The organism is Lacticaseibacillus absianus (assembly GCF_013407595.1).
Lineage (GTDB): Bacteria > Bacillota > Bacilli > Lactobacillales > Lactobacillaceae > Lacticaseibacillus > Lacticaseibacillus absianus.
On sequence record NZ_JABEKX010000001.1, the window covers coordinates 57190 to 172532 of the forward strand.

Genomic DNA, 115343 nt, shown 5'->3' on the forward strand with positions numbered 1-115343 from the left:
CACCCCGCCTTCGCCGATGCGATTGGGGATCAGAAAATAATTGATCGCGACCGCGTAGAGCGCCGCCCCCAGCATGATCTGCACGCCATTTTTCACTGTCTGTCTGATCAGTCTCTCCTCCTCTTGTCCTCCTGCTATTGTAGGCCAGGCGTGGCGGAAAAACGAGGCGTATTCTTGGCGAGCGCCCCCCTTCTTCTGCTATGCTGGGCATGTATCACCATCACTCAAAGGAGGACAATTGCGATGCATCTGACCCAAACTAAAGAAACCTTGAACCAACTGGTCGCAGACCTGAGCCAACTCTCGGTGGTCGTCCACCAGACGCACTGGTACATGCGGGGCCCTGAGTTCCTGCACCTTCACCCACTGATGGATAAGTTCATGGACGAACTCAACGACCAGCTCGATGTGGTCTCCGAGCGCCTGATCACCCTCGACGGTGCCCCGTACTCCACGCTCCGCGAGTTCGCCGACCACACCGGCATCGAAGACGCCCCAGGCAGCTGGGACCAATCGACCCCGGAACGCCTTGAGACCCTGGTCCGAGACTACCGCTACCTCGCCGGCGTCTACCAGCACGGGATCGAAGTCTCCGGTGCGGAAGGTGATGATTCCACCCAAGACATCTTCATCGGGTTTAAGACCGCGATCGAAAAGAAAATCTGGATGATGCAGGCCCACCTGGGCAAGGCCCCAGAGATCGATCCCGAATAGGTTCAGGGCAGCACAAAGGGCCCCGCATACATGCACACACCGATCTGACCGGTCGCCGTTCTGCATGTAGCAGACCGCGCCACCCTGACATCAGAACCCAAGAGCGTCTACGCTTCCTCGTGTTGTCCTAGGACAACACGGCGCGCGTAGGCCTTTTTTGATTGCAAGTGCGCGTCTAGCACGTGGTCTAGGTCAATGTCCGCATCCAATACTGCACTTGCCCGAACGCAAAACACTCAGTTGAGTTAGGGGCGGATTAGTTTAAATTTAGCTTAACTCGCCACCTAATACCGTTGTTCTTAATATATCTTGCTAATAACCCGTATAGTGTCGCGACCCTAAAAAAAATAAGTGTTTACAGCGTTCCTTGAATTGGTATACCTTACTATCTGCTCCGGCGACCGACCTTGAAGCAGGTCTATATCGCCTATTACCGAATGCTCCGGCCCTATTTTTTTCCGTTTCTGATCACCAAACTGCTTGCCTTGGTAATTTGGCCACACGTCATGGCTTGGCTCTGGATCGGGCTCTCTGCGTTGATCTGGCTGACGTTGGTCCTCGCTCGCACGCACCCGCGACACCCCATGCCCAGCGGGCTCACACTGTTGGTCCTGATCGCCATGCGGGTGCTCGCCCACCTTTATTTTTAGGCGTCGCCTGAGCGCCTAGGAGGCGTCCTTAGCGTCCGCTACCTTGCGTGGCCCGAGCAACTTTCGGTGACATCCCGATCCGTTGCGCTAGTGATACACCCAAAACGAGCGGACACGACCGCGCTGGCCCTCGCCAGCGTCACCCGTGTCCGCTCATTTTAAATTTTGCGTGTCAGTCGTCTTATGCGTGTGTCAACGGCGTGTCCGCACGGTGCTGCTGCTTATAGCGGCGCAGGACCTTGATCGCCCACGCGTAGTGCTGCGCGGTGACCATGCCAGCGTACTCGCCGAGCACCATCGGGCCAGTCCACGAGTAGAAGCGCTGCCGAAACAACTGCTCGTTAGTCAACCCTTCGAACTGCGTCATCGCTGCTTCGTACCCGCCGTCAAACGCGCGCTGCGCGTCGGCCAGGCTGGTCGTCTGGTTTTGTCGCCAGACCTTACGGCTCAGGTGGCCGGCCGTTGCCCAAGTGTACGGTTCAGGCATAAAGCGCGCCGGCGTCCCCGCCAGATTCGCGGTGCTCCAGTCGAGGTACATCTTCTGCCACGCGGCCAGCTGCACGAGCACATCGCGCACGTTGTGGTCACGCCCCTTGAACGCGAACCGGCCCGTCTGTGCGGTGGGACCGAGACTGGCGATCAAGGCCATCAGTCGGTCGTGGTGTTGGTAACTGCTGAGGATCAGTTCTTGTCGTGATTGCGGTTTTGCCATGAGATCATCTCCTCTCAGGGATTTGACTTTAAGCTCACCTTAATAACGTCTCCACCGCTATCATGGTCCATCTGCTCGGTTGTTGCAAGCCCCTCACGGTCCGAATACCACAATCGTTAGGTCGACTTGACTCCGCCGTGCTCGCTAAGCCCGACGCGCGCCTTGGAGACACTTTGCTTTACAGGGGCGCGCGTCGCGTATACAATGCTGGCAACGAGGGGAGGGGATCCACATGAAGCGTGATCGAGCCGACTTATATCGCAAGGTCGTCACCGGCGTTGTGGCTTTCGTAGTTGGTGGTCTATGGTATCTGATTTGGACACGGTTCCAGTTCATGAGTTCTGACCTTTTCTGGGTCAGTTGGCTAGTGCTGATGATGACGATCAATTACTTTCCACACGTCGCTCGATTGGCCCAAAAAGTGTCCCGACAACTGATGGCGTGGCGCCAGAACCGTTGATCGGCTTCACGCCAGGGCCGATCCACTCGGTGCGCATGCGCACAAAAAAAGCGCCGCCCCACATGACTGTGAGACGGCGCTGATCGCGATTAGTCTTCCGCAACGAACGGAAGCAGGCCCATGATGCGGGACCGCTTGATCGCAACGGTCAGCTTACGCTGGTTCTTGGCGCTGGTGCCGGTCACCCGACGAGGCAAGATCTTGCCACGCTCGGAAACGAAACGCTCCAGCAGGTTGGTGTCTTTGTAGTCGATATATTCGATATGGTTAGCGGCGATGAAGTCTACCTTACGGCGACGACGGCCACCACGACGTTGTTGTGCCATTGATGTCACTCCTTTTCACTGATTTCTAGAACGGCAGATCATCATCGGAGATGTCGATCGACTTGCCACTATCGGCAAATGGATCCTGACTCGCAAAGTTGTCGTTGCCGGCTGGCGTGGACGGCTTGCTGGTCGGTGTCGATGATGGGGCGGGGTTACTGCCGAAACTTGGCGCCGGCTGTGTCGGCTGGCCGCCAAAGTTCTGATTGTAGCCGTTGGATTGATCCCCTGGCTGCGCTGGCTCGGACGGACGCGCTTGCGTCGTTGCCCGGGATTCCAGCAGCGCAAAGTTCTCAACGACGACTTCGGTGACATAGACACGCTGGCCTTGATTGTTCTCGTAGTTACGAGTCTGAATGTGGCCTTCGACCCCGATCAGTGATCCCTTACGCGTGAAGTTGCTGAGATTCTCAGCACTCTTACGCCAGATCACGCAGTTGATGAAGTCGGTCTCACGCTGACCCTGTTGGTTCGTGAACTGGCGGTCGACCGCCAGCGTGAACGACCCAACCGCGGTCCCGCCCTGCGTATAGCGCAGTTCGATATCGCGAGTCAGACGACCCGTCAAAGAAACGTTGTTGATCATTCCTTCAGCTCCCCTTCGTTATAGTTTGGACTATGAATTAGTCTTCGCGCTTAACGATCATCTGACGAAGAATGTCGCCAGAGATCTTAGCCAAACGATCGAATTCATCGATCGCAGCAGAGTCTTCCGCAGTCGCGTTCACGATGTGGTAGATCCCTTCGCTGTACTTCTTGATCTCATAGGCAAACTTACGCTTTTGCCAATCCTTGGAATCAATGATGGTTGCACCATTTTCCTTCAGAATATTGTCAAAACGTTCAACCAGTTGTGCCTTCGCTTCTTCATCCATATCAGGACGGATGATGTAAGTGATCTCATACTTAGTTTCAGCCATTTGACGTTTCACCTCCTTGTGGACTTTGGCCCCTAATTCCTAGGAGCAAGGAGTAAGCCGGCCAGAAAGGCACATGCTCACAAGCTAATAGTCTACCATAATGCCACCTAAAAAACAAAGCCTTCTCACCGTGACACCTTAACATTACGCCAACGCAAGGCTTTCCCCGTGGCGGGGCCCAAACTTTTTTGGCAGCGCAAGCAATGGGCGCAGCTAGCCAGTCTGCTAAGTGCGGCCTGGCGTCGCTCTGGTTCGTCGAGCACCGCCACGCCAACGCAGGTACGTCTAGCGACGATAAGCGCATCACACCCAAGTGCAGGGTGCAATGCGCTTATCTCAGCTAGCCGGCCTGCTAAGTACGGCCTGGCGTCGCTCTGGTTACAAGCTCACCGTCTGGATCCGCATGATGTTCTTGTTCAGCGAGATGTCCTCGATCACGTCGGCGTAGTTCATCGTCTTGGGGATCTCGATCTCGTAGATGTTGACGTAGATCTGCGCGTCATCGGTCTGGGTCACCCGGAAGTTGACATCATTGACCGTGATGTTGTGCGCCTCGAAGTAGTTCTGGATGAACTCCTTGGTCTCCAGCTTGTGCCGGTACTGGATCTCGATCTTCTTCATCGGGTTGATGTGGATCAGCCGCTTGAGAAAAACCAGGACAAGGATCACGATGATCGCACTGGCGACGGCGATCTCGTAGTTGCCCATCCCGATCGCCAGGCCGATACCGGCGACGGCCCAGAGGCTTGCCGCGGTGGTCAGACCACGTACGGCGCGGTGCTGGACCATGATGGTGCCGGCGCCGAGGAAGCCGATGCCGGAGACCACTTGCGCGATCAGCCGCGCATCATCGGCGCGCAGCACCCCGGCCAGCTTCGGGTACTGGGTCGCGGTGTTCAGCGCGTTGAAGCCGATCTCTTTTTGCACCAGCGCGATGATGCAGGCCCCGACGCAGACCAGCACGTGGGTCTTGATCCCGGCGGGGCGGTTCTTCTGCTCGCGGTCGTAGCCGATCGCACCGGAGACGAGCACCGCCAGCAGCAGGCGCCCGATGATCTCCGCAAAACTCAATTCAAACGTCATGGTAACCTCTCTTTTCTTCTCAATCTAACCTGACACAGACCTGACAAAACACTAAACCAATCTGCACCATCAGGCGACCGGGCGCCGCCGGTCAGATAAGCACAACCCCCCGCAAAACCTAGGCTCGGGTTTCACAGGGGGCGCTTATCGCTAGGTACGATCGTGCCGCGACGCGACACGGCCGGATCAATTATTCTGCGTCGTCCGGATCATCCTGATCGGCTTCCGCGCGATCCAGCAGCTCGCTGATCTGCGCGGTCGCATCCCCGGCCGGGGTGCCGAGATCGACTGGCGTCTCGGTGGTCGGCTGGTCGTCCACCGCGTCGGTGCCGGTCGCAACGGGCGCGGTCGGGTCGCCAGCCGGCGTGGTGCCTTCTGGCTCATCCGGCTCCGGTTCGACCTTCGCCATGGTCGCGACCTTGGCGCCGTCGTCCACGCGGATCAGGCGCACGCCGAGCGTGGCGCGGCCGGTCTGGCTGACGGTATCAATGTTGAAGCGGATCATGACGCCGGAATCGGTCATCACCATGATGTCCTCATCGCCCTTGACGGTGGCGACGCCGGCCAGCGGTCCGTTCTTCTCGGTCACATTGGCCGTCTTGATCCCCTTACCCCCGCGGCCCTTGATCGGGTATTCCGCGGCTGGGGTGCGCTTCCCGTACCCTTTTTCAGAGATGACGAAGACTTCTGCGTCCGGGGCCAAGATGTCAGACCCGACCACGTAGTCGCCGTCGCGCAGGCGTACGCCGCGCACACCGGTCGCGCTGCGGCCCATGCTGCGGATATCCGCCTCCTTGAAGGTGACCGAGTAACCGAGGTGGGTCCCGATGAACAGGGTGTCGTCACCGCTGGTCGGGATCACATTCGACAGCTCGTCGTCTTCCTTCATGTTCAAGGCGATCAGTCCGTTCTTCCGGATGTTGAAGAAATCGCTGATCGGCGTGCGCTTGACCACGCCGTTCTTGGTGACGAAGAACAGGAACTGCTCGCCGTCGCCACCTGGGGTGACATTGATGACCGTCTGGATCTTCTCGTTATTGCTGATCCCCAGCAGGTTGATGATCGGGATCCCCTTGGCCGTGCGGCTGTATTCTGGGATCTCGTAACCCTTGCTCCGGTAGACCTTCCCGGTGTTGGTGAAGAACAGCAGGATGTCATGGGTCGAGGTGGAGACGATGTGCTCGACAAAATCATCGTCGTGCACGCCCATCCCCTGCAGGCCACGCCCGCCTCGGTTCTGGGTCTTGAACTCGCTGGACGGCAACCGCTTGACGTACCCGTTATGCGTCAGCGTGATCACCACGTTCTCCTCTTCGATCAGGTCCTCGTCTTCGATGTTCAGGTCCTCGCCGACCAACAGCTCAGTGCGCCGCTTGTCGCCGAACTTGCGCTGGATCTCCAGCAGCTCGTCGTAGATGATCTGGTGGACCCGCTCAGGCTTGGCCAAGATGTCCTTGTAATCGGCAATGGCGGCCTGCACGTCGGTGAACTCGTTTTCGACCTTCTCGCGTTCCAGTCCGGTCAGGCGGACCAGACGCATGTCGAGGATCGCCTGGCTCTGCTTGTCGGACAGCGCGTACTTGTCCATCAAGATGACCTTGGCCTTATCACCGGTCTCACTGGAGCGGATGATGCTGATGATCGCGTCGATGTGATCGAGCGCGATCTTCAACCCTTCCAAGATGTGGGCGCGCGCTTCGGCCTTTTTGAGGTCGAACTGGGTCCGCCGGCGAATGACGCTCTCTTGGTGTTGCAGGTAGTACGTCAGGATCTCCTTGAGGCTCAGGGTCTTCGGCGCCCCGTTGACGATAGCGACCATGTTGAAGGAGAACCCAGTCTGTAGCGGCGTCAGCTTGAACAGGTTGTTCAACACGACGGTCGCCGACATGTCGCGGCGGATGTCGATCGTGATGCGCATCCCGTCGCGGTCGGATTCATCGTTCAGGTCGGTGATCCCTTCGATCTTCTTCTCGCGCGCCAGCTCGGCGATGCGCTCGACCAGCTTGGCCTTGTTGACCATGTACGGGATCTCGGTGACGATGATGCGCTCGCGCCCGCTCTTTTGGGTCTCGATCTCGGCCTTGGCGCGCACCGTGATGACCCCTTTACCGGTCTCGTAAGCGCGGCGAATACCGGACTTGCCCAGCACCAACCCACCGGTCGGAAAATCCGGGCCAGGCAGCGCGGTCATCAGCTCAAGCGTCGTCGCCTCCGGGTTGTCCATCAGAATGTGCAACGCGGAGATAACCTCGGCCATGTTGTGCGGCGGGATATTCGTGGTCATCCCGACTGCGATCCCAGTCGCCCCGTTGACCAGCAGGTTCGGGAAGCGCGCCGGCAGCACGACCGGTTCTTTTTCCGTGCCGTCATAGTTGTCCTGGTAGTCGATGGTGTCCTTGTTGATGTCGCGCAACATCTCCATCGTGATCCGGCTCATGCGGGCTTCGGTGTACCGCATCGCGGCGGCGCCGTCGCCGTCGACCGAGCCGAAGTTCCCGTGGCCGTCGACCAGCATGTAGCGGTAGGAGAAGTCCTGCGCCATGCGGACCATCCCTTCGTAGATCGAAGAGTCCCCGTGCGGGTGGTACTTCCCCATGACATCCCCGACGATACGCGCGGACTTCTTGTACGGCTTGTCCGGCGTCACGCCGAGCTCGTTCATCCCGTACAAGATCCGGCGCTGCACGGGCTTGAGCCCGTCACGCACGTCAGGCAGCGCCCGGGCCACGATGACACTCATCGCGTACTCCAGGAACGATGTCTTCATCGTTTTAGCCAGATTAACTGTGGTGATCCGGCTTTCTTGGCGATCATCCAAAAGTATCGTTGCTCCTTTCAGCGCGCGACTCGCCGCGCTGCGGTGAGTCGCTTGGTTCAGAAGTGGCAAGCAGGGCTTGCCGGTGTTGGCGGAGGTGGGTGTGGCGACTACCCAGGGCAAGGCCTGGGATTGGCGACCGAGCAGCCGTGGCACCGGGGCTTTCTGCGTCGCTGACTGCTCCCGCGCGTCGTCGAGCTGCGCAAAGCAACGCGGATGCGACTAGCGACGCCAGACACGTCAAGCTCAAACCCGGGGCTTAACGTGTCTGGCTAGGCGACTCGATCCGCTAACCCCGCTTTGCGCCGCTCTGGTTTACGCGTCGATGTTCTTCGCGTCCACGTACACCGCGTTTTCTTCGATGAACTGACGGCGTGGGCCGACGGTATCGCCCATCAGCATGTCGAAGATGCCATCGGCGTCTTCGGCGTCTTCCGGGGAGACCCGCAGCAGACGGCGCTTCTCCGGATCCATGGTCGTTTCCCACAGCTGGGAGGCGTCCATCTCCCCAAGCCCCTTGTACCGCTGGATCTCCGGCTTCGGGCTCGGCGGTAGTTGGCCGAGCACTTCGGCCAGCTCCTCGTCGGAGTCGATGTAGCGCATCATCTTGCCTTGACGGATCCGGTACAACGGCGGCTGCGCGATGTAGACGTAGCCGGCGTCAAGCAGCGGCCGCATGTAGCGGTAGATCAAGGTCAAGAGCAGCGTTCGGATGTGGGCGCCATCGACGTCGGCATCGGTCATGATGATCAGCTTGTGGTAGCGGGCCTTGGCGACGTCGAACTCTTCGCCGAAGCCGGTTCCCATCGCCGTGAACAGGGTGCGGATTTCTTCGTTCGCCAGGATGCGTTCCATGCTGGCTTTTTCCACGTTCAGGATCTTCCCCCGGATCGGCAGGATCGCCTGCGTCAGGCGACTGCGGCCGGACTTCGCGGACCCGCCGGCGGAATCCCCTTCGACGATGAACAGCTCGGAGATCTCCGGGTCCTTGCTGGAGTTGTCCGCCAGCTTCCCGGGCAGGTTAGAGATCTCCAGCCCAGACTTCTTGCGGGTCGCTTCCCGCGCGCGCTTAGCCGCAGCGCGGGCCTTGCTGGCCATCAGCGCCTTGTCAACGATCTGACGGGCCTCATCCGGGTGCTCCATCAGGTACTTGTTGAAGTGTTCGGAAAAAGCCCGGTCGGTGACGGCACGCGCATCGGCATTGCCGAGCTTGGTCTTGGTCTGCCCTTCGAACTGTGGATCCGGGTGCTTGACGGAGACGACCGCGGTCATCCCTTCCCGCACGTCTTCACCGGACAGGCTGTCATCGTTCTCCTTCAACGCCCCAGTCTTGCGGGCGTAGTCGTTGACGATCCGCGTCAACGCGGCCTTGAAGCCGGTCTCGTGCGTCCCGCCTTCGTAAGTATGGATGTTGTTCGCGAAGGTCATCAAGGTGCTGTTGTAGCCGGTCGAGTACTGCAACGCGACTTCAACGATGATCCCGTTGGCCTGGCCCTCGACGTAGATCGGCTCGGCCAGCAAGTTCTCCTTGCTCTTATCGAGGAAGGCGACATATTCCTTGATCCCGCCTTCGTAATGGAAGACCTTCTTCTCCGCGGTGTCTTCACGCTTATCGGTGAAGGTCAGGCGCAGCCCCTTGTTCAGGAAGGCCAGCTCGCGGATCCGCTGGGTCAGGATCTTATCGTCGTAGATCGTGGTCTCGGTAAAAATATCCGGATCCGGCACGAAGTGGACCTTTGTCCCGTGCGCGTGCTCCGGCGCGTCCCCGATCACTTTCATCGCCGAGTGCACTTTGCCGCGGTGGAAGTCCATGTAGTAGTACTTGCCGCCGTGACTGACGGTTACGTCTAGGCTAGTGGACAGCGCGTTGACGACGCTGGCGCCGACCCCGTGCAGGCCCCCGGAGACCTTGTACCCGCCACCGCCGAACTTCCCCCCGGCGTGCAGGATCGTGAAGACGGTCTCCAGCGCTGGTCGGCCGGTCTGCTTCTGGATGTCGACTGGGATCCCTCGCCCGTTATCCGTCACGGTGATGGAATTATCGGGCTCGACGATCACATTGATCTCATCGGCGAACCCAGCGAGCGCCTCATCGATCCCGTTGTCGATGATCTCCCAGACCAAGTGGTGCAGGCCCTGAACAGAGGTGGAGCCGATGTACATCCCCGGCCGCTTGCGAACGGCTTCGAGACCCTCGAGCACTTGGATCTGGCTCGCATCGTACTCAGCCGCCAGCTCCTCTTTTTTCTCCTCGAGCGTTTCTTTATCTTCAACTTCAGACACGCTGTGATCCTCCTTTAGCACCGCGTCACTTCACGCGGTCATTCAACAGTATCTGGCGCGACGGTATCGCGCGTCAGGACGCCAGCATCGACGTGGAATACCGCCGGGGCGTCGATTATTTCCCGGGCAATGCCGTCCAGGCTGGTGGTGGTCAAAAACGTCTGCACTTTGTTCTGGATCGCCTTGAGCAGGTGCGTCTGCCGGGTGTCGTCCAGCTCGGACAACACATCATCCAGCAGCAGCACCGGATACTCGCCGGTCTGGGCCTTCATCAGGTCGATCTCGGCCAGCTTGACCGCCAGGGCCGTGGTGCGCTGCTGGCCCTGACTGCCGAACGTCGCGACGTTCTTGTCGTTGACGATGAACGCCACGTCATCGCGGTGTGGGCCGACCAGCGTCGTCCCCTGGTCGATCTCCCGGTCCTTGTGGCTCGCGAACAGCGCCTGCAACGCTTGGTACGCCGCTTCGACACTGTCACGCGCCGCTTCCGGCACCTGCGTCTGGTACTCGAAGGTCAGCGTCTCGCGCGCCTTCGTGATATCCTGATGGATCACCGCGGCGAATCCCGCCATCTGTGCCAGCAGGTGCGTGCGGGCGACCACGATCTCCGCACCGAACGCGGCGAGCTGGTCGGACAGCACATCCAAGAACACACGGTCCTTCGCCTGGTGGAACTTCAGCTGCTTCAGGTAGGCATTGCGCTGGCGCAGCATCGTCCGGTACTGACTCAGGTTATACAGGTACTTCGGACTCATCTGCCCGAACTCCATATCGATGAACCGCCGCCGGTTCGCCGGGCTCCCCTTGACGATCGCGAGGTCCTCCGGCGCGAACAACACGACATTGAACTTCCCGAGGTACTGCGAGAGCTTCGCCTGCTCGATCCGGTTGATCCGCGCCCGCTTACCGGCCTTGGCGATCACCAGCTCCAGCGTGGCCGGCCCAGTCTCCCGACTGATGGTCCCGGTCACCTTCGCGAACTCGGCCCCGAAGCGGATCAGATCCTTGTCGTTGCTCGTTCGGTGGGAGCGCGCTAACGCCAGCACGTACACCGCCTCGAGCAGATTCGTTTTGCCTTGCGCGTTCTCCCCGATCAAGACGTTGATCTGCGGGGAAAAATCGATGTCGACCGCCGCATAGTTGCGGTAGTTGCGCAGCGTCAGGTGCGTGAGCTTCACGCGCCAGCGACAACGGTGATGGTCGTCCCGTCTGGCAGGGTCGCCGTATCACCGACATGGAGCTTACGCCCACGCCGATCATCCGGCTCACCGTTGACCGTGACCTGATTCTCTTTCAGAAACCACTTGGCCGCTCCGCCGCTATCGATCACGCCGGCGTCTTTCAGCAGTTGCCCCAGCGTGATGTAGTCGGTGGTGATCGCTACCTTGTTCATCGTTGCCACTCCTTTGGCGCTAAGATTTGTCAGTTCGTAAACTACCTATATATTATATCGTTTTTGCACGCCGGTGACAACGGGATCAGGGCATATCGTGCGTTCTCAGCGCAGTTACCTTTTGGCTAGTCCCGGGGTCCGTCTGGCCATCAAATAGGCAAAAACCGCCTCAAAATGCGAAACAGCAAAAACCGCCTCAAAAAATGCCCTAAAAATGGCCACCAACCGAAGACTCGGTCAGTGGCCATTTTGATTTTCCGGAAATTCCGAACGGTGACCGGCAGCGGGGCCCTGAAATTCCGGGCGTTGGCGGCTGGGAACCCAGCCGCGCCGGGTCAGTACGTCCGCACGGGGGTGATCAGCTGGATGAAGTGGTCGCGGTCTTCGCTCGGCACGAGCGTGAATGGCCGCAATGGTGCGGTGAAGTCGACGCTGACGGTCGTCTGGCCGACCCCCTGCAGGGCATCCTTCATGTAGTCTGGGTTGAACGAGATCTCCAGGTTCTCGCCGGTCAGCGAATTGAAGGTCAGCTCTTCTTCGACGTTCCCGACGTCCGGTGAGTTCCCGTAGATCGTCGCCGTCTGGGCCGCGGTGTCCAGGTTCAGGCGAACGACGTTATTGCTGCTTTCGTGGCTCAGCAGGCTAGCCCGCTGGATCGCGGCCAGCAGTGCCGGGGCCTCGAATTCAACGGTCGTCGTTGAGCTGGTCGGGATCAGTCGCGTGGTGTCCGGATAGTTCCCTTCCAGTAGACGGGAGTAAAACGCGGTCTGGCCGGCCAAGAACAGCACCTGATTGTCCGCGAAGCGGATCTCGACTTGCTCGATCTCATCGGTCAGCGTCCGCCCGAGTTCGACCAGGCTCTTCCCCGGGATGATCACGTCGTAGTTGGCGTCTTGCGCGTTCGGGAGTTCCAGCGTGCGCTGGGACAGGCGGTGCGAGTCCGTCGCCACGGCGATCAGCCGACCGTTGTCGATCTGCAAGTGGACACCGGTCAGGATCGGCCGCGTCTCCTGGTTGGACACGGCAATGACCGTCTGGTTGATCAGTTGCTTGAGGATGTCGGCTGGCACGATCAGTGGGTCATCGGAGACGATCTCTGGCAGCCGGGGGTACTGGTTGGCGTCCAGACCATTGATCGTGAATTCAGACGCACCACTGGAGATGACCGTCTGGAAGTTGTCTTGGACGTCCAGCGTCATGGTCTGTTCCGGCAGCCGCTTGACGATGTCGGTGAAGAAGCGGGCGGGAAGCACGATGCTCCCGGTCGACTCGATCTGCAGGTCGTTGGTCTCACTGTTGGCATCGATCCGTGACTCGATGGAGATGTCAGCGTCGCTCCCGGTCAGGACCAGGCCGTCGTCGCTCAAGACCAGCTTCAGGCCAGTCAGGATCGGGATCGTGGTTTTGGTCGAGATCGCACGCGCGACGTCGTTGAGCGTCTTGATGAAGGTCGCTCGGGTAATCGTGAATTTCATAGCTATGCCTCCTGGGTGGTGTCGTTATCTATATAATACTGTTTTTTAAGTCGTAGTAGTAGAGCACGTGGATTCTGTGGAAAAGGCTGAGAAACGCAAGTTGGTGCATTTTTCCACCTGTGGATAAGTGACGGGCACAAGTCGGGCCGTTCTTGCGAGTTATCCACACGCCGGATCAGCCGAGGTTCTTGAGCCGATTCTTCAACTCGATGATCTGCGACTTCAAGTCCGGGTCGACCCCGAGCTCGGTGGCGATCTTCTCGTGCGCGTGGATCACGGTCGTGTGGTCCTTACCGCCGAACTCAGCCCCGATCTTCGGCAGCGAGTTCTCGGTCATCTCGCGGGCGAGGTACATCGCGATCTGGCGCGGCATCACGATTTGCTTCACCCGCTTCTTACCCTTGAGCTCGCTGACGGTGACCTGGTAGTACTTGGCGACCACGTCTTGGATACGGCTGATCGACAGCGCCGCGTCTTTATCGCTGAGCTTCAGGCTCTTCAAGGCGTCTGCCGCCAGCGACGTGGTGATGTCCGAGTGGTTCATCGTCGCGTAAGCCTGCACGCGGACCAGTGCCCCTTCCAGCTCACGAACGTTGCTGTCGATCTGACCGGCGATGTAAGACAGGGTGTCATCGGGGATCACGAGGTGCTCGGCGTTGGCCTTGTTGCGCAGGATCGCGATCCGCGTCTCAAGGTCCGGTGGCGTCACGTCGACAGACAGTCCCCACTTGAACCGCGATACCAGGCGTTCCTGGAGCTTCGGGATCTCGTTAGGCAGGCGGTCGGAGGTCAGGACGATCTGCTTTTTGTTCTCGTACAGCGCGTTGAAGGTATGGAAGAACTCCTCTTGCGTCGCCTCCTTATCGCCGAAGAACTGGATGTCATCGACCAGCAGCAGGTCGACGTTGCGGTACTCCTGGCGGAACTGCTCCTGCTTCTTCGTCTGGATCGAGTTGATGAAGTCGTTGGCAAAAGCCTCTGACGTCACGTACTTGACGTTGGCCCCGGGTTCGTAGGCGAGGAGCTGGTGGCCGATCGCCTGCATCAAGTGGGTCTTGCCCAGCCCGACACCGCCGTACAAAAATAGCGGGTTGTAGAGCTTACCGGGTTCTTCGGAGACGACAAGCGCCGCCGCGTGCGCCATCTGGTTGCCCTTACCAGTGACGAAGGTGTCGAAGGTGTATTTACTATTAAGGTGTGTGGTTTCCTTGAACGTCGGGACCGGGGCCGCGGTGGGCCGCTCGGGTGTCGGTTCAGCGGTCGGTGCCGGCGTCTCCCCGAGGATCTGAACGGCGGGCTGGATCTCCAAGTTGTTGAACTCGTAGCTCCATGCGACGACCTTGGTCACGAGGTTCTGCTCCCAGTAGTCCTTATGTAACGGTGACGGGACACCGATCATCAAGGTGTTGCCGATCAGGCTCAGCGGCTTGACTGAGCCGACCCAGGTGTTGAAGCTGACCGTGGTCAGATCATCCCGGAACTTGTTTTCAAGGTACGCCCATAATTCGTCTATCGTTGGCACCCTAAAGCCCCCCCTAATTTAGCGGTTCGCCCCTCGAATGTATAAAAATTCATGTGTCTTGATGGTGAGGGTTCGCAAGGTTAAGTTTAGCATTTCGTTAGAAAGTTTTCCACAAGGAATACGTTATCCACAGTGTTCACGGGCAGGATAAAAAGTTATGCGCGATCCCGTCAATAACTTTTCCACAAGCATGGGGATGCGCACGCAGTTGCGCGCCAAACCCAGACTTATCCACACCGGGTTTGTGGAACCAACCCCGCGGTGTCATGCGTGTTTCACACGATATCCACACAGAAAAATCGACTTGTTGATAACCAGGGCACACCGTGTGATTTTCGGGATAAGCCCCGCGCAAGCTGTGAATTACCGCGGATCAGCCGCCCGGGCACGCACAAGTTGTCCACAAATTTTCCGCACTTTGGACCGATTTGTGGATAAATTTTTCTCAGGCATTTTGCACGGCGATGCTTGACGGGCCCTGCCTGCGTCCGTATAATGGGAAGATGTTTGAACGACAATGACGGTTACTGAAAATAGTAAACGATAAATAGGAGGTGTCCTCATGACCACGAAACGCACTTTTCAACCTAAGAAGCGTCATCGCGAACGCGTGCACGGCTTCATGAAGCGGATGAGCACCAAGAACGGCCGTAAAGTTTTGGCTCGTCGCCGCGCTAAGGGACGTAAAGTTTTATCTGCCTAACAACCCACTGACCGCGTGTCAGTGGTTTTTTTTTACCAGCACGGCGACTTCGGGCCCGCTTGGCAAGGGCGCGCAGCGCCTGATCTGGCTGGTCGGCGCGTGCGCGCGGCAGCCTGGGGCTACGGCAGACAGCAACCTGGCGGGGCCTAAGTCCGCCTTCGCTCTGGTTTCCTTTGCGCGAGTCTTGTATACTATTAAACAGATTGTGAGGGAGCGTTCTTGCGTAAGTCTTACCGCATCAAACGAGAAAACGAATTTCAGCATGTCTTTGAAGACGGCGAGTCAGTGGCGAACCGCAACTTTGTGGTCTACCACTTGCACCGCGACCAGCCTCACTTTCGGGTGGGGATCTCGGTCGGCAAGAAGGTCCATTTGCGGGCCGTCGTGCGCAACCGCGTCAAGCGCTACATCCGCCAGTCACTGCTGGAGCTGCGCCCGGAGCTGGACCCGCAGGCCGATTTTATCGTGATCGCCCGCAAGTCAGCGAAGGACCTGGATATGGCCGGGACGAAGAAGAACCTGGTGCATGTGCTGACGCTGGCGGGGCTTTTGCGCGATCACATCGAGATCGTCTGAACCACCCGACGCGATTACTGGGCGTGGCGGCATGCCACCAACGAAAGAGGGATTAACGTGACCAAACGCAACACCAAACGTTTGCTGGCAGTCTTTGCGCTGCTAACGCTGACGGTCGTCTTGACTGCCTGTGGCACCAGCACCGTGACTGAAAGCAGCACCGGCTTCTGGGACCGTTACATTGTTTATAACGCGGCACAGTTCATTCAGTGGCTGGCGAAGATCTCCGGCGGGAACAAAGGGGTCGGGATCATCCTCTTCACGTTGCTGGTCCGCATCCTGATCTTCCCGCTGAGCTACATCTCCATTAAGAGCATGACCAAGCAGCAGGAGATCGCGCCTGAGATGAAGGCCTTGCAGCAGAAATACAGCAGCAAGGACAGCGAGACGCAGGCGAAGCTGCGCGATGAGATCCAGAAGCTCAACGCGGAGAACGGCGTGAACCCGATGATGGGCTGTCTGCCGATGGTGATCCAGATGCCGTTCCTGTTCGCCCTGTATCAGGCGATCTACCGCACCCCGGCGCTGAAGGTCGGCACGTTCCTCTGGATGAACCTCGGTCAGCCGGACCCGTACTGGATCATGCCGATCCTGGCGGCACTGTTCACCGCCGCGACCACGCTGATGTCGACGCTGGCGCAGCCGACGCGCACCTCGATGAACTGGATCATGGTGGCGATCTCGCCGATCATGATCTTGTTCATGGCGTTCACCTTCCCGAGTGCGCTGGCGATCTACTGGGTCGTGACCAATGCGTTCTCCCTGGCGCAGACCTTCATGCTTCAGAACCCCTTCAAGTTGCGCCGGCAGCGTGAAGCTAAGAAGCAGGCCGAACGAGACCGCCAGCGTGCGGTCCGTAAGGCCTACAAGCGGGCCCTGAAGAAGTAGTCGACGAACAAGCACGCAGGCGGCGCGACTAGTCGCGCCGTTTTTTTGCCAGAGTGGCGGACTAGACGCGCCCGCGTTGCGGGTCCGGCGCTCGACGCGGTGAGGAGGAACCACGAATGCCTACTTTTCAAGGCGCAACGATCCAAAAAGCTATCGACGCCGGCCTGCAGGCACTGGGTGTCGCGCGCGAGCAAGTTGCCGTTGAGGTGATCCAGGAGGGTAAGCGCGGGCTGCTGGGCTTTGGCAAGCAGCTGGCGATCGTCAACCTGAACGTGATCACCCCGGCGGAACCCGAGGCGCTGCCGGTCGAACCGGCGACCCTAGGGCCCAGTGCAGCTAGTGTGCCGGAGACGGGTGGCCTCAAGGCGCACCTGCCACACCACCAGGGGCCGAAGCGCGACGATCAGACTGCGATCGCGCTGGTGCAGAGCTACTTAGAAGACGTCACCCGCGAGCTGGGCTTGGCGGCCACGATCGATAACGAGCGGCGCGGCGACTACGTCTGGTTCCAGATCTCGACGGACAAAGAGGCGCTTTTGATCGGAAAGCATGGCAAGATCATCAACGCGATCCAGTACCTCGCGCAGACCGAGTTCAACCACTACGGCAAGTCTAAGTGGACGATCATGCTGAACGTCGGCGACTACCGCGAGCGGCGGGACGCTGCGGTGCGCCGGTTAGCTGAAAAAAGCGCGCGTGAAGTGCTGGCGCGCGGCGCCAGCGTCTACTTGGATCCAATGCCGGCGTTTGAACGCAAGGCGATCCACGCCACACTGGCCGATAGTGCGTACGTCGAGACCCACTCGGAAGGTAGCGATCCGCGCCGCTATGTGGTGATCACCCCGCGCTCACGGCGATCGCGCTAAGGCCAGATGAATGATGAAGCGTCGCCTCGGGCGGCGTTTTTTTGTTGGCCGCAGCACTGGCGCACGATCAAGTGAATCAGACGCGGCCGATCTGCGCGGCACGAGGCGCGTTGGCGTGCGCGACTGACGGCCGGGGTGGGGGTTTACTGATCGACCGGTGGCCGTTGCTGATCGGGGAGGCGCGTTCTTCTAACAATATGTTGACGTCATTTAAATATTATAACAGTAAGATAAATAGTTATAATAGTTAAACCTAAGTGGTTTGTTTTACTAAATAAATGCTTTTTGCTTGAGTTTTTCCCGATTTTAAGTAGACTGTTTAGTGTAATGTAACCGCTTTTCAGTTAAGGAGGGGACGACATGGCCAAGCAACACTACAAAATGTTCAAAGCCGGCAAGCGCTGGCTGGTAATGGGGATCGTCACAGGGGCGATCGGGATCGGTGCCGGTGCGGTTCGATCGGCAACCGTTCATGCGGCGGTGGCACCAACGGTGGTCCAGTCAGACGCGGCGGACGCCGCACCGACCAGCGCTGGCGAAACACCGACTGAGCCCGCGCAACCGGCGACTGACGGCGTGACGCCGCAAGTTGAGGTGGCAGAGTCGGCCACTGACGCGGCAGGAGCGGTCACTGAGGGACAACCACAAGCGGTGCCGGTAGCCACGTCAACCGCAGCCACGGCCCAGACAGCCGCCGCCTCGAGCACGGCGACGGCACCCACTGCCGGCGCGGCGCAAGTCGTGCCAGCCGGGGCTGCGTATCAAACGCTGGCGACCGAGGAAATGAGCGCTTTTCTGGCGACCACTTTTCCAACGGCCTACGGGTACGCGTTCACGGGTGGTCAGACCCTGAAGGCCACGCCAACGACGTTGACGCAGATCACGCTGGATGGCGTCGCCTATACGCCGGCGGTGACGTTCACGCGCCTCAGTGCGACGCAGGCGCAGTACACGTTAACGGTCGCCGACAAGCTGGTCTTCACCGTGACCGCGACGGCTGCTAGCCGCACGGTGACCTTTGCGGTGAGTGACATTCAGGAGCTGAACGGAACGGTCGTGCATCAGCTCGCGTTTCCGAATGCCCAATTGGCCAGTGTTGACGTGACGGACACCAACGCGAGCTTGGCGGGTGTGCGCATGCAAACGGCCACCAGCGCCTCCACCAACGGCGCCACGGGGGATACGTTCAAGGCGTTGGCGGACCAAGCCGTCGGGACCGAGACGTACCGGTATGCGTTCATCAATAACGCGACGATCGCGGCCGGGGTGTGGTCGAATGCGGCCCAGGACGGGGCGGACAAGTCTGAGGACAATCGCCTGCTGCTGACGACGCAGCAGGTGGCTGGGCAGACCGTTGCGGGGTTGAGCAGTAACTACTTCGCGCTGCGTGCGCTGGAGGACAACACCTCACTGTTGCGTGATCGGCTGCTGCCGCTCCCTCAGTGGTCCGCGGCCTTCGCGTTCGACGAAAACGGTGACGGGGTCGTGGACTGGCAGGACGCCGCGATCGCGACCCGCGCGATCATCAATGATCCGTTGGGGTGGCAGGATACGCGACGCGTGGTCGCCCAGCGTATCCCGATGAACTTTGCGTCGCAGGCGACGAATCCGTTTTTGACCACCCTGGATGAGACCAAGCGCGTCTATGCCATTACCGACGGCTTGGGCCAGACCGTGTTGCTCAAAGGCTACCAGAGTGAGGGGCACGACTCGGCCCACCCAGACTACGATGCGATCGGCGCCCGGCAAGGCGGCGTTGACGATTTTAACACGTTGATCCAGGCGGGGCATGACTATAACGCCAGCTTCGGGGTGCACATCAACGACACCGAATCGTACCCGGAAGCCCGCGCCTTCGACACCCAGTTGATCGATCCGACCAAGCGGGGATGGGACTGGCTCGATCCGTCCTACATGATCGATCAGCGTTACGATGCGTTGAGCGGTAACCGACTCGTGCGGCTTCAGGCGTTGAAGGCCTTGAGCCCGGACCTTGACTTCATCTACGTGGACGTCTGGGGCAACCAAGGCGAAGCGGGCTGGGAATCGCGTGCGCTGGGCGCCGAGATCGCTAGCCTCGGCTGGGCGCTACACAATGAGTTCCCTGACGCGCTGGAATACGACACGCTGTGGAACCACTGGTCGGCCGAAAAAGCTTACGGTGGCAGTGCCATCAAGGGCGTGAACAGCAATATCGAGCGATTCATGCGCAACGACCAAAAAGACACCTGGACGATCGGCGATAACTCGTTGCTCGGCGGGGCGGAGTTTGAGGCCTTTGAGGGCTGGGTCGCCAAGGTCGACTTTGACAGTTTTGTTGCGGTGACCTACCGGACGGACCTGCCGACCAAGTTCCTGCAACACTTCAAGATCACCAATTGGAACGCGACGTGGGACGACACCAAGAAGGACTACGTCGGGGCGATCGCGTTCGATCACGGGGTGAAGAGCGACAACTCAACGGGCGTCAAGGTGATCACCATGGACGGCGTTGAGGTGTTGCGCGATCAGCTCACCTATGGCGGGTCAGAAACCGGGCACTCGGTGGCCATGCTGTTGCCGTGGGATTCGACGGATGTGGTCGGGAATGGCATCAAGGCAGGCACGCCTGACACCACGGGCTTGGCCTTCGATAAGCTCTACTACTGGAACGACACCGCCGGGGCCTCGACGTGGCAGCTGACCGAACGCTTTAAGGGCGCCACCCAGCTTTTCTTAGCCAAGCTGACGGATCAGGGGCGGGTGGCCATGGGCGCTGTGCAGGTCGTGAACGGGGCGATCACCCTCGACCTCGATGCGGCCACGCCGTATGTCCTGACGCTGACAGACACGGCGCCACAGGACCTGAATTTTGGCGAAGGGACCGCGATCAAGGACCCGGGGTTCAACGCGGCCGACACTTTGACGCAAAATTGGCAGGTCAGTGGCGACCCGCAAGTGATCCGCAACGTGAACGGCGACTACCTGCTCCAGGCGGGGCCCCAGGCGATGCGCGTCACGCAGCAGCTAGGCACGTTGGCCGCCGGCGATTACAGCCTGTACGTGAATACGGAGACGCATGGCCGCCAGGTCACCATCACCGTGATGGTCAACGGCGTGCCTCAGACACTGACGTTCAGTGAGTCGATCGACCAGAACTACATTCAAGCCGACACGAACCACACGTTCAGCGACGCGCCGTCTTATATGCAAAAAGCCCGGCTGGACTTCACCGTTCCGGCTACGGCGGTGGTGACGCTGACCTTAGCGGCGGCCGCCGGTGAGACGCTGACCCAGTTCGATGACCTGCGGATCGTGCCACGCACGACAGACTTGCAGGCGGGCACTACGGATGAGGCCGGGAACCGGGTCGTCTTGTTCCAGGACTTCGAAGATCCGCACGCCGTCGGGTTGTACCCCTTCTTCAACAGTGGGGCGGATGGCGTCTCGGACCCGCGCGACCATCTGGCCGAGCGCCATGGGGTGTACACCCAGTACGGCTGGAACGGGAACTTGATCGATGACGTGTTGGCTGGTGATTGGTCACTGAAGTCGCACAAGCAGGGCGCAGGGCTGCTGTATACCACGATCCCGCAGGCCGTTCAGTTTGAGCCCGGGAAGGTCTATCAGGTCGAGTTTGACTACCAGACGGATGGCAACGGCGTCTTTCAGCCGGTCACGGTTGACGGTGAGTACTATGCAAGCTACTTCGACACGCTGGCGGCCACGGCAGGCGATCTGGCGGCGGCGGATCTGGCGGCCGACCACACCCGGCACGTGAGCTATGTTGTCGAAGGGGCCGCAGATGGCGCGTTAGGGTTTGGGATCCGGAGCTTAGCCGGCGGCCAGTTTGATTTTATCTTGGATAATTTCCGGGTGCTTGAGCTGGTGGGGGCCAATATCGACCAAGCGCGGCTGGCGCAGGCACGCAGTGAGCTCGCAGGGCTCATTACGGCTGCGCAGACGGCTGACCCGAGCGACTACACCCCGGATTCGTATGACGTGCTGGCTGGGGTGATCACAAGCAGTCAGGCGATCCTTGACCGCCCGGACGCGACCCTGGCGCAGGTGACCGATGCGGCCGCGGCACTGCGCGACGCCGCCACGGCACTCGTCACGATCGCGGCGACGAAGCAGTTGGATCCAGTGCACATCACCCCGTCCGTGGCGTCTTTCCAACCGGGCGAAGAGATCGAGAATGCGTTTGATCGCGATTCCGGGACGGACTGGCACACCAGCTGGAACGAGGTGACCACCGTCGCACAGCGGACCGTCACCATGCAGCTGGACAAGGCGTACCCGATCAACGGGTTGATTTACGAACCGCGGCATAGCGGGCAAAACGGGATCATCACCGACTACCAGCTGTGGGGGTATCGCGACGCAGACGACACGGAAGGCCAACTGCTGGCCGCCGGCAGTTGGGCCGGGGACAATACGATCAAGACGGTCAGTTTTGCCCCCGTCAATGTGGAGAAGCTCGTGTTGATCCCCGTGCACACGATCGGCGATACGCCGGACACCTTTGCGTCGGCCGTTGAGATCACTTTGCTGGTCGACCGCACCACGCCATCGCTCGTGGTGGCACCGGTCACGATGCCGTTCGGCCAGTCGCTGCCGACATTCGACTGGTTACCGAGCCTGGCATACTCGGACACGGTCGATGGCAATGTGATCCAGCGGCTGACCATCGACGACCACCAGATCGATACGCAGACCCCGGGGTCGTACACCGTGACGGTCACTGCGATGAATACTGCGGGCCAAAAAGTGACGGCGACCGGTACCGTGACCGTCACGCCGGATCCGCAGCAGTTGGCGGCAGCCAAAGCGGCCTTGGTCGCGGCCCTGGCCACTGCGGCCGACCGCTCGGCGACCCACTTCACCCCTACGACTTGGGCCCCGCTACAGGCGGCCGTCGCTGCGGGTCAAGCGGCGCTTGCGGATGACACGGCGACTGCGGCGGCGCTGACCCAGGCCACCACAGCGCTTCAAGCCGCGCTTAGCGCACTGGTGCCGGTGACCCCGGCGCTGGCGTGGGACCGCGCCTTGGCAGTGGGCAACTTGACGCCGACCGGGTTCACGGTCGCGGCTTGGCCGCGGCTGACCGCGGGGATGACGGTCGCCGGGTATCGGGTGCAACTCGTGGCGGGGGCGACCACGCCACTGCCAACGGTGCCAGGCGCCACGGCCCAGGCGCAGGCCGCGGCAACGGCCACGACCCAGTACACCGGCTATCAGGCGGGTGAGACCTACACGCTCCTGCTGTGGGCAGTGGCTGCCGACGGGGCCGCTTCAGCCCCGCTGACCACCACCTTCACGTTACCGCAAGCGCCAACCGGCCAGCCGGATGGCGATCAGGGGCACCCTGCTGATCACCAGCCAGGGACCAAGCCTGCGCAAGGCGGCAAGCCGGCTCAAGGGACCGGGGAGACGCCGGCGAACGCTTTGCCGCTGGCCGTGCACAAGCCGCGGCCGCAGGGGGCGCAGGCTGACGCGGCGACCGCCGACAAGGGCCTGCCGCAGACCGGCAATGCGACTGACCGGGCACTGGCGCTGATCGGGGGCTCATTCCTGAGTCTCCTCGGGCTGGTAGGCTGGTTCCGCCGGCGGAAGGTCGGCTGATCACGCCCAAAGCCACCAAAACAGACTAACCATAGTGGTGAAGATTGATTCGACGGAATCGGTCTTCACCACTTTTTACTTTTCTTCTAAAGTCGCGGTGAAGTTGGCGTGCCGTGGGGCTTTTTGACGCTTTGCGGCGCAACTAAAATGGCAACTTCACCGCCACATCCGTTAACGGGTTGCCAGGTTCTGGTCTCTTAGCATACGCAATCAATTCGCGGTTAAAAAAATAAGCGTGAGGTTTGACAATGGGCACTACGCAATTTGGAGTTTTTGTTTTTTATTTGACGCTAGTCCAGTGTCCGCTAAGGCACTGCTTACCTTTGGCTTCCGTCACAAGAAGCTCTGTTCGGCGCGGCAAACGTGCTGATTCAGACGCTAAAAATATGAAAAAGTGATTGTCAATTTGAAGGGATTTGCCCGCCATTTTGAGCGCTCAAGGGTATAATCCGTTATTAATTAAGCAGTGTCTCGCAACGCAAATGAGGAGGATATTATGCCGGAGAATAACAATGAAGCAACGCTGTTGCCGCTTGGCACAGTGGTGATTTTACAGGGTTCACTGAAGCAGCTCATGATTGTGAGCCGGGGCAACATCTTGGCACAGCGCTACTTCGACTACGGCGCCGTGCTGTTCCCCGAGGGGCTGGTCGATGCGAACCTGGCGTACTTCAACGCGGGTGACATCGTCAAGGTGGTCGCCGAAGGCCATCATGCCGCGGACGAAGACTTACTGCTGGATCAGCTGGCGGCGGCCAAGGCCGAATTCCTGGCGCAGCCGGCTGAGCAACCGGCGCCGATTACCCCAAGTATCGCTGATGACCCATTCGCCGCAGTGCGTGAAGGTGACGCCAATGGCGAGTGACGAGGAGAAGCTGCGCCGGGTGCGACGACTGCGGAAGATCTTCGATCGCCTAGCGACGCAGCAAGCGGCGGTCGACGCATTGTCCTTCACTCGCTTTAAGTCGGCCGGCAGTGGCCAGTGGCGGGGGCAGGTGAAGGCCAAGCAGTTCGACCCGGAATACGCGGAGGCCGTGCACCAGTTGGTGCTGGCCAACCAAGCGGTGGCAGACGCGATGCAAGCCGTGTCGCGCCAAATGTATGCCACGGTCTGGTCGATCGGGGATTTGGCCATTAAGGCCCAGGCGCTCGCTGCGTCAACATTCTAGGAGGCCATTCATGGGCAAGATCGGGACGAACCACACGGATTACCTGACTAAGAATCGCCAAGTCGGCCAGATGGCCGCGGCAGTCGCCGGCGTGAAAAACGGGCTGAATAAGACAGCCACGAATCTGCGCGTGAATCAGATGACAACCTTGTTCGACCTGTACGACCAGCTCACGCAGTTAGTGGTGAGCTATGGCGAGATGGCGGTGCACGACCTGGCCGAGTTCAAAAAAGTCAGCGTCCATATCCAAGAAGACGATAAGGCGGCGGGCCAATGAGCAATATACGCGTCTATGACGACGACCTCACCGACCTGGCTGAACGTGTCGCACAAGGGATCAGCCACCGCACCGAGCCGCTTGATCAGTTGAATCGAGCGCTCAAGGAACTGGCCGCAAGCGATACCGTTCAAGGGACCGCGGCCAACGGGATGAAGGCGTACATCAAAGAGGTCCATCTGACCCTGATCTCGGTGCTGTCCTTGGCACTGACCAACTACCAAGCAGCGGTGGGGCGATACGTCAACGGTTACCACCAAGTCGATGGCAGCCAGAATTTTCGCTTGGTGCGAGAGGACTTGATCGAGCATCAACAGGCGCTGACCAACCACCGCGAGGACTTCACCCAGATCGCCCAAAAGCTGAAGGCGATCGCCAATGACGCCGATGACCTCATCGACCTGGGCAGCGCCGGAGGCAGGCACCTGACCGCTGTGGCCGAGCACATGGACGCGATGAGTGACATCGTCACCCGACAGCGCCGCGACTGGGACCGCTATGAAGCCACGGATCCGGGCTTCGCCCTTGTGGGCGACCTGATCATTCAAGCCAAAAAGCTGGTGAAACAAACGCTGGCGCTGCCGGCTGGCAAGGCCTATCAAGGGGGCAGCTTCGGTCGGTTGATGACGCAAGCCTTCATCGATGCCTATCACGCGAGTGATGTGTTCGCGAAAAACAACCGCGCCACGATGCAGGCGGATTGGCAGAACATCGGGCAGGCGGTCACCGCCGATCAAATTCGGATGGCCGCCGCGGCCAAGCGCCAGGCGCAACAAGACGGCGTGATTGGCCTGCTTTGGGATAGCCTGCAGATCGTTGTCGGTATCGTCGTCACCGCGGTCAGCGTCGTCGCAACACCATTTAGTGGTGGGGTGTCCTTAGCCGGTGCCGCTTTGGGGGTATCGCTGATTGTTGGCGGTATTAACAGTGCCATCGACGACGGCAGTCAGGTGGCCACTGGCAAGGGCTACAACCTGATCGGGCACCTCAGCCGCGGCGTCGCGCAATGGTATAATGCCAATGTTGGTGAGCACTTGGGCAACCGAGGGGTCGGCGGCTTGATCAATGGCCTGGCGCAAGGCACCGGCAGCGTCGTTCAAGGGATGGCCGAGTTTGACGTGCGTGACACCGTCAGTGCCGTGGCCACCATCGCCACCAGCAGTGAGGCACGCAGTGCGCTGTGGAACGGCATCGAAAAGAACTTCGCCGCCATCGGCAACGGCGACACCAGCGCCTTAGGCCGCGACCTGGCCATGGCGGCGAGCGTTGTGGCACCCATGGCCGGCAAACGGATCCCGGCGGTGGCAAGCATCAGTGACCGTGCCACCAGTGCCTTGAGCCGCGTCGGGACCAAGCTGGGCAGCGTTAAACACCTAGCCAGCGTCGCCGACTTTGGGGCGCTGGCCGGCGAATCGTTCAGTCGCTTGATGACCACGGGCGGGATCGCCATGGTTGACTGGGCCGACAATGCGACGGCCGGGTTGAACCGGCTGGAAACCGGCGTCGCCGCGAAGTTCTCCGCGCTGAAGTTCACCGCGCAAAGCGCGATGCGTGACCTGAAGAACGTTGCCACGATTCGGGCGCTGGAGGCTAAAGCCAGCGTGTTCAATCACCTCGCCAAGGCAATGGATCGTATGCCGGTCGTGATACCTGAACATGTCGTGGCAGGCGTGGACCGTGCCAGCAGTGTTTTCCGGGTTGGGGTCCTATCTGATACCCGAGTCGGGGCGGCGTTGAAAGAATCGTTCCAAGTAGCCGGCAGCGGGGCAGGCTCACGGGCGCGAGCGCTGGAAGAATTTGAGTCAGCCCTGAAGAAGGCCCCAATAATCGAACTCAATGGCTTGCAGTACCGTGCCATTGATTTCGATCACCGAATCTTCCAAACCATGACCGGGAAGAAAACGCTAGCGTCGAGTGTGACCTACACCACGCCTGAAGGTTATACTTACTTCACCGATAGTAAGGGGCGGATCACCCACGTGGAAACCGATAATCTGCACCTAGCCGAGGGTACCCGCAATGAGTCTGCACAGCGCATGGTTGGTGGTAAGGACCGGTTGCCAGATGATGATGGCGGGCACTTAATCGCGCGCCAGTTCGGCGGTGAAGGTGACATTGATAATTTGGTGCCGCAAAATAGCCAGATAAATCGTGAGGGCGGCACGTGGTATGATATGGAGAAGCGATGGCGAAAGGCTTTGACTGCCGACCCGCCGAAAAAAGTGTCCGTGTCGATTGATATAGAGTATGAGAGCGGGTCAATGAGACCGGTACAGTTCTGGGTGGAACAAAAAATTGACGGGAAGCTCACATCCTTCCCAATCTCAAATAAGGTGGGTGGTTGACATGTTAGAACAAGAAATTCAAGCAGTATATCAAGAAATTGCGGAAAAAGTAGTCTCGATGATGCCTATCTCTGAATGGTCTGACTTTTATTTTTGGGGTCAGGTTAGTGACGGTGTTTCGTCTGCGGAGTTTTATTATCGTGGAAGTGTAAATGCGCCTTACCAGGATTCGGGAAGAATCGCAACAGATTACCACACCTCAGAGCGTGGCTATCTGGATGATTTACGTGTGTTGATCAAATTAGCAGAAAAAAATGCCAAAATTTTTCAGTCTTATAATCAGGAGCCATGGACCTGGATGGCCATGCACGTTGATTCCAGCGGTCATTTGAGCGTGGACTATACGTATACGGACTGGGAAAATAGTTTCCTTGATAACGGTATTCAGGAGATGTATTTCAAGCATCTCTATCTCGGGGAAGCGCCGACTGATCCTGAAGAACAAGCGGAATTAGCAGAGGCAGAGGCGTGGGTCAAGCAGACACCAGAAGCCATCGCGCGGCGGGATAAGACGAAGCGCGATTGGTCCGATCAGGTAAATGGACGTTAGGCGTGAGTGCCTGGCTTTTCTTTTGGAGCTGACCTTCATCGAATCAGGGCCAGCAGTATTGTGTACACTCGCGAAAAATAACCGGGGCTGAGGTCCATTTGACGTCCCCTCAATGCGCTGGTGCAGTCAACGCAACATTTTTTGCTCAACATCTAAGCCGGATCAGACAGGCTACCCAGAGAATCAGCCCAAAAAAATGTTGTCATACCGGGATTTGTGCTTGACCAACGGTAGAAAAAAGCTTCGGACGTCAATGGTCCGAAGCCTTCTTGGGCGTTTTCGTCGCATAAAAACCCCTTGCGCTCGCGGCAAGGGGCAGTGCCGCTTCGATCAGCGGCGTGGGTTCTAAAGCGGGTGGCGACGCAGGGCGCGCGCCAGTGCGAGTAGGCCAAGGCTCATGAGGGTGAGAAGGCCCGCGAGCGGCATGCGGGTGCGCACCGCCCCAGTCTGCGGCAGGTTACCGCGGGGCGCTTTGGCAGATGTCGCGGCCTTGGCGGGAGCTGCGGCCTTGGCCGGGGTTGATGGACTAGGGTGCGAGCCCGGCTTGGGGTCGCCTGGGCGTTGGGGCGTTGGCGCGGGTATCGGTGCCAACGCGGCCAGTGCTTGTTTCAGCGCTTGATGGGTTGCGTCGACCATGGCTTGGCTCGCCTCCGCATCGGCGAGTTGCGCAGTTGCCCGGGCAAGCACAGCTTGCAGGGCTTGCCAGGTCGCGGGGGTGTAGTCCCCCTGGGCCAGCTTGCCGATGGCCTGGATCGTTTGGGCGAGGGCTTGCGTGTCGGCGCGTGGCACGAGCGCGGTCAACGCGTCGGCTAACGCAGCAGTCGCGTGATCGACCGCGGCTTGCGTGGCGTCCGCATCGGCCTGCGTCGCCTGAGCGGCCTGGCGTGCGGTGGCGAAACTGGTCCAGGTACTTGGGGTGTAAGCCGCTTCTTGGCGCGCGTTAGCAGTCTTCAGTGTCTGGTCGAGCCGCGCCTTATCCGCAGCCTTGACCAGCGCGTCAAGCGCTGCTTGGAGCTTGTCCGTGGCGGTGTCGACGGCCGCCTGGGCCGGGGCATCGGCGGTCATGAGCGCCACCGCGTCCGCCAGTGGCGTCGCCAGTGCGGCGAAGCTGGTCGGGGTGTAGGCCGTGGCGTCTAGCGCCTGAGCAGCCGCCACGGCTTGATTCAGCGCGCTCAGATCCGCTGGCGCATCCAAGACGAAGGTAGCGGTGCGGCTGGCGCCAGCTAACCCATCCGTGGCCAAGGTCAAGGTGGCGCCGCTGGCGGTGAAGTTGGCGGCGTCTGTGGTGAGGTGCACCGGATAGTTGAACGTGAAGTTGATCGGCGTGTTGGTCTGCCGCGGTTCAGCGGCCGAGATCGTGTAGGTGTTGCGGCCAAGCGATTTGATGACAACGGCCGCCGTGTTGTCGACGGACACGAAGTCCCCGATCTGATCCGTGGCGGTCCAGACGTTGGCGAGGAGCGTGTCCTTGGTCTGGATCGCCTGTAAGCGCGCTGTGTTGCGCAAAACGGTGTAGGCGGGAGTTGTCGCCAAGGCCTTGACCTGGGCATCCGTGGCGCCGGGCACGGTGACATACTCGTAGGTGCCGTCTGTAACGCTGGTGCCGTGCATTGCGGCAAGCGTCAGGTACGTGTTCGTGTAACGCTGGGTCGATGGGAAGCTGCTGTTGATGTCTGCGTAGGTGCCGGAGCGGGTGGCTTGGCTCAAAGCGACCGGATCATTGCCCGGTGCGACGATGTAACCGACGTTGTTCTTCGGCTCCGCCGCATTGACGTTGGCCCAACTGGTGACCGCTTTTTGGGTCGTGTAAGCGGCACCGTCCACGGTCACGTGCTCGCCCGCAGTCAGCTTGTGCTGGTCGAGGATCGTCTCGATGCTCGCGCTAGTGGTCCCGGTGATGCCAGCTCCAAGGTTCACGATCTGACCGTTGAGCAGGAACCAGGACTTCATCGCCTTCAGGTTTTGGCTCTGGTTGACCTTGTTCAGCGCCATGCCGACGCTGGCCACGGTGCCGTCCGTGGCCCCGCCGACCCACGCCTGGGGACTGTAGGTGGTTTGGCCGGCCCCTGCGGCCAGTGGTGCGGTGTCGACGGTCGTGCCGGGGAGCCGGTAAGGGTCAACGGTCGGCCAGTAGCCTTCGTCGAACTGCGTAACGTCATGGGTGTAGAGGTACACCATGCCGTCTGCGGTGTGCCAGCCGGTGGGGTTCTCGTGGTTCATGAATTCAAAATTGGCCACGCGCTTGGAGTACATGCTGATGCCGACGGAATAATCGGCCGTTTTTTGCATGACGCGGTCCATGCTGGCGTAGATGTTGAGCGACGCCACATCGCTGGCGTTGGCGCCGGCGGCCAAGGCGGTGGTCAGCCCGGTGATGGCGGCAAAATCACGCGGGGCCTTGAAGTAGTTGTAGCGGTCGCCGACTTGGGCGACCCAGGTGGCGATGGCCTGGTTGATTTTTGTGCGCAACGCCGCCGGGGTGGCAGGGGCGATCAGTGTCAGGTTCGCCAGCGTTTCTTTGCCGGTCTCAAGCTCTGTGGTTTCGGGGTTGGTGCCCGGCGCCCGCGAGATGCTTCGACCGGACACCATCGAAGGCATCCGCCCGTTGACCATCAGTTGCAAAATACCCTTGTCGATCAGGTTGTTGATGTGGGTGAACTGATCGGCGGGGATGGCCCACGGCGTGTCGACCAGAACAGAGGACACGCGCGCGATCCCCTTGAGCATTTCATTCCCGTAACTCCCGGTATAGGGGATGGCTGTGTGTTGAATGTAAGACGCGTCGGCGTAGATCCCGTCGCCCTTGGTGACGAGCCCCATCGCCTTGGGCAGGTTCTGCTGGACGAGGGCAACGCGACTGTCATCTTCGAGCAGCAGGCCGCTGGCCAAGATAGAGATGGAGATGTCGGTCAGGTTGGCGCCGGTGGCGGTGCCGAACCGCCCGATGGCTTGTAGTTGCTTGTTGGGATCCGGATTGTATGCGATGAGCGGCTGCACGAACTTCTCTAGCTTCGCGTAATCCTGTGCTTTGAGGTCATCGTGGAGCAAGATCAGCGTGTCATCGAGCTGCTGCGCTGCGCCGATCTGGAAGTCCCACCAGTTCCCCGTCATGAAGTTGCCGGTGTAGTGCATCGTGTCGACCATGAAGTCCAGCGCGCTGATGATGGCCGTGTAAACCGCTTGATCGTGGTAGGTCTGACTGAGCGGGTTGTAGTAACCCAGTGTCAGTTGCTTGATCTTCGTGAAGGTGGTGGTGTAGTCGGCGGAGTCGGTATCTGTCGCGACGCGCGGCCATAGCCGGGTGCGCTCGGCACTTTGATCCAAGGTCTGCCACAGCGTATCGCTTTGCTGGGCTAGACTGGTCAGATAGGCCTTGATGTTCGGGTCGCTGAGATCGGCTTCAGGGTCGATGAGCCGGTCGCGCCAGCGCTTGCGCATGATATCGTACTCCTGACGTTCGGCGGCGACGGTGATGCGGCTTGTGGCCTGAACGTCAGTGTTTTTCAGCGCCACGGTGATCGTTGCCGTGCCCGCCTTGAGCGCCTTGACCGTCCCGTCTGTCACTGTCGCCACCGTCGGATCTGAGCTGGTCCAGGTGAGCTGGTCGGCGGTCGGGGTCAGGTTAGTTGGATCGGCGGCGAGCGCCAGTTTGGCGGTTCGGCCGACGCTCACCGCCGTGGTCGCCGGGCTGAGGGTCAGCTTGTCCGCGTGAGGGGCCTCGGTGTAGACGGCCAGCTCATTGATGCTAGAGCCATAGTACTGTTTGTTGGCCGCATTCAAGAACTGTTTTTGCTGGTGGTACTTCACGTAGCGCGCCTGCGTTGGGGCCAACGTGAACGTGCGGGCGACGCTCGTGCCTTGCGTCCCGGTCGTGGTCGCCGCGACTGGCGTGAAGTGGGTCTCGTCGGTGGATACGAGCAACTCATACGCCGGCGCCTCCGCGTGAAATGAAACGGTGATCTCGCCAATGGATCGTACTTGACCTAAGTCGACGGTCAGCCACTGATCATCGACCTTGTCGGCCGACCAGCGTGTGCTGGGGTCCCCGTCGACGGCAAATTTCCCGTCGAACTGGGGATAGACCCAGGCGCCGGCGGTCGTTCGGCCGCCCTCGATCCCAGAGAATTGGACCGGCTGATTCAGCGCAAGGTTCGTGCTGTCGGCCTGAACATGCAACGTACTCATCCCCAGAACGCTGAACGCAAGTAAGCCGATGCCCATCATGTGTCGCTTTTTCATTCTGTTCCTCCTCGATCAGCCTGGTCGCGCATGTGCGTGACGGGCTGACATGCTTAGAAAGTCTGGTCGCGCGCGGTGCATCAAAAAGGTGCTGCTGTCAGCTGTTGATCAGTGTCCCGATCCCGATCGGCGAGGTACCGACACAACTGAACGGGTGGTGACCTAGGATGGTTGGTGGCCGTTCCTAGTCGCGCTACTGTGCGGTGGTGGCCGCCCGGTAGACTAAAGACAGAATAGCAACCCGTTATTGAAAGCGCAACCAACTCATCTCTGCGTTCGGTGCGGTCTAGCTGGAAATTACCCCATATAGCTAGGCGGATAGCGGTGTTAAAAAATATTGGTCTCGGTATTTTTGCCCGTTTGCCGTCACCTGACCGGGCCGGCCATGTGTCATTTAATATAAAATAATCTATAAAAAAGGACTCTTCATTGCCCCTCGCCTGGGCCCCCTTTGACATCGGCCGGCACATTTTGTACAATCGAACCACAACCTGAATCGATGAAGTAGTCAAAGTGCTTTGTCCGAGTTTGCCGTAGGGCGCAGACTCGGATACTGCACTTTTTTAATGGAGAAAGGACCCAGACATGGCACAGAACGTGACAGAATACGATACGATCGCGGCGATCTCGACGCCACCAGGTGAAGGGGCGATCTCCATCGTGCGCCTGAGTGGCGACCAAGCCGTCGCGATCGCGCAGGCGGTCTTCAAGGGGCGCGACCTGCAGCGGGTGGCGAGCCACACGATCAATTACGGGCACATCGTCGACCCGACGCGCGATGAGGTGGTCGACGAAGTGATGGTCAGCGTGATGCGCGCGCCCAAGACTTACACGCGCGAGGACCTGGTCGAGATCAACTGCCACGGGGGGATCGTCTCGACGAACCGGGTCTTGCAACTGCTGCTGGGCGCCGGCGCCCGGCTGGCCGAGCCCGGGGAGTTCACCAAGCGCGCCTTCTTGAACGGCCGCATCGATCTGACCGAGGCGGAGTCCGTGATGGACCTGATTCGCGCTAAGACTGACCGTGCGATGCAAGTCGCCGTGTCGCAGCTCGACGGGAACCTGCACACCTTGATCACCAACCTGCGCCAGGAGATCCTCGAGGTGTTGGCACAAGTCGAGGTGAACATCGATTATCCGGAGTACGATACCGACGAGATGACGACCCAGTTGCTACGGGAAAAAGCGGCGCTGGTGAGCACGCGCGTGGATGAGCTGCTGCAGACCGCCAGCCAGGGCCAGGTCCTGCGCGAAGGCCTGGCGACCGCGATCGTCGGGCGCCCCAACGTTGGTAAATCCAGTCTGCTCAACCACATGCTACACGCGGACAAGGCGATCGTCACTGATGTCGCCGGGACCACCCGCGACGTGCTGGAGGAGTATGTCAACGTTCGCGGCGTGCCGCTCAAGTTGATCGACACCGCGGGGATCCGCGACACCGACGATAAGGTCGAAAAGATCGGGGTGGCGCGCTCCCGTCAGGCGATCGTCCAGGCGGATCTGATCTTGCTGGTGCTCGATGCGAGCGCACCGCTGACCGCTGAGGACCAGGCGCTGATCGACGCGACGGCAGATAAGCAGCGCATCGTGGTCCTGAACAAACAGGATCTACCGGTGCGCCTGGAGCTGAACGAAGCCGTTCCGGGCAACACCGTGGTGCGGACCTCGATCACGACCGGCGCTGGGGTCGAGGCGCTGGACACGATGATCGCCGATGTCTTCAATGGGGGGATCGAGAACAGCCAGAGCACCCTGATGGTTACGAATGCCCGCCAGATCGGCCTGCTGCGGCAGGCCAAGGCGAGCCTGCAAAGTGTGCTGGCAGGCATTGACGCAGGGATGCCGATCGATCTCGTACAGATCGATATGACCGCGGCCTGGGACAAGCTCGGCGAGATCACCGGCGATGCCGCCCCAGACGAGCTGATCACCCAACTGTTCTCGCAGTTCTGCTTGGGTAAGTGACCCAAGGCGCGGTCGGGTGCCGCCCCAAGCGGGCAGACGGTGAGCGGGCCCTTGTGGTCGGACCGGCGGCGCCAAAAAGCCCCCTCGGGGCCACCAAGTGCGGTGGGCTCAAGGGGGTGACAGCGCAGATCGGGCGCGCGAATCGGCTGGCTGAGGCGTCGTGCTAGTGGGGCTTATGCCTCTAGGGCGGCGGTGACTTGCTGGTAGGTGCGTACGTTGAAGCTCACGGCGAGGACGGTCAGGATCAGGCCGGGCAGCCACCACAGCATCACGTTGAAGATCACCGTCAGACTGACGCCGGACGCAATGATGCCGAGCAGGTAGCCGGTCCACGACGGCCCGTCGACCTTGACGATGCGCAGACCGAGCAGGCTGGTCGTCAGGACGCCGATGTTCAGCAGGTAGCCTAGGGAACCGAACGTGGAGGCGATCTGCCACCACAGCATTTCCGGGCCGGTGCTACCGGTCATGTCGTGAAACATCAGGATCCCGGCGATCGACCACGGGCTGTGCATGGAGGCGAGCAGCGTGTCGCCAGTGTGCACGCGCGACTGGTAGATCACGATCGCGACGATGATGCAGACGAAGTACACGACGGTGGTGAACAGCAGGATCCCGTTCAGGATCAGGGTCCACAGGGCAACGGTTTGATCGGAACGTTTGAGTGTGGTCATAGGTCTCCTCTTTCGGTGTGCAAGGGCAATTATTAGTATTAGTTTATCATGTCAGTTGGTTTATTTTAGGTCAGAAGTTGTAAAGACGCGTTGTCGTTTGTGTACGGGGTTACCTGATCGGTGGCCCAGCGAGCAGAAAAGGAGAGACTCATGCCAGAAGTGAAGGAATACGAGGCGGCGACCTACGATGTCGTCGTGGTCGGTGCCGGCCACGCCGGGTGCGAGGCGGCGCTGGCCGCCGCTCGGATGGGGCAAAAGACGTTGCTGATCACAATCAGCCTGGAGATGCTCGCGTTCATGCCGTGCAACCCGAGTGTCGGCGGCCCGGCTAAGGGGATCGTCGTGCGGGAGATCGACGCGCTGGGCGGCGAGATGGGCCGCAATATCGACAAGACCTATATCCAGATGCGGATGCTGAACACCGGCAAGGGCCCGGCGGTGCGCGCCTTGCGCGCACAAGCCGACAAGGCCGCCTACCACCGGTCGATGAAGCAGACGATCGAACGGCAGGCGAACCTAGATCTGCGGCAGGGACTGGTCGAGCACTTACTCGTCGACGCGGGGCAGTGCGTCGGCGTCGTCACTGCGACCGGCGCGCGCTACCGTGCGACCAGCGTCGTGCTGACGGCGGGGACCTCCAGTCGCGGCAAGATCATCATCGGGGAGCTGATGTATTCCAGCGGGCCGAACAACAGCCTGCCGAGCATTCGGTTGTCTGAAGACTTAGAGCGCCAGGGCTTCAAGCTGCGCCGCTTCAAGACGGGGACACCGCCGCGCGTGCTCGGGCGCTCGATCGATTTTGCCAAGACCGAGGAACAGCCTGGCGACACCACGCCGAATCACTTCTCCTTCGAGACGCCGGACTCGGTCTACCTCAAGGACCAGCTGTCTTGCTGGATGACATACACGAATGCGGACACGCACGCCATCATCCGGGAACACCTTGACCGGGCGCCGATGTTCTCCAGTGTGATCAAGGGCGTCGGGCCCCGCTATTGCCCGTCGATCGAAGACAAGGTCGTTCGCTTCGCCGACAAGCCGCGCCACCAGCTGTTCCTCGAGCCCGAGGGTCGTGACACCGACGAGTATTACGTCGGGGACTTCTCCACGTCCATGCCCGAAGAGGTGCAGCTGAAGATGTTGCACTCAGTGGCCGGACTGGAGAACGCCGAGTTGATGCGGCCTGGATACGCAATCGAATACGATGTCATCGAGCCGTGGCAGCTGACCGCCACGCTTGAGACCAAGGTGGTCGCGAACCTTTTCACCGCCGGTCAGATGAACGGGACCAGCGGTTACGAGGAAGCCGCGGGTCAGGGCTTGATCGCCGGGATCAACGCCGCCTTGCGCGCGCAAGGCAAGCCTGGCTTCACGCTTCAGCGCGCCGACGCGTACATTGGGGTGATGATCGATGACCTCGTGACCAAGGGCACCAACGAGCCGTACCGGCTGCTGACGAGCCGCGCCGAGTACCGCCTGATCTTGCGCCACGACAACGCCGACCTGCGCTTGACCGACAAGGGGCGCGCACTGGGGCTGATCAGTGCGGCGCGCTATGCCGCGTTCGAGGCCAAACAGGCGGCGATCGACGCAGAAGTTGCCCGGCTGCAGGCCACGCGCCTGCGCCCCAAGGATGTCAACCCGTGGCTTGCCACGATCGGTGCGGCGCCACTCAAGGATGGTGTCTTGGCGAGCGACTTCCTGCGCCGACCGGAAGTTAGTTACGCGGACCTGATGCAGTTCGCCCCGGCCGAGACCCCAGTCGGGCGTTACGTCGCCGAAGAAGCTACGGTGCAGATCAAGTATGCGGGCTACATCGACAAGGAGCTGGCCCAGATCGCCAAGCTACACCGGCTAGAGGCCAAGAAGATCCCGGCGCACCTCGACTACGCGGCGATCAACGGCCTGGCGACTGAAGCGCGTCAGAAGCTGACCAAGATCCAGCCCGAGACCATCGCGCAGGCCAGCCGTATTTCGGGGGTCAATCCCGCCGACATCGCGATCCTGTCGGTGTATATCGAGCAGGGGCGGATCGCCAAGGTCGCTGCGAACGCGTAGACCGACCAGCCTGAACGTCAAAAAAAAGTATCATCTCAGCAGGCGAGATGATACTTTTTTCGTGTCTGGGTGTGGACGGAGGAAAGCGGCGCCGACGAACGCGGCGGTGGCGGTCAGCGCCAGGACATAGATCGCGTTGGCGATGGTGAAGAGGGCCCAGCAGATCGCGCAAGTGATGACCACCCCGATCGCAAGCGGGACAGCGATCTGTGGCAACGGCGGCCGCAAGACGGCCAGGGCTTCGATCACGAGGAGTGTGATCAGAATGATCCCAGCGATCGTGACGACCTGCCAGTCGTGGTCCATATCGCGGAACCGCTGCCCGCCGAACGGGAGCGTCAAGTTGATCGCGAGCCATGCGGCTGCCAACGGCGCCAGGACCAAGGTGGTCAGGCGCAACCAGCCGCTCAAGGCGCGTGCGTGCATCGGGCGTCCTCCTTTCCAGATCCGCGTGGACGGATCGGTGATTCTGCCCTCAGTATAGCGAGACAGCGACGAATTGCGGATAACGCCCGGCCAACTTTACATTTTTATAAACAAACACCTTGAGGCCAAGCCATAACTAAAATAGGCCGACCCATACGCGAGGTCGATGCCTCCGTCCGGCGATGTCGGAGGCCACGGCGAGGCACTCTAACGCATGTCTGCCCGTCGCTCACTGCGGTCGAACGGGCCAAGCAAGCGTATCAGCATGGCCCCGTGTCACCCCTAAGGGCTATACTCCTACTTAGGTAGACAAGCAAATAATTAAAGCTTGCCTTCCTGGGAAGGAGTTTTTTTATGGGCCGGATAGGTTCAAGATACACGCCCGCAGAGAAACTGTTCTACATTGGTCTGGTTAATGAGGGCGGCTGGAGTTCACAGGCAGTGGAAAGGATACACGGTATCGATCACCACCAGGTCAACCAGTGGTTAAACCGTTACGCAGCTGATGGGATGGATGGTCTTAAGTCCAGGCATACTAACCAACAGTATTCTCGGGAGTTCAAGCTAGAAGTCGTGCAGAAGTACCTAGCCGGTAACACATCTTTTCGGCAGCTGGCTGTTGCCTACGGCATTCCGGGTAAAACCGTCATCGGTCAATGGGTATCCCTGTATACTAGTGGTAAATCACTACAAGCCACTGGGAGGGCCAAGCCAATGAAAGATGGACGCAAGACTACGCAGCTCGAACGTGTCGAGATCGCACAATGGACCATCGCCAACGAACACGACTACGTCGCCGCAACCCAGCAGTTCAACGTTTCGTATGGACAGGTCTATGCATGGGTCAAAAAGTTCAAGCAAGGTGGTGAGTCCGCCCTCGCAGACCGCCGCGGTAAGGCGAAGGAAGATAATGGTCAGCTCACTGAAGTAGAGCGTTTGAAGCTCGAGAACAAGCGACTACAGGCACGATTAACCCGTGTGTCAACGGAGGTCGCAGTGTTAAAAAAACTCCAAGAACTGGAAAGAGGGAATGTCGATCAGACAGGCAATATCAGGCCATTCAGCAACTCGCGCAAGAAGTGAATCCCGACTCCGGTCAGCTTTATGGCATCAGTGAGACATGCCGGTTTCTGGGTATCTCGCGTGCAGCGTACTACAAGTGGACGCATCGTAAGGTGACGGTCCATGAACGGGAGAACCAGGCTATTCTGGCCTACATCGTGACCCTTGAGGAAAAGCATCACTATGTCTTCGGGGTCAAACGGCTCGTGACGTATATCAATAAGGAAACACCCTATCACGTGAGTCACGGTCGTGTCCGCAGGCTCATGCGTCAGGGACGGATTCGAGCCTCTATCCGTGTAGCGAAGCACGATCGCAGAGCCGAGAGGAAGGAGTTCCTCCTAGCCAACAAGCTGTACACCGTCGATGCGGGGCATGCCTTCCACCCTAGCGCGGCCAACAAAGTCTGGGTGACCGACTGTTCCGAGCTCACTTACGGTCAAGATGGTAGACAGAAACTGCGGCTTAGTGCCGTGAAGGATCTCTATGATCACAGCGTGATCGCCTGGTGTGTGGCACCGAGCGAAACCGCGGCGCTTACCACCAAGACGATTAAGCTGGCCATCAAGAGCAACAATGGCATCAGGCCAGAAATTACGCATAGTGACCAAGGATCCGCGTACACCGGGCGCACCTACAACACGTGCTTAGCAGGTGAAGGAATTATCCACAGCATGTCGCGGCCGGGCACTCCTGGCGATAATAGCCCAATGGAGAGCCTGTGGAGCCATCTTAAGGTTGAGTGGTTCGCCTTTGAGCACTGCTTGTCCGAGCTTGAGATGATGAAGAGTATCGAAGCGGCAATCAACTGGTATAACTACGAACGCCGCCAAGAAACACTAAACGGCATGACCCCGATGGAATATCGGAATCATGCCGTAAGGAAAACTGCATAGGCACTTTAATTATTTGACCTGTCTACTTGACGCGGACCAGCGCCAAGTGTGCGGGGGTTCACGGGGCCATGCTGATACGCTGTTAAAACCGCTTCATGGCTCAGCTTCGTTGCGGTCAGGGATGTGTGATCAAGCTGACGAGCAAGCCCACCAGTACCAGCGCCAGGGCGGCTTTGATCCCGGTGTTGCCTCGACTGGCTTGCTGCGTCCGCCATTCGCGCCAGATCAGCGCAAGCGTAGCGAGTAGCGCAACGATGACCATGATCATTAACTTGGCGACAACAGACATGGTGGGGCCTCCTCTGGGTGTGAGCGAGCGTCGACTTTCGTGCTTTACTGTACCGCACCCGCGGGCGTGATGTCTAGACTTCGAGGTCGAAGAACGGGTTGATCTTCTTTTGTAGGTCGTGGATCTGCACGAGGTTGATGCTCGGGATCAACCGGTAGATGAAGCCGGCGAAGGTGTCGCGGTGGAACTTGTAGTCCATGCGCGCCATGCGGTGGCGGCGATCGGCGTCTGTGATCTCCCAGACTTCAAGGTTATAGGCGGCATCAGGAATCAATGAGATGTATTTGGTGTCGTCGAGCCAGACGACGGGTTGAAGCAGTGAACGTTCGAGCATAATGAGTCCTCCAATACCAGTCCTGATAAGCTGCGCCCGGGGGGTGTGCAGATCATCGTGTGAATCCAATTATAGCAGATTTTTGGGTTGAAAAAGTGGCCGGCACAGGGCCAAAAGTTTGTGAAACTTGATTCACAAGTGTCGAGGCGGGTGTGGCTCTAAGGAGGAACGTGTCAAGCCCCAGTTTTGCTGAGCGCCTGTGGAAAAGCAACCGGAGGCCGCTGGCCGTGCCGCTTACTCGCGGGAAATAAAAAAATTTCTGCGCGCGCCAACGCACAGAAATTTTCACAAGTAAGTCCGAACGTTCGTTCTGCTTAAACGGCGGATAGATGGCCCGATTAGCGCCAAAAACCGACCAATGCTGGGAGAAAATTGATGATCATATGCAGTGCGATCGAGTAGCGCAGGTCGCGCTGACGGCGGTAGGTGTAGGCGAGTAGCACGCCCATCCCGGCATAGGTCAGCAGGTAGACGGATATGTGCGGCTCGTGTAGCAGGCCGAAGCATAAGCCGGAGGTGAGGACCGCCAAGGCGTTGGCGGCTGGCGTGTCTCGGCGCCAAAACAGGGTCATGAAGAGGCCTCGGAAGACCAGCTCCTCGACGACTGGGGCGACCAGGCCGGCCATCACCAGCACTGTCCACGGCCAAGCACGCTGTAACAGGAGCACCTCCTGCTGGTTCTGAGGCGTGCCGAAGCGGCTCAAGGCCACGTTGAGCACGAGCACCAGCACGTACATCGACAGCACGAAGAAGACCCCCGAGGCGTCGAGTGGGGTGCGCCTGATCCCCAGCGGGTCCGCCCGCCGCAACCGCCGGCGGTAGATCCACCACAGGCCTGCGGCGGTCAGGGTACCGGCGACTAGGGTGGCCCCGGCGAGTAACAGGTCGTAGGCCGCGCCGGTCTTAGGGGTCAGGTGGAGCAGGCGGATGAGCACGAGCATTGGGACCTGGTAGAGGTAGACGGCCATGGTGAGTAGCGCGAACAGCGCAACGCGACCGATGAAGCGTAAGGTGGACATGGGGACCTCCTAGCCACCGCAGCGTGCGGTGGGACAATTGCCCGGGAAATATCAGATCAGGCCGAAGTGGCGTAGCGCGTTCGGGATCCCGGCGTGTTGGTAATCATCGGTCTGGTAGTCTGCCACGGCGGCGACTTGGGGCAAGGCATTGCCCATCGCGACGCCGACCGTGGCGCGTTCGAGCATCGGGATATCGTTGTTCCCGTCCCCGAAGGCATACGTCGGCACACCGGCGAATTCTGGCCGCGCGGCGAGGATCGCCATCCCCGTTCCCTTGCTGATGCTACGGTTCACGACGTCCAGGGCGTATGGCCCGTTGCGAAAGAAGGTCAGTTCGGGGAACGCGGCGCGGTACGTGTCACCGACGGCCTCACCGGCAGGGGTCCGCGGTGTGAACAGGAGCGTCATCGTGATGGCCTCTCGCGCTGCCAGGGTCGGGTCGACCGGCGGCTGCGCCTGGATCACGATGCCGTAGTTGGCTTCGGTATCCGCGTTGTGCGCGGTCAATGCGACGTGTCGGTCGTTGTACAAGGCGACCGGCAGGTGATCGGCGTCGGCCTGGGCCAAGAAGCGGGCCAACTGGGGCTGGCCGATCGGACTCTGGTAGAGGTGCTGGCCGTGCAAGACGATGTCTGCGCCGTTCGCGCAGATCAGCGTGTCGATCCCGCTGGCGGCGCACAGGTCGACCAGTTCCCACTGGTTGCGCCCTGTGCAGATGACTGGTAGGCAGTCGTTGGCTTGTAGCTGCTGGATCGCCGCTAGGTTCTCGGGCGGGATCTGCTTGGCGTCGTTCAGTAGGGTCAAGTCGAGGTCGAAGAATACAAGGGCTTGGGTCATATGGTGAATTGCCTCCATCTCAAGTGATGACTCCAGTGTACCACGCGCGTGACGGCGGCAAGGGGCGGATAAGCAAAAAACCACTACCGCGTCTGCGGTAGTGGTTCGGGTGAACCCGGGACTTTACTTGCTCAGCTTGCTGGCCGCCGCTTCATCGATGATCAGGGTGACATTGGCGTGTTCCTGCAGGACGGACGCTGGGACATCTGGGGTCACAGGGCCCTCGATGGTCGCCTTGATCGCGTCAGCTTTGTCTTCGCCGTAAGCGAGAAGCAGGATCTGCTTGCCCTTCATGATCGAGCCGATCCCCATGGAGATGGCGTAGCGCGGCACATCTTCTTCCTTGTCGAAGAAGCGCTTGTTGGCTTCGATCGTGGACTCGGTCAGCTGGACCTTGTGGGTCAACCCCTTCAGGTCGGAGCCAGGTTCGTTGAAGCCGATGTGGCCGTTGCGACCGATCCCGAGGATCTGGATGTCGATCGGGTTCTCGGCGATGATCTGCTCGTAGTCCGCAGCCGCATCTTCGATGTTCGCCGCGTTCCCGTTCGGGACGTAGGAGTGGGCGAACGGCTTCTGGTTGAACAGGTTGTCCTTCATGAACTGGTGGTAGCTCTGCGGGTTGTCTTCCGCGAGGCCCACGTATTCGTCCAGGTTGATCGATGTCATGTTGCTGAAGTCCAGGTCGCTGGCGATCATGGCTTGGTACAAGGTGATCGGGGTGCTCCCGGTCGCGAGGCCCAGGACCTTGGCGCCGTTGTCGATACCGGCTTTGATGAGCTCAAAAGCGGCTTGCCCGCCAGCAACTTTATCTTTGACGATTTTTACATCCATGTGAATACCCTCCTTGTTTGGTCTAGTCCAATATACAATGAAACCGGTCTTCTGTCAACAACGGTCTTTCGCCGTTGATCGGTCGGGCACACAGCGGCGCGAATCGGGCGATCGCGTCTTCTGGGCACCGACTTCAGGCCAGATAGAGATTTCGCAGATCGGTCAGCTCGCCCGCAGATAACCCGAGCGCCTGCTTGGCGTAGCCGGACCAACCCCCGTATTCTCGGGCGATCAGGTCTTGGACGGCGAGGTAACACTGTGCCTCTGCCGCGTGGGCGTTCATGTCGTCGACTAGGGTGCTGTTGGGGCTGCGCAAAGCGGACTCGATCTGGGCGGTCGGTGCGGCGAACACCACATTCGTTAGCAGGTAATCTTCGCGGATCAGCGGCTCGGGCACTCCCAGTGCGCCTTCGAGCATCATCGCGGCCACGCCGGTACGGTCCTTACCAGCGGCGCAGTGGAACAGCACGGCCTGGTCAGGCTGATCGTTGGCGAGCAACAAGGCGAAGACCTGGGCGAAGGTCTGGTTGGCGCCGGTATCGGTGAACATCCGAAGATAGGTCTCCGCCATCGGGTCGATCCGGTGGTCGACGAGCGCCATCAGGTGACGGACCACCTTATGGCCCAGGCTCGGTTGGTCGGCGAAGGGGTAGACGGGCAGGTGGTGGTACGTGACGCTGGGCGCTAGCACATCAGGTGCACCGGAGACCTCACTGGCGCTGCGTAGGTCGATATCGGTACGCCAGCCGTAGTCGGCCAGCGCTTGCGCGTCAGCCGGCGTCAGGAGCGCTAACGCTCCTGACCGCAAGGCCTTGCGGTAGTGGATGTGGCGTCCGTCCACGGTCGGGTAGCCGCCCAGCTCGCGTAGGTTGACGGCGTTGGGTAAATCGAGTAGGCGTTTAGGTTCTAGCAAGACAAACAACCTCCTTTGGGTACGGTTACAGTTTAACGCAACCGGGGTGGGGAATGACATTGCCTGCCAAGTTTGATGGCAACGGGATCGCCGTTATCCTAACGCTGGTGGGACCTGTTACGGGTGCACGCACGATCGGATTTGTGCCGGTGCCTGGACAGTGGCACAAATCTGATCACCGTTTTTTTTGAGCCGTGGCGATCGACGTCTACAGTCCATGGGCAGCCTGGGCGCGCGACGTCCGTAGCCAATTTTGGCTAACTTGCGTATAATGAAGGCAGACTAACAACAAAGGAGCTCATCATGGCAGGCGTAAAACTGTTCACGCTCAACGGCAACCAGCCGCTGGCTCAAAAGATCGCAAAAGAGGTCGGCCTACCGCTGTCGCCCGCATCCGTGCGGCATTTTGCAGACGGCGAGATCCAGATCGACCTCGATGACAGCGTCCGCGGGGCGGACGTCTTCGTGATCCAGCCGGTGTCCGATCCGGTCAACGAGAACCTGATGGAACTCTTGATCATGATCGATGCGCTACGTCGCGCGAGCGCCCACACGATCAACGTGGTCGTGCCGTACTACGGTTACGCCCGGGCGGACCGCAAGGCGCGGTCGCGCGAACCGATCACCGCGAAGCTGGTCGCCAACCTCTTGGCGATGGACGGCATCGACCGCTTCATCGCCGTCGACCTGCACGCGGATCAACTGCAGGGGTTCTTCGACATTCCAGTCGACCACTTGCGTGCGCTACCGCTGTTCGCCCAGTACTTCCGCCAGATGCACCTTGGCGATACGGTGGTCGTGGCGCCCGACCACAGCGGCACCAAGCACGCGCGGGAGCTTGCGGAGTTGCTCGGCGCACCGATCGCGATCGTCGATAAGCGCCCGGACGCCGACGCCGGCGTGATCGGGGACGTCGCTGGGCAGCATGCGATCATCATCGATGACATGATCGATACCGGCGACCGCATCGATGAGGCAGTCGCTGCGCTGCGCGCATCGGGGGCCAAAGACATCTACGCCGTTGCGACGCACGCCGTGTTCTCCCGCGGCGCGACGCAGAAGCTCGCAGACTTGCCGCTGGCGCAGATCGTCGTCACCGACAGCATCGACCTGCCGGCCGACAAGCGCCTGGCCAACATGGTCACGCTGTCGATCGGCCCGATGCTTGGCCAGGCGATCCGTCTGATCGCGACGAACCAATCGATCCATCCGCTGTTTGAATTCGAATAAGCAGGACACGCCAGCTGACGCTGGCTTTTTTTGTGGGCTAGCGCCCAGGCGGTGCGCGTCGTACGGGACCCGCATAAGCACGGCTGGTTAATGGCTTAACCCGTTGAAACCGACTGGGCCGCGCTTGATGGCCAGTGACAGTGGCCTTGGTTGGGCTGAGCGCTCAACGCACTAAAGGGCGATGGCGCGACCGAAAAAACAAGACAGCGTTTACACGCGTCCGATTCCCGTGTATGATGGCCCGTGGAACTACATAATACGTTAACCCTATGTATGGGTGAGGCGTTGTGGTGGAAGGAGGCGTGATAGCTCTGGAACGCTGACGGGCCAGACCGATCGACGGTCGGCCCTATGTGGCAGGCGCGCGCAAGGCCGGTGAAGATGGGTCAAAATGCAAGCGGTTTCTTCAATGCGAGGCTTGTACGCCCATCTGGTGGTGCGGTCATCAAACCGCTACGGATGCGCACGGCATTGGGCCGGCGATGTGGGTGCCGAGGTGATGGGATGGATCAGGACACAATTGGCATGGAGGTAAATGGGATGAGGTTTTGGAAGAAGGCTGTGGTGACCGGGGCAGCCATACTCGGGTTTTGGTGCGCAGCGCCCCAGCTGGTCGGGGCGCAGACAGCAGCGATCAGCGACCAAGAGATGGCGCAGATCAAAAGTAATCAGCTCGGTTATCTGATCGGGAACGAGACGATCAATGATGATCCGGCGAACCAGGCGAAGATGGCAAGCATTGCCAAAGCGGGGCGGGCGAACATCCCCAATTTTGATCACGCGGGCAATGTGATCTACAGCGGGCTCGTGCTGGATAACAGTCAGGGGACCGATCTGACGGTGGCAGACCTCTCGGCGAACCTGGGGAGCACCTACACCAAGCTTTACAGCGTGGCGCTGGCCTATGCGACACCGAGCAAGTTCAACGACATGTACCATGATCAGGCCGCCAAGGACGCGCTGATCGATGCGTTGAAGTGGATGCAAGACAACTACCTGAAAGACACGACGAAGGGCTACTACGGCAACTGGTACCAGTGGGAGATCGGCGTCCCGACGAGCCTGTCACGGATGCTGCTCCTGCTACACGATGATCTAGAGCCCGCGTTCATCGACGAGTCGATCAAGACCATGGATGCGTACCTGCGTGGGGATGAGCAACCGGGCTCACCCAAGATCGGAGACGTGAACCTGGATGCGCGGCAGCACACCGGGGCCAATCTGGCTGACATCACGCTGAACCGGATCTGTCAGGGACTCGCTGATCACGATGCGCCGAGAGTGAAAAAGGCGATCGCGGACTTCAAGACGTGTCTGGCGGTGATCGACCCGGATCACATCCAACACGGCGTCACAGACGGGTTCTACGAAGACGGCTCGTTCATCCAACACTCGACGGTCGCGTACACAGGTAGCTACGGGATCGTCCTGCTGGGCCGGACAGCACAGCTGACGACGTTGCTCAAGGGGACATCGCTACAAAGCGAAGCGCTGCTGGGCACGGTCAATAGCTGGATCTACAACAGTTTTGCGCCGCTGATGTATGAAGGCTACATGATGGAGATCGTCAAGGGCCGCGGGATCTCTCGGACCGGTTCCGGCTACACCGACAGCGCGGGGATCGTCGAAGCGCTGGTGCAACTGTCGACGGCCATGAGCGGGCAGGCGCAACAGAAGCTGGAGAGCTACATCAAGTACTTGGCCAGCATCGAGCAGCTACAGGTCAACAGTAGTAAGTTCACCGCCTTGAGTAACACGATGACCTATGATCAGATCATGCACGACGAGGCGATCTCGAGCAGCAATCCGCTGAGCAACAAGCAGTATTTTGCGTTCAATCTGATGGACAAGTCGGTGGCGATCCGGCCTGGGTATGGGTTTGCGATCTCTCGAAGCTCCGATCGCATCTCCAAGTATGAGTACATGTCCGGTGAGAATCTGAAGCCGTGGTACCAAGGGGATGGGGCCTTTTACCTGTATCAGAGTGGGGTGGACCAGACCAAGGCGTTCGGGATCGATTACCAAGCCACGGTCGATCCGAACAAGCTCCCTGGCGTCACGACGGTGAATGAGACGCGCAAAACCATTCCCGAACTCTATGGCGGGGATTTCTACTCACATGAGCCCGAGTTCGAGTCCGGCTCCGTGACGCAAAACACGTATGTCTACTTTCCACTGGGCACCAACGATTATTCCGGCAGTGCGCAGCTGAATGAATACGCCGCCGCCGGGATGCAGCTGGGGGATGAGCAGTCATACGCGGATAAGGCGAAGCTCCCAGATGACTTTGTCGTCTTCAAGAACGCGGAAGCCAACAAGGCCTGGTTCATGTTTGACGACGAAATCGTGGTGCTGGGGTCGAACATTCACGACATCAACGGCCGCGCGATGACTTCGACGATCGACAACAAGATGTTCGACAACGGTGAAGCGGTCACCGTCAACTCCAACCTTGACGATCACACTAACGGGGACAAGCAGGGCCTCAAGTGGCTGACGGTCGAGGACAACGATAACCCGAAGCGCAATGTCGGGTACGTGTTCTACGACCAGAACACCGTGAATGTGACGAAGGCCAGCCGAACGGGCAAGTATTCGGATGCGCGCAACAAGACGACCGGCACGGCGGATAAGACCGTGACGAAGGATTACGTCACACTGACTTACCCGCACGCGGGCAACAAGACGAGCAGCTACGCGTACAGCATCGTGCCGAACAAGGATGCCGCGCAGCTGAGCGCGTACATGGCCGGTGATCGCGTCACGATCCTGAAGAATACCCGTGATGTTTCCGCGGTCCAGCAGAACCAACTGGGCCTGAAGGGCTACGTCTTCTTCACCGGCAAAGGGGCCGTAGAAGACATCAAGACCGCTAGCCGCATGATCATGATGCGGCAGGGCAATGAGTTCTCGATCCAAGACCCGACGAACAAGCAAGCGACCGTGGCCTTTGAGATCAAGGGTCAGTACCGCGTGGCACAAGGCGATGCGCAGGCGCGCGTCCAGGGCGACCGGACGACGGTGACCGTCAACACGCAGGGGAAGCACGGCGTGTCGCAGCACGTCAGCTTGCAGGCGATCGCGCCGGTCAAGCACACGGACCCAACGGCGCTGAAGGCGCTGGTCGCCCGAGCCAAGGGCCTGCACCAGGCGACCTACACGGCCGCAAGCTGGTGGACCCTGGCGGCCCGACTGGCACAAGGTGAGGCCGTCCTGGCTTCGCCCGCTGCGACCCAGGGGACCATCGATCAGGCAGCGAAGCACCTGCAGCAAGCCATCACCGCGCTGGTCCAAGTGAAGCCGGCGGCGAAGGCCAAGACAGATCAGGCGGCCAAGGCCGCTGGCCGCGCGGCTGGTTCGACCAAGCGGTCCGCAGCGGACCCGACGCCCCGCAAGCCACTGCCACAGACCGGCGACCGCGTGGCGGTCGGCCTGATCGCTATCGGTGCGGTGGTCGTGCTGGGGCTCCTAGCGACCGTGACGATCACGGGGCGCAAGAAGCACAGCTGATTCGCATGCAGGCGCACCGGCAAGCCCGGTCGCTGAAGGACTGCGACTGGCCTGACCACTGACGTGTGGTGGCTAGAGCGCACAATCGGGACACGGCGCGTTCGAACGGAGGCGCACAATGACAACGCACCCCCCCTGTAAGACCCGAGTTTGAAGGGTCTTGCAGGGGGGTGCGTTTGTTGACTGAGCGCGGCCGCTGGATGGCGGCGACGCTAGGTAATTTGGTCAGGCTGGGGCGGTTGCCCAAACCGTGACTTAATTCTAATCAAACGTTAACGTGTTAATTAGTCCGTCATCACTTCGAGGTAGTAATAATCAGGGTGATCGTACGAGACGAGGTAGGCGAGCGCCTGGTGATCGGGGCCGTAAAACGTCTTGGTGATGCGGAACGTCGACGGCGTCTCCTGGTAGTACGCGGTGGCATCCAGCGCCGTGATCTCGGCTTCAAGGCTCGGTGCCTGCGCGATGGTCTGGATGTTGATCACCGTTCGCGTCGGATAATCGGCCATGTTACGGTCCAGGCGCATCTCGCGAGACAGGCTCCCGCCAGAGGCCAGGCGTTCCCGGGCGTGTGCGTCTAGGTAGGTGCTGAGGATGTAACGATCTTGGAATTTCCAGGGGATGTCGTTGGCGTAGGCGACTTGGTGGATACGCGTCAGGCCTTGGCTCTGCAGGGGGTCGCCGAGCAGGGCGGAGATCGTCGGGTCAAAGACGGTGGGATCGATCGTCGTGACCGCGTGCTCGTTGACCTTCAGGCGCTGGCCAGAGGCGCTGAGCACCACCGGTGAGAACTCGGAGAACCAGGCTTTTTGGTGGTTGAGGTTGCGGCGGACGAAGGTCCCTTCGCCTTGGCGCCGCACCAGGTAGCCATCATTGACCAACTCGTTGAGGGCCCGCACGGCCGTGGTGTTGCTGACCCCGTACTTGGCCCGCAGTTCCCCTTCCGAATAGATGCGATCACCCGGTTTGTAGTCTCCGGTCTCGATCGCCTTGAGGATATCCGTTTTAATGACTTGGTATTTTGGTAGCATGTTGATTTCTCCAGTCTGATCTTTAAATTAGGGTTAACCCCACAACCTAATCGGCGTCATAAGCATACCGCAGTTTCAATGAAAACGCTATATAAAAGCACTGGTCAGTGGGGATAATATTCGGCCTGACGCGCGGTTTAGGGGTAAGTGTGATTAATTTAACGAATCTTAGAAAAAGCGTTTACAATGCCAGGATCGGCGTGTATGATGAACCTTGAAATCAGATAACACGTTAACCCTATATTGAGTAACGCGATAAGTTGGAGGAAGTCTATGAGTCAGATCAAAATGGAGCCGTTGGCCGAACCCAAGCGCTTCATCGATCAGCCGGTGTTGACACCAGGCGAGATCGACGCGGCGATTGGCACAGTTGTGGCGAAAGTTGAACACAATATTGTGAAACTCGGTGAAACATTCCCGACGTCCGCTACACACGACGGTAGCTACAGTACCTCGAAGAATGTGGAGTGGACCACCGGGTTTTGGACGGGGATCCTCTGGTTGTGCTATGAGGCGACCGGTGATGAGCGGTTCCGCCGGCTGGCGGAGAAGCACGTGGTCAGCTTTGCGGACCGGATCGACCAAGAGATCGATGTGGATCACCACGACCTCGGATTCTTGTACACGCCGTCTTGCGTGGCGGCCTACAAGTTGACCGGTAATGAACTGGCTCGCTCAGCGGCACTGAAAGCCGCGGATAAGCTGATGACGCGCTATAACCCTAAGGGTGAATTCATTCAAGCCTGGGGGCCGAAGGGGTCAGCCGAGAACTACCGGTTGATCGTGGATGCGATGTTGAACATTCCGCTGCTGTTCTGGGCCAGTGACGAGACTGGCGTGGCGAAGTACCGGGAGGTCGCGACGAAGCACTACGCGACCACCCTGCGCTACGCGATCCGCGACGACGCCTCGGCCTTCCACACCTTCTACTTCGATCCGGCGACTGGGGCCCCAGTTGGCGGTAAGACGCGGCAGGGCTACTCGGATGATTCGAGCTGGGCGCGCGGCCAAGCCTGGTTGATCTACGGGATCGCGTTGAACTATACCCGGTTACAGGACACGGCGGACATCTCGACCTACGAGGCAGTGACGAACTACTTCTTGAATCGCTTGCCGCAGGATCTGGTTTCATATTGGGATTTGATTTTCGGCGATGGGTCTCTGCAGGCGAAGGATTCCTCGGCTACCGCGATCGCGGTGTGCGGGATGAATCAGATGCAGCAATTCTTGCCAGAAGGTGATCCGCTGCGGCCGGCTTACGAGCACGCGGCCAGTGCGATGCTACGCAGCCTGATCGATGGCTACACGGCGGAGACGACTTCAGGGATCACCGCGCTTTTGAACCATGGCGTGTACTCGTGGCATTCCGGACGCGGGGTCGACGAGGGGAACCTCTGGGGCGATTACTTCTACCTAGAGGCACTGATCCGCTACAAGAAGCACTGGCAGATGTACTGGTAAGCCAATCAAACGGAGGAACAGCAATGACAGAACCTAATATTGTGATGACACGGATCGATGAACGGTTAGTCCACGGGCAAGGCCAGATGTGGATCAAGGTCCTTGGGGTGAACACGGTGATTGTCGCCAATGACGAAGCTTCAGAGGATAAGGTCGCGCAGACACTGATGAAGACGGTGATCCCGTCTAGTGTGGCGATGCGCTTCTACTCAGTCCAGAAGGTAATTGACATTATTCATAAAGCCAATCCGGCGCAAAAGATCTTCTTGCTCGTCAAGAACCCGGCCGACGCCCTGAAGCTTGTTGCAGGCGGGGTCCCGGTGAAGGAGATCAACATCGGGAACATCCACAACGCACCTGGCAAAGAAAAGGTGACCCGGTCGATCTTCCTCGGACAGGCCGACAAGGACGCCTTCAAGGCGATGATCCAAACATACCACATCGCCTTCAACAATCAGACGACGCCGTCTGGCAACGACGGCAACACGCAGGTCAATATTGAAGATTATTTGAACTAAGGAGGGTAATCCAAGATGCAAATCACAATCATACAAGCCCTACTGATCGGGCTTTGGACAGCATTCTGTTACACCGGGATGCTCTGGGGCATCTACACCAACCGCGCGTTGGTGCTGAGCTTCGGGGTCGGTGTGATCTTGCACGACATCCCGACGGCCTTGGCCGTTGGGGCGGTTTCTGAACTCGCATTCATGGGCTTCGGTGTGGGTGCTGGTGGGACGGTGCCACCTAACCCGATCGGCCCTGGGATCATCGGGACGCTGATGGCGATCACGATGCACGGGGTCACCCCGCAGAGCGCGCTGGCGCTGTCCATCCCGTTCGCGATCGCGATCCAGTTCCTGCAGACCTTCGTCTACACCCTGGGTGCTGGCCTGCCTGAAGCGGCCAACAACGCCTTGAAGGCGCAGAAGTTCGGCAAGTTTCGCTTCTTCTCTAATGCAACCGTTTACCTGTTTGCGACCGTCGGGTTCCTGCTCGGCTTCCTCGGTGCGTTCAGCATGACCACGCTGAAGTCGCTGGTCGGGATGATCCCAGACTGGCTGCTGACCGGCCTGAGCGTTGCAGGGGGCATGCTGCCTGCCATCGGGTTCGCCATGATCATGAGCGTGATGCTGAAGAAGGAATTCATCCCGTTCGCCCTGCTGGGGTATGCGTTGGCTGCGTTCCTGCAGCTGCCGGTCATCGGGATCGCGATCATCGGGCTGGTCTTCGCCTTGAAGCACTACTTTGACGTTGACGGCAAGGAAGAAGCTGCTCCAGCAACGGCTGCGACAGCGTCGACAAAGGATGAGGAGGGCTCTCGAGATGACTGGATCTAAGAAATTAACGAACAGCGATTACCGCAAGACGACCCTGCGCTCCTACTTCTTGCAAAACGGGTTCAACTACAGTAACTATCAAGGGCTTGGGTATGCGTTGCTGATGTACCCGGCGTTCAAGAAGCTGTATGGGCACGACAAGAAGAAGTTGGCCGAGAACCTCAGTGAAAACACCGAGTTCTACAACACGAACCCGAACCTGATCCCGTTCATCAGCTCGATTCACTTGGCGATGGCTGATAGCGGCATGGAGTACTCGGAGATCCGCGGGATCAAGATGGCACTGATGGGCCCGCTGGCTGGGATCGGTGATTCGCTGTCCCAGTTCTGCTTGGCGCCACTTTTCTCCACGATCTTCGCTTCACTGGCGATGAACAACGTGGCGATGGCCCCAGTGTTCTTCTTGCTGGCGATCAATGCGACGCTGATCTCCATCAAGTTCGCGATGGGGGCATACGGCCACAAGCTTGGCACGTCGATGATCGAGAAGCTCAGCTCCAAGATGAGCCTGATCTCCGATGCCGCCAGCATGGTCGGTGTGACCGTTATCGCAGGCCTAGCCGCGACGTTCGTCAAGATGAAGGTCACCTTGACCTATGCGTCCAGTGCTAAGGCGGCGAAGGGGGCCACGACGTCGACCGTCGACATTCAGGCCATGCTCGACAAGGTCGCACCGGCGCTGCTGCCCGTGCTCTACACCCTGCTGATGTACTACCTGATCAAGAAGCGTCACTGGACCACTTACAAGCTGGTCATTCTGACCGTTGTGGTCGGGATCGTCCTGTCTGCCTTGCACATTCTCGGGGCATAAGTTTACCCGCAAAAAAAGGGCCTGGCGCACTGCGTCGGGCCCTTTGTGCGCTGCCCTGTATCAACCGAAACGGAGGAGTTCTATGTCTGATCTGAATGAATTGAAGCGCCGATTGGCGACCCACGCCCGCTACCTCGCCTACGATCAGCTGCCGGCGTTGATCACGCCTGCGGCCAAGGCGCAGCTTCTGGCCGAGGCGGACCAGTTGGTCGACCATGTTTTTGCCTTTGATAAACCCTGGGATATGGAGCGCTGCCCGACACCGTATCGGCTCGACCCCCTCGACTACGAGGCGGTCTTCAATGACGATCCGGAGTGGTGCTTCATGCTCAACCGGATGGACTGGCTGAGCACGCTGATGCTAGCGGGCCAGTTGTCTGGTCAGCAGCACTACTATCAGGCGGGCCTGGCGGCGATGCAGACCTGGGTGGCGCAGCACCAGACGTTGCAGCCTCGCAATTCGACACGCACCCTGGATACCGGTATCCGCCTGATCAACTGGGTCGACGCGCTGACCGTCCTCGTTGCGGCTGATGCGATCGATGACCAGTCTCTGCAGACGATTACGGCCAGCGCCTTGGCTCAGGCGGCGTACCTGCAGACACACTATATCCCCAAGTATAAGACCTCAAACTGGGGGAGCATTCAGACGTGTGGGTTGCTCGTGACCCTCCCGCTGTTGCAGGCTGATTACGCCGACACAGCGCTGTTCCGCTGGGCCCAGACCGAGTTGTGCGAGCAGGTCGACCTGCAGGTGCTGGACGACGGCATGCAATGGGAGCAGTCGTTGATGTACCACGTCGAGGTGCTGAACAACCTGATGCGTGTCCTCGCCCGTCAGCGCGAATGCGGCTTCGCGCTTGACCCACGCATCGCGCCGGCGGCCCACCGGATGGCGACGGCGCTTCAGCTGACGCTGACCCCGAGCGGCGAGCTAGAGCCGTTCGGCGACACGGACCGGATCGCGGCGGGGGACGTCTTCACGCGGGCCAGCCTGCTGTTTGACGATGCCACGCTGCGCTACTCGGGGATGCCGGCGCCCGACGCTGAGACGCTGTACGCCTTCGGGAGCGGGGTGGCGGCGGCCTACGCGGCGCTGACCCCGCGCCGGCCGGAGACGTGTGTGTTCGACGGGACGGACTCCGGTAACTTCGCGGTGCGTAGCGATTGGCAAGCGACGGCCAACTTTATGTTTTTCAACAACGGCCCGCTGGGCAGCGGACACGGGCACGCGGATAACCTGCACGTGTCCGTCTACGGTGACGGTGAGGCACTGTTGGTCGATTCGGGGCGTTATACCTACCGTGAGGATCACCCACTGCGGCCGTTGCTGAAGGGGATGGCAGCGCACAACGGCGTGATCGTCGACGACCACACATACTGTGCCCCGGTCGGTAGCTGGGAGTACGCCAGTTACGGGGATCCGCTCAAGACATATGCCGCGCACAAGGCAGGGACACATTACCTCGAAGGGACGATGATCGGCGAACAGCCACTGGAAGTCTGGACGCGCAAGGTCGTGATGCTCGATCAGGGGATCTGGGTGATCGAGGACACGGTGCGTGCCGATGGCCCACACACGCTCACCCAGCGGTTCCACCTCGCGCCCACACTGACGGTGGCGGAGGAGACGACCCGCGGTGGGCTGCTGCTGACCGGGACGCGCCAGTGGCAGTTGCTGAACCCCGCGTCTTGTGTACTGCGCACAGAACCGCTGTCAGCGCGCTACAACGCGCTGACGCAGCACGAGGTGGCCACCTTCACCCAGGACTTCACGGACCGCGTGGTCGCCACGACGATCCTGGCACCGGCTGCGATGCAAGTCACGGCGGTGCCGATCTTGCAAGATCTCAGCAAGCCGATCCCAGCACAACTGGGGTCGGCCTGGCAATTCACGGCCGGCGACGGCGTGGTCGAGACGGTCGCGTTGTTTCACATGGAACTTTTTAAGGGCAAGAAGGTCTACGCCGTCGACGGCGTCCCGGTCCACGCTCAGGCGGTGGTCGTTCACCGCACCCCGAATGGGACTGCAGTGCGGCGCCTGAAGCTCTGATCCTGCGTCGGCATGACGCGTAGCTGAGGCCCAAGCGGCGCTTGCCCACAGCCTCAACGCCCCCTGTGAACCCTCCGAACTGTGGATTTGCAGCGGGGTGTTTTGGCGCGTCACGCTGCTGGAATAGTCGTGGACACCAAAGGGGGGGTGACGTTTGTCACGTCCCCTTTCTAGACGCGGGGGGCGGGGTCTCCCTTGTTGGGGCGTCAGCTGCATCCAGGCGGCCACACGCAAAAACCCTACCGGCTGGTACCCGGTAGGGCTAACTCGGGGGATCGGATTGCATAATGGTGCTCGAGTATGACGGCGGGCGGTCTGTCTGCGGTCGCTACTCTTGTCTAGTGGGCGCTGCGGATCTCGACCAGCTTCTGGTGGTACGCTGCGGCGGTCTTGGTGACGCCGGCGTAGTCACCGGTCTTGGCCGCTGCCGTCAGGTTACTGCCGGCACCGACGCAGGAGACCCCGGCTTCGAACCAATCGGCCATGTTCTCCAGGCTCACACCGCCGGTCGGCATGATGCTGACATAAGGGAACGGCGCTTTGATCGCCTTGACCATGCTTGGGCCGGTCAAGCTGCCCGGAAACAGCTTGATGAGGTCGACACCGGCCTCCAGCGCGTGCTGGATCTCAGTCGGCGTCACGCAGCCTGGCGTGTACGGAATCGCGTACAGGTTGCAGACCGTTGCGACGTCCGGGTTGAAACTCGGACTGACGACGAATTCAGCGCCACTGGTGATCGCCATGCGAGCGGTGATCGGGTCTAGGACCGTTCCGGCCCCGATGATCACGCGGTCGTCCGCCGCATATTTTTGACTCAGCGTCGCGATCGCCTGATCGGCATGGGGCACGGTGAACGTCAACTCGATGGCCGTCACCCCGCCTGCGATCACGGCGTCAGACAGGCGCACGGCCTCATCTGCGGTGTCGGCACGGATCACGGCGACGACACCGGCGGCAACGATGCGGTTCAGATACGCAACTTTTTGCATGCTTTTCTCCTTTGGCCTAACGGACCAGGTAACCGCCATCGACTGGAATGATGGCCCCGTTGATGTAGCTAGACGCATCGCTGGCCAGGAACACGGCGACGCCCATCAGTTCGTGCGGATCCGCCCAGTGGCCGGCCGGGATGCGACCGAGGATCTCATCATTGCGTTGCTGGTCGGCGCGGATCGGCGCCGTGTTTTCTGTCTTGATGTAGCCCGGCGCGATCGCGTTGACCGTGATGTTGTAGGCACCGAGCTCAGACGCGAAGGCCTTGGTCAGTCCAGCGACCCCGTGCTTGGACGCCGTGTAAGACGGGATGAACTTGCCGCCTTGGAAGGAGAGCATGGATCCGATGTTGATGATCTTGCCATACTTCTGCGCGGCAAACGCCTTGGCTGCGGCCAGGGACATGTGATACACGGCGCTGAGGTTGATGGCGATCACCTGATCCCAATCGCGGTCCTTGGATTCGAGCAGTGGGTTGCGCCGGATCATGCCCGCGTTGTTGACCAGGATGTCGATGTGACCCATCTTCGCGATCGCATCCGCGACGACTTCTTCAGCCACGCCGGGCTTGGTCAGGTCGACGTCGACGAACTCCACTTTGCGCCCACGCGCTTCGATCAACGCCCGCGTGTTGTCCCATTCGGCCGTGCCGAAAGTCGGGATGTAGATATCGGCACCGGCCTCGGCCATCGCGACGGCGTAGCCCTGGCCCAGTCCAGTGTTCCCGCCGGTGATGATGGCGACCTTGCCGTTCAGCTGGTACTGGCTCATCTTGAACTTGTCCAGTTCGGCCTCGTGCTGCTTGATCTCTTCTTCGGATTGATGAATTTCTGGCATGCTTATCGACTCCTATTATGGTTTGTGGTTGTTTCCAAAAGAGAAACTGTATTTCCGTTTCAATCAACACCCTAAATGTACACGTCACCGAAAACGATTGCAACCCACTCACCGAAAAAAATTGCGGCGCGCACAAAAAAACCGCACGTGAGGTGCGGTCGGGTGGTGCAGGGTAGCGGCTTACAGGGCGGCCTGGATCGCCTGTTGGGTCTCCAGGAGCAGCTGCACGAATTGTTCCTGGCGCGCCTTGGGCAAGCGATACTTCGGGGTGCTGATCGACAGCGCACCGTAGAGCCGATCGCCCTTCGTGATGGTGGCACCGAGGCAGAAGACCTCGGGTTCGTTCTCCTCATTGTCGATCGAGACGCCCAGCTCCTTGACGCGGGCAAGGTCCTCATGCAGGGCAGTGGCGGTCGTGATCGTGTGCGTCGTGAGCGCATCGAGCGCGTGCGCAGAGAGGTAAGCAGCGAGGTGTTCGGGTGTGTAAGTCGCCAGCACCGCTTTGCCCATCGCTGATGAGTAGAGGTTCATCGTGCCCCCGACGATCGACTGGAGCTTGATGCTCGTGGGACTTTCGACCTTGTCGATCAAGACGATCTGCTCTCCGCGGACGATGCCGAGGTTCACGGTCTCATTGGTAACGTCGCGCAGGTGTTGGATGAAGGGTTTGGCGACGCTTGCGATGTCAAAGCTCGACAAGGCCTTGGCCGCGTAGGCGATCAGCTGGGTCCCTAGGAAGTACTGCTTAGTGTTCTCGTCGCGGCGCACCAGGCCCAGCAGCTCCATGGTCCCCAGGATCTTGAGGATGGTCGGCTTGGGCGCGGCAAGCCCCCGGCTGATCTCGGCGAGTGTCGGTGCGGTCGGCGTATCGCGCAGGAAGTCGAGGATCTCTTTGGCCTTGATCAAGACCGTGCCATAAGGTTTTGCGGGTGTTTCCATAGAGTGCCTCCATCGCGTTTATGATTTGGAAATTTCTCTCATTGTAGCCGTTGCGTGCGCTAAACCGCAAGTGATTCCGGCGAAAAACTCAACACGCTAATTTCTTTTTGAGAAATGATATTTCCAAAATCTCGATAAGGTGCTAGACTAAGGCCGAGAGCGATTACATTTGACGAAAAGAGGGATCTCGATGACAGATGTGTTAACGATGGGCGAGATGATGCTCCGGCTGAAGCCAGATGGGCGCGAGCGCGTCATCCAAGCGGATACCTACGCGGCCAACTACGGCGGGGCGGAAGCGAACGTCGCCACCTCCCTGGCGTTGCTTGGCGACTCGGCCGCGTTTTTCTCGAAGCTACCGCGCAATCCGTTGGGGGACGCGGCTTTGGGCACCCTGCGCCGGTACGGCGTCGACGTGTCACGTGTGCTGCGCGGGGGTGACCGGCTGGGTATCTACTTCTTCGAAAAAGGGGCCAGCGTGCGGGCGACCTCAGTCGTGTACGACCGAGCGAACAGCGCCTTTGCGGGGCTGACGGCGGCGGAGTGTGACTGGCCGACGCTTCTGGCCGGGGTCCGCTACTTTTATTTCTCCGGGATCACGGCGGCGCTGTCCGAGCCGATCCGCGCGGCACTGCTGGCGGGGTGCCGCTACTGTGCGGCCCACGGGATCGCGGTGATCTGTGACACGAACTACCGCGGCAAGATGTGGTCGCCCGCGCTGGCCCAGCGCGAAATGGCCAAGCTGATGCCGTATGTCACGGTTTGCATCGCCAACGATGAGGACTTCGAGGCGACGCTTGGAATCGAGGCCTTCGATGGGGACATGCAAAACGGGATCGCGCAACGCGAGCAGTTCGAGACCGCGATGCGCGCTGTGCAGGCACAGTACCCGAATATCAAGGCGGTCGCAAGCGTCCTGCGCGATATCCACTCAGTCGAAGACAGTCGGTGGTGTGCATTGCTGGTCACCGGGGGCAAGGCGTACGCCAGCCCGATCTATGACATGCAGGTGTATGAAGGGGTCGCGGGCGGCGATGCCTTCGCGGCCGGCCTGTTGCACGGGATGCTCAACGGCCTAGCCCCTCAGCAGCAGATCGATTACGCGATCGCGGCGAGCGTCTTGAAGCTGACGATCCCAGGCGACCTGAACTTGGTGACCGACCCTGAAGTGCGGCGGGTCATGACCGCCGGCAACTCGGTCGACCGGTAGAAAGGAGCGGCGCATGATTCAATTACAGCAAGTGGCCGCTAACGGCGAGGTGATCGCAACGACTAGTGGGGCGTCGCGGGCTGACCTCGCGCGCCACCACGGGTTTGCCCGCGGGGACGCCTTCGTCGTCACCGTGCCGCAGACCCCAGTGTTCCTGATGGTGCAGCTGGACGCCGCATTGGCACCAGCCCTGATCTACCTGACGACGCCGACGTGGCGCTACCAGATCCCGCAGGATGACCAGCGCGAGTGGCCGTATCCGGCCAGCGCGTTCCGCAGCCGGTTGGGTTACGCGACGGTCCGGTTCGCGACGCCGGCCGAGGTGCAAGCCGCGCCGAACCTGGCGCTGAACACGCACGACCAGCACGAGGCCAGCGGGGCGTTCCCGCATGTGCAGGCCACGGCCGAGACGCGCGGGGAGACGGTGTTCTACGCGAAAAACGCGATCGACGGTATCGTGGCGAACGACTCGCACGGCAACTGGCCATTTCAGTCCTGGGGGATCGATCAAGATCCGACGGCGACGCTGACCCTCGACTTCGGTCGCCCCGTCACGCTGACGGGGATCGGGCTGGTGTTGCGGGCGGATTACCCCCACGATAGTTACTGGACAGCGCTGGACGTGGTGTTCGAAGACGGCAGCACGGTGCCGATCGCGACGACCAAGACCGCCGCATGCCAGCGCTTCGACTTTCCGGCGCGCACGGTGTCTTGGTTACGCTTGACCCACCTGATCAAGGCACCGGACTCGGCGACCTTCCCTGCTCTGACCCAGCTAGAGGCGTACGGGCCCACGCCGGCGTGACCTTGCGACGGCAAGATGTAAGCGGTATACTTAACGCGTTAACGTGCCGAATGACGCACGAGACGCACAACTTTTTGGAGGCAAATAATGACTTTATCCATGACCACTAACTATTCCCACAGTCCCAAGGACATTGAACACGACTCGACAGATGAGCTGCGCGACCAGTTCTTCGTTGAGAAGCTCTTCACCCCGGGGGAGATCCAACTCACCTACACTTACAACGACCGAATGATCTTCGGTGGGGTCACCCCGACCGATGCACCGCTAGAGATCACCCTCGATAAGCAGCTCGGGGTGGACTTCTTCCTGCAACGCCGTGAGCTTGGGGTCATCAACATCGGTGAGACCGGCACGATCACGATCGACGGCGAGGCTCAGGAAATGGTCCAACACGACGGCTACTACGTCGGGATGGGCCATGCCCACGTGACGTTCGCGTCGGCAGACCCGGCCCACCCGGCCAAGTTCTATGTGGTCTCGACCCCTGCGCACAAGACATACCCGGACAAGAAGCTGCCGTTCGCTAATGCGCTGGCCAAGCCGATGGGCGATCAGGCACACATGAACAAGCGCACCATCTATAAGTACATCGATGCGTCGCAGATGGATACCTGCCAACTGCAGATGGGCTACACGGTGCTGGAGCCCGGCAACTCCTGGAACACGATGCCTGCGCACACGCACGCGCGGCGCATGGAGACGTACCTGTACATCGAGTTCCCGACGCCGGACACCCGCGTGTTCCACTTCATGGGCGAGCCGAGTCAGTCCAAGCACGTGGTGATGACCAATGAATCTGCGGTGATCAACCCGAGCTGGTCGATCCACTGCGGGGTCGGAACCACTAACTACGCGTTCATCTGGGCGATGTGTGGCGAGAACCAGACATACGATGACATGGATGCCGTCGAGATGGCCGACCTGAAGTAACGCCGATGTGGCGGTCCAAAAAAGCCGAGCGCGCTGCTCGGCTTTTTTGGCGTGGCCGCGGCTCGGCGCCAAGGCGGCCCACGGGGATTTTTGCCAAAAAAATACGCCACAATATTGCGCCACTGGGGGATCTATGCTAAACTGTTTAAGTTGTCGAATGGCAATGCAGCAATGGGTGGTTAGCTCAGCTGGCAGAGCAACGGACTCTTAATCCGTGGGTCCAGGGTTCGATCCCCTGACCACCCATCAAAGATTTACGATAGGCATCGATAATGGTTCATCCGTTATCGATGCCTTTTTTTGTTTTGACGCTGATCTAGATAGAAAAAAGTCATGGTCTCGCCGACAGTGACGGATAATAATAATGTTATTACCGTAAGGGTCAACGGCGTGAAGGATCCTTGTCCCGTCGTCCGGGGAGTACTGAGATCGAAGCGGTTAATCGCTAGAAGTTATTTAATCGAAGCTGCGGTTTTTGGAGGTTGCCTGATTAGCGGTTAAGGACGAATAAAACCGACTAAATAACTGCGATGGGCGCTAGCTCAAGTGGCCGAAGTCAGGCACATATGTTATTTACGTGCGTCATGGTTGACAAGAAATTAAGCGCGGGCGTACACTTGCTCATGCAAGCGGTGCCATTATCGCTTTTCTGTAGGCTTTTTACGAAAACGTTTTTGGCAGCGTTTGCTTGGAATCTTGATATTCTTTTGTTCTTATTGTTGGTGATGGGCGCAACTAGGCACGGCATTGGATTTAAGGAGGGTATTAAGTATGAAGTGGAATCACAAATGGTCGACTTTGATGCTTGCTGCAGGGGCTATGCTTGCTTTAGGGTTAGCAGGCTGTAGCAGTAAGGGGGCATCAGATGGTGGCGGCTCGACTGGGAGCAAGACGCTGACGGTTGGTTTTTGGAAGGGGGATTCACCGAAGGAATCAGAGGCGCGCGATACCCTGTTTAAGAACTTCACCAAAGACACAGGAATCAAGATCAAGCAGAAGGTGTACAACGATTACAACACCCAGCTGATGACCGACTTGGTGGGCGGCACTGCGCCAGACGTGTTCTATGTGGATTCATCTTTACTGCCATCGCTTCAAACCAAAGGCGTATTGGAATCGCTCAGCAGCTACATGAAAAAAGACAAGTATGACGCCAGCGACTTCTACGCCCCGACATATAAGGCGTTCACCGGTGACGATGGCAAGCAATATGGACTACCGAAAGACTATTCGACGATGGGCCTGTATTACAACGCCGACCTGTTGAAGAAGGCCGGCTATACTGCCAATGACATTCCGAAGACCGATACTGAATTCTTGGCATTCTTGAAGAAACTGAAAACCAAGCTGCCAGGGGTGACTCCGATGACTATCAGCCCACTACTGGCGCGACAGATGTTCATCATGCAGTCTACCGGTGCGAAGATCATCACCAAGAGCGGCAAGGCGAATCTGAGCGATCCTAAGGTTGTCAGCGCTTTGCAGCCTTTGATCGATGCTGACGCCAAAGATAAAACCGTGCGTACTTTCAAAGAACTTGGCTTCGGCTCAGCGATGGACGCGTTCGGTAGCCAAAAAACGGTGTTCAGTGACGAAGGTGCTTGGCAAGTTTCTGGCTTGAAGACTAACTTCAAGGACCTTAACTGGGGCACCACCGAGTTTCCAACCATCAATGGCCAAAAAGCGAACATGATTTTCACCGTAGGTTGGTCGATGAATGCGGCTTCTAAGCAAAAAGACGACGCATGGCGCTTCATTAAGTTCGTTACCAGCAAGAAACAATCCCAGCAATACTCGACCACGGCATCCGTACTGCCATCGCGCAAGTCTGTTGCTAAGGCAATGGGCCTGACGGATAACAAAGAAATGGCACCATTTGTCGCGGCGGCCAACTATGCGACGCCTTGGATTGCCGGAGTCAACCTCGATACGATCCAAAGCCGCTATGAGAACATTATTCCATCGGCCTTCCAAGGCAAAGTCACGCTGGCTGATGCGCTGAAACAGGCGACTGACTCAGCGAACAAAGACATTGCGAAGCAAGATGAATAGTTCTCGCCTAAGGTAGCGCATTTTGAGAAGCGTGTGTTTGCTGGAATGGCAGGGAAGCACACGCTTTTGATTTGGAGGTGAATCACCGTGGCAAGAAAAAGTGAAAGAAAACGTGACATCACCCAGGCGGCGGCGTTCGTAGCGCCGATGCTATTAGTACTGTTGACGTTTACGCTATTTCCAATTTTCTATTCGTTGTACCTGTCGTTTCATAAGGTGAATCTGGTCGGTAATGTCAGCTATCAATTCGTCGGTTTGAAGAACTTTATCAATGCAATTACCGACGAGCGGGTCATGATTGCGTTACGCAACACCCTGAAGTATGTCGCCATCGTTGTCCCAGTTCAAACCGTGTTGGCCTTAGTTCTGGCAACCGTATTGAATTCCGGCATCCGGTTCCAAAAAACGTTCCGCTCGCTACTGTTTATCCCAACGTTGACATCCAGTTCGGCCTTGACGCTGATTTTCATGTTTATCTTCAGCCTCAACGGACCGATCAACAGCTTGTTGATGAAGCTGAATCTGTTGGCAGCCCCGATCAACTTCTTGAACGACCAGAATTCGGTGATGGGTGCCATCATTGTGATGAACATCTGGTCCACTGTGCCGATGTTCATGACGATTTACCTGTCGGGCTTGCAAGATATCGATATGGCGATGTACGAAGCTGCGGATATCGACGGCGCGAACATGTTCCAGAAGTGGTTCAAAATCACGGTACCACAAATCGCACCGGTGACGAACTACGTCGTGATGATGGGACTGATCTCGACTTTCCAGCTGTTCGATCAACCTTACATTGTCTCCGGTGGCTCGGGTGGACCGAACAACGCGACGCTGACGCTGTCCTTGATCATCTATCAATACGCCTTCCGGCAGTTTGGCACTATGGGTTATGCCTCTGCCATCGCATTACTACTGACATTGGTGGTCTTTTTGATCTCAATGGTCTTCAGGCACTTCTCGAGTGAAAATGTAACTGGGGAGGGGAGATAAGATGCTTAATCGCAATAAAAAAATTGCGCGGGTGATCGCTTATGTGTTGCTGTCGATTTATGCGGTGATCACGATTTATCCGTTTTTATGGGCGTTTTTAGCGTCGTTCAAGCCGTATAGCGACATTGTTCAAAGCGGGTCGCCGTTGTTTAGCGGCCACATGAGCCTAGACAATTACCGTTATATCTTCACCCAAGATCCCATGTTTCCCCATTGGATCTACAACTCACTGTTTATCGCGACGGTGGGTACGGCATTGAATATTTTATTCAATAGTATGGGTGGCTATGCCTTAGCCCGACTGCATTTTCCCGGGCGGCGGACACTATTTATGGTGGTGTTGGTGTGCATCATGGTGCCAACGCAGATCCTGCTGATCCCTAATTATTTGATTATGAAGGCGTTTGGTATTTTGGATACCTATAACGCCATGATTCTGCCTTCTGCCATTAACTTCGCTTATATCTTTATGATGCGCCAATTCTTCATTACGTTCCCGCGAGAACTTGAGGAATCCGCACAGCTCGACGGCTTGGGGCGGCTTGGGATTTTTTTCCGGATTGTGGTGCCGATGGCCAAGTCATCGATTGCTACACAAGGGATCTTCGTGTTCTTGGGCTTTTGGAACGACTTCATGCGACCGTTACTGTATATCACCACTGAGAGCAAATACACTTTGACGCTCGGGTTACAGTCCTTCCAGACCCAGCATGGCACCCAGTGGAATTACATCATGGCTGCAGCGATGATCACGATTCTGCCGATCATATTCTTGTATATCCTTTTGAACAAGTACTTCATGACCGGTATGCGTATTGGCGGCGAAAAATAACGTGCTTGAGGCCGTGAACGAGGCACGCGAACACAAGGAGGTGGCGCCTGTGGCGTTCATTCAATATCTTTCTGATGGAGTCAGCTTCTGGCAACCCAAACCCAAATCGCAACGCACCCCGCTAGAGACGTTGTCGCTTCTGGTACTGATGCTGTTAGTCGTGATGATGCTGATGATCGGAATTCAAAGCATGCGCGTGACGCAGGCGTTTACCCGGTTAGAAGCAGTGGACACCAGCCTGGTGTTCCGGGATAACCAGCTGGTGCTACCAGCCAACCAAGAGCTCCTGGTGGTGGATGCCAGTGGAAGTAAGTTGCAACTGGATGCCAAGCAGCTCGTGATGGACCGGCAGGCCTTCTCTTATCAGGCATTGCAAACCGCATTAGGCGAGAAGCATGCGCTCAACGGTCGACTCAAGCGCTACTTGGGCGGTATCAAGGCGGCTGTAATGCCATCGATGTTCATTGCGTATTATGTGTACGCGGTGTCAATAATTTTTATGGGGCTGGTGCTTGCGACCGTTGGCGCGTGGTTATATCGCCGTGCCGTCGCGAATTGGCGCACGGTGACGTTGACCGAAGCCCTATATGTGAGTGCCACAGTGATGGTACTGCCGACAGTGGGGGTACTGGTTTTGACAAGCCTTGGCGTCGCGCATAACTTGTGCATCAGCGCCTTTTTGCTGAGTGATTTGTTAGGTTTGTTTATTTTAGGTCGCAGTCAGCGACCGACGATAACCGAGACGGGAGTATTGGCCCATGCAAAAAATCAATGATCTGTTTTCTTTCGATGACCGCAATGGCCAGGGGTTAGCTGAGAATCACTTTGGGGTCGCACATCAGCGCAAATTTGAGTCTGTCTTTGCGCAAGGCAACGGGTATTTGGGCTTGCGAGCAGCGCATGAAGAAACCTATCCGATGCAGACGCGCGGGATGTTTGTTGCCGGCACGTTCGAAACCGCTGGCCGCACGGAAATTGCCGAGCTGCCTAACATGCCGGATGTGCTGGCGACGATCGTTGCTTTGGACGGCGAGGTGCTAGACTTGCGCAGTCTGCCGTTTCGCGATTACCAGCGACGGCTCAACCTCGCTAACGGTGAGCTGACGCGCGAGTTGGTTGTTACTTGCGGGTCGCGCGAATACCGGCTGGCGTTCAGGCGCTTCGTCTCCATGACTCAGAAGCACTTGATCGTCAACACCATCACCATCACTGCGGCACAGGCCGGAGAAGCAACGGTGCAAACGACCATCGATGGGACCCAAAGCAACCACGGTGCACAGCACTTTCAAGAAGGTCAAAAGCGCGTCGATGCCGACGGCGGTATCTCTTACCAGTATCAAAGTATCGACGGTAGCTTAGACGCGGTGGTGTATCAAGTTCAAACGCAGTCGACAGCACCGACCAAAACTCAAGTGACGTTCCCGCGGCGGCGAATTGACCACACGACGACGGTGGCGCTGATGGCAGATGAGCCGGTAGTGCTGTCGGTCTATTCGGTGATTGTGACCTCGCGTGACCGTGATCTGGTGTATCGAGACCCGCAAAGCCTGCTGGACAAGGCGACGCAAATCGGCCAGCTTGCCGCACGACGCGGTGCTGATGAGTTGCTGGCGCAAAGCACCAAGGCCTGGGAAACGACCGTGTGGGCCGGGATGCCTGTGACCATCGACAGTCGCGAGCCGATAGATCAGCTGCTGTTGAACTTCGGCCGCTACCACTTGCATGTGATGACGGCTGTCGATGATGACGAGGTCAACATTGCCGCTAAGGGATTATCAGGTGAAGGCTACCGGGGCCATACCTTCTGGGATACGGAAATCTTCATGCTTCCTTACTTCCAATACCAGTACCCAGCTATCGCCCGCCACTTGATTCAGTACCGCGTCAAGCAGCTACCGGCGGCGCGGCGTAACGCGGCTAAAAACGGCTACCAAGGGGCACAATACCCGTGGGAGTCGACGACTGTCGATGCCGGTGATGCGACGCCACAGTGGGGTGCGATCGACATTGATACCGGTAATCCAACCCGCATCTGGACGGGAGAGATCGAGGCGCATGTGACCGCCGATGTGGCGTATGCCGTCAAGCAATATAGCGATAGCCTGTCGGAGACTGATGATTTCTTCCAAACCACTGGCGCGTTCGTGCTGATTGACACCGCCCGGTTTTGGGCATCGCGGGTCACCTGGCAGGAGGCGCATCAGCGGTTTGAGATTCATGATGTGATCGGTCCCAATGAATACAAGGAACACATCGACAACAACGCGTATACCAACTACATGGCGGCGATGAACATGCAGCTGGGCTTGGCGGCGATCGAAGCTCTGGAAGCTGAGCCGACCGCTTTTGCGACAATCGCGGCACAGTATGACTTGCCGGGGTTGAAGGCAACACTTGAGCATGTCTTGGCCCATTTCTACCTGCCGACGCTCAACGATCGCGATATTCTACCGGAAAATGACACTTTCTTGACACTGAAACCGATCGACTTGACGCCGTATCGCGGCCGATCGGTCGGGAGCATCGAGCAAGCCTTCAGCATGTCGTCGATCAACCAGTATCAGCTATGTAAACAAGCCGATGTGGTGTTGGTGATGCTGATGTTTGCAGCGCGCTTTACCCGTGCAGACCGACTACGTAATCTTGACTTCTATGAGGCCAAAACCATGCATGACTCCTCACTGTCTTATGGCAGCCACGCGGTGGCATGCGCCCGTAACCGGGAACGCGAACGGGCCTATCAGTTTTACCACCAGGCAGGACTTGTCGATCTGGGTGCCGATCCACATGGCTCAGAGGATGGCATTCACGCTGCAGCGATGGCACAGCTGTGGAATGCGGTGGTGCAGGGCTTCGGCGGTGTCTCTCAAATCGATCGGTGCTTGAATATCGATCCGCACCTGCCAGCGCAATGGCGAGCGCTGACCTTTGATCTGCACTGGCAAGGAGTGCGGTTAACCGTGCGGGCAACGCCCACTAGCGTGCACATCAGTGGCGCGGTAGCGGCGCCGTTGGCAATGCAAGTGGCCGGGCAAACGGTGGAATTTACGGGTGACTTGCGCGTGACTTTGGATTAACATTCTTATAAATTGTATCATTGCTGCGCCAATGCGTACGGTAAAGGAGTGTTCAGTCATGGCGGTAAAAATCTATCAGGTGGCAGCGGAAGCCGGGGTCTCGGTGGGGACGGTGTCACGGGTGTTTAATCACTATCCCGATGTGAGTGAAGAGACTCGGCGTCGGGTGCTGGCGACTGCTAAGCACCTCGGTTACGTGCCTAACGTGGCCGCACGGACGTTATCGTCTAAGTCTTTGGCGACTGTGGCGTTGATCCTTAATGAAGTCGCGAGAGGCTTTGAAGGCACCTTGGCGATGCACCTGATGCAAGGGGTGAACCGCTATACGCAAAAACACGGTATCGAATTCGTCTTATATATGACAGATGCTGAGCTGCAGCGAGAGAAAACTTTCGAGCAGTTCTGCTTGGAGCGTAACATCACTGGCGCGATTGTCCACGGGCTGAACGTCGGTGACCCGTTCATCAGCCAGATTCAGGCCAGTAAAATCCCGGTGGTGTGTATCGAACAAGAGATCTTAGGGGCCAACACTGCTTCGATCGGCATTGACAACCGCGCGGCAGAGTTGGAAGTGACAAGTGACATGTTGCGGCAAGGACGCCGGAACCTTGTGATGATCAATGGGTGGCGCACTGCCGCTGTCAGCCAGCAGCGCCAGCAAGGCTTTTTGGAGGCGCTGGCACAAGCTGACCGACCGATTTTGGACTACACGGTTCAGTTTGCTGGCTTTGATCTCGATAACGCGATGGCCCTCACCAACCGGCTGATCGTGCAGCACCCGACCATCGATGGCTTCATCTGTGCTAGTGACATTATGGCGGTGGGGGTGCTCAAAGCGTTGCGTCAGCACGGAATCGCTGTACCCACTCAAGTCGCAGTTGCAGGGTTTGACAACACGGTGGTCGGGCGGTATATGGAACCGTCTTTAAGCACCGTGGAGCAACATATGGAAGCGATGGGGGGACGCGCGGCGAAGCTGATGCATGACTTGATCGGGCATAAGTTACCGCAAGACTACACCAAACGCAACGTATTTGTCCCCTATGAGTACATTCAGCGCCGCAGTACTGACTTTGGGCGCGATCGTGAAGGTTAATCAAGGAGGGAGCGTATGTATCAGGTTCTGACGCATTCAAAAACCACGGTGGTCGATACCGTCCAGCTAGCGCCACAACTGGTGGCACTACACGCACAGGCGTCGGCTCAGGTAGCGCTGGAGGTGGTACTGCCGATGGCTGGCATCGCTTATCAGTGGCATCCGCTTAAGGCGTATGACAACACCGTCAAAGCCGATTGGGCGGGTCAAGCGACGGTGGCTGTCAACCAGTCGGCACCGGTTGTCGCTTATTACGATATTGAAGGCCAAAACCGGCTGACAGTGGCATGTGATTGTTTGACGCAGCCAGTGGTGATCAACGCAGGCGTGCGCGAAGAAGACGGGACGCTACACCTTACCTTTAGCGCTTCGGTGACAGCGTTAACTATTCGCATCGATCAGCGACAGGTGCCTTATTATCAAGCGATTCAGGCGGTCAGCCGGTGGTGGGAAGAACAAGTGACGCCGTACCCCGCGACAGAGGCGCAGCGCACGGCCTATTATTCCACCTGGTATAGTTGCCACCAAGACTTGTCTGCAAAGATGCTTGAGGCGCAGGCGGTCGCGATGCAAGCCAACGGCATCACCCGCTTGATCCTGGATGACGGCTGGCAGACCGATGACAACCACCGGGGGTATGCCTATACCGGCGATTGGCAGGTGGCCACCCACAAATTTCCTGATTTTGCTGGGTTCGTGCGGCAGATGCACGCGCATGGTATCGAGGTAGTGGTGTGGTTTAGTGTCCCGTTTGTCGGCATGCGTGCCGCCAAGTGGCCGGCAGTCCAAGACAAGTTGCTTTATACCTGGGAAAAAGAGCAGTGTGGCGTGTTGGATTTGCGTTATCAAACCAACATCGATTACCTAGTAACCACCTACCGAGACTTTGTCACTCAATACGGCATCGACGGGCTTAAGCTCGACTTCATCGATTCGTTCATGATGCATCCCCAGACGCCGGCGTACGATCCGGCAGTGATGCAATATCGGACGGTTGCACAAGGGTTATTGGTGTTGTTAGCAGCGGTCAAGCGCGTCGTGCAGCAGCATTCACCGAACTTTTTTGTTGAATTCCGGCAGCGTTATATCGGGCCGGTGATGCGCCAATATGCGAACGCATTGCGGGTATCAGACTGTCCGTATGCCGCCCAGACCAACCACGTCGGCATTTGTGACCTCCGGTTATTGAGCGGCGAGACGCCGGTTCATTCAGATATGGTCATGTGGCATCCTGACGAAGCGCCAGCGCAAGTCGCGCTACAGCTGCAGGCGTCGTTGTTTGGCGTCTTGCAACTGTCGGTTGATCTGACCCGCCAAACTGCCACACAACTCGCGGTACTGGCGCAGTTTTTGAAGGTGGCGCGTGCATATATGGCGCCGCTTCAACTCGGCGAGTTCGCTCCACTGCATCCAGAGTTGAATTACCCAGTAGTCAGCGGCGAGGCAGACGGGGTGCGGGTGGTGCAGATGACCGGTGGTAATTACCCGGTGACACTCACCACTGATGAGACCCTAATTATTAACAGCAGTGCGGCCACTCGTCTCACACTGTACCTGAAGCCTGCCACCCGCTACCGTGTGCAACAGTGGGACTGCTGTGGGCAAACAGGCGCCAGCCAGGAAATCGCGCAGACGCCGGCGGTGATCAGCCAAACTGTCGGTGGGTATACACGAATCGTTGCAGTCGATGAAGGGAAAGGGTAGGGACACAATATGACAGTATGGTGGCAAAAAGCGGTAGTTTATCAGGTCTATCCGCGCAGCTTTCAAGATTCAAACGGCGATGGAATCGGTGATCTGCAAGGGGTGTTGCAGCACATCGACTACATCAAGAAACTCGGCGCCGATGTCGTTTGGTTGAATCCAGTGTACCGCTCACCTAACGATGATAACGGTTATGATATCTCAGACTACCAACAGATTCAGCCTGATTTTGGTACACTGGCGGATTTGCGGGCTGTGATCGACGCTTGCCATCAAAATGGGCTGCGGTTGATGATGGATCTGGTGGTGAATCACACCTCAGACGAGCATGACTGGTTCGTCGCCTCGCGCACCAGCCGCGAAGATCCGTTCCATGATTTTTATATCTGGCGTGAAGGGCGCAACGGCAACCCACCGACGAATTGGCGTTCTGAATTCGGTGGCTCGGTATGGCAATATGACCCGCAAGTCGATCAGTATTACCTGCATATGTTCACCAAGAAGCAGCCGGACTTGAACTGGCGCAATCCAAAAGTACGTCAAAAGGTCTTCGATATGATGGATTGGTGGTGTCAACAAGGTATTGATGGTTTCCGGATGGACGTCATTAACTTGATTTCGAAACCTGAGCCGCTGACCGATGATCCTCACCTCACCCAAGACGCCCGCACATCATCGTTAGGCTACGTTGCCAACGGTCCGCACGCGCATGAGTATTTGCAGGCAATGAATCAGCAGGTGTTGCGTCGCTACCCGCTGATGACTGTCGGCGAGACTCCTGATGTCACTCCGGATGACGCGATTAAGTATGCCGGGTTCGACCGAGGCGAGCTGCAGATGGTGTTCCAATTCGAACACATGCAGTTAGAGAACGATCCAGTCGTCGGCAAGTGGACCACCAACCGCGCTAGCCTCCCGGCGCTGAAGGCGGCTCTGTCGCGGTGGCAAACAGCCTTAGATGGCAAGGCGTGGAACAGCTTGTATTGGAATAACCACGACCAGCCACGGGTGGTGTCACGCTTCGGTAATGATCTCGCCGAATACCGCGAGCTATCCGCCAAGATGCTGGCGAACACCCTGCACATGATGCAAGGGACGCCGTATATTTATCAGGGCGAAGAAATCGGTATGACTAATGTTGCCTTCGCGGACATTCGAAACTATCGCGACGTTGAGATCAAGAATACTTACCGCGAATTGGTGGAAGAAACGAAGACTTTGACGCCAGCACAGATGAAGGCTGCCATTGAGTATCGCGGGCGTGATAACGCCAGGACGCCGATGCAGTGGCGAGACGCCCCCAACGCTGGGTTCACTACCGGGACGCCGTGGCTCGGGGTCAACCCCAACTACCCGCAGATCAACGTGGACGCCGCATTGATGGACCCTAACTCGATTTTCTATTTCTATCAGCGCTTGATTCAACTGCGCAAAGATTATCCGATTATCACCGACGGCCACTATGCGTTGCTGGATCCGGATGACGAGGCGGTGTTCATGTACACGCGCACGCTAGGAGACCAGCAGCTACTGATGGTTAGCAACTTCACAGACCAAACCCTGCAGCGACCTGTAGCAGCACGCTTAGGTACGCAGCCTGAGGGACTCATTAGTAACTATCCAGCCGCCGATGTCGACACCTTGCGACCATACGAAACGCGGACGTATCTTTCGACGGTAGTAGGATAAGGTGCGCCCCAAACCATCGTTGGCCCGTGCTTGACCGCGCCACGGGGTTGAGCCACAAGCAGCAGTTTGAGGCGGGTGCACGACACTGTCAGAACAGGTCGGGCCACCAGCTAGCGCCTGCTCGATCGTATGTCTGCTCGTCACGCCTTGCGTTCGAACGGACAAAGCAAGCCGTATAAGTACAGCCCCTAGTTCAACCCGATCTTAAGGTTGACTAGGGGCTGTACTTATACGCTGGGCTAAAAGTGTTGGATATCTCAGCTTTCAGCTCGCTAATGTTCAAGTGGACCCTAGCGATTGGCGACGACAGGTGGTCGCTGCGAGTCACAATGTCACCAGCTGGAGGTACCGCCGCCGCCACCGAAATCGCCACCGCCGAAGGAGTCGCCACCGCCGTCGCCGCCGCTTGAACCGCTGGCGTACCAGTCGTCCGCGTGGTTGACATACATCGAGCTGGTCTTGTAGGTCTTGGTCGTCTCATCCGCATGGAAGAACTGCGTGACGGTCACGCTGCCGAACGCGAAGGCCATGTCGTAGTAGTCCGGCAGATCGCCCTTACGCTTTTTACCGTGGGCCTTGCCGCCGAGGCTGGTCTTGAGTGACGTCTTGGCCTTGGTGATCGCGGCGTCTTGGGTCGCGGTCGCAAGCGCCGTGGCCAGGGCCCGATCGTCGTCATGCTGCTTCAGGCGCACGCGTAGATCGCCGAGAAAATTACGGATCATTCGGTTCAGCTGGAGGTGTCGGTGGGCACGCGTGTTGGTTGCATTCAGCGCGAGGTAACTGACTAGAAGCAAACCGCCGAACAGCAGGCTCATCACGAAAGCGTTGAGCAACTGAAGGGGGGATTGGCCCGATGCGAGCAGACGCTCAAGAAACTGCATGGCGCGGCGTCCCCAACTGGTGAGTTGAAGGTGAACGCGCAGGGCGGAGATCGAATTGGCGTGACCGGTGAGCCAGTACAGCCCGAGCACTAGTAGGATCAGCACCCAGCCGTTCGTGATCAACCGAACCAGCCACCACCAGGCCTGCGTTAGCGGGGGCAACAAGTACGGTCGGACATCAGATGATGGGACACGGTCGCGTTGCTTAGTTTGGGGCAAGCGAAATTGCCGGTCAAAGAGCGGTGTCACCCGGTACCAGTCGTCCTGGTGGCGCCGATACATACTCGTCTGCTTGAAGCTGCGATCGGGCGTGCGGGCATTGGCGTAGAATTTTGCGATCGTCGTGCGTCCGAACGCGAACTGCATGCTGTAGTAATCCGGCACGCCCATTTTATCGACGGCGTTCACGTTTGTCGGCAGTAGTTGTGCGCGTAGCGTTGTCCGTGCGGTTTTGACTGGTGTGGGATGTGGTGAGGCGAGTATGGCAGTCGCGTCAAGCTGTGGGTCGATCGCGTGCATCGCGCTCAAGTAGTGTTGCACGAGGGCGTCTAGCCGCACGCGCGCCTGAAGGTGGCGGCTCAAGCGGTGCATTGTGTACAGGGCGAGGCCCAGACCCGCCAGTGCGACCAGGAGGCTGAAGACGCCGTGCGTGGTGTTGAGCCAGGTCCAGATCGCGGTGAGGGGGTGGAATCCGGTGTGCGTCTGGAGATGAGCGATCCGACTGGCGTCAACCGCACCGGTGCGGATCAGTTGGTCCAACCGTTGTGTGACCAGCTGCACGCCTGCGTTGTAATCGCCACGGCGATAATCGGTTTTGACCTGGTCGTCGGTCACCACATCGGTCATCGCGTCGGGGATCCGACTTTCCATCCCGTAGCCCACTTCGAGGCGGGCTTGGCGCTCAGCTTTGGCAATGAGGTAGACGACCCCGCTGTCTTCGTCGGCATCGCCGACGCCTAGCGTGGTGGCCTGCTCAAGGGTGAACTGTTCGATCGTTGTGTCGGTCGGTAAGTGATCCACCGTGATCATGCGGGTGGTGCGCGAGCTGCTTGTAGCGCGTGTTCATCTTGTGGATCGCGGTCTTGGTCTCGGCGCTGAGCAGGTGCGCGTTGTCGGAGACGAAAATGTTATTCGGGTCGACTTGAACGGTGCTGGTGCCCGGCCGGGGCAGTGCGGTCCAGATCATCATGCCGATCAGGACCACGGCCAAGAGGAGTGGCGTGAGTTTCAGCGCGACGCCGCCGATCGCGGCAACGCGCCGTTGCCAAGGCGACCAGGGCCTGGGGACCAGTTGGGCGCGGGGGGAGGAGGAGCGCATCAGGGTCAGTCCTTTGTAGTTGATTTGTTATGCTTCAATCAGCTTAGCATAACTGATCGGCACAAAAAAGGCCCCCGACATGCGGGGACCGAGCATCAAGGGGGCTAGAAGTCTGAGAAGGCCGCATCCGGCTGCTGGAAGCGGTCACCGGCCAGCTGGCGGTAGTACGCCGCGTTGGTTGCCTGAACGTACGGGGCAAGCCACAGGAAGCCGATCCCGGCCGTGCAGACGGCCAGCAGGCCCCAGCCGACGAAGCTGAGTTGGAGGATGAAGTAGTCCCACTTGTGGCCGTGCATCAGTTCGCGGCTGGCCGTGATCGCGTCGGTGGCGCCGATCTCGCCGCCAGCGTGCTGTAGGTCTGCCAGGATGTAAGGGACCTGGGCGTAGGCGAGCGCCTTCACGAGCCCGGGGATCACGAACAGCAGGCTCCAGAGCGCGGTGAAGATATAGGTCAGCAGGGTGTTAAGAAAAACCGCGATCGGCTGCCCGCTGGTGAACCCGCTGAAGATGTTATTGAATAGGCTTCGGCCTTGCTCGCCGCTGTCGATGAAGCGTAGGAGCGTGAAGCTGAGCCCGGTCAGGACCATCAGCTGCAAGATCCCCACGGTGAGACTGCCGATTAGGGTCGCAAAGAGGGTCCCTACGAAGACCAAGGCGATCGCCCAACCCCAGTTGCCTTGTAGGCGCGCTTTGGCCTGTGCTTTTAGTTCTGCTCTTGTCATGTTCATTCCTCCGTCAGTGTTACTACTTATAATTATCATTACTATCATACCATGACCCGCGTTATTTTACGCGTCAATAAACGTAAACGGTGGGGCGTCTGCCGGAAAAAGTGGTTGCGTCGGGCGGTGGGACATGCTAATATATTTAAGTTGTCAAATGGCAATGCAGCAATGGGTGGTTAGCTCAGCTGGCAGAGCAACGGACTCTTAATCCGTGGGTCCAGGGTTCGATCCCCTGACCACCCATCATCGACCGACAAGCGGCGCGCTTGTCGGTCTTTTTTTGGCGCGTACCGGTCGCGGCCTCAAAAAATTGCGCCGCATAAAAATAACAAAATTTTTGTGAAATGGTGAACGGAGGTGGGCGCTTGCTACCTATATGTCCCAACCGGGGGCGCTTGGACGACCGGATAACGGCGGGGCGCGGCTGGCGCTAGGCAGAAGCTGCCCGCCGGCCAAAACTTATTTGACAAGTTTTCGGGCAGTTGCTAGTATGAAGCCCGTAAACGTTTACAGGTTTTTGGGCAACATTGCTGCACGCACTCAGCACGCTTAACCAATTTAGGTGATCGTCTTGCTAATTTCACAAGTGTTAAACAATAACGTTCTACTTGTGGAGGATGGGCAAGATCAAGAGAAGATCATCTGGGGTCGTGGCATCGGCTTTAAGGCGCACAGCGGGCAGAACTACGACCCGCAGCCAAGCGACAGAGTCTTTTCTGCCGTGCCACACAATGACGATAAGTGGATCGATTCATTCAAGCAACTGTCGAGTAAGATCCCGCGTGAGTATTTCGAATTGACCGATCAGATCATTCAACTCGCGCAGCGTCAGATCGACGCCGACTTCGATGAGCATCTCTTGATCCCGTTAACAGACCACATCTACTTCGCAGTAGAACGATTCCGGATGGGTCTGAATCTCGCCAACCCGATGTTGATCAACCTGAAGCGCTTCTTCGCCAAGGAATACCAGGTGGGGAAGCAAGCCCAGACGATGATCAATCAGCTTTCCGGCGTCCCTGTCTCGGATGATGAAGCAGGGTTCATCGCCATCCATCTGGTCGAGCACGAGATCCAACACTCAGACAGCTCTATTACTAATTTTTCTAATATTCTAGAGATCTCATCCGGCGTGAACAATATCATCGAAGCCGCATTCGGGCGCCAGTTCTCAGAGGACAGCATCGCCGTCAGCCGGCTTATGACGCACCTGCACTACTTGATCCTACGCAGTGGGACCAAGCACCAGCATAAGGCGTCGCCGGACGACACCGATCTGCTCGATTCACTGATGCGCCGGCACCACCGTGCGGGCACTTGCCTGCGCCAGGTGGTCGCCTACCTCGAAACGAAGATCGACTACCGCTTCACGGATTCGGATCGGCTCTACCTGCTGATCCACATTGTTCACATAACTGAATAAGGGCTTGTAACTTTAAGTAGGCAATACCCAATGACCGCAGCGGACGCGCGAAGTGTGCCCGCAGGCGGTCATTGGGTATTTGATTTTGACGGCGCCACACGCCGTTCGAGAGGAGTAATCACAATGGACAACGCACAGTCACATGAGAGCCGCAAGACTCGCTTCTATGCGTTCATGCAGAACCTGGGCAAATCCTTCATGTTCCCGATCGCCACACTATCGGCCATGGGGATCCTGGTCGGGCTGGGCAGCGCCTTCACCGCACCGTCGATGATGGAGCGGCTCCCGTTCCTGCAGAACCACATCGTCAATGTCATCTTCACCTTCCTGAACACCGTCGGGGGCTTCGGCTTCACGTACCTGCCGGCGATGTTCGCGATGGCCCTGCCGTTCGGGCTGGCCAAGCGGAACAAAGGGGTCGGGGCGATCGCCGCGTTCGCGGGGTACATCGCGCTGAACACCGGGATCAACTTCATGCTGCAACAGCAGCACGCCTTGGTTGCCGCCGACAAGATGCAAGCAGCCGGCCAAGCCAACGTGTTGGGGATCCAGACGCTTGAAATGGGCGTGCTCGGCGGGATCCTGGTCGGCTTGATCACGTACTTCCTGCTGGAAAAATACCAGGAAGTCAAGCTACCGGACGCCTTCTCCTTCTTCGGGGGGATCCGCTTCGTGCCGATCATCTCGGTCATCGTGGAATCCTTCGTCGGGTTGGTCATCCCGTTCATCTGGCCGACGTTCCAAAACGCGATCATCGGCCTGGGGCGTCTGATCCAAGGCGCCGGGATCTTCGGCCCGTTCCTGTACGGGATCGCGCTGTCCGTCCTGAAGCTGATGGGGTTGCACCACATCCTGCTGGCGATGGTCCGCTTCACCGATGCCGGGGGGACCGCCATCGTCGGGGGCAAGACCGTCACCGGGGCGCTGAACATTTTTTACGCGCAGCTGAACGCCGGTGTGCCGGTCTCCGGCAAGGCGACGGCCTTCCTGTCACAGGGCTTCATGCCGACCTTCATGTTCGGCCTGCCGGCGATCTGCTTGGCGATCTACTTCACGGCCAAACCTGAGAACCGCGACCGCATCAAGGGCCTGCTGATCTCCGCCACGCTGGTCGCGTTCGTCTCCGGGATCTCCGAACCGACCGAGTACCTGTTCTTGTTCGTTGCGCCGATGCTCTACGTGTTCCACACCATCATGCAGGGGCTGTCTCTGTCTGTCATGATGCTGTTGGGCGCCCACATGGGGAATACCGATGGTGGGGTGCTCGACTGGATCCTGTTCGGCTGGCTGCAGCCGAACTCGCGCTGGTGGTTGCTGATCCCAGTCGGGGCCATCTGGTTTGCGATCTACTTCGGCTTCTTCCGCTGGTACATCGTCAAGAAGAACGTCAAGACCCCAGGACGTGAAGCAGAAGGCGATGTTGTGATGACCAAAGGCGCCGGGATCTACGACCCAGGGGTCATCCTCGGCGCGCTGGGTGGGGCGGCGAACATCGTCAGCCTCGACAACTGCGTGACCCGTCTGCGACTGGAGGTCAAGGACCCGGCCAAGCTGGATGAAGATAAGCTCAAGGCATCCGGCGCGCTGGCGATCATGAAGGCGGAGAAGTCCGTGCAGATCGTCTACGGCGCGCAAGTGCAAAGCGTCAAGGATGGCGTCGAAAAACTGATGGCAGGTGGCGCGCCGGCTTGACCGTCGGCGCCCACCGTCACTTGCATCACCCGAGTCACAAGGAGGCCCAGCATGACACAATATGATTTTGACACACTCGCTGACCGGTCGATCGACAACGCCCGCAAGTGGGACGCCGGCATCGTCCGTAGTAAGTTCCCGCAGGTGCGCGCGGACTTCATCCCGCTGTGGATCGCCGATATGGATTACCAGGCGGCCCCGGAGATCCGCGACGCGCTGGCGCGAATGGCGACTAATGGCGCGTATGGCTACACCTACGCGACGGCGCGCTGGACCCAAAGCGTGGTCGACTGGCAGCGGCTTCGTCATCACAGCCACGTGGAGAAGGACTGGGTCACCCTGGGGTACGGCACCGTCCCGAACATGCATGTGCTGATCCAGGCGCTTCTGGCTCCTGGCGACAGTATCCTGTTGAACACACCGGTCTATGGGCCCTTCGCGTATGCGGCCGAACATAACGACCGCGGTGTGATCACCGTTCCGCTGATCAAAAATGGTGCCCGCTACGACCTCGACTGGGCTAAGATAGAAGAGGCGATGAGAACGCTTCACCCGAAGCTGACCTTCTTCTGCAACCCGCATAATCCGTCCGGTCGCATCTGGACCGAAGCAGAGCTGACCCGCATGGCGGCACTGTGCCTCAAGTACCATGTCTTGCTCGTCTCCGATGAAGTCCACTCCGAGCACATCATGACCGGGACCTTCACTAGCGCGCTTCAGCTGCCGGCGAAGTACCTCGATAACCTCGTGATGTTCACCTCACCGAACAAGGGCTTCAACCTTGGCGGCCTCAAGCTGTCCTACTCGATCATCCCGAACGCTGAGCTGCGGGCGACCTTCCGCAAGCGGTACGCGGCCAACTCGGTCACGTCACCGAACGTGCCCGGTCAGATCGCGATGACCGTGGCCTACGAGCAGTGCGGGGAGTGGCTCGACCAGTGTGAGGCGTATATCCGCGAGAACCTGCGCTTGACGCAGGCGGCGATCGCTGCGGATTTTCCGGGCTGGGAACTGATGGACATGGACTCGTCCTACCTGCCGTGGGTCTCCGTGGCGGGCAGTGGCATCGATATGCACACCATCGCGAAGACGATGGCGGAAGATGCCGGGGTCGTGGTCGGGATCGGGGATGATTACGTCGCCAACGCGGATGACTTCCTGCGGTTGAACCTCGGGACGTCACACGCGGTGATCGAAGACGCAATGAGCCGCATGGCGGCGACCTGGCGCAAGATGCGCGACTAATAGAATTGGAGTGTGGATGAGATGTTCAATTTTTTCAAAAAAGCAGCGAAGACCGTGACGATCGTGGCGCCCGCCGATGGGGAGGCGATGCCGATCACGGCGGTGTCCGATCCGATGTTCGCTCAGAAGATCATGGGCGACGGCTACGCGGTGCGGCCGAGCGATGACGCGCTGTATGCGCCGGTCAGCGGCCAGATCGTGTCCGTGTTCCCGACGAAGCACGCCATCTCATTCCGAACAGACGACGGGTTGGAGGTGTTGCTGCACATGGGCGTCGACACCGTCGAGCTCAAGGGCGCACCGTTCAACCTGACCGTCGCCGACGGGCAGACTGTGGCGGCCGGTGATCCGCTGGGCACCATGGACCGTGCCGCTGTCGCGGCGGCGGGCAAGTCCGACGAGCTGATCGTTGTGTTCACCAACATGGCGGCGGTCAGCGCCTTCCCAGGCGTGGCGGCGGCCACCGTTGCGCACGGCGCCGACCTCGGCACGCTCACACTCAAGGCATAAGTATAGGAGGAAACACGATGGCAGATACGATCTACACCGCCGCGGCGCCTGCGCCGATCGGCCCGTATACCCAAGCGCAACGCGTGGGGGACCTCTTGTTCGTTTCCGGTCAGATCGGCATCGATCCGGCCACTGGGGACCTGGTCCCCGGTGGGGTCGCCGACCAGACGGCCCAAGTCCTCAGCAACATCCAAGCGATCCTTGCTGCGGCCGGGGCGACCCCGGCGCAGGTGGTCAAGACCACCTGTCTACTGGCGGACATCGCGGACTTTCCGGCCTTCAACGACCTGTACGCAGACGTCTTTGCTCAGCCGGCCCGCTCGACCTTCGCCGTTAAGGCGTTACCGAAACAGGCGCTGGTTGAAGTCGAAGTGATCGCAGCACTCTGATTTGGCCTGACTGCACGCACTGGTGCGGGCTTGTCTGACAGCCCAAGGTCAAGGCAGTGAGCCGCCTTGAGGCTGGCCGGCTCGGCGAGAGGGGACATGGGACTGGTCAACTTGTGGTCCCGTGTCTTTTTTGTGGGATGCGTCGCGTTACTATAGAAAGGAAATTTATGACACAGACAGTGGGGATCATCGGCGTCGGTCACGTGGGGGCCGCCGTTGCGGCGGCCTTGACGCTGCGCGGTAGTGTCGGCAAGCTCTGGCTCGTCGACCGCCAAGACGCCAAGGCGCAAGCAGAGGCACTTGATCTGATGGATCAAAACGCGCTGCTCGACAAGCATACGGCGATCGAGGCGTTCAGCTACGACAGCGACTGGCACCAGCTTGCCGAATGCGACATCGTCGTGCTGGCGGCTGGAGACATCAGCCTCCTCGGTGGCGAGCACCCCGACCGCTTCGCGGAATTGCGCAACTCGGTGCACGTCGCCCAAGACGTCGCCCCGCGCCTGCGCGCGTCCGGCTTTGCCGGCGTCTTGCTCAACATCACGAACCCGTGCGACGTGGTCGTGACCTACCTGCAACGGCTGACCGGCTGGGCGCCGAACCGGATCTTCGGAACCGGGACCACGCTGGACACGGCCCGGATGCAAAAAGCGGTCGCGACGGCGCTCGGGTGCAACATGGCCGACGTCACCGGATACGTGCTCGGGGAGCACGGCGAGAGCCAGTTCACCGCCTGGTCGACTGTACGCGTCGCTGGGCAGCCGATCCAGGCACTCGCGACGGCGCAGGGGCTCTCGCTCCCTGACTTCAAGGAGCAGGCGCGCATGGGTGCGTGGCAGATCCTGGCGGGCAAGGGCTTCACGGCGTACGGCATCGGCCTGTCCGCCACCGTGATGATCGAGGCGATGCTCGCTGACAGCCACCGGGCGCTAGCCGTCTCGGCCTACGACCCGGCGCTCAAGTGCTACATCGGTCAAGTCGCCCGCCTCGGCGCGACGGGGATCATGTCCGTTGTCTCGCTCCCGCTGACGGCGGAAGAGGGAGTCCAGCGTGAGCGCTCCGCGGCCTCGATCCAGCACATGCTGGCGACGATCCCGGTCTGACCCTGTTTCACGTGAAACAAGCCTCACCCTAGACAGTCCTTAGGCGTGACCACCATCGCGGCTGAGGCGGGTGGGCCACCACCGGCACGCCTGCGCTCCCCCGAGCGGGCGTGCGAAGATCGCCACCATGCGATCACCCGCTTGCTGTGGCGCGTCGGTACCAAGCGTCGCTGGGGCGGCGGGGACTATTTCGGCCACCTTTTAGATAAAGGGTGGCTTTTTGAGTGCGCACTCGTTTCACGTGAAACCAGGCCCGCACTACCCCACCGACCGCAAAACTGCTAAACTACAGCTAACAAGACAAGGGGGCTTTCACGTGAAGGGTAAGACAATGGTGATCGGCGGTGCGGCCGCCGTCGTAGTGGTCGCGGCAGGTGTCGGGGGGTATTTTCTCTACCAGGACCACCTGCGCAAGGCTGAAGCCGCGGCCGTGCAGTCGGTCGCGCAGACCTACACGCGGGCGTTCGCCAAGCGTCAGTACAGCAAGATGGCCCAAGTGGTCGATCCGACACGGCTGCGTGGTGCGGACTATCGCTACACGTTGAAGTCGCTGGTCGAGCGCAATCAAGGGGTGTTCGATCGGGTCGGGGCCAGTGACATCAAGGTCCGGCAGCTCAAGGTGCGCAAGGTCAGCGACACCCAGTACCAGATGACCTTCAACGCAGCGATGACCACGACGCTAGGCCCACTGACAGTCACCGGCTACAAAACGACGATCCGCAAGGTCCAGTCGCACTGGCGGGTGGTCTGGCAGCCGGCAATGTTGTTTCCGCAGATGAGTGGGACGGCCACCGTGCAGTTGTCACGGACGACGCCGACGCGCGGCGAGCTGCTCGATCGCAATGGCAGCCCGCTGGCGGCGAATGGGACGGCGTTGCAGGCGGGGATGGTACGCGGCCAGCTTGGAACGGGGCAGACGCTGACGGACAATCTGACCAAGATCAGCGCGGCCTTCGACGTCGAAGTCAGCGACCTGCAGGCGTTGCTCGCACAGTCCTGGGTGACGGACGAGAATTTTGTCCCGATCAAGGTCGTGACCGCCAATCCCGCATTGACGGGCGTCGTCTACCAGCAAGTCGCGCAGCGCACCTACCCGCTAGGTGAGGCGGCCGCGCAACTGATCGGCTATGTCGGGGAGGTCTCCGCCGACGACCTGAAGGTCCACCCGAGCCTGCAGGCGGGCGATCGTATCGGCAAGGCCGGACTGGAGCGCGCCTACAATACCAAGCTGGCGGGGAAGGCCGGCGGTAGTCTGACGATCGTGGACCAGAATAAGACCGTCAAGACGCTGGTCGAACGCCAAAAAGTCGATGGCAAGACGATCCGTCTGACCATCGACGCAACGAAGCAGACGCAGGCCTTCAAACAGTTGGCGGGTAAAAAAGGCGCGGTGGTCACCCTTGCCCCGAAGACCGGCCAGCTCCTGACGCTGGTCAGCTCGCCGAGTTATGACCCGAACAAGTTCGTTGCCGGTATCAGCCAGGCCGACTACGATCAGTACGCCAAGAGCGCGGACACCCCGTTCACTAGCCGCTTCCTGCAACGCTATGCCCCGGGGTCGACGTTCAAGATGATCACCGCCGGCATCGCGCTGGACAACGGCACGATCACACCGACCACGACCCGCACGATCGCCGGCCTGAAGTGGCAGCAGGACACCAGCTGGGGTGATTACTATGTCACCCGCGTCCACGCCGCCGGCAGCGAGGACATGGCCCAGGCGCTCGCACATTCCGACAACATCTGGTTCGCCCAGACGGCCCTGAAGATGGGCAGCGCGGCGTACGTGAAGGGCGCAACACCGTTCTTGACCCAAAAAGCGGCATTGCCGCTCAGTCAACCGACCGCACAGCTCTCGAACTCGGGCAAGCTGACCGATTCGGTGCTTCTGGCCGACACCGCCTACGGTCAGGGGCAGCTGCTGTTGACCCCGCTCCAGCAAGCGACGGCGTACACCGCGATCGTCAATGGTGGCCAGATGCAGTTGCCGACACTTGAGCTGGACCAGACGGCTAAGGCCAGTCGGGTGCTCAAGGCCACCAGTGCCGAGGCCGTCAAGGCGGCGCTCCAGACCGTGGTCACCGCCAGTGACGGGACCGCGCATGCGCTGGCCAGCCTGAATCACCGCATCGCGGCCAAGACCGGGACGGCAGAGCTGAAGGCGAAGCAGGACACGGATGGGGCAACGAATGGCTTCCTGATGGCGGAAGACGCGGAAGCCGACAGCTATCTGATGCTCGCCCTGGTCGAAGGGGCCGGGAGTGGGGACGTCGTGACGATGATGACGCCCTACCTGCGCACGTTGTACTGATTATCCACACCAAAACGCTGCTGAGCGTGCGTGCTCGGCAGCTTTTTTTGTGCTTCGGGGCGTATTTCCCGGGCAATTTTTTTGGGGGTGGTTGTCCTATCGGTAGGGTGTATCGGACGATGGATGGCACGTTCGGCAACTGGTCGCGTGCTCGGGTTGTCCTGTCTTCAAAGCATGGGCGGGTATAGACGTGTGATCGGTGCCGTGATATAAAGAGCGCTGAAAGGGGAGACTATAATGCAGATGATCGACTATGTGAGGACAACGCCCGACCAGTTACGCGCCAACTTGGCACGAGCGGATGAACTCGTGAGGCCGTTGGTCACCGCCTGGCAGGAAGCAGAAGTGAACAGCCTAGTATTAGTGGCGTCTGGGTCGTCTTACAATGCTGCGATGATCGCGCTGCCACAGATGCGTGCGCTACTGCGCCAGCCGATGACGGTGATCACGCCCGAGCAGTATTGTTTGGCTGGGACCGAGTACGCGGTAAAGCCGTTCGTAGTAACAATCTCGCAGAGCGGCGCCTCAACAAATATTGTCCGTGCACTTGATCAGATGGCGACGCACGGCGAACGACGGATCTTGCTGACGAGTCAGCCGGCCAGTGTCGCCGCGGGACACGCCGAATTAGTCGTGGATTACGGACTGGGCACTGAAACCGTTGAATTTGTGACGCTCGGGTTGAGTGCGCTCGTTTGGTTCCTAGTGTTGGCGGCGGCTAAGTGCGCGGATGCACTGACGAGCGATTTTCGCCGCGACCTGACGCAGGTACCGACGGCCTATGCCCAGGTATTGCGCGTCGCAGATCAGTTCTTTGACACGCATGTACGATCATTGGCCGAGATGCGCGAGGTCTTCGTCTGCGGTAACGATATGAATCTCGGTGTGGCACGGGAAGGTGCCCTGAAAATGCAGGAAACGATCAAGGTCCCGGCTCGTCACTATGAAATCGAGGAGTTTCTTCACGGCCCGGCATATCAGCTGACGGCAGCCAGCACTGTGTGGTTGATCGACGATCCAACGCCGAGTGCGCGCATCGGTCAGATCCATGCGGCGCTTGCCAAGGTGACGACGCGCGGTTACTTGATCACGACGCGACCCGATGCCGGCGCACAGGCGCTGATCGGCACACCCTTGAGACTGCCGCTGATGTCCGGATTAGTGAATGTGGCGGTCAGTCAGCTGCTCTGTGCGCGGTTAATGCACCGACTAGAACGAGAGGCAGTTGACCCGTTGGCACGCGCTTTTCAATCGGCGGTCCAGATCAAACAGTATTGATTTAGGTGCCAGTCTTTGTTGCGTAACTTGTCATGCGGCAAAGGCTTTTTTGTTGCAACTTGTTATGTCGGTGGTATGCTTATCCCTGTAGTGTTAGCGCGCGCTTCTCGTGACGACGTGCGGGTGTGTTAACGGGTGCCTGTCTTATGGTCGGACGGACGTGGCACGTTTTAAAATGCCGGTTTATGGGCCTTTTTTGACGAAATACCGCGAAAAAAATTTTTTGTAAGCGTTGACAACTTGGCGGCCAGGGTCATATACTCAGGCTGTGGTTGTCATGTGGACATAACAAGCAGGTGACGTAATGAACAGACAACCATATTGGCAGTATGAGCAGATCTCTGCGGAATTGATCCGCGAGATCGACAATGGTGAGTTGGCGATCGGATCCAAGCTCCCATCGGAGAAGCAGCTATGCGACCTTTTCGATGTGAGTCGGATCACAGTGAGGAAGGCCTTGGCCGAACTCGAAGAGAAAGGTTATATCGAGAAACGGCAAGGTCAAGGTAGCTTCGTTAAGGACCGTTACAGTGGCGATGAAGAGATCAGTTTTGTGGATGTGCCGAGCACGCAATTGCGTGAGCGTGGGCATTCGCTCTACATCGAGCTACGTGAGTTCCAGATCCTGGCGGATGGACAGGAGCCCTCTATCCGTCAGATGATGCAGCTATCGGACAGCGACTATCTGTACAAGATCAGTCAGCTGTACCTCTCGGATCGCCAACCGCTGATCGATCGCACCACATATATGGCTTTCGACAGCTTCCCGATGCTCAGCGCAAAAGAGATCCAGGATAATGAGCTGATCCCGTTGTTAGCCCATCGTTATGGGCTGTCACCGGCCTTACTGGAACATTCGATCCGGACCGGCGTCGATAACATTCCGTCGCGGTTGCGGGGGTTCTTGACCGCGACGCCGCGGACCTCGTACGTCAAGGCCACGACGACCTACGTGAATCAGCACAACCATATCGCATACTTCAGCACGGCGATCGCACCGGCGAAATCTAAGGTGTTCTTCGTCAGAGACAAAGGAGAAGAGACTATGTCAGAACCACATATTTTATTAACGCGGATCGACAACCGACTCGTACATGGCCAGGTAGGCGTGACTTGGACGAAGACATTGGGGGCAAACCTGATCTTGGTGGCCAACAACGAGGCGTCTCAAGACGTGCTGCAGCAGAAGCTCATGAAGAGTACTGCGGATTCTTCAGGGGCACAGATCCGGTTCTTCACGCTACAAAAAACAATCGATATCATCAGCAAGGCGGCAGACCGTCAGAAGATCTTCATCGTGGTCAAGACACCTGCCGACGTTGCCGCACTGGTCGAAGGTGGCGTGCCGATCAAGGAAGTCAATGTGGGCAATATGCACTTCGCACCCGGCAAAGAAGAGGTGACGAAGAAGGTCTACGTGGATCAACAGGACAAGGACGACCTGATGCGGTTAGTCCGCGCCGGTGTCGATGTCTACATCCAAGACGTGCCAGGGGACCGGAAGACACAAGTGAACTTTGATTGAGGGTACGGACTCGCAATGCGGGCGCCTCTCGCAATACTCAGCATGTCAAGCCCAACTCTGGGCGCATGTATTGAGTTGGGGATATCCGTCCCGCTAGACCCGCGAGTCCTGCTCTGGTTTTCCTGAGGAGGGAAGAATAATGGCAATCACCTTAGCACAAGGGCTGATGCTCGGGATTTTCGCGATTTTCGCGGGATTGGATTCCTGGCTTGAAGTCCTGTACATCTTCCGACCGATCATTTCGTGTACGGTCGCGGGTCTTATTCTAGGCGATTTGCAAATGGGAATCATCGCCGGTGGGCTGACTGAATTAGCCTTCGCCGGGTTGACACCAGCGGGTGGCACGCAGCCACCTAACCCTGCGGTGTGCGGGATCATGACGGTTGTGATCGCCCACACGACAGGGGTCGCCCCAGCAACGGCAATGTCGTTATCATTGCCGTTCGCGATGTTGATGCAATACATTCTGTTAATGTTCTATTCGATTTTCACGGTCTTCATGCCAGGGATGGATAAGGCAGCTGAACAGGCCGACACCAAGAAGTTCGGTCGCTACGCCTACTTGATGATGGCGATTGTCTGCGCCGCTTTCTTCATCGTGATCTTCCTCTCTGCATACGCGGCTCAGTCGCCGATGCAGGCGCTGGTCGAAGCGATGCCAGCCTGGCTGATCCATGGGTTCGAACTGGCCGGCGCGGCGCTTCCTGCTGTCGGGTTCGCGATGTTGCTGAAGGTCCTGCTACGACTCGAATACTTGCCGTTCTTATTGCTCGGCTTCGTGGTCGCCTCGTTCATCAACTATAGCAACGTACTGCCTGCAGCGGTGATCGGCGTCGTCTTCGCCATGATCGAGTTCTTCCGGGACAAGAAGAACAAGAAGCTGCAAGAGCAGATCGAAGAACTGAAGCAAAACGGTGTAAGCGGAGGTGAAGAAGATGGCATCTGATGAGATCAAAACAACGCCGCAAGCGCCGGCTAAGAAGCTGACCAGTCACGATATCACTGTATTGGGGATCCGCTCCTCACTCCTACAGGCGGCGTTCTCCTATGAGCGGATGCAAGCCGGTGGCTGGGCGTGGGCACAAGTGCCGGCATGGAAAAAGATCTTCGGTGACGACAAGAAGGGCTTGTCTGAGGCGATGACCGACAACATGGAATTCATCAACACTTCGCCACCGCTGGTCTCAATCCTGATGGGACTGTTGACCAGCATGGAAGAGAAGCATGTCAACCGGCAGACGATCCGCGGGCTGAAGAACGGCTTGTTCGGGCCAATGGCAGGGATCGGGGATGCGATCTACTGGTTCACCCTGATGCCAATCGTCGGCGGGATCGCCGCATCCTTTGCCGCTAAGGGCAACTTGCTCGGTCCGATCTTGTTCTTCCTCGTGTACCTGGCGGTGTTCCTCTGTCGTATTCCGTTCGCACACCTAGGTTATAACCTGGGGACGAAGGCGATCGATGTGATCCAGGAGAACTCCGACATTATCGCGCGGGTAGCAACGATCATGGGCCTGACGGTGATCGGGGCGCTGATCAGCTCCTATGTCTCACTGTCTTTGAAGGTCAAGATCGGTAGCGTTGCCTTGCAGAAGGATTTCTTGGACAAAGTGTTCCCGAATATTTTGCCACTGGCGTTCACCTTCTTCCTGTTCTGGTTACTCAAGAAGAAGAAGGTCTCCCCGATCGTGCTGATTGCAGTCGTCTTTGTCCTCTGCATCGTCTGCTCGTTCTTCGGGATTATGTAAGGAGGTTCGACAGATTTGGCCCAATATTCAACTATTGTGACGGGACACGGCCACTTCGCCACGGGGATGCAGAGTGCGCTGGAGCTACTTGCAGGTCCACAAGCGACGATCCAGTTCATCGACTTTGAAGACGGTATGAGCGAAGACACGCTGGGGGTGCGGTTGGCCGCTGCGGTGGCCGACGCACCGACGCTGATCTTTACGGATCTAGTCGGTGGGACGCCCTACAAGGAAGCAGCCAAGCTGGCGTTTGCCCACCGCAACGTGGCCGTTGTTGCGGGTTGCAACCTCGCGTCGCTACTCGAGACGGTTTTCGGGAATTATGATTCCCTCCCGGACTACGCGAACGCACTTGTGGCGATCACGCAGCGTTCGGCGCAAGTGCTCGATCTGTCGCTTGATGAGGATACTGGCACAGACGATCTGGAAGATGGAATCTGACTGTGTAGCACTACCGGGCCTGTCGCACACTGCGGCAGGCCCGGTGTCGTCCAAGGAGGACATAATGGAATTGATCGGGATCGACCTTGATGGGACGTTACTCAATTCGCAGCAGCAGATCAGTGCGGGTAATGCCGGCGCCTTGATCAGGGCACAGGCACGCTGGTTGCCCTTCATCTGCACGGGACGCGATCCAGAAGATGTGGTGCGGTTGCTCGCGCAGGTGGGTCTAACGTTGCCGATCGTCGGGCTGAATGGCGGGATCGGCGTCAGCGGGGGCCGGATCTTATTCAGTCGACCGTTCCAGCCAGTTGCGGCGTTAGCGATCATGGCGACACTGGCAGATTATCCGGTGAAAGTGTACACGGCCACAGATCGCTTCGAGACGGTGGATTACCAGGCGCAACTGCGTACCTTATTCGATGCGATCGGGGAATCGCAATTCGGTGCGGGTCTACGCTACGAGTTGGCTTACGAGGCAGGGATCACGTCTCGCCCGCTGGCGGCAGACGCCTGCGTTCAGGCAGGTCAGGGAATTCTGAAGTTCTATTGCTTCATGCCCAACCGCGCTAAGCGTGCGGCGCTCGCGGCGGCACTTCGGCAGATCCCCCAAGTGACCGTGACGAGTTCGGGACCTGACAACCTTGAAATCTTACCTGCTGGCACGGACAAGGGGCGGGCATTTGCTGCTTTGCGCCAGCACTTTCACCTTGGCCTTGATCGAAACATCGCGATCGGGGACAGCCCTAACGATCAGGCGATGCTGAACGCGGCTGATCTTGTGATCATCATGGCCAATGCCTCGGCGGCGCTTCGCGCCCAGGCCGACTATGTGACGCTGCGCAACGATGAGGACGGCGTCGCGCACACCTTGAGATGGCTGGCGCAGGTCGAAGAGACGCTCGTGTGAGGACGATGGACAGTAAAACCCCACTCAGATCGTAATCTGAGTGGGGTTTTGTTCCGGGCGGTCACTTGTGTGGTTCAGTCCTTGGTGACCTGCGCCCCGGCGATGCGGCCGAAGACGATAATATCGCAGATCGCGTTGCCGCCGAGACGGTTAGTTCCGTGGATCCCGCCGGTGACTTCCCCAGCCGCGTAAAGGCCGGGGATGACTTGCCCTTTAGTGTCGATCGCTTGGGCGTTCGTGTTGATCTTGATGCCGCCCATGGTGTGGTGCGTGGATGGGGCGACTTTTTCGATGTAGTATGGGCCCTTGGCGATACTGGTGAACGCCGCAGACTTCTGGAAGTCGGGGTCCTTCTTAGCCTTGACGTAGCCGTTGAAGGTCTTGACCGTGTTGCTCAGCGTGGTCGCGTCGATGTCGAAGGCGTCCGCGAGGCTCTTGACGTTGTTGGTTTCGGCCAGTAAATTACTGGACTTCAAGCCGTTGAATTCCTTCTTGTAGGTCGTCGTGGTCTTGCTGAGCTTCTCGATCTCTTGACCCCAGACCAGGTAAGCGTAGTGGCCTTTTTGCGCCATGATCGCGTTACTAATGTCATCGCGGCGGCCAGATTCGTTAACGAAGCGCTTGCCGGCCTGATTGACCAGGATCGCGCCGGAAAAACGGGCATCGGCAACGTAGGAGATGATGCCGGTTTCCGGATTCGAGGTCGGGTAGGTCTGGATCTGCTTCATGTCGACTAACTGTGCGCCGATCTTCTGCGCCATAACGATCCCGTCGCCAGTTGCACCGGCGACGGCGGTGGTCTTGTAGGTCGCATCATACTTCGGGTTGTACTTCACCCGCATCGCGACGTTAGCGGCGAAGCCACCAGCGGCGTCGACGACACCCTTGGTTGCGTGGAAGGTCACGGGCTTACCCGTGTTGGTCGCGGTCACACCGGTCACTTTGCCGCTTGCGGTGGTCAGCGCCGTCGCTTTGGTGCTGGTATAGATCTTAACCCCAAGCTTTTTGGCCTTCTTTTGGAGTTTGTTGACGATCTCAGCTCCGGTCCCGCCGACGGGCACGACCGCACGTGGCACGCTGACGCCACCGAATTGAAGCAGTTCATCTTTGTGGAAACGGACGTTGACATCGGTTTTCAGCCATTCGTACGCGCTGTTGGCATTGTTGGCCAAGGTGGTAACGAGGGCTGGATCAGCGATGTTATCGCCGCCCTTCAGTGTGTCGGAGATGAACAGAGCCTTAGAGTCCTTGATGCCCTTACGTTTTTGAATATCAGAGCCAGGCACATTGAATTCACCCCCGGAGACAGCGGTATTGCCTCCAACATTCGGCTGCTTCTCCAACAAGCCGACGGTCGCGCCGTTCTCCGCAGCGGTCACGGCGGCCGCCAGACCGCCGCCACCACCACCGATCACGACAACGTCATAGGTGTAGTCGGTCTTGGCGAGGCCCTTGCTCAAAGCGATTTTCTTCTTGCTCATGAACAGACTGAGCGGGGCGCCAGACTTCTTCACCGCATTCTTGACGGCGGTCAGGTAGCCCTCAGAGGACTTCGATGCACCGGACACAGCGTCGACGTTCACTGAGTTGTGCGCCACGATCGCCTCGCGCAGTTGCTCGGAGGCCTCGATCCCCAGTCCGGCTGTTTCATGCGTCTCCACGGTTTTGACATCCGTGATCTTCTTGCCTTTGATGGTGACGGCGACCTTCAGTGTGCCGCCTTCACCCTTACTGGTCCCGACGTAAGTCCCGTCCTTCACCGTTGTCGCCTGCTTGGAGCTGGCTTGTTGGTTACCACAACCGACCATCAAGAAGAGACCGAAGACGAGCGCAACTGCGAACAGTGCGCGCTTTAAACTTTGTTTCATCATAATATTCCTCCAATCCTTATATAGCTTAACTGAATTTTTTGTGAAAATATACACAGAAACGTTCGCCATTAGGATAAGATTTTAGTGAGCGCAGGCCGATCAAATTTTTCCGTTACAATGGTGTTTCCCCCTAACGAGGCGTGAAATCGATGAGTGAAAAGGTCTGGTCTGTGAGAAATTGCTCGTGATCAAGCGATGCGAATGCAAGATCGTTCACGTGATGGCGCGCAGTGCACGGGTGTGATGAATGACAAACCGCGCCACCCGTGAGGTCGGGTGGCGCGGTGTGCTTCGCGATGCGAGGTGGGATGCCGGCAATTACCTGACGGTGTTGCGCGTGGCGCGGGCCGGTCAGGGGGCATCAGTTGCCGTCACGACATAGGTCCGTGCGTTGTTGTCGCCGTAGTAGGCAGCGGGATCGAGGTAGAAGCCGACATGCATCAGCTCACTGCCGGTGAAGACACCGGTCAAGCCGGAGACGGTGTAATGCTGGTCGGCAGCCAGCCCCTTGAAGCGGACGACGTCTAGGCGTGGATGTGCTTGGGCGTGGGTGGTGAAGATGAAGAAAATGGCTTGTGATCGCGGCGTGTCGACCATCCCCCAGCCGGTCAGCGCCCCATCGTCGAAGGGACTGTAGAGGCGGTAGAACGTCCCGAATTGGATCAGCTGCCGGTGGCGCTTGTAGAAGGCGATCTGTTCACCCAGCGTCGTCAGCTCATGGTCGGTCAGCTCGGTCAGATCCAACTCATACCCGAAGTTGGCACTCATCGCAACTGAAGCGCGCATTGAGAGCGAGGTCTGACGCCCGTTTTGGGCATTCGGAACGGCGGAGACATGGCTCCCCATGGTGACAGGGGGATAAAGCAGCGAGGTTCCGTACTGGATCCCGAGACGGTCGACGGCATCGGTATTATCGCTGGTCCAAGTTTGCGGCATGTAATAGAGCATCCCTGCATCGAAGCGGCCACCACCACCGGAGCAACTTTCAAAGAGAATGTTGGGGTAAGCGCTGGTCAAATGTTCGATCAGCTCGTACAGGCCGAGGACATAACGGTGAGCGACTTCGCCTTGCTGCTCGGGGGGCAAAGCCCGAGAGAAGACATCCGAAAGACTGCGGTTCATATCCCACTTGATGTAATCGATCGGGACGCGATCGAGCAACGTCCGCATCTCGGCTCCGATGTAGTCGCGCACTTCCTGGCGAGAGAAGTCCAGCACATATTGGCCTCTTCCGGTCAGCGGGGTGGTGTCTGGTAGGGCCAAGGCCCAGTCTGGATGCTGGCGGTAGAGGTCGGAGTCAGGTGAGACCATCTCCGGTTCGAACCAGAGCCCGAACTTCATCCCGCTGGTGTGAACTTGTTGCGCGAGCCCGGCTAACCCACCCGTAAGCTTGCCAGGGAACTCGAACCAATCGCCAAGGGAGCTCCTGTCATTGGCACGGTGGCCGAACCAGCCGTCATCGAGGACGAATATCTCGATCCCCAGACGAGCCGCCTGCTGAATGATCGGTGTGAGGCGCTCGGTCGTGAAGTCGAAGTAGGTGGCTTCCCAGTTGTTGATCAGGATCGGCCGGACTTCGTGCGTGTGGCGACTGGTCATCAGGTGATCGAGGAAGAGACGGTGATAGGCCTGTGACATGGCATTCAAGCCAGTGCTGGAGTAAGCCAAGACCGCTTCTGGGGTCTGAAAACTAGCTTGCGGTTGAAGCTGCCAGCTGAAGTGTTCAGGGTTGATCCCGGCTTGTAGGCGCACCGATCCGAATTGATCCTCTTCGACGGTCATCTGGTGATTGCCGCTATAAATGAGCGTCAGGCCAATGGCCTCGCCTTGGTCTTCGGTGGTTGTCGGGTGGGTCAATGCGAGGAACGGATTGTGTTGGTGCGAGCTGGTGCCTCGGGTGCTGCCGAGGCTGAAGGTTCCGGGGGTGACGCGCTGGCGCGTGATCTGTCGTTCTCGGCCCCAACTTCCGTCTAGGTGTAAGACTTCCCAGTCATCGAGCGGTAGATCGAGGCTGGCGCTGAGCGCCTTGGTCAGGGTGACTGGCTGTGTGCCGTTGTTCTGGATTTCGGCGCTGCGGGTGATCACCGGGAGCGACTGGAAGAGGCTGTATTGGACCTTGACGACCAGCCCGCTGGTCGGATCCTCTAGATCGATCGTGAGCGTCTCAGCGGCGTCTTGGTCGGTCGCAAAGGTCGCCGGTAGTCCGGGCAAGGCGGGTTTGCCAGCGCTGATCTGATGCGTCCGATAGTGGAGATCGACATACTGGCCGCCGTCTGCCCGGCGGACATCGACGGCAGGACTGCGGTAATCCCCCAGTCCACAAGGGTACTCCTGCGGCTGGGTGTCCAGTGAGTAACCACGCGTCGTTGCGGGCGCGTAATTCGGGGCAAAACTGCGGTCGAGCATCGGGTAGCGGCGGAGGCCGTTGATCTCCGCCACGGCTTGGCCAAAGTAGACGTGGGTCAACACGTCATAGGCCGTGATCTGAAGGACATAGCTGATCAGGCCGTTGGTGAGGTGGAACGTCTGGGTGGTTGGCTCATAAGTGATCAAAGGGGGCCTCCTAAACTTAGTGAGTGTCTGCGAGGGTGAACGCACTGACTGCATGCGGGGCAAGCTCAAGGGTCAAGCGAGGACCGTCGAGCGTGAAATTCGTCTGGTCCCACAGCTCGACGAGGGGTTGGCCGTGATAGGTGAAGGCCTGCTGTTCGATCGTGGCCGGGAGCGTGGCGAGGTCGAAGGTAAAGCGGACCGGCCAATCGCCCCGGTTGAAGAAGCATAGCGCGGCCTCGCCAGTTGACAGGTACTTGGCGAGGACATCGACCCGGTCGCGACTCGCAAGCAACTGAGCTGGTAGGTGCGGGGTGGTCTGGTTGACGCGAATGACTGCGGGGTTCGTGACGGTCGTCAACCAATCATTATCCTCGCGCCAGTTGCGAATATCATTGCCGAGGACCAGAGGCGCAGAGAGAAACGCCCACAGCGTGAAATGGGCCCGGTTCTCGTCGGGCGTTAGGACACCGTTCCCAACTTCGAGCATGTCTGGATCGGCGTAGCTTCCTGCCAGGGCGAACGGGCGGCAGGCCAGCAACTGGTCATAGCAACTCATGACAGAGGCCCAATAGTTTTGAATGTCTTCGCTGATCCGGTATGAGTTGGCGATCGAAGGGGCCCATTCCCACGGCCGGTTCCGGCCGTGTTCGCAGACGGCAAAGTTGATCCGCGGGTCAGCATCGGCTAAGGCCTGATGCATCGTCTGGTAACGCCAGATGGCATCGGAGTGGCGATCGTGGACTGGGTTGGTGAGGATGAGTGGTTGATCGGGATCTGTGAGGGTCAAACGCGTCTCGAGCCGCCCTGTCACGCTCCAGCCGCTACTCGGTGGGAAAAAGAGGTTCGTCCACCGGGCCCCGTTGTGTGCGAGCAACAATTGGCGGTGTTCTGCCCGCGTCTTGAGATAGACGATGCTGAGGTAGTAGTCCCCTGGGGCGAGCGCAGAGACCGCAAAACTGGCCGTCCCTGAATCGGCGCCCAAGCCCACGAGTGTCGGTAACCCGTCACTGGCGGTCTGGATCGATGCCTGGCCCGTCAACCTTGCGGTGGTGAGCGGGAGTTCGGTGACCTCGCCCGTCTGGCAGTGACGTAGCGACACGCCGACGAGCTGGGGACTGTGCTTCAGTAGCTGCTCGTCGGTCGTCAGGTCGATCACGTGGCAATAATCGTACTTGAGGAAGTCGATGCCCCAGGCAGCGAACGTCTGGGCGTCGCGCCGTTCGTGACCGAAACTGGCGGGGAGGTCTTCACACGTCAGCGGCCCGCATGAGCTGTACAGGCCCACTTTGAGCCCCATGTTATGGATCCGAGTGAGCAACTGTGGCCCGCTGGGGAACGTCGTGTGGTTGAATTGTAAGGCCCCACTCGCGTCGCGCTCGGAAGATTGCCAGCAGTCGTCTAGATTGATGTAGCGGTAGCCGGCGGCCGCCAGCGGTGAGGCCGCCATCGCTTGCGCGGCACTCAGAATGGTCGATTCGTCGATCGCCTGCCGAAAATGGTTCCAAGAGGACCAGCCCATGATGGGGGCGGTTGTTGTCGTGTCCAAATGATTCACCGTCCTTGTTTAGTGTACAGTTAGTCGCGCGTTAGTTTACAACTGCCAATATACACCGGATAGTAAGCGTTTGCAATTTAAACGGTGATTTTACTTTTTCAGTTGACAAGTTTGTACAGTGCACATATAGTTATCTGGTAAGATGTTGTAAGCGCTTAATTTTTGGGAGGGACGGATATGAAACACAGAGGGTTAGTTGGACTAGTTACAACTTTGGCGGCTGGCTTATTAGTCGGCTGCAGCAATTCTGGTTCCGGAAGTTCTGACACCACTAAGGACGTGACGCTTTCTTTTGCCAGCTGGGATCCCGATCAGGCCAAAGGGCTGAAGAAGATCATTGCGAAGTTTGAGGATGACAATCCACACATCAAGGTCAAGATGGAGACGACCCCGTGGGATCAATACTGGACCAAGATGGAGGCCGCAACGACCGGCGGCAACATGCCAGACATCGTGACGATGCACTCCAACGAGTCCTACAAGTACATGTCCAATGGCATGCTCCAGCCGTTAGAGGACATGGCGAAAAAGGGCGACTTTGACTTCGACAATTACAGCAAAGACGTGGCGCAACTTTATACCTACAAAAACAAGCATTATGCGATCCCGAAGGACGTGACGACAATCGGGGTCTGGTATAACAAGACATTATTCAAACAAGCAGGGGTGCCGGAACCGGATGGCAGCTGGACCTGGGCAGAATTCGAAGCGACCGCCAAAAAACTGACAGATCCGGCCAAGGGCGTGTATGGATTCGCGGTCACGTCTGATCCGGAGACGGGCTACTACAACTGGATCTACCAGAATGGCGGAAAGATCTTTGATATGACAGAGAAGAAGTCACACTTCAATGATCCTAAGACGGTCGAAGCCCTTCAATTCTACGCGGACCTCGCACTCAAAGACAAGGTTTCGCCTAATGCAGAGGTCCTGCAAGAGACTGATCAGATGAGTTTGCTTCAGTCGGGGAAGGTCGCCATGATCACCCACGGGAATTGGATGGCAAGCGCAATGGCCGCCAACAGTTACACCGCGAAGAACATTGACGTCGCCGCCTTACCAAAGGGGAAGAAACAGGCGACTGTGACCAACGGGTTGGCATGGGCCATGTCGAGCAAGACCAAGCACCCGAAGGAAGCGGAGAAGTTCCTTAAGTTCTTGGCGTCGAAGCAGGCGAACCAGATGCAGTCTGACCTGGGGATCTCGATCCCGGCGTATAACGGATTGGGTCAAGGCTGGGTCGATAAGTTCAAAGGGACGTTCGCGAATGTCGATGCCTTCGTTGACGGGCTCGACTACGGCGTGCTGCGCCCGTTCAGCGCGAATACGATCAAGAGTGAGACACTTGCGAACACCGAAGTGGGTAAGTTGATCAGTGGGAAGGAGACTGCGACTAAAGCCGCGGATACCGTCGCCAAAGGGATCGACGAAACGCTCGCTAACCAGTAACGGAGGTTCCCATGGAAAAGATACGCAGAACAAAGTATAAGAAGGACCAAGTGTTTTGGGGCTATCTTTTCATGCTCCCGACCGTTGCGGGTCTGATCATCCTCAACATCAAGCCTGCGATCGATACGATCATCATGAGCTTCAGTCGCTCAACGGGCTTCGGTAATATGACGTTCGCCGGCTGGGCGAACTATCAGAAGTTGTTTGCGGACAAAGAAGTCTGGCAGTCCTTGCTGAACACGATCCTCTACTCTGTCGTCTCGGTCCCGCTCATCGTCGTCTTCTCGATGCTGGCAGCGGTCTTGATGAATCAGAAGATCAAAGGCCTGACCTTATACCGGACGCTGTATATCTTGCCCGTGGTAGCGGCACCCACGGCCGTTGCGATGATCTGGAAGTGGCTGTTCAACTCACAATTTGGGCTGATCAATCAGTTACTGGCCAAGGTGGGGATCGGGCCGGTCAACTGGCTGGCGGATCCAAACACTGCGATATACACGGTGATCATTGTGGGGGTGTGGAGCGCAATCGGGTACAACATGATCTTGCTGATCGCGGGCTTACAGGAGATCCCCGCCGATTACTATGAGTCCGCTGAGCTCGACGGAGCCGGACCAGTTCGCCAGTTCTTCACCATTACCCTGCCGCTGGTCTCACCGACGTTGTTCTTCGTTGTGGTGACCACGATCATCAATGCCTTTCAGGTTTTCGACAGCATCTTTATGATGATCAAGTCCAGCACAGATGCGATGTACAAGACCCAATCCTTAGCGTATCTCTTCTACAAATACTCGTTCATCCTGAACGATAAAGGGTATGGATCGGCGATCGTTGTCGTGTTGTTGGTGGTCATCCTGATCATTACGGCGATCCAGTTGAAGCTGCAGAAAAAATGGGTCCACTACTAGGAGGTGCATGATGAAAAAAAACCATATGCTCGTCCATGTGATGCTCATCTTGGGTGCAGTCGTGATGGTCGTCCCGTTCGTCTGGATGATCCTCACGTCTGGAAAGACGTTGCACGAATCGATGATGATCCCGCCAACACTTTGGCCAAAGCGATTCCGGTGGGACAATTACAGCGCTGTGTGGGCCATGTTACCCTTCGCCAAGTTCTACCTCAATACGCTGCTGCTGATCGTTGGCCGGGTCTTCTTCTCGGTCGCGACGAGCGCGATGGCGGCGTATGCGGCGGCTCGGCTCAGATTCCCGGGGCGTAATCTCTTCTTCAGTCTCGTCTTGATCCAAATGATGATCCCTTCCCAGATCTTCATCACGCCGCAGTACATGCTGGCGCAGAAGCTGGGGATCCTAGACTCGACGATGGGGCTGATCCTGCCCGGATTCGTGAGCGCGTTCGGGACCTTCTTGCTCCGTCAATTCTTCTTGAAGATCCCAGCGGAGCTCGAGGAATCAGCCGTTCTCGATGGTGCCTCGATCTGGACGATCTTCTTCCGGATCATGCTGCCGCTCGTGCGCTCCGGGCTGATCGCCTTGGGGATCTTTACCGCATTGTTCGCCTTCAAAGACCTGATGTGGCCGTTGATCGCGACCACGTCGATCGAGAAAACCACCCTGTCGGCGGGGCTTGCCAATCTGCAGGGCCAGTACTCGACCAACTATCCCCAGCTGATGGCGGGATCGCTATTGGCGGTATGGCCAATGATTGTTTTATTCATGATTTTCCAAAAAAAGTTCATTCAAGGGATCGCAACTACTGGCGGAAAGCTTTAGTAGCATTGATGGGAAAAGAGCGCAAGTTTTCCTTGCGCTCTTTTTATTAACTGGCAAAATAGAGAGGAAAGTACGTAGCGTTCGATCAAATTGCGAGAGCGAGGGACTGATGTGGCAGGAATTCGAGAGGTAGCGAAACACGCGCAGGTATCCGCAACGACTGTCTCCAGATTTTTGAATGGTGATGACACGTTGCTGATCAGTGACGAGACCCGTGCCCGGATCTTGGATGCGGTCAAAGCGCTGCATTACGTCAAGCGGGCCCCTCGAGGTCGACACACGGTGCGGTTCGGCCTGTTCATTACGAAAAGTGAACGCGAGGAATTCAACGACCCCTATTTCCGTGACATTCGCAAGGGGGTGTTGGACGAGCTGGCTAAGCATAAGCTGAAAGTCGAGACGATGTTCCACATCGGCGATAAGCTGGATCCAGTCAAGGTCAAGGGGTTGGATGCACTGATCATCGTTGGGCCGCTGGAGGCGCAGTGGCTCAAGCAGATCCATCGCTTGAATCCCAACCTGGTCGTGGTCGACGACTTTACGGTCCCGGCAGACATCGATGCCGTTTTTCCAGATTTTCGAACCGCGATCGACCAAGTCATGACCAAGCTGCATCAAGCCGGTCATAGTCGGATCGCCTTTCTTGGTGGGGCATCCATGTACTGGCAGCCTAGTGGGGCCAGCGTGTCCAATCATAAGATGGATCTGCGGTACCGGGCTTACGTCGACTGGATGAGAGAACATCAGCTGGCAGATTATACCCAAGCGTTCATCGGTGAATGGGATTATGCGGATGGGGCGGCGCAGGCACAGCGCTTGTTGGCGCACTACAAGGGGGCCAAGTTGCCGAGCGCGCTGATCGTTGCCAGTGACCCGCTGGCAATCGGGGTCTATCGCGTCTTCCATGAGGCGGGCGTCCGGATTCCTGAAGACATGGCGATCGTTTCGTTCGATAACTCGGAGGCAGCCGCATTTTTGACCCCGTCACTGACGAGTGTGCAGTTGCATCCGATTGCGATCGGGCGCAGCGCGGTCCGCATGGCCATGGAACGGGTCGAACAGTCCCGGGATTACCCGCAGCACATCTTGATGTCTACGGACGTGGAATACCGCGAAAGTTTCCCGGATCGGTAACGCGACACGCCAGTCATGACGGGGCAACCGCAGCAGCGCCGGTTGACGCTGATCAGCCGGTCACGCACAAGCGCGAACGGGGTGAGCGGAACTGACTAGCCAACGGGATCGACGCCGTTCGGCCTGGTCGGCTCGGGGCGCCAGCGGTCGTCGCTGTGGGTGACGCGCGCCCTGTTTGGCCCAAGCGTGATGGGCGTGCGACAACGATGAGGAGGTGACCAGGTATGGCAACACAGCACCGGCTTGAAAATACGGCGATGACGCGAGTCTTCACGGTGGTCGATCAGCGCTTATTCCTGGGGCGTATCACGAACCACCTCAGTGGCCAGACGCTGACTCCGGCGCCGGGCTCCGAGGTGTTTTATCTCAGCTTGGGGCTGGATCGACCGGACCGAGTGGCTGCGAGTGACCTGACCGTTACTGCGGTTGAACCGGCGGCGACGGCGACGGAACAGACGTTGACGGTCAGGTTCGCCCCGTTGGTCCACCGAACGGGGACTTGGACGATCCGCTACGAGGTCCGGCTCGCCGCGACAGTGACTTATAGTCACGTGGTCATGACGTGCTCGACGCAGACGGCAGCGCTCGACTATGCGGAACTGGAGGCGTTGAAGTTACCGGCCGCGACCGCCCAGTTCGCGCGACCGTCGGACTTCGTGGTGCCTGAGACGGAATGGAACTTTCCGGCGCATGAGTTTTTGCTGGGTCAGCCGGTCTACACAGACAGTCTCTTCTGGGGGTGTGAATTCCCCGCGACAGACAACCAGATCGTGGCTGACCAGATCCACTTGCGCTACCAACCTGGGCAAAGCTTTGCGGCACGGCGGCAAAGTGAGCGGCTGACTGCTGAAGGCGCATGGCAAAGTCCAGACTTCGTCATGGGGGTCGCACCACGGGCAGAACAGGCAAGTCTGCAGGCGGCCCTACTGGCCTACCTGGCACCGCGCATGCCGGCGACGCCGCTGCGGTGTCAGTATAACTCGTGGTACGACGACCGCATGGGCGTGACCAGTGACCGGGCGATGAGGCTGTTCGAGCAGGCGCACCGGGCTTTGGCAGACGCAGGCGTGCCGCCGTTGGATGCTTATGTCGTCGATGATGGCTGGAACAATTACAACGATCCTGACTTCACTGGGATCGACGTGGCACGTTCTGGACGCACGTTCAATCAGACGGGCTTTTGGAGTTTTAACGACAAGTTTCCCGATGAGTTGTATCCGACAAGTGCGCTGGCCAAGCGATTTGGCGCGACGTTTGGATTGTGGCTGGGCCCGCAAGGTGGGTATGAACTCAATGCGACCTTCGCACAGTTCCTAGAACAGGCGGGCACTGGGTACCTCAATCGTCAAGCGGCTTCGGGCGCGGCGCTCGATGTTGCCGCGCGGCGGTACACCAAGCGGCTCAAGGCACTGTTCTTGGACTATCAGGCGCGGTTTGAGATCCATTACTGGAAGCTCGATGGCTTCGCGTCGCGTCCAGGCACTGACCCCGACCACGACCATCCCGTCGGGGGACCAGCGGGGGCATACGCGACGACCGCGTTGTGGGAAGACTGGCGGGACATTTTCGTCGCGATGCGTGAGGCGACACCAGACCTGTTTCTCAATGTCACGTGCTTCATCAATCCCAGTCCATGGTGGCTGCAGTATGTGAACACCATCTGGCTCCAGAACTCTGGGGACCTCGAGCAGTCGGGGAGTGGCTGCGATGCGGATCGAATGATCACGGGCCGTGATGCGATCTACTATCGTAACTTGAACGACGCGCAAGTTCAGTTCCCGTTGAGCCACTACTACAACCATGAGCCGATCTACGGGCACGCCGCACATGTGACCATGACCACGCCGGAGTTTCGTCGGTACTTGTTTGCAACGGCGGTTCGGGGCTCGCGGCTATGGGAGCTATACTTCTCACCGTCGATGATGGATCAAGAGAAGTGGCAAATCGTTGCGGATGTTTTGGCGTTTGTGCGCGAGTATCAAGAGGCCCTGGACCACGTCGTGATGATCGGCGGCGATCCCAGGGCGGGCGCAGTTTACGGCTACCAGGGATGGACGGCGACGACCGGGGTCGTATCGCTCTCCAATCCGAGTGATCAGGCCCAGGCTTATGCGGTGCCGCTGGGTGCAACGGCAGGCCAGTTCGTCCTCACGCAGTGGGAGCCGGTCGCGCAGGAGGCGCACCCTGTGGTCCAGGCGGATGAGACGATCACCGGGCGGCTTGAGCCGCATGAGACACGGCTCATGACCTTCACGAGCGCACCGGTGGTCGCGCCCAAGCTGACGGCCGCACAGGTGATGCGCAATGATCAGATCAGATTAAGGTTCGATCGGCGGGTCAGGGCCGACAACGTCTACGCGGTCGACGGTCAACCGGTGATCGCGTGTCAGCTGGGGGCCGACCGTCGAACGGTCACGCTGACGAGGGCAACGACATGCCCGATCGCCCACCCCGTACGCCTTGAGATCAATGGATTGCCGGGCTGGGAAGGCGGGCGCGTCGACCAAGTGATCGCGCTACAGGCCCACCCTGACGGGGTGATCGGCCGCTGGTCGGCGGCTGCAGACGAGGCGGTCATGCCAGGCGTTCCGACGTGGCAAGCCGAGTTTAGCTTACGCCTTGAGCTGTCAGCAGAGTTCGAACCCGGGTCGCTGGTCAGTCAATCGAATCTGCTGAGCTTAGCGGTCCGACCGGATGGCCAACTTCAGTTCACTTGTGCGGATCAGGTGCTGATCGGTACGTGGCAGGAGACCCGTGTGGTGGTGCCCGAACACGGGCGCAATGGGACGCCTGCGCACCGGGCCAGTGTGGTCTCAACGGCGGATCGTGGGCAGCTAGAATTGGGTCGTTCACATACGGTGACCGTTACCCGGGCCGCGAATCGTGCGGTGATGCTACAAGTCGACGGCGAGTTGGTCGCCAGTGGGCTGATGACGGCAGATGGTGGTGGCGAACCGTTGACCCTGAATCGCAAGAACATTGTAACGGCGACGCTGACACAAGACTGACCGGATCAGTACAGGTGCATTGTGGCGGGCGATCCGGTGCCGCAATTCGCAAGGGACGCCCACTATGCCCAGCGTGCAGGCGTCGATAAATAAAATACAGTACGTAAAAAACCGACCGCAGTTGCCAGTTGTTAGGCAAAACTGCGGTCGATTTTTGTGTGCGGGCGTGCCGGTCACTTGCCCTTGGCGGCTTTCTTCTCGTCTTCGGCCTTCAGCTGGGCAGCCAGCTTCAACAGGTATGGGCGCACCTCATCTTGGACCTCGGGATGGGTGAGACCGTATTCGATGGTGGTCTGCACGAAGCCGAACTTGTTGCCGACGTCATAGCGCTTGCCCGTGAATTCATGGGCGAAGACGCGCTGGGTCTTGTTCAGCTCGTCGATCGCGTCGGTCAGCTGAATCTCGTTGCCCTTGCCCGGCTTCTGGTGGTCGAGGATGTCGAAGATCTCCGGGGTCAGCAGGTAGCGGCCGATGATGGCGAGGTCGGAAGGCGCCTCATCCACGGACGGCTTCTCCACGAACTTGCGCACGTTGTAGAGTCCCTTGTGCACTTCGCTTTCAGGGTCGATGACGCCGTATGCAGAGACGTCGGCGTGCGGGACCTTCTTGACGGCGAGGATCGACGCGTGGGTCTGTTCGTATTCGGTGATCAGCTGCTGGGTCAGGGGGATCTTGTCTTGCATCAGGTCGTCGCCGAGCATGACGACGAAGGGTTCACCGGCGATGAAGGACTTGGCGAGGCGCACGGCATCGCCGAGGCCATTCGGGTACGGCTGGCGCACGTAGAACAGGTTCACGCCGATGTCGGTGGTGTCGTGGACCATCTTGAGCAGGCTAGCCTTACCTTTGGCCTCGAGGTTCTGCTCCAGCTCCGGCGCGGAATCGAAGTGATCTTCGATGGAGCGTTTCTGCTTACCCTCGACGATCAGGATATCTTCGATGCCGCTGGCCTTCGCTTCCTCGACGATGAACTGGATCGTCGGCTTGTCGACGATCGGGAGCATTTCCTTGGCGAGAGCCTTGGTGGCGGGGAGGAACCGGGTCCCGAGCCCAGCTGCGGGGATGACTGCTTTTCTAACCTTCATAGATTGACGCCTCCTGTTGGTAATCTACCTCCACCATACCGTAATTGACGGCAAAAAGGTAGCGAGACGACGTAAACTTAAGTGGTTTCGATCATTTTGCTGCGCTTGCTGCGCTGTTTTACACCGAGATAAATAATCTCCCGAGTCGTCTGAATACCTGTCAAGGGCGCTTTGCGCGTACAATGTGTGCGGCGGCGCTAGTCGACCAGGTCGTGGTAGCGTTGCGCTAGGCGCTTGCGCATGCGGCCGACGGAGCGCGGGGTGAGGGCGATCAGCGGCGCGATCTCGCGGTCCGATAAGCCGATCGCGCGCAAGCGCAGCAGGGTCCGTTCCGGATCGGAGGCAGTGCGCCAGAGCTTGGTCATTGCCTCGGACATCGCGAGCTGATCGATCAGCGGGGTGTCGGTGACGTCGATCGCGGCGATCGCCAGGGTGCGCAAGGCCGCGAACTCCTCGGTCTGGTAGTCGGCCAGTCGCGTACGGTGGGCGCGCAACTGGCCGCGCCGCTTGATCAGGCGCAGAAAGACGAACCAGCCCGCCAGGCGGTTGAATTTTTCACGTTCGCTCGGGGTGTCCAACGGCGTCCCGTAATGCGCGTAGTACTGGGCGTAGATGAGGCGGGCGTCTTGCAGGTAGTCGTCGTAGTCGGGGTGACTGCGGGGCAACCCGACGCGCGTCAAGGCGTTATGGAGCACGCCTTCGTTCTCGAGGCTGAGGATCAAGCCTTCTTCTTCACGTGTTGCCATTCGATGACCCTCTTGTGGCAGCAGGTGGGCCCGCCTGCTGCGGGGAAATTTCGATCCCAGGATCGATGGTCAGAGCATACACGGGCGACGTGGTGGGGGCACTTTCCCCCTTAGTGCTCCGCAGGCCGGCTAGGCTGGGCATCTTGGTGGGCAATGTTGGCATTCAGGCGCCGGGCCTGCGCCAGGTCTGCGGTGTGCCAAGCCAAGGGGGACCACAAGTTTTTTTGGGGGGGTCACGTGAAGCAGGGGGTGGGGCCGGTGCCACAGCTGTATCCGAGACGTGTCATCACCACTGGGCTCGATCCGGTATGGGACGGCGTGGACCTGACGACACACCTGGCCGCTCTGCCGCGTGGGACCAAAGAAGCGCTCGGCATTGATCTGGCTTGCGCCTTGCCAGTCCCAGGCCCCGGTGCGTACCGCACGTTGCTCTTGCGTCAGGCGGGCCCGCCGTTACTGTTGCCGATCACCACGGGCACGGTGTGGGCGCGCCTCAAGCGTCAGGCGAAGCTGGGGTGGCTCGACCCGACGGCCTCGCCGCTGAAGCTCGCCGAAGCGCTGTACGCCGCCAAATACGCGGGGCGGATCTTGCCCTATCCGCCGCGCGTGATCGCGTATGTCGCGCAGTGTTTTTTCTCGCTGGGCGGAAGCGGACAGCACCTGAACCCGGCGGTGATGGCCGGCCATCCGTTGCGCGACTGCGCCGCAACGGGGCCGGGGGAGTTTCGCTTTCAGCTCGGTCGTCGCGGGCAGGGCTGGCAGCTCGAGCTGGCGTTCGGTCACCTGACCCCGGCCGCCTTTGGTGTCATGCAAGGCTTCATGACGGAGTTGATGCAGACGGTGACCGCGAGTCTTGGGCCGGTGTGGGCGGCCTATCTGGCGGACACCCAGCCGCCACGTAGCCGCTTCGGCCCGGCCGCGGCGCTGCCCCTGACTGTGAGCGGGCGGCCCCCGGCCCCTGTGTTGCAGGATTACCTCGAGGCCGCCGCGAGCCGCATGGGGGCATTGATCCGGGACTACACCGGCGCTGATCTGCCACGTGAGGCCGTGATCGAGCTAGCGATGCAGCTGTACCGGCTGGAGGTGGAGCCGGCGGATGTCGCCCGTGAGCGGCGGTGACGGGGGCGTGACAAAAGTCACGCCCCTTTTGTCGGCCCCCCAATGATGCCAGTAGCGTAATAGGCCCAGCGGCCGGCGCTGAGCAGTCCACTGTCCTGTCCTGTCCGCGCCTAATGCGGCTTTTGGCCCAGCGCCGTCACTTTTTGCTGGCCGCGGCGCTTCTCTTATATAGACGGGCAGGTGCCCGTCGAGTGAGGCGAAAGGGGGAGTGCGGCATGCGAGAGATCCAGACGGTGGCGGTCACGTTCACCTATACGAATCCGGCTGCGCCGACGGACCGGTTCACCCGGCGTCTGACGGGGCTAGACCCGGACGCGTCGGATGAGCAGCTGATCGCGCTGGGCAAAGTGCTGGAAGGCGTGACGACGGATCACGTGCTGACGCAGATCGCGATCGCGCAGACCGAGCGGATCGAGCTGTAGGCGTGGATCGCGTGAGGAGGGGGTGACGAGATGGAGACGATCGTAGCAGAGTTGCGCTTGACGTTCATCGATTCGACCGGCGCGCAACGGATCTTGCGGCTGGCGCGGTACGACACAGATCTGACGGCCGCAGCAGTCGAGGCGCTGGCACAAGCGATCATCGGCGCGGATGTGTTCGGCCAGGGCGCGGTACGGTACTATGCTGAGCTGCGGGTCGGCGCGAAGGTCGCAACGACGACCAGTGTTATCGTGGATAAGCGGTGAGCTGACGCCGGAGCGAGCCTCCGGCGTACATAACGACCGATCTGACAAAAGGAGGGGGCGCCATGCGCTTCGTGATGCTTGCATTGGCGCTGATCAGCGTCAACTTGGAGTTCTTGTTCACCTGGCTTGCACTGATGCAGCGGGTCGCCCCGAAGACAGTCGCCTTCGGGGCGGGACTCGTGTCGGCTGGCCTGGTGAGCCTCGCATGGGCGCTCGGGCAGGGGCTTGAGTTGATCCTGCCGGCGTGGGTCGTCGGTGGTAGTGGCTTGGTCCCACTAGTGTGGGCGCTGCACGCCCCGCAACCGGCGCCGGTCAGCGCACCGGCCCCACTCCCCACGGTGGCGGCAACCAGTCCGCTGGCCGCGGTGATCGCAACGGCCTTAGTGCTGACGGCGCGCTGTCAACTGACGTTGTTCCTGCCGGTGATGGCGGGGGTCAGCGCATGGACGCTGCTTGGCGCGGTGGGGCTGGTGGGCGGTCTGACAGTGGGGCTGCTCTACAGCCTTCAGGGGCTGGCGCGCCATCCGGCCCTGGCGGCGACGATCACGGCACGGGCCAAGGCGAGTGCGACGACGTGTTACGTGCTTGCCGGGGCGTTCGTCGCGGTGGATACCGGGCTGGTCGATCAACTCGTGAAGGTGGTGAGCGCATGAAGAAGTGGCGTAAGCAGGCGCTGGCAGTCGTCGCATTCTTGGTTCAGTACGGCTTGCTCCTGCGCGTGTGGGGATGAGGGCGGGACCGCGCACGGGGCCGACCGTAAAAAAGCCCTAAGTTGACGGAGCTGGCGCGGTGAGTGTGGTAAGCTAACAGCGGGAGGTGCGCGATGAGCATCTATAGAAAACTCTGGCTCGGGTTGATCGGCGTGGTGCTTGCGGTGATGACGGGCTTCAACCTGTTCTTCCAGATCGATCACACGTCAGGTCACTCGATGGATCCGACGCTGGCAGACGGCCAATGGCTGGTCGTTGCGCGCCCGCGGACCCTGAAGTGGTTCAACGTGCCGTATCGCTACGGCGACATCGTGATCGTCGCCAACGAAGCGAAGAATCTCGACGTGACGACGGACCGGCTGCTGGTCAAACGCCTGATCGGCAAGCCCGGGGACCTGATCGGCGTGTCGCGCACGACCGTATACCGCAACGCCAAAGCCATCGCTGAGCCATATGTTGCCTACGCGATGGACAACAGCCTGTACAGCTACGGCGGCGTGGCCGGAGGCGGGATGATGTTTCGCAACACGAGCTATCTCAGCACCACCTTGCTGAACAAGCACCAGTACTTCATCCTCGGGGATAACCGGCCCGTGTCGGCAGACTCGCGCTGGTTCGGCCCGATCCAGACGACGCAACTGCGCGGCAAAGTGCTTGCGCCGCTGCGCCTGAACGACCGGATCGGGTGGCAGCAGGCGCTCGGCCAGGCGCTCCGCTTCACCCCCCTGGTGCTCGTGTTACTCGTTGTTGCGACGTTGTACTGGCCAGAGTGGCAGCGGTGGCGGCGCAAGGACTGATGGGCCTTGTTTCACGTGAAACAGGGTGACGAGGGGGAACGGAAGATGGACACACTGACTTTTTTGCGCCGGCTCTTGGCGATCGCCCAGGCCGGCCTGACGTTCGGCCACGATGTGTACGATCGTGAGCGCTACACCGAACTACGTGACCTGGCGCTTGAGCAGCTTGCGACCCTGAGCGCAACGCCGCTGACGACGCTGCAAGCGCTGGCGGACCAGCAGGCCGGCTACCCGACGCCGAAGGTCGATGTGCGCGGCTTCATCCGACGCGCAGACCGGGTGCTCTTGGTGCAAGACGCCAAGGGGGAGTGGGCACTGCCCGGTGGCTACGCCGAGGTCGGCTGGTCGCCGCGGGAGAACGTCGCTAAGGAGGTGCGCGAGGAGACCGGCCTGACCGTGACCGTCGGTGCGTTGCGAGCGATCTATGACACGGCCAAGCGCCCAGACTTGCCATACGTCTACCAGTACTATAAGCTGATCTTCGCCTGTACGCCGGTGACTGGGACGTTCGCGCCGAATCCCGAGACGACTAAGGCGGCGTACTTCGCACTGACGGCCCTGCCGCCGCTGTCCGAGGCGCGCACCACCCGCGCTCAGCTGATCCAGCTGATGACGCAAGACACCGTGACGATCGAGTGACGCCTGGTCGAGGAGACTGGGCGTTTTTAGGTTGTTCTGAGCGCGAAGTCAGCGCATTTAGGTGGGTAAGGTTAAAGGGGGCGGACTGGGGGAAATGGGCCGTGATCACTGGTGCGGCGTCGACGCTCGATGATCGAGCCGGCCTGATTGTTGGTTGAGCAGAGTGGTGTTAATGACGACATGCAAAAAAGCGAATCAAGTATGTGCGCGCGTGTGCACAAAAAAGCTGTTTCGTTCTTGACAAAGCCTGAACTGATTTTCTTCGGCAACCGACCAAACGTATTCTGATAACTCGCTGGCTATTGTGAAAAAAGTGACCACACGGATTCGGATTGACCGAGCGCTGAATGAGTTCGAAAATGCAAACCGTTATCTAATTTTTATCTCATTTTATTTTGTGCCAGTTTAAGGCGTGACCGAACTGGGTTGCCCCGTAGAAATAATGTCAGATGATGCGGCAAAACCCGGCGACATCTGAAGAACAACGGTATACAGGGTTTTCATACACCAAAAATTCAAAAAACAAGTTTGATGTATTGCAACTATAGAAATAAATCTTGATGTTTTCTGAATTATTCTACTCATCATAACTCTCTAATTGTTTTGGATTGATTCTCATTCAATTGTTAAGCATGCTACCATGTTGCTAACGTAAGAGAAAATTCTGGTTTGTAGGAGAGTGGAGAAAATGGAAACTAGCAGAGACCCAAAACGAAAGTTAGGATCCTATCCTGGCAAGAGAAAAGCGTTCTTGTTTATTCTTGGATTTGGTTTAGTTGTTGGATTGACAACTTTTTTACCTGGTATTGGGGGGGTAGAGCCAATTCAGGTAACGTATGCTGCCGAGGCAGCAAAGTTCTATCGTGGCCCGGCGTATGATGTACCAGAGGCGCCATTAGTTTCTATCAACGCGACGATACGTGAGGATTGGAACTTGCTGGATAAGCCATGGACGCAAGGCGGGAAAACACTTGGGAATTATTCGACTATTATCGGCAAAAAATTTTTAGGTGAAAAAGTTCGGATACTGAAACAAGTTAAGACTCCCAATACTTATGCGGACCTTATTCGACTCAAATCTGGCGATTTTTATTGGGTTGACCATAATAGTTTGACCGTCGGCACAACGGATAAACTGTATGGCGGTGGGCCAGCTTATGAGGATGTGAACGCGAGAAAGGTCTATCGAGAAGGTGTGATTCAATCCAACTGGAATTTGCTGGACAGACCGTGGTCTAACGATCCCATCACGGTCGGCCATTATAACACGGTCTTGGGCGATTCATACAACGGAACCCCTGTGAAGATTTACGCAGAATCGCCGACACAAGGGTATCCGTCTGTGCTAGTTAAATTACAAAACGGTAAGTTCTACTGGGTTGATCCCAAGAGTATTAAGATCACCTCTACGTACTTTGGACAAGGGCCTGCGCTGATGGTCGCTAATAGTCGGTCGGTTAACTATCAGGCAACTGTTAAGAACAACTGGAATGTCACAGCTGTGCCATGGGAAACGTTGGCAATGCTTTCTGACATCGACGGCGTCAACTATGTTGGAAAAACTGTTACGGTTAATGCTGAACTTGATAAGGATTACGGCGTAACTGCTGCATTGATTACGCTGGACACCGGTGCCACATACTGGGTAGATAAAAAGGCTTTGGCGCCACAGTATCAGGTGATTTCAGAAAAAAAGTACAGTTTTCCGTATGACGCGCCTAGAAGCTCGGTGCCAGGTCAGCTTTACCGAAAGGATGGTAGCCGCTACGTTGCAATTAAGCCAACGACTATGGGGTATCCACTATATGCAAATGAATTTGGGAACGGAACGAGTACTACAAATTCGAAGGACATGGTTGGGCAGTATTTCTTAGCAAGTGCGGAGGAAAGTGTCAGACTTCCGAGCGGAGAGACAACAACAGCGGTGAGAATATCATCAGACGCTAAAAATTGGTTTTGGATCGATAAGCGTGCACTTAGTTTTGGGCAACGCGGAAATGATGTTGCCTTTAGATCCACTGTTGGGTCGGGTGCGAATGGTGCAATCCAGTATTACCTTGACGCTGCGGACCCTCTTACAAGTGAAATTCAATCTGCCATTGACTTCTGGAACCAGAGAATGCCGGGAACATTTGTGGCCGTCAGAGATCCTTCAGCTACTAATGTAACATTTCGGTATGGAAAGATTGACAATGCAACTTGGGCGTCAACTTCTGGGGATCTTTACTATTCTATCTCTGATATTGCAAACGTTGGGAGGTTTGATGCAGTTATCACGTTAAATAACTCAGGTGAATCAAATCTAGTAATGAATAAGATGATTGATAGGCAGGGGACTGTGCAGATAATCGCACACGAGATTGGACACTTGCTCGGGCTCGGCCATAGCGGCGCGCCTTTTGCTGACTGGTCCTTTTATACTTCTGCGGAAAACCTGATGTATGGTGTCTCATCAGGGCGGGCGAGTGATTATCGGAATCTTACTGAAAATATGATTAATGCGATTAAACTCTCCCGCTCGCTTGGATGGACGATGATTGGACATTCGATTTATGCGAAGGATAGTCTTTCCTCCGAATTCGCTTCTGCCGAAGTGGTTTTGGGGTCGTCTATGAATAGTGAGGTGGAGTAATGAAAAAGGCATCAGTGTACGCTTCGGCAGGGGTGACTTTGTTTGCAGTCACACTTCTTGGTACCCAAAGGCCTCTTACGACAAGCGCTGCCGAGACTTTGTTAGCAGAAAATGTTTCTCTGCATGCTGAACCTAGCTTGGTTGAAAAACCGCAAAGTCATCAGCTTTCTGATCAGGTTTTAGTTCAAAATGAAACGTTAAGCGGAAGCGTGGCGGGCACTACTGGTACAGATGTTTCGGATGCCGACCCATCGCTACTAGCGTCGACTGCCCCGACGACGGATGAGACGCCGGCATCGGACGCTGACACGGAAGCGACAGGGCCGTACAAGTATGATAATTCAACATGGCGGGTGCAGTATGTTGATATTGATACAGGAGACTTGATCACCGTCAATATCATCATGGACGCACAACGGCCGCACGAACCCGGCGAGCCATACCGACGTTATCTTCCCGTCACAGCCAAGAAGACTTTGGTTACACCCAAAGAATATGGTGGGGTCCACTACACATTAGTCGGCGACACCGAGCAACAGATCGATCTCAGCGTGACAGACTCGACTGATTTCTACTACCGGCGAGACGCTGACCAGCCGCAGCCAGATCCGGCCGCACCGACAACGGATTCTGCCGCACCAGAGGCGGGGACATCCACGGCGCCGACGCCGGATGAGACGCCGGTGGCAGGTGCTGACACGGATGCGACAGGGCCATACAAGTATGATAATTCAACGTGGCGGGTGCAGTATGTTGATATTGATACAGGCGATTTGATCACCGTCAACATCATCATGGACGCACAACGGCCGCACGAACCCGGCGAGCCATACCGACGTTATCTTCCCGTCACAGCCAAGAAGACTTTGGTTACACCCAAAGAATATGGTGGGGTCCACTACACATTAGTCGGCGACACCGAGCAACAGATCGATCTCAGCATGACAGACTCGGCCACCTTCTACTACCGGCGAGACGCTGACCAGCCGCAGCCAGATCCGGCCGCACCGACAACGGACTCCGCGGCGCCAGAGGTGGGGACATCCACGGCGCCGACGCCGGATGAGACGCCGGCATCGGACGCTGACACGGATGCGACAGGGCCGTACAAGTATGATAATTCAACGTGGCGGGTGCAGTATGTTGATATTGATACAGGAGACTTGATCACCGTCAACATCATCATGGACGCACAACGGCCGCACGAACCCGGCGAGCCGTACCGACGTTATCTTCCCGTCACAGCCAAGAAGACTTTGGTTACACCCAAAGAATATGGCGGGATCCACTACACATTAGTCGGCGATACCGAGCAACAGATCGATCTCAGCGTGACAGACTCGGCCACCTTCTACTACCGGCGAGACGTCGACCAGCCGCAGCCAGATCCGGCCGCACCGACCGCGGATTCTGCGGCGCCAGAGGCGGGGACATCAGCGTCCCCAGCACCGACGACCGACCCGGCGATCCCAGCAGTGGCCACGCCAGGGGCGACCGCACCATTATCTGAAGCGCCGACGGTCACGCCGGCTCCAGCCGGCGACACCGCGACTGAGAGCATGGCGGGAGTGGCCACCCTGACGGCAAGTAAGGTAGGGGTGGACCCAGGCTTGAAGCGCCGACTGACTGGCGCGGCGTCAAGCGCCGCCGTGGCGCGACCGGTGCAGTCGCCCACGCCTGTGGCCAGCGGCCCTGTAGCCAGCCGCGCGGTCCCGACTGCAGCGCCGCTGGCGACACAAGCTACGCAGCCGGCTGCCCGGACGCTTCCGGCGACCGGAGACGATCGCGGAGCAGAGGTGGCGATCACCGGCGGGATCATCGTCACCGCGCTGATTGGCCTCTTGGGTCAGGCGCCCCGCCGCCGCGAGCTAGTCTGAGCAGTGGTCGCGCGAGGCCCAACGCCACGCGCTGTATATGCACTGGTTACCTAGTACGGTCAAGGGACACGACGCCCCAAGCCCCCTTGCGACTAGGCGGCGCTATCCCGATCAGCGACTGGGATGGCGCCGTTTTTTTTACCGCCACGCGTGCCCACCAAACAGACCGCCCCACTGACCAATACTGCGGTCGGTGGGGCGGTCTGTTTGGTGGGCGCCGAGTTTTTTCGCGCGGGCGTCACGCAACGACGCGATCTGAGTCGGCCGTGGTGTGCAACGCCATGTAGATCAGCTCGCCGAGCGTGGCGATCAGGCAGGCGGGCGGATAGAAGTATACGACCACGGCTAACACCAGGGTGAAGGTCAGCAGGCGCCAGCTGTTCATGAAGCGATACGGCGGCATGCTGGCCAGCTGCGCGGCCACCGGCGTGCCGCGGTGATCGGCGATCAGCGCGCGGGTCAGGCCCCAGTACGCGACGCTCCAGGCGAAGAACACCATGAGGTAGAAAAACTCGGGGCCGCGCGCGCTCAGGTATTCTCCCGCCCAGGCGGTCGCGACGGGTAGCAGCGACATGGTGAACAGCCAGAAGTTATTGACCCAGTACACCCGCTTAGAGATCCGCTGGGCGCGGGCGAACATGTAGTGATGGTTGTACCACGCCACGCCGATGAACAAGAAGCTGACGAGGTACGCGAACAGGTAGGGGAGCTCCGCCAAGATCGCGGTCAGTCGTGGCGACTCGGGGACCTTGAACTCCAGCACCATGATCGTCATGATGATCGCCACCACCGCATCGGTGAAGGCTTCAACGCGTGCACGGTTCATCCGTGACACCTCCATTTCAAGTGCAAATCAGAACGGGTACTTCGCACGGCCCACTCGGCGCCGCCACCAGGTCAGGCGCTCAGGCCTGAGACAGCGAGCCGGACATGAACGGAAAGGCAGTGTCTGCCGCGATCTCGAGGCATTGTGCCAGCAGCGTGGCGAACGGTTCGCGCATGCGGTGGAACAGGGCAAAGTCCGTCGTGCTCGGCAGGCCGTCGATCAAGTCGAGCAGGGCCTGCACGGCCTCGGCCGAGGGCTGGGGGGCGTGGAAGACGAGGGCATCGGCGACCATTGGGCTCTCCAGGATCGCCACGCCGATGATCACGCGAAACAGGTTCAAGTCGAGTTCGTCGTTCCACTCGATCCGGCCGCTGACGAGGCACCACTGCCGGATCGGGTCGGTGATGAGGTAAGACCACGGCCGCGCGAGGACCATCTGGATCGTGATGAAGTCGCGGTACGTGTAGTGCTCCGGTGCGAGTTGCAGGCGCGTCAGGCGAAAGAAGGTCCGGGCGCTGGCTTCGCGGAACTGTTGGGAGCGCTGCGGGGCCGGTTTTTGGAAGCCGAGGCGGGCGGCCTTGAGCCCGAAGACCTCCAGGCGGCGGTTCGGCGCCAAGGCGTGACGGGAGCCGACGCGCCAATCGCTGATCTCGTTGAACAGGTCGCTTGGCGTGTAGTGATCGACGGTCGCGATCCGGCCGCGGTGGCTCTTGGGGGTCGTGGTGAACGGCCAGAAGCTGCCGTGCAGGGTCTCCCAGTACATGGTGTAGAGGAAAAAGCGGATCCGCAGCTCGTCACCGATCAGCGCGAGAGGGGTGAGGCGAAAGTTGATCCCAAACTGGGCCATCAGCGGCGCCACCTGCTTCATTCGCCGGGTGGCAGTGGAGGTGCTGACGAAGTGCTCGCTGCTGAACTGTTCGATCGTCGGGTGCCGGGTGGTCACGATGTAGTGGATGAGCTCGTAGGTCAGCCCGGCGCGGATCGTCTCGGCGCGGTATTGATCCAGGGTGAGCGGCAGGCGGTGCGCCTTGAGAAGGTCCAGGCGCAGCTGCGTCTTCGGGGCGTCTGTGAGGGTGCTCAGCTCGCCGATCAGCTCATTGAACATGCGCGTAGCCGTCTGGTATTTGATGTCGAGCGCTTCGGCGAGCAACCGCACGGTCCACGGGTGGTCTGCCGGTGCTGCGAGGAGCGCGTACAGGTTGAATTTGAGCAGACTCGCCTTATCTAGGAAGCAAGCTTCAAAGCTCATGGGGCAGGACTCCTTTCTGCGTAAGCTCGTCGTACCTGATCAGTGGCGCAAGGTCAAAAAGCAGACGGGTCAACGGCTGCCTAGTGGTGGCCGGGGCCGGCCACTAGGCGGGATAAAAATCGAATACTAGAAAAATACCATTTGTGGCGAGCAGTGCGAATCAAATTTTTAAACTTTTGCCAGACGGCATCGTCAAATAGCTTTACCACTTAGATTATATCAAACTAATAGACAAAATTAGTTTAAATCAAGTGCACCGAAATTCGAAAATTCGTAGGCAACAATTGTGTTTTTAACAATTTATCCGTTTCGTTTATATATTTTGACGCCAACAGGGCAATTGAATTGGTTACTATTGCTAAAACGTCGTGATACCTAAATCAACCAATCGTCCGCACTCAAGAAGGGAGACTTAACGATGATATTCTTCATCAATGCTGCGATGCAGCCGCAAAAATCCGGGATCGAACACGCTGAATTGAAGCGATTCGAGCTATTCAACAACCATGAGGTGATGAGCCAGTTCGTGATCCGTGACTGGGATCCGAAGCTTCATTCACACGCGGCCCTCGCGGGGATCGACGATCGCCATTTAATTGGAATGTTTGATTATTTTCAGCAGGCCTTGGCGGTCGAGTCGACGCCGATGACGGCGGCTGACTTGGATCTGGGCGTGTTGAACACGCACCTAGAAGAAGATG

The 115343-nt window shown here is 58.7% G+C and carries 96 protein-coding genes and 2 tRNA genes (2 of these 98 only partly in view); 63 read left to right on the forward strand and 35 right to left on the reverse strand.

What is annotated here, in order from left to right; translation table 11 throughout:
- Window positions 1–75 carry the 5' portion of a YitT family protein gene (locus HII33_RS00265; RefSeq protein ID WP_179394674.1) on the reverse strand. The gene continues 726 nt to the left of window position 1, outside the view, so only the first 75 of its 801 coding nucleotides appear in the window; its start codon is at window positions 73–75; the stop codon falls past the left edge of the window.
- 168 nt (window positions 76–243) lie between these two features.
- On the opposite strand from HII33_RS00265, the gene HII33_RS00270 reads away from it, so the two are divergent.
- Window positions 244–714 (forward strand): Dps family protein, encoded by a 471-nt coding sequence (locus HII33_RS00270; protein WP_179393798.1) that lies wholly within the window; start codon window positions 244–246, stop codon window positions 712–714.
- Window positions 715–1545: 831 nt separating this feature from the next.
- Here the strand turns inward: HII33_RS00270 and HII33_RS00275 are convergent.
- Window positions 1546–2076 (reverse strand): ClbS/DfsB family four-helix bundle protein, encoded by a 531-nt coding sequence (locus HII33_RS00275; RefSeq protein WP_179393799.1) that lies wholly within the window; start codon window positions 2074–2076, stop codon window positions 1546–1548.
- A gap of 232 nt (window positions 2077–2308) precedes the next feature.
- Between HII33_RS00275 and HII33_RS00280 the strand changes: the two genes are divergently transcribed.
- A complete protein-coding gene (locus HII33_RS00280; RefSeq protein WP_179393800.1) occupies window positions 2309–2536 on the forward strand; it encodes a hypothetical protein in 228 nt (75 codons plus the stop codon).
- Between the two features lie 89 nt (window positions 2537–2625).
- On the opposite strand, the gene rpsR is transcribed toward HII33_RS00280, so the two are convergent.
- The 10 genes from rpsR to dnaA all read right to left on the reverse strand — a co-directional run bounded on the left by rpsR (window position 2626) and on the right by dnaA (window position 14353).
- On the reverse strand, window positions 2626–2862 hold the full coding sequence (rpsR, locus tag HII33_RS00285) for a 30S ribosomal protein S18 (protein ID WP_054718320.1): 237 nt from the start codon (window positions 2860–2862) through the stop codon (window positions 2626–2628).
- A gap of 25 nt (window positions 2863–2887) precedes the next feature.
- Entirely contained in the window at window positions 2888–3448 is a 561-nt protein-coding gene (gene ssb / locus HII33_RS00290; RefSeq protein ID WP_179393801.1) for a single-stranded DNA-binding protein, read from the reverse strand.
- Window positions 3449–3485: 37 nt separating this feature from the next.
- Window positions 3486–3782, reverse strand: coding sequence for a 30S ribosomal protein S6 (gene rpsF, locus HII33_RS00295; protein ID WP_179393802.1), 297 nt, complete (start codon window positions 3780–3782; stop codon window positions 3486–3488).
- A 378-nt stretch (window positions 3783–4160) separates the two neighbouring features.
- Window positions 4161–4865 carry an MgtC/SapB family protein gene (locus HII33_RS00300; protein WP_179393803.1) on the reverse strand — a complete coding sequence of 235 codons (705 nt, stop codon included), beginning with the start codon at window positions 4863–4865 and terminating at the stop codon, window positions 4161–4163.
- A 190-nt stretch (window positions 4866–5055) separates the two neighbouring features.
- On the reverse strand, window positions 5056–7683 hold the full coding sequence (gene gyrA / locus HII33_RS00305; protein WP_179393804.1) for a DNA gyrase subunit A: 2628 nt from the start codon (window positions 7681–7683) through the stop codon (window positions 5056–5058).
- A 312-nt stretch (window positions 7684–7995) separates the two neighbouring features.
- On the reverse strand, window positions 7996–9963 hold the full coding sequence (gyrB, locus tag HII33_RS00310; RefSeq protein WP_179393805.1) for a DNA topoisomerase (ATP-hydrolyzing) subunit B: 1968 nt from the start codon (window positions 9961–9963) through the stop codon (window positions 7996–7998).
- Window positions 9964–10001: 38 nt separating this feature from the next.
- The gene (gene recF / locus HII33_RS00315) at window positions 10002–11141 is read right to left on the reverse strand and encodes a DNA replication/repair protein RecF (RefSeq protein ID WP_179393806.1); all 1140 of its coding nucleotides are present in this window, start codon (window positions 11139–11141) and stop codon (window positions 10002–10004) included.
- Window positions 11138–11356: a S4 domain-containing protein YaaA gene (gene yaaA, locus HII33_RS00320; RefSeq protein WP_179393807.1), complete on the reverse strand. Its 219-nt coding sequence runs from the start codon at window positions 11354–11356 to the stop codon at window positions 11138–11140. Before yaaA ends, recF begins: the two co-directional genes overlap by 4 nt.
- A gap of 335 nt (window positions 11357–11691) precedes the next feature.
- A complete protein-coding gene (dnaN, locus tag HII33_RS00325; RefSeq protein ID WP_179393808.1) occupies window positions 11692–12831 on the reverse strand; it encodes a DNA polymerase III subunit beta in 1140 nt (379 codons plus the stop codon).
- Between the two features lie 175 nt (window positions 12832–13006).
- On the reverse strand, window positions 13007–14353 hold the full coding sequence (dnaA, locus tag HII33_RS00330) for a chromosomal replication initiator protein DnaA (RefSeq protein ID WP_179393809.1): 1347 nt from the start codon (window positions 14351–14353) through the stop codon (window positions 13007–13009).
- A gap of 562 nt (window positions 14354–14915) precedes the next feature.
- Here dnaA and rpmH point away from each other — a divergent pair.
- The 10 genes from rpmH (at window position 14916) to HII33_RS00380 (ending at window position 27331) form a co-directional block, all read left to right on the forward strand.
- On the forward strand, window positions 14916–15056 hold the full coding sequence (gene rpmH / locus HII33_RS00335) for a 50S ribosomal protein L34 (protein WP_003568442.1): 141 nt from the start codon (window positions 14916–14918) through the stop codon (window positions 15054–15056).
- Window positions 15057–15275: 219 nt separating this feature from the next.
- Window positions 15276–15632: a ribonuclease P protein component gene (gene rnpA / locus HII33_RS00340; protein ID WP_179393810.1), complete on the forward strand. Its 357-nt coding sequence runs from the start codon at window positions 15276–15278 to the stop codon at window positions 15630–15632.
- 57 nt (window positions 15633–15689) lie between these two features.
- Window positions 15690–16520, forward strand: coding sequence for a membrane protein insertase YidC (locus tag HII33_RS00345; RefSeq protein ID WP_179393811.1), 831 nt, complete (start codon window positions 15690–15692; stop codon window positions 16518–16520).
- Window positions 16521–16636: 116 nt separating this feature from the next.
- Window positions 16637–17386, forward strand: coding sequence for an RNA-binding cell elongation regulator Jag/EloR (gene jag, locus HII33_RS00350; protein WP_179393812.1), 750 nt, complete (start codon window positions 16637–16639; stop codon window positions 17384–17386).
- A gap of 360 nt (window positions 17387–17746) precedes the next feature.
- A complete protein-coding gene (locus HII33_RS00355; protein WP_179393813.1) occupies window positions 17747–22990 on the forward strand; it encodes an endo-alpha-N-acetylgalactosaminidase family protein in 5244 nt (1747 codons plus the stop codon).
- A 496-nt stretch (window positions 22991–23486) separates the two neighbouring features.
- Window positions 23487–23855, forward strand: a complete 369-nt coding sequence (locus HII33_RS00360; protein ID WP_179393814.1) for a DUF4176 domain-containing protein — start codon at window positions 23487–23489, stop codon at window positions 23853–23855.
- Window positions 23845–24159, forward strand: coding sequence for a hypothetical protein (locus tag HII33_RS00365; protein ID WP_179393815.1), 315 nt, complete (start codon window positions 23845–23847; stop codon window positions 24157–24159). The genes HII33_RS00360 and HII33_RS00365 overlap by 11 nt, the downstream gene beginning before the upstream one ends.
- A gap of 10 nt (window positions 24160–24169) precedes the next feature.
- On the forward strand, window positions 24170–24436 hold the full coding sequence (locus tag HII33_RS00370; protein ID WP_179393816.1) for a hypothetical protein: 267 nt from the start codon (window positions 24170–24172) through the stop codon (window positions 24434–24436).
- Window positions 24433–26781, forward strand: a complete 2349-nt coding sequence (locus HII33_RS00375) for a DNA/RNA non-specific endonuclease (RefSeq protein WP_179393817.1) — start codon at window positions 24433–24435, stop codon at window positions 26779–26781. The genes HII33_RS00370 and HII33_RS00375 overlap by 4 nt, the downstream gene beginning before the upstream one ends.
- A gap of 1 nt (window position 26782) precedes the next feature.
- Window positions 26783–27331 (forward strand): immunity protein YezG family protein, encoded by a 549-nt coding sequence (locus HII33_RS00380; protein ID WP_179393818.1) that lies wholly within the window; start codon window positions 26783–26785, stop codon window positions 27329–27331.
- Window positions 27332–27676: 345 nt separating this feature from the next.
- On the opposite strand, the gene HII33_RS00385 is transcribed toward HII33_RS00380, so the two are convergent.
- Window positions 27677–31570 (reverse strand): polysaccharide lyase family 8 super-sandwich domain-containing protein, encoded by a 3894-nt coding sequence (locus HII33_RS00385; RefSeq protein ID WP_179393819.1) that lies wholly within the window; start codon window positions 31568–31570, stop codon window positions 27677–27679.
- Window positions 31571–32155: 585 nt separating this feature from the next.
- Between HII33_RS00385 and mnmE the strand changes: the two genes are divergently transcribed.
- Window positions 32156–33535 carry a tRNA uridine-5-carboxymethylaminomethyl(34) synthesis GTPase MnmE gene (mnmE, locus tag HII33_RS00390; protein WP_179393820.1) on the forward strand — a complete coding sequence of 460 codons (1380 nt, stop codon included), beginning with the start codon at window positions 32156–32158 and terminating at the stop codon, window positions 33533–33535.
- A gap of 173 nt (window positions 33536–33708) precedes the next feature.
- On the opposite strand, the gene HII33_RS00395 is transcribed toward mnmE, so the two are convergent.
- On the reverse strand, window positions 33709–34209 hold the full coding sequence (locus HII33_RS00395) for a hypothetical protein (protein WP_179393821.1): 501 nt from the start codon (window positions 34207–34209) through the stop codon (window positions 33709–33711).
- A 150-nt stretch (window positions 34210–34359) separates the two neighbouring features.
- Here HII33_RS00395 and mnmG point away from each other — a divergent pair, with 150 nt between their 5' ends.
- Window positions 34360–36267 (forward strand): tRNA uridine-5-carboxymethylaminomethyl(34) synthesis enzyme MnmG, encoded by a 1908-nt coding sequence (mnmG, locus tag HII33_RS00400; RefSeq protein ID WP_179393822.1) that lies wholly within the window; start codon window positions 34360–34362, stop codon window positions 36265–36267.
- 30 nt (window positions 36268–36297) lie between these two features.
- On the opposite strand, the gene HII33_RS00405 is transcribed toward mnmG, so the two are convergent.
- Entirely contained in the window at window positions 36298–36693 is a 396-nt protein-coding gene (locus tag HII33_RS00405) for a hypothetical protein (RefSeq protein ID WP_179393823.1), read from the reverse strand.
- A gap of 354 nt (window positions 36694–37047) precedes the next feature.
- Between HII33_RS00405 and HII33_RS00410 the strand changes: the two genes are divergently transcribed.
- Both HII33_RS00410 and HII33_RS00415 read left to right on the forward strand, forming a co-directional pair.
- Window positions 37048–37776, forward strand: coding sequence for a helix-turn-helix domain-containing protein (locus HII33_RS00410; protein WP_179393824.1), 729 nt, complete (start codon window positions 37048–37050; stop codon window positions 37774–37776).
- Complete coding sequence (locus tag HII33_RS00415) at window positions 37773–38651, forward strand: IS3 family transposase (RefSeq protein WP_343036815.1); 879 nt, start codon at window positions 37773–37775, stop codon at window positions 38649–38651. The genes HII33_RS00410 and HII33_RS00415 overlap by 4 nt, the downstream gene beginning before the upstream one ends.
- Before the next feature lie 115 nt (window positions 38652–38766).
- On the opposite strand, the gene HII33_RS00420 is transcribed toward HII33_RS00415, so the two are convergent.
- The 6 genes from HII33_RS00420 to HII33_RS00445 all read right to left on the reverse strand — a co-directional run bounded on the left by HII33_RS00420 (window position 38767) and on the right by HII33_RS00445 (window position 42874).
- Window positions 38767–38940 (reverse strand): hypothetical protein, encoded by a 174-nt coding sequence (locus HII33_RS00420; RefSeq protein WP_179393825.1) that lies wholly within the window; start codon window positions 38938–38940, stop codon window positions 38767–38769.
- Between the two features lie 73 nt (window positions 38941–39013).
- Window positions 39014–39274 carry a hypothetical protein gene (locus HII33_RS00425; RefSeq protein WP_179393826.1) on the reverse strand — a complete coding sequence of 87 codons (261 nt, stop codon included), beginning with the start codon at window positions 39272–39274 and terminating at the stop codon, window positions 39014–39016.
- Window positions 39275–39612: 338 nt separating this feature from the next.
- Complete coding sequence (locus HII33_RS00430) at window positions 39613–40293, reverse strand: CPBP family intramembrane glutamic endopeptidase (protein ID WP_179393827.1); 681 nt, start codon at window positions 40291–40293, stop codon at window positions 39613–39615.
- Window positions 40294–40344: 51 nt separating this feature from the next.
- Window positions 40345–41130 (reverse strand): Cof-type HAD-IIB family hydrolase, encoded by a 786-nt coding sequence (locus tag HII33_RS00435; protein ID WP_179393828.1) that lies wholly within the window; start codon window positions 41128–41130, stop codon window positions 40345–40347.
- Between the two features lie 123 nt (window positions 41131–41253).
- The gene (gene nagB / locus HII33_RS00440; RefSeq protein WP_179393829.1) at window positions 41254–41961 is read right to left on the reverse strand and encodes a glucosamine-6-phosphate deaminase; all 708 of its coding nucleotides are present in this window, start codon (window positions 41959–41961) and stop codon (window positions 41254–41256) included.
- Window positions 41962–42094: 133 nt separating this feature from the next.
- Window positions 42095–42874, reverse strand: coding sequence for a tyrosine-protein phosphatase (locus tag HII33_RS00445; protein WP_179393830.1), 780 nt, complete (start codon window positions 42872–42874; stop codon window positions 42095–42097).
- A 303-nt stretch (window positions 42875–43177) separates the two neighbouring features.
- Between HII33_RS00445 and HII33_RS00450 the strand changes: the two genes are divergently transcribed.
- Together HII33_RS00450 and HII33_RS00455 are read left to right on the forward strand one after the other, a co-directional pair.
- Window positions 43178–44104, forward strand: coding sequence for a ribose-phosphate diphosphokinase (locus HII33_RS00450; RefSeq protein ID WP_179393831.1), 927 nt, complete (start codon window positions 43178–43180; stop codon window positions 44102–44104).
- A gap of 540 nt (window positions 44105–44644) precedes the next feature.
- Complete coding sequence (locus HII33_RS00455; protein ID WP_179393832.1) at window positions 44645–47614, forward strand: polysaccharide lyase 8 family protein; 2970 nt, start codon at window positions 44645–44647, stop codon at window positions 47612–47614.
- 284 nt (window positions 47615–47898) lie between these two features.
- Here HII33_RS00455 and HII33_RS00460 read toward each other — a convergent pair whose 3' ends face one another.
- Window positions 47899–48645, reverse strand: coding sequence for a GntR family transcriptional regulator (locus HII33_RS00460; protein ID WP_179393833.1), 747 nt, complete (start codon window positions 48643–48645; stop codon window positions 47899–47901).
- 273 nt (window positions 48646–48918) lie between these two features.
- Here HII33_RS00460 and HII33_RS00465 point away from each other — a divergent pair, with 273 nt between their 5' ends.
- The 5 genes from HII33_RS00465 to HII33_RS00485 all read left to right on the forward strand — a co-directional run bounded on the left by HII33_RS00465 (window position 48919) and on the right by HII33_RS00485 (window position 54310).
- On the forward strand, window positions 48919–50106 hold the full coding sequence (locus tag HII33_RS00465) for a glycoside hydrolase family 88 protein (protein ID WP_179393834.1): 1188 nt from the start codon (window positions 48919–48921) through the stop codon (window positions 50104–50106).
- Window positions 50107–50129: 23 nt separating this feature from the next.
- Window positions 50130–50624: a PTS sugar transporter subunit IIB gene (locus HII33_RS00470; RefSeq protein WP_179393835.1), complete on the forward strand. Its 495-nt coding sequence runs from the start codon at window positions 50130–50132 to the stop codon at window positions 50622–50624.
- 15 nt (window positions 50625–50639) lie between these two features.
- A complete protein-coding gene (locus HII33_RS00475; RefSeq protein ID WP_179393836.1) occupies window positions 50640–51446 on the forward strand; it encodes a PTS mannose/fructose/sorbose/N-acetylgalactosamine transporter subunit IIC in 807 nt (268 codons plus the stop codon).
- Window positions 51433–52257, forward strand: coding sequence for a PTS system mannose/fructose/sorbose family transporter subunit IID (locus HII33_RS00480; RefSeq protein ID WP_179393837.1), 825 nt, complete (start codon window positions 51433–51435; stop codon window positions 52255–52257). Before HII33_RS00475 ends, HII33_RS00480 begins: the two co-directional genes overlap by 14 nt.
- Window positions 52258–52339: 82 nt before the next feature.
- The gene (locus HII33_RS00485; RefSeq protein WP_179393838.1) at window positions 52340–54310 is read left to right on the forward strand and encodes an alginate lyase family protein; all 1971 of its coding nucleotides are present in this window, start codon (window positions 52340–52342) and stop codon (window positions 54308–54310) included.
- Window positions 54311–54648: 338 nt separating this feature from the next.
- On the opposite strand, the gene HII33_RS00490 is transcribed toward HII33_RS00485, so the two are convergent.
- The 3 genes from HII33_RS00490 to HII33_RS00500 form a co-directional block, all read right to left on the reverse strand.
- Window positions 54649–55299 carry a bifunctional 2-keto-4-hydroxyglutarate aldolase/2-keto-3-deoxy-6-phosphogluconate aldolase gene (locus tag HII33_RS00490; protein WP_179393839.1) on the reverse strand — a complete coding sequence of 217 codons (651 nt, stop codon included), beginning with the start codon at window positions 55297–55299 and terminating at the stop codon, window positions 54649–54651.
- A 16-nt stretch (window positions 55300–55315) separates the two neighbouring features.
- A complete protein-coding gene (kduD, locus tag HII33_RS00495) occupies window positions 55316–56140 on the reverse strand; it encodes a 2-dehydro-3-deoxy-D-gluconate 5-dehydrogenase KduD (RefSeq protein ID WP_179393840.1) in 825 nt (274 codons plus the stop codon).
- Window positions 56141–56320: 180 nt separating this feature from the next.
- Window positions 56321–57079 carry an IclR family transcriptional regulator gene (locus HII33_RS00500; protein ID WP_179393841.1) on the reverse strand — a complete coding sequence of 253 codons (759 nt, stop codon included), beginning with the start codon at window positions 57077–57079 and terminating at the stop codon, window positions 56321–56323.
- Window positions 57080–57269: 190 nt separating this feature from the next.
- Here HII33_RS00500 and HII33_RS00505 point away from each other — a divergent pair, with 190 nt between their 5' ends.
- The 12 genes from HII33_RS00505 (at window position 57270) to HII33_RS00560 (ending at window position 71473) form a co-directional block, all read left to right on the forward strand.
- Entirely contained in the window at window positions 57270–58289 is a 1020-nt protein-coding gene (locus HII33_RS00505) for a sugar kinase (RefSeq protein WP_179393842.1), read from the forward strand.
- 13 nt (window positions 58290–58302) lie between these two features.
- Window positions 58303–59094 (forward strand): hypothetical protein, encoded by a 792-nt coding sequence (locus HII33_RS00510; protein WP_179393843.1) that lies wholly within the window; start codon window positions 58303–58305, stop codon window positions 59092–59094.
- 87 nt (window positions 59095–59181) lie between these two features.
- Complete coding sequence (gene kduI, locus HII33_RS00515) at window positions 59182–60027, forward strand: 5-dehydro-4-deoxy-D-glucuronate isomerase (protein WP_179393844.1); 846 nt, start codon at window positions 59182–59184, stop codon at window positions 60025–60027.
- Window positions 60028–60200: 173 nt separating this feature from the next.
- Window positions 60201–60273, forward strand: a tRNA-Lys gene (locus tag HII33_RS00520).
- Window positions 60274–60798: 525 nt separating this feature from the next.
- The gene (locus HII33_RS00525) at window positions 60799–62079 is read left to right on the forward strand and encodes an ABC transporter substrate-binding protein (RefSeq protein ID WP_179393845.1); all 1281 of its coding nucleotides are present in this window, start codon (window positions 60799–60801) and stop codon (window positions 62077–62079) included.
- A gap of 87 nt (window positions 62080–62166) precedes the next feature.
- Window positions 62167–63075 (forward strand): carbohydrate ABC transporter permease, encoded by a 909-nt coding sequence (locus tag HII33_RS00530; protein WP_343036816.1) that lies wholly within the window; start codon window positions 62167–62169, stop codon window positions 63073–63075.
- Window position 63076: 1 nt separating this feature from the next.
- Window positions 63077–63907 carry a carbohydrate ABC transporter permease gene (locus HII33_RS00535; RefSeq protein ID WP_179393846.1) on the forward strand — a complete coding sequence of 277 codons (831 nt, stop codon included), beginning with the start codon at window positions 63077–63079 and terminating at the stop codon, window positions 63905–63907.
- Window positions 63908–63956: 49 nt separating this feature from the next.
- Window positions 63957–64682 (forward strand): hypothetical protein, encoded by a 726-nt coding sequence (locus tag HII33_RS00540; RefSeq protein WP_179393847.1) that lies wholly within the window; start codon window positions 63957–63959, stop codon window positions 64680–64682.
- Window positions 64666–66984 (forward strand): glycoside hydrolase family 65 protein, encoded by a 2319-nt coding sequence (locus tag HII33_RS00545; protein WP_179393848.1) that lies wholly within the window; start codon window positions 64666–64668, stop codon window positions 66982–66984. The genes HII33_RS00540 and HII33_RS00545 overlap by 17 nt, the downstream gene beginning before the upstream one ends.
- A gap of 58 nt (window positions 66985–67042) precedes the next feature.
- Window positions 67043–68080, forward strand: a complete 1038-nt coding sequence (locus tag HII33_RS00550; RefSeq protein WP_179393849.1) for a LacI family DNA-binding transcriptional regulator — start codon at window positions 67043–67045, stop codon at window positions 68078–68080.
- Window positions 68081–68095: 15 nt separating this feature from the next.
- Window positions 68096–69784, forward strand: coding sequence for a glycoside hydrolase family 36 protein (locus HII33_RS00555; RefSeq protein ID WP_179393850.1), 1689 nt, complete (start codon window positions 68096–68098; stop codon window positions 69782–69784).
- Between the two features lie 9 nt (window positions 69785–69793).
- Window positions 69794–71473 carry a glycoside hydrolase family 13 protein gene (locus tag HII33_RS00560; RefSeq protein ID WP_179393851.1) on the forward strand — a complete coding sequence of 560 codons (1680 nt, stop codon included), beginning with the start codon at window positions 69794–69796 and terminating at the stop codon, window positions 71471–71473.
- A gap of 332 nt (window positions 71474–71805) precedes the next feature.
- On the opposite strand, the gene HII33_RS00565 is transcribed toward HII33_RS00560, so the two are convergent.
- The 3 genes from HII33_RS00565 to HII33_RS00575 all read right to left on the reverse strand — a co-directional run bounded on the left by HII33_RS00565 (window position 71806) and on the right by HII33_RS00575 (window position 74394).
- On the reverse strand, window positions 71806–73374 hold the full coding sequence (locus HII33_RS00565) for a TPM domain-containing protein (protein ID WP_179393852.1): 1569 nt from the start codon (window positions 73372–73374) through the stop codon (window positions 71806–71808).
- A complete protein-coding gene (locus HII33_RS00570; protein ID WP_179393853.1) occupies window positions 73328–73672 on the reverse strand; it encodes a hypothetical protein in 345 nt (114 codons plus the stop codon). The genes HII33_RS00565 and HII33_RS00570 overlap by 47 nt, the downstream gene beginning before the upstream one ends.
- A 104-nt stretch (window positions 73673–73776) precedes the next feature.
- On the reverse strand, window positions 73777–74394 hold the full coding sequence (locus tag HII33_RS00575) for a DUF975 family protein (protein ID WP_179393854.1): 618 nt from the start codon (window positions 74392–74394) through the stop codon (window positions 73777–73779).
- A gap of 173 nt (window positions 74395–74567) precedes the next feature.
- On the opposite strand from HII33_RS00575, the gene HII33_RS00580 reads away from it, so the two are divergent.
- From HII33_RS00580 to HII33_RS00645, 14 genes are all read left to right on the forward strand, one after another.
- Window positions 74568–74640, forward strand: a tRNA-Lys gene (locus tag HII33_RS00580).
- Between the two features lie 319 nt (window positions 74641–74959).
- Complete coding sequence (locus HII33_RS00585; protein ID WP_343036817.1) at window positions 74960–75820, forward strand: PRD domain-containing protein; 861 nt, start codon at window positions 74960–74962, stop codon at window positions 75818–75820.
- A 123-nt stretch (window positions 75821–75943) separates the two neighbouring features.
- Window positions 75944–77512, forward strand: coding sequence for a PTS transporter subunit EIIC (locus tag HII33_RS00590; RefSeq protein ID WP_179393856.1), 1569 nt, complete (start codon window positions 75944–75946; stop codon window positions 77510–77512).
- A gap of 51 nt (window positions 77513–77563) precedes the next feature.
- A complete protein-coding gene (locus HII33_RS00595) occupies window positions 77564–78757 on the forward strand; it encodes a MalY/PatB family protein (protein WP_179393857.1) in 1194 nt (397 codons plus the stop codon).
- Between the two features lie 21 nt (window positions 78758–78778).
- Entirely contained in the window at window positions 78779–79267 is a 489-nt protein-coding gene (locus HII33_RS00600) for a PTS sugar transporter subunit IIA (protein WP_179393858.1), read from the forward strand.
- 17 nt (window positions 79268–79284) lie between these two features.
- Window positions 79285–79656, forward strand: a complete 372-nt coding sequence (locus HII33_RS00605; protein WP_179393859.1) for a Rid family detoxifying hydrolase — start codon at window positions 79285–79287, stop codon at window positions 79654–79656.
- Window positions 79657–79823: 167 nt separating this feature from the next.
- The gene (locus HII33_RS00610) at window positions 79824–80759 is read left to right on the forward strand and encodes a lactate/malate family dehydrogenase (protein ID WP_179393860.1); all 936 of its coding nucleotides are present in this window, start codon (window positions 79824–79826) and stop codon (window positions 80757–80759) included.
- 316 nt (window positions 80760–81075) lie between these two features.
- Window positions 81076–83070 carry a penicillin-binding protein PBP4(5) gene (gene pbp4, locus HII33_RS00615; protein ID WP_179393861.1) on the forward strand — a complete coding sequence of 665 codons (1995 nt, stop codon included), beginning with the start codon at window positions 81076–81078 and terminating at the stop codon, window positions 83068–83070.
- 237 nt (window positions 83071–83307) lie between these two features.
- The gene (locus HII33_RS00620) at window positions 83308–84348 is read left to right on the forward strand and encodes an SIS domain-containing protein (RefSeq protein WP_179393862.1); all 1041 of its coding nucleotides are present in this window, start codon (window positions 83308–83310) and stop codon (window positions 84346–84348) included.
- 304 nt (window positions 84349–84652) lie between these two features.
- Window positions 84653–85873, forward strand: a complete 1221-nt coding sequence (agaB, locus tag HII33_RS00625; RefSeq protein WP_179393863.1) for a PTS galactosamine transporter subunit IIB — start codon at window positions 84653–84655, stop codon at window positions 85871–85873.
- Window positions 85874–86012: 139 nt separating this feature from the next.
- Complete coding sequence (agaC, locus tag HII33_RS00630) at window positions 86013–86819, forward strand: PTS galactosamine transporter subunit IIC (RefSeq protein WP_179393864.1); 807 nt, start codon at window positions 86013–86015, stop codon at window positions 86817–86819.
- Entirely contained in the window at window positions 86809–87621 is an 813-nt protein-coding gene (gene agaD, locus HII33_RS00635; RefSeq protein ID WP_179393865.1) for a PTS galactosamine transporter subunit IID, read from the forward strand. The genes agaC and agaD overlap by 11 nt, the downstream gene beginning before the upstream one ends.
- 15 nt (window positions 87622–87636) lie before the next feature.
- Complete coding sequence (locus HII33_RS00640; RefSeq protein WP_246287248.1) at window positions 87637–88062, forward strand: PTS sugar transporter subunit IIA domain-containing protein; 426 nt, start codon at window positions 87637–87639, stop codon at window positions 88060–88062.
- Between the two features lie 64 nt (window positions 88063–88126).
- The gene (locus tag HII33_RS00645) at window positions 88127–88972 is read left to right on the forward strand and encodes a Cof-type HAD-IIB family hydrolase (RefSeq protein WP_179393866.1); all 846 of its coding nucleotides are present in this window, start codon (window positions 88127–88129) and stop codon (window positions 88970–88972) included.
- Window positions 88973–89046: 74 nt separating this feature from the next.
- On the opposite strand, the gene HII33_RS00650 is transcribed toward HII33_RS00645, so the two are convergent.
- The 3 genes from HII33_RS00650 to HII33_RS00660 form a co-directional block, all read right to left on the reverse strand.
- Window positions 89047–90840 (reverse strand): flavocytochrome c, encoded by a 1794-nt coding sequence (locus tag HII33_RS00650; protein WP_179393867.1) that lies wholly within the window; start codon window positions 90838–90840, stop codon window positions 89047–89049.
- Between the two features lie 354 nt (window positions 90841–91194).
- Window positions 91195–93396, reverse strand: a complete 2202-nt coding sequence (locus HII33_RS00655; RefSeq protein ID WP_179393868.1) for an alpha-galactosidase — start codon at window positions 93394–93396, stop codon at window positions 91195–91197.
- A gap of 16 nt (window positions 93397–93412) precedes the next feature.
- A complete protein-coding gene (locus HII33_RS00660; protein ID WP_179393869.1) occupies window positions 93413–94942 on the reverse strand; it encodes an alpha-galactosidase in 1530 nt (509 codons plus the stop codon).
- Window positions 94943–95128: 186 nt separating this feature from the next.
- Here HII33_RS00660 and HII33_RS00665 point away from each other — a divergent pair, with 186 nt between their 5' ends.
- From HII33_RS00665 to HII33_RS00685, 5 genes are all read left to right on the forward strand, one after another.
- Complete coding sequence (locus HII33_RS00665; protein ID WP_179393870.1) at window positions 95129–96400, forward strand: ABC transporter substrate-binding protein; 1272 nt, start codon at window positions 95129–95131, stop codon at window positions 96398–96400.
- A gap of 11 nt (window positions 96401–96411) precedes the next feature.
- Window positions 96412–97308, forward strand: coding sequence for a carbohydrate ABC transporter permease (locus HII33_RS00670; protein ID WP_179393871.1), 897 nt, complete (start codon window positions 96412–96414; stop codon window positions 97306–97308).
- A 10-nt stretch (window positions 97309–97318) separates the two neighbouring features.
- Window positions 97319–98134, forward strand: coding sequence for a carbohydrate ABC transporter permease (locus HII33_RS00675; RefSeq protein WP_218841884.1), 816 nt, complete (start codon window positions 97319–97321; stop codon window positions 98132–98134).
- Window positions 98135–98245: 111 nt separating this feature from the next.
- The gene (locus HII33_RS00680) at window positions 98246–99268 is read left to right on the forward strand and encodes a substrate-binding domain-containing protein (RefSeq protein WP_179393873.1); all 1023 of its coding nucleotides are present in this window, start codon (window positions 98246–98248) and stop codon (window positions 99266–99268) included.
- Between the two features lie 224 nt (window positions 99269–99492).
- The gene (locus HII33_RS00685; RefSeq protein WP_179393874.1) at window positions 99493–102276 is read left to right on the forward strand and encodes an alpha-galactosidase; all 2784 of its coding nucleotides are present in this window, start codon (window positions 99493–99495) and stop codon (window positions 102274–102276) included.
- 173 nt (window positions 102277–102449) lie between these two features.
- Here HII33_RS00685 and galU read toward each other — a convergent pair whose 3' ends face one another.
- Window positions 102450–103361 (reverse strand): UTP--glucose-1-phosphate uridylyltransferase GalU, encoded by a 912-nt coding sequence (galU, locus tag HII33_RS00690; protein ID WP_179393875.1) that lies wholly within the window; start codon window positions 103359–103361, stop codon window positions 102450–102452.
- A 197-nt stretch (window positions 103362–103558) separates the two neighbouring features.
- On the reverse strand, window positions 103559–104107 hold the full coding sequence (locus HII33_RS00695; RefSeq protein WP_179393876.1) for a hypothetical protein: 549 nt from the start codon (window positions 104105–104107) through the stop codon (window positions 103559–103561).
- Window positions 104108–104344: 237 nt separating this feature from the next.
- Between HII33_RS00695 and HII33_RS00700 the strand changes: the two genes are divergently transcribed.
- From HII33_RS00700 to HII33_RS00735, 8 genes are all read left to right on the forward strand, one after another.
- Window positions 104345–105226, forward strand: coding sequence for a hypothetical protein (locus tag HII33_RS00700; protein ID WP_179393877.1), 882 nt, complete (start codon window positions 104345–104347; stop codon window positions 105224–105226).
- Between the two features lie 215 nt (window positions 105227–105441).
- Window positions 105442–105648 (forward strand): hypothetical protein, encoded by a 207-nt coding sequence (locus tag HII33_RS00705; RefSeq protein WP_179393878.1) that lies wholly within the window; start codon window positions 105442–105444, stop codon window positions 105646–105648.
- A 30-nt stretch (window positions 105649–105678) separates the two neighbouring features.
- A complete protein-coding gene (locus tag HII33_RS00710) occupies window positions 105679–105912 on the forward strand; it encodes a DUF2922 family protein (RefSeq protein ID WP_179393879.1) in 234 nt (77 codons plus the stop codon).
- A gap of 62 nt (window positions 105913–105974) precedes the next feature.
- Window positions 105975–106565: a hypothetical protein gene (locus HII33_RS00715; protein WP_179393880.1), complete on the forward strand. Its 591-nt coding sequence runs from the start codon at window positions 105975–105977 to the stop codon at window positions 106563–106565.
- A gap of 170 nt (window positions 106566–106735) precedes the next feature.
- Complete coding sequence (gene lepB / locus HII33_RS00720; protein ID WP_179393881.1) at window positions 106736–107419, forward strand: signal peptidase I; 684 nt, start codon at window positions 106736–106738, stop codon at window positions 107417–107419.
- Window positions 107420–107464: 45 nt separating this feature from the next.
- Window positions 107465–108058 (forward strand): NUDIX hydrolase, encoded by a 594-nt coding sequence (locus tag HII33_RS00725; protein WP_179393882.1) that lies wholly within the window; start codon window positions 107465–107467, stop codon window positions 108056–108058.
- A 688-nt stretch (window positions 108059–108746) separates the two neighbouring features.
- Window positions 108747–110690, forward strand: a complete 1944-nt coding sequence (locus HII33_RS00730) for a GW dipeptide domain-containing protein (protein WP_179393883.1) — start codon at window positions 108747–108749, stop codon at window positions 110688–110690.
- A gap of 209 nt (window positions 110691–110899) precedes the next feature.
- The gene (locus HII33_RS00735; protein WP_179393884.1) at window positions 110900–112567 is read left to right on the forward strand and encodes a hypothetical protein; all 1668 of its coding nucleotides are present in this window, start codon (window positions 110900–110902) and stop codon (window positions 112565–112567) included.
- 238 nt (window positions 112568–112805) lie between these two features.
- On the opposite strand, the gene HII33_RS00740 is transcribed toward HII33_RS00735, so the two are convergent.
- Both HII33_RS00740 and HII33_RS00745 read right to left on the reverse strand, forming a co-directional pair.
- The gene (locus HII33_RS00740; RefSeq protein ID WP_179393885.1) at window positions 112806–113393 is read right to left on the reverse strand and encodes a TMEM175 family protein; all 588 of its coding nucleotides are present in this window, start codon (window positions 113391–113393) and stop codon (window positions 112806–112808) included.
- 79 nt (window positions 113394–113472) lie between these two features.
- A complete protein-coding gene (locus HII33_RS00745; protein ID WP_179393886.1) occupies window positions 113473–114642 on the reverse strand; it encodes a helix-turn-helix domain-containing protein in 1170 nt (389 codons plus the stop codon).
- 418 nt (window positions 114643–115060) lie between these two features.
- On the opposite strand from HII33_RS00745, the gene HII33_RS00750 reads away from it, so the two are divergent.
- Window positions 115061–115343, forward strand: the start of a protein-coding gene (locus HII33_RS00750) for a glycosyltransferase (RefSeq protein ID WP_179393887.1). It continues 1310 nt past the right edge of the window; only the first 283 of its 1593 coding nucleotides appear in the window; the start codon lies at window positions 115061–115063; the stop codon falls past the right edge of the window.

What these genes read in the sequence shown, in the direction of transcription:
- HII33_RS00360 (WP_179393814.1), top strand. Translation starts at nt 23,487, where the DNA reads ATGCCGGAGAATAACAATGAAGCAACGCTGTTGCCGCTTGGCACAGTG.
- HII33_RS00435 (WP_179393828.1), bottom strand. Translation starts at nt 41,130, where the DNA reads ATGACCCAAGCCCTTGTATTCTTCGACCTCGACTTGACCCTACTGAAC.
- HII33_RS00460 (WP_179393833.1), bottom strand. Translation starts at nt 48,645, where the DNA reads ATGCTACCAAAATACCAAGTCATTAAAACGGATATCCTCAAGGCGATC.
- HII33_RS00535 (WP_179393846.1), top strand. Translation starts at nt 63,077, where the DNA reads ATGCTTAATCGCAATAAAAAAATTGCGCGGGTGATCGCTTATGTGTTG.
- HII33_RS00705 (WP_179393878.1), top strand. Translation starts at nt 105,442, where the DNA reads ATGCGAGAGATCCAGACGGTGGCGGTCACGTTCACCTATACGAATCCG.
- HII33_RS00740 (WP_179393885.1), bottom strand. Translation starts at nt 113,393, where the DNA reads ATGAACCGTGCACGCGTTGAAGCCTTCACCGATGCGGTGGTGGCGATC.
- HII33_RS00605 (WP_179393859.1), top strand. Translation starts at nt 79,285, where the DNA reads ATGGCAGATACGATCTACACCGCCGCGGCGCCTGCGCCGATCGGCCCG.
- HII33_RS00675 (WP_218841884.1), top strand. Translation starts at nt 97,319, where the DNA reads ATGAAAAAAAACCATATGCTCGTCCATGTGATGCTCATCTTGGGTGCA.
- HII33_RS00590 (WP_179393856.1), top strand. Translation starts at nt 75,944, where the DNA reads ATGGACAACGCACAGTCACATGAGAGCCGCAAGACTCGCTTCTATGCG.
- galU (WP_179393875.1), bottom strand. Translation starts at nt 103,361, where the DNA reads ATGAAGGTTAGAAAAGCAGTCATCCCCGCAGCTGGGCTCGGGACCCGG.
- lepB (WP_179393881.1), top strand. Translation starts at nt 106,736, where the DNA reads ATGAGCATCTATAGAAAACTCTGGCTCGGGTTGATCGGCGTGGTGCTT.
- HII33_RS00490 (WP_179393839.1), bottom strand. Translation starts at nt 55,299, where the DNA reads ATGCAAAAAGTTGCGTATCTGAACCGCATCGTTGCCGCCGGTGTCGTC.
- ssb (WP_179393801.1), bottom strand. Translation starts at nt 3,448, where the DNA reads ATGATCAACAACGTTTCTTTGACGGGTCGTCTGACTCGCGATATCGAA.
- dnaN (WP_179393808.1), bottom strand. Translation starts at nt 12,831, where the DNA reads ATGAAATTCACGATTACCCGAGCGACCTTCATCAAGACGCTCAACGAC.
- HII33_RS00395 (WP_179393821.1), bottom strand. Translation starts at nt 34,209, where the DNA reads ATGACCACACTCAAACGTTCCGATCAAACCGTTGCCCTGTGGACCCTG.
- HII33_RS00575 (WP_179393854.1), bottom strand. Translation starts at nt 74,394, where the DNA reads ATGACAAGAGCAGAACTAAAAGCACAGGCCAAAGCGCGCCTACAAGGC.
- rpmH (WP_003568442.1), top strand. Translation starts at nt 14,916, where the DNA reads ATGACCACGAAACGCACTTTTCAACCTAAGAAGCGTCATCGCGAACGC.
- HII33_RS00650 (WP_179393867.1), bottom strand. Translation starts at nt 90,840, where the DNA reads ATGAAACAAAGTTTAAAGCGCGCACTGTTCGCAGTTGCGCTCGTCTTC.
- rpsR (WP_054718320.1), bottom strand. Translation starts at nt 2,862, where the DNA reads ATGGCACAACAACGTCGTGGTGGCCGTCGTCGCCGTAAGGTAGACTTC.
- HII33_RS00545 (WP_179393848.1), top strand. Translation starts at nt 64,666, where the DNA reads ATGCAAAAAATCAATGATCTGTTTTCTTTCGATGACCGCAATGGCCAG.
- HII33_RS00455 (WP_179393832.1), top strand. Translation starts at nt 44,645, where the DNA reads ATGAGGTTTTGGAAGAAGGCTGTGGTGACCGGGGCAGCCATACTCGGG.
- rpsF (WP_179393802.1), bottom strand. Translation starts at nt 3,782, where the DNA reads ATGGCTGAAACTAAGTATGAGATCACTTACATCATCCGTCCTGATATG.
- HII33_RS00510 (WP_179393843.1), top strand. Translation starts at nt 58,303, where the DNA reads ATGATTCAATTACAGCAAGTGGCCGCTAACGGCGAGGTGATCGCAACG.
- HII33_RS00570 (WP_179393853.1), bottom strand. Translation starts at nt 73,672, where the DNA reads ATGCGCTCCTCCTCCCCCCGCGCCCAACTGGTCCCCAGGCCCTGGTCG.
- HII33_RS00370 (WP_179393816.1), top strand. Translation starts at nt 24,170, where the DNA reads ATGGGCAAGATCGGGACGAACCACACGGATTACCTGACTAAGAATCGC.
- HII33_RS00695 (WP_179393876.1), bottom strand. Translation starts at nt 104,107, where the DNA reads ATGGCAACACGTGAAGAAGAAGGCTTGATCCTCAGCCTCGAGAACGAA.
- HII33_RS00410 (WP_179393824.1), top strand. Translation starts at nt 37,048, where the DNA reads ATGGGCCGGATAGGTTCAAGATACACGCCCGCAGAGAAACTGTTCTAC.
- HII33_RS00275 (WP_179393799.1), bottom strand. Translation starts at nt 2,076, where the DNA reads ATGGCAAAACCGCAATCACGACAAGAACTGATCCTCAGCAGTTACCAA.
- HII33_RS00645 (WP_179393866.1), top strand. Translation starts at nt 88,127, where the DNA reads ATGGAATTGATCGGGATCGACCTTGATGGGACGTTACTCAATTCGCAG.
- agaB (WP_179393863.1), top strand. Translation starts at nt 84,653, where the DNA reads ATGAACAGACAACCATATTGGCAGTATGAGCAGATCTCTGCGGAATTG.
- agaD (WP_179393865.1), top strand. Translation starts at nt 86,809, where the DNA reads ATGGCATCTGATGAGATCAAAACAACGCCGCAAGCGCCGGCTAAGAAG.
- HII33_RS00405 (WP_179393823.1), bottom strand. Translation starts at nt 36,693, where the DNA reads ATGCACGCACGCGCCTTGAGCGGCTGGTTGCGCCTGACCACCTTGGTC.
- HII33_RS00745 (WP_179393886.1), bottom strand. Translation starts at nt 114,642, where the DNA reads ATGAGCTTTGAAGCTTGCTTCCTAGATAAGGCGAGTCTGCTCAAATTC.
- HII33_RS00380 (WP_179393818.1), top strand. Translation starts at nt 26,783, where the DNA reads ATGTTAGAACAAGAAATTCAAGCAGTATATCAAGAAATTGCGGAAAAA.
- HII33_RS00550 (WP_179393849.1), top strand. Translation starts at nt 67,043, where the DNA reads ATGGCGGTAAAAATCTATCAGGTGGCAGCGGAAGCCGGGGTCTCGGTG.
- HII33_RS00500 (WP_179393841.1), bottom strand. Translation starts at nt 57,079, where the DNA reads ATGGAAACACCCGCAAAACCTTATGGCACGGTCTTGATCAAGGCCAAA.
- HII33_RS00475 (WP_179393836.1), top strand. Translation starts at nt 50,640, where the DNA reads ATGCAAATCACAATCATACAAGCCCTACTGATCGGGCTTTGGACAGCA.
- HII33_RS00365 (WP_179393815.1), top strand. Translation starts at nt 23,845, where the DNA reads ATGGCGAGTGACGAGGAGAAGCTGCGCCGGGTGCGACGACTGCGGAAG.
- HII33_RS00610 (WP_179393860.1), top strand. Translation starts at nt 79,824, where the DNA reads ATGACACAGACAGTGGGGATCATCGGCGTCGGTCACGTGGGGGCCGCC.
- mnmG (WP_179393822.1), top strand. Translation starts at nt 34,360, where the DNA reads ATGCCAGAAGTGAAGGAATACGAGGCGGCGACCTACGATGTCGTCGTG.
- HII33_RS00560 (WP_179393851.1), top strand. Translation starts at nt 69,794, where the DNA reads ATGACAGTATGGTGGCAAAAAGCGGTAGTTTATCAGGTCTATCCGCGC.
- kduI (WP_179393844.1), top strand. Translation starts at nt 59,182, where the DNA reads ATGACTTTATCCATGACCACTAACTATTCCCACAGTCCCAAGGACATT.
- HII33_RS00620 (WP_179393862.1), top strand. Translation starts at nt 83,308, where the DNA reads ATGCAGATGATCGACTATGTGAGGACAACGCCCGACCAGTTACGCGCC.
- kduD (WP_179393840.1), bottom strand. Translation starts at nt 56,140, where the DNA reads ATGCCAGAAATTCATCAATCCGAAGAAGAGATCAAGCAGCACGAGGCC.
- mnmE (WP_179393820.1), top strand. Translation starts at nt 32,156, where the DNA reads ATGGCACAGAACGTGACAGAATACGATACGATCGCGGCGATCTCGACG.
- HII33_RS00450 (WP_179393831.1), top strand. Translation starts at nt 43,178, where the DNA reads ATGGCAGGCGTAAAACTGTTCACGCTCAACGGCAACCAGCCGCTGGCT.
- HII33_RS00425 (WP_179393826.1), bottom strand. Translation starts at nt 39,274, where the DNA reads ATGCTCGAACGTTCACTGCTTCAACCCGTCGTCTGGCTCGACGACACC.
- agaC (WP_179393864.1), top strand. Translation starts at nt 86,013, where the DNA reads ATGGCAATCACCTTAGCACAAGGGCTGATGCTCGGGATTTTCGCGATT.
- HII33_RS00555 (WP_179393850.1), top strand. Translation starts at nt 68,096, where the DNA reads ATGTATCAGGTTCTGACGCATTCAAAAACCACGGTGGTCGATACCGTC.
- HII33_RS00600 (WP_179393858.1), top strand. Translation starts at nt 78,779, where the DNA reads ATGTTCAATTTTTTCAAAAAAGCAGCGAAGACCGTGACGATCGTGGCG.
- HII33_RS00670 (WP_179393871.1), top strand. Translation starts at nt 96,412, where the DNA reads ATGGAAAAGATACGCAGAACAAAGTATAAGAAGGACCAAGTGTTTTGG.
- jag (WP_179393812.1), top strand. Translation starts at nt 16,637, where the DNA reads ATGCCTACTTTTCAAGGCGCAACGATCCAAAAAGCTATCGACGCCGGC.
- HII33_RS00465 (WP_179393834.1), top strand. Translation starts at nt 48,919, where the DNA reads ATGAGTCAGATCAAAATGGAGCCGTTGGCCGAACCCAAGCGCTTCATC.
- HII33_RS00375 (WP_179393817.1), top strand. Translation starts at nt 24,433, where the DNA reads ATGAGCAATATACGCGTCTATGACGACGACCTCACCGACCTGGCTGAA.
- HII33_RS00420 (WP_179393825.1), bottom strand. Translation starts at nt 38,940, where the DNA reads ATGTCTGTTGTCGCCAAGTTAATGATCATGGTCATCGTTGCGCTACTC.
- HII33_RS00355 (WP_179393813.1), top strand. Translation starts at nt 17,747, where the DNA reads ATGGCCAAGCAACACTACAAAATGTTCAAAGCCGGCAAGCGCTGGCTG.
- HII33_RS00525 (WP_179393845.1), top strand. Translation starts at nt 60,799, where the DNA reads ATGAAGTGGAATCACAAATGGTCGACTTTGATGCTTGCTGCAGGGGCT.
- HII33_RS00485 (WP_179393838.1), top strand. Translation starts at nt 52,340, where the DNA reads ATGTCTGATCTGAATGAATTGAAGCGCCGATTGGCGACCCACGCCCGC.
- HII33_RS00505 (WP_179393842.1), top strand. Translation starts at nt 57,270, where the DNA reads ATGACAGATGTGTTAACGATGGGCGAGATGATGCTCCGGCTGAAGCCA.
- HII33_RS00715 (WP_179393880.1), top strand. Translation starts at nt 105,975, where the DNA reads ATGCGCTTCGTGATGCTTGCATTGGCGCTGATCAGCGTCAACTTGGAG.
- HII33_RS00725 (WP_179393882.1), top strand. Translation starts at nt 107,465, where the DNA reads ATGGACACACTGACTTTTTTGCGCCGGCTCTTGGCGATCGCCCAGGCC.
- HII33_RS00480 (WP_179393837.1), top strand. Translation starts at nt 51,433, where the DNA reads ATGACTGGATCTAAGAAATTAACGAACAGCGATTACCGCAAGACGACC.
- HII33_RS00385 (WP_179393819.1), bottom strand. Translation starts at nt 31,570, where the DNA reads ATGAAAAAGCGACACATGATGGGCATCGGCTTACTTGCGTTCAGCGTT.
- HII33_RS00300 (WP_179393803.1), bottom strand. Translation starts at nt 4,865, where the DNA reads ATGACGTTTGAATTGAGTTTTGCGGAGATCATCGGGCGCCTGCTGCTG.
- nagB (WP_179393829.1), bottom strand. Translation starts at nt 41,961, where the DNA reads ATGGATGTAAAAATCGTCAAAGATAAAGTTGCTGGCGGGCAAGCCGCT.
- HII33_RS00280 (WP_179393800.1), top strand. Translation starts at nt 2,309, where the DNA reads ATGAAGCGTGATCGAGCCGACTTATATCGCAAGGTCGTCACCGGCGTT.
- HII33_RS00730 (WP_179393883.1), top strand. Translation starts at nt 108,747, where the DNA reads ATGGAAACTAGCAGAGACCCAAAACGAAAGTTAGGATCCTATCCTGGC.
- HII33_RS00270 (WP_179393798.1), top strand. Translation starts at nt 244, where the DNA reads ATGCATCTGACCCAAACTAAAGAAACCTTGAACCAACTGGTCGCAGAC.
- yaaA (WP_179393807.1), bottom strand. Translation starts at nt 11,356, where the DNA reads ATGAACAAGGTAGCGATCACCACCGACTACATCACGCTGGGGCAACTG.
- HII33_RS00470 (WP_179393835.1), top strand. Translation starts at nt 50,130, where the DNA reads ATGACAGAACCTAATATTGTGATGACACGGATCGATGAACGGTTAGTC.
- HII33_RS00595 (WP_179393857.1), top strand. Translation starts at nt 77,564, where the DNA reads ATGACACAATATGATTTTGACACACTCGCTGACCGGTCGATCGACAAC.
- HII33_RS00430 (WP_179393827.1), bottom strand. Translation starts at nt 40,293, where the DNA reads ATGTCCACCTTACGCTTCATCGGTCGCGTTGCGCTGTTCGCGCTACTC.
- HII33_RS00665 (WP_179393870.1), top strand. Translation starts at nt 95,129, where the DNA reads ATGAAACACAGAGGGTTAGTTGGACTAGTTACAACTTTGGCGGCTGGC.
- HII33_RS00685 (WP_179393874.1), top strand. Translation starts at nt 99,493, where the DNA reads ATGGCAACACAGCACCGGCTTGAAAATACGGCGATGACGCGAGTCTTC.
- HII33_RS00710 (WP_179393879.1), top strand. Translation starts at nt 105,679, where the DNA reads ATGGAGACGATCGTAGCAGAGTTGCGCTTGACGTTCATCGATTCGACC.